This window comes from [Flexibacter] sp. ATCC 35103 (assembly GCF_001975985.1).
Classification (GTDB): domain Bacteria; phylum Bacteroidota; class Bacteroidia; order Flavobacteriales; family Flavobacteriaceae; genus Flavobacterium.
Genome location: NZ_MTQF01000005.1, coordinates 115,344 through 230,686, shown reverse-complemented (window position 1 = coordinate 230,686; position 115,343 = coordinate 115,344). Strand labels below are relative to the sequence as shown.

Annotated in this window: 99 protein-coding genes and 1 riboswitch (2 of these 100 cut by a window edge); of the genes, 56 read left to right on the top strand and 43 right to left on the bottom strand. The window is 33.4% G+C overall.

Annotated elements, in window-relative coordinates:
* On the bottom strand, positions 1-723 hold the 5' portion of the coding sequence (locus BXU01_RS12140; protein WP_083693456.1) for a LacI family DNA-binding transcriptional regulator. It extends 303 nt beyond the left edge of the window; only the first 723 of its 1,026 coding nucleotides appear in the window; the start codon lies at positions 721-723; its stop codon lies off the left edge, out of view.
* A 194-nt stretch (positions 724-917) separates the two neighbouring features.
* Here BXU01_RS12140 and BXU01_RS12135 point away from each other — a divergent pair, with 194 nt between their 5' ends.
* From BXU01_RS12135 to tsf, 6 genes are all read left to right on the top strand, one after another.
* Positions 918-1,664 (top strand): ferritin-like domain-containing protein, encoded by a 747-nt coding sequence (locus tag BXU01_RS12135; protein ID WP_083693455.1) that lies wholly within the window; start codon positions 918-920, stop codon positions 1,662-1,664.
* 26 nt (positions 1,665-1,690) lie between these two features.
* The gene (locus BXU01_RS12130) at positions 1,691-2,503 is read left to right on the top strand and encodes a ferritin-like domain-containing protein (protein WP_083693454.1); all 813 of its coding nucleotides are present in this window, start codon (positions 1,691-1,693) and stop codon (positions 2,501-2,503) included.
* A 192-nt stretch (positions 2,504-2,695) separates the two neighbouring features.
* On the top strand, positions 2,696-3,151 hold the full coding sequence (rplM, locus tag BXU01_RS12125) for a 50S ribosomal protein L13 (protein WP_007808911.1): 456 nt from the start codon (positions 2,696-2,698) through the stop codon (positions 3,149-3,151).
* Entirely contained in the window at positions 3,151-3,537 is a 387-nt protein-coding gene (rpsI, locus tag BXU01_RS12120; protein WP_007808909.1) for a 30S ribosomal protein S9, read from the top strand. Before rplM ends, rpsI begins: the two co-directional genes overlap by 1 nt.
* Before the next feature lie 176 nt (positions 3,538-3,713).
* Complete coding sequence (gene rpsB / locus BXU01_RS12115; protein WP_083693453.1) at positions 3,714-4,505, top strand: 30S ribosomal protein S2; 792 nt, start codon at positions 3,714-3,716, stop codon at positions 4,503-4,505.
* 136 nt (positions 4,506-4,641) lie between these two features.
* Positions 4,642-5,604: a translation elongation factor Ts gene (tsf, locus tag BXU01_RS12110; RefSeq protein ID WP_083693452.1), complete on the top strand. Its 963-nt coding sequence runs from the start codon at positions 4,642-4,644 to the stop codon at positions 5,602-5,604.
* Positions 5,605-6,074: 470 nt separating this feature from the next.
* Here tsf and BXU01_RS12105 read toward each other — a convergent pair whose 3' ends face one another.
* A complete protein-coding gene (locus tag BXU01_RS12105; RefSeq protein WP_083693451.1) occupies positions 6,075-8,192 on the bottom strand; it encodes a M3 family metallopeptidase in 2,118 nt (705 codons plus the stop codon).
* A gap of 180 nt (positions 8,193-8,372) precedes the next feature.
* Between BXU01_RS12105 and BXU01_RS12100 the strand changes: the two genes are divergently transcribed.
* From BXU01_RS12100 to BXU01_RS12045, 12 genes are all read left to right on the top strand, one after another.
* Entirely contained in the window at positions 8,373-9,053 is a 681-nt protein-coding gene (locus tag BXU01_RS12100; RefSeq protein WP_083693450.1) for a queuosine precursor transporter, read from the top strand.
* Positions 9,050-9,691: a hypothetical protein gene (locus tag BXU01_RS12095; protein ID WP_083693449.1), complete on the top strand. Its 642-nt coding sequence runs from the start codon at positions 9,050-9,052 to the stop codon at positions 9,689-9,691. Before BXU01_RS12100 ends, BXU01_RS12095 begins: the two co-directional genes overlap by 4 nt.
* A gap of 142 nt (positions 9,692-9,833) precedes the next feature.
* Complete coding sequence (locus tag BXU01_RS12090) at positions 9,834-10,274, top strand: lipocalin family protein (RefSeq protein WP_083693448.1); 441 nt, start codon at positions 9,834-9,836, stop codon at positions 10,272-10,274.
* Positions 10,275-10,347: 73 nt separating this feature from the next.
* Entirely contained in the window at positions 10,348-10,908 is a 561-nt protein-coding gene (locus tag BXU01_RS12085) for a DNA-3-methyladenine glycosylase I (protein WP_083693447.1), read from the top strand.
* A gap of 100 nt (positions 10,909-11,008) precedes the next feature.
* Positions 11,009-11,106: riboswitch (TPP riboswitch) on the top strand.
* A gap of 85 nt (positions 11,107-11,191) precedes the next feature.
* Positions 11,192-11,398 carry a sulfur carrier protein ThiS gene (gene thiS, locus BXU01_RS12080; RefSeq protein ID WP_083693446.1) on the top strand — a complete coding sequence of 69 codons (207 nt, stop codon included), beginning with the start codon at positions 11,192-11,194 and terminating at the stop codon, positions 11,396-11,398.
* Positions 11,399-11,664: 266 nt separating this feature from the next.
* The gene (gene thiC / locus BXU01_RS12075; protein ID WP_083693445.1) at positions 11,665-13,488 is read left to right on the top strand and encodes a phosphomethylpyrimidine synthase ThiC; all 1,824 of its coding nucleotides are present in this window, start codon (positions 11,665-11,667) and stop codon (positions 13,486-13,488) included.
* Positions 13,489-13,591: 103 nt separating this feature from the next.
* Positions 13,592-14,179: a thiamine phosphate synthase gene (locus tag BXU01_RS12070; RefSeq protein WP_083693444.1), complete on the top strand. Its 588-nt coding sequence runs from the start codon at positions 13,592-13,594 to the stop codon at positions 14,177-14,179.
* Positions 14,146-14,901 carry a hydroxymethylpyrimidine/phosphomethylpyrimidine kinase gene (locus tag BXU01_RS12065; RefSeq protein WP_083693443.1) on the top strand — a complete coding sequence of 252 codons (756 nt, stop codon included), beginning with the start codon at positions 14,146-14,148 and terminating at the stop codon, positions 14,899-14,901. The genes BXU01_RS12070 and BXU01_RS12065 overlap by 34 nt, the downstream gene beginning before the upstream one ends.
* Positions 14,891-15,529 carry a thiamine phosphate synthase gene (locus BXU01_RS12060; protein ID WP_083693442.1) on the top strand — a complete coding sequence of 213 codons (639 nt, stop codon included), beginning with the start codon at positions 14,891-14,893 and terminating at the stop codon, positions 15,527-15,529. Before BXU01_RS12065 ends, BXU01_RS12060 begins: the two co-directional genes overlap by 11 nt.
* Positions 15,510-16,289 (top strand): thiazole synthase, encoded by a 780-nt coding sequence (locus BXU01_RS12055; RefSeq protein ID WP_083693441.1) that lies wholly within the window; start codon positions 15,510-15,512, stop codon positions 16,287-16,289. Before BXU01_RS12060 ends, BXU01_RS12055 begins: the two co-directional genes overlap by 20 nt.
* Before the next feature lie 144 nt (positions 16,290-16,433).
* A complete protein-coding gene (gene thiH / locus BXU01_RS12050; protein WP_083693440.1) occupies positions 16,434-17,546 on the top strand; it encodes a 2-iminoacetate synthase ThiH in 1,113 nt (370 codons plus the stop codon).
* A 61-nt stretch (positions 17,547-17,607) separates the two neighbouring features.
* Positions 17,608-18,318, top strand: a complete 711-nt coding sequence (locus BXU01_RS12045) for a HesA/MoeB/ThiF family protein (RefSeq protein ID WP_083693439.1) — start codon at positions 17,608-17,610, stop codon at positions 18,316-18,318.
* On the opposite strand, the gene BXU01_RS12040 is transcribed toward BXU01_RS12045, so the two are convergent.
* The 4 genes from BXU01_RS12040 to BXU01_RS12025 all read right to left on the bottom strand — a co-directional run bounded on the left by BXU01_RS12040 (position 18,315) and on the right by BXU01_RS12025 (position 21,273).
* Entirely contained in the window at positions 18,315-19,109 is a 795-nt protein-coding gene (locus BXU01_RS12040) for an MOSC domain-containing protein (RefSeq protein ID WP_083693438.1), read from the bottom strand. The two genes, BXU01_RS12045 and BXU01_RS12040, sit on opposite strands and share 4 nt — an antisense overlap.
* Positions 19,093-19,749 (bottom strand): leucyl/phenylalanyl-tRNA--protein transferase, encoded by a 657-nt coding sequence (aat, locus tag BXU01_RS12035; protein WP_083693437.1) that lies wholly within the window; start codon positions 19,747-19,749, stop codon positions 19,093-19,095. The genes BXU01_RS12040 and aat overlap by 17 nt, the downstream gene beginning before the upstream one ends.
* Before the next feature lie 245 nt (positions 19,750-19,994).
* Positions 19,995-20,366 carry a DUF3127 domain-containing protein gene (locus BXU01_RS12030; protein WP_017497965.1) on the bottom strand — a complete coding sequence of 124 codons (372 nt, stop codon included), beginning with the start codon at positions 20,364-20,366 and terminating at the stop codon, positions 19,995-19,997.
* 31 nt (positions 20,367-20,397) lie between these two features.
* Entirely contained in the window at positions 20,398-21,273 is an 876-nt protein-coding gene (locus BXU01_RS12025) for a flavin reductase family protein (RefSeq protein ID WP_083693436.1), read from the bottom strand.
* 164 nt (positions 21,274-21,437) lie between these two features.
* Here BXU01_RS12025 and BXU01_RS12020 point away from each other — a divergent pair, with 164 nt between their 5' ends.
* Positions 21,438-22,586, top strand: a complete 1,149-nt coding sequence (locus tag BXU01_RS12020) for a HAMP domain-containing sensor histidine kinase (RefSeq protein WP_083693435.1) — start codon at positions 21,438-21,440, stop codon at positions 22,584-22,586.
* A gap of 144 nt (positions 22,587-22,730) precedes the next feature.
* Here BXU01_RS12020 and BXU01_RS12015 read toward each other — a convergent pair whose 3' ends face one another.
* Both BXU01_RS12015 and greA read right to left on the bottom strand, forming a co-directional pair.
* Positions 22,731-23,120 (bottom strand): HIT family protein, encoded by a 390-nt coding sequence (locus BXU01_RS12015; protein ID WP_083693434.1) that lies wholly within the window; start codon positions 23,118-23,120, stop codon positions 22,731-22,733.
* An 85-nt stretch (positions 23,121-23,205) separates the two neighbouring features.
* Complete coding sequence (greA, locus tag BXU01_RS12010) at positions 23,206-23,682, bottom strand: transcription elongation factor GreA (RefSeq protein ID WP_083693433.1); 477 nt, start codon at positions 23,680-23,682, stop codon at positions 23,206-23,208.
* 155 nt (positions 23,683-23,837) lie between these two features.
* Between greA and BXU01_RS12005 the strand changes: the two genes are divergently transcribed.
* Positions 23,838-24,251 carry a hypothetical protein gene (locus BXU01_RS12005; protein ID WP_083693432.1) on the top strand — a complete coding sequence of 138 codons (414 nt, stop codon included), beginning with the start codon at positions 23,838-23,840 and terminating at the stop codon, positions 24,249-24,251.
* Positions 24,252-24,305: 54 nt separating this feature from the next.
* Here BXU01_RS12005 and BXU01_RS12000 read toward each other — a convergent pair whose 3' ends face one another.
* The 5 genes from BXU01_RS12000 to BXU01_RS11980 all read right to left on the bottom strand — a co-directional run bounded on the left by BXU01_RS12000 (position 24,306) and on the right by BXU01_RS11980 (position 30,585).
* Positions 24,306-26,468, bottom strand: coding sequence for a TonB-dependent receptor (locus tag BXU01_RS12000; RefSeq protein WP_083693431.1), 2,163 nt, complete (start codon positions 26,466-26,468; stop codon positions 24,306-24,308).
* Between the two features lie 257 nt (positions 26,469-26,725).
* Entirely contained in the window at positions 26,726-27,130 is a 405-nt protein-coding gene (gene arfB, locus BXU01_RS11995) for an alternative ribosome rescue aminoacyl-tRNA hydrolase ArfB (RefSeq protein WP_055096944.1), read from the bottom strand.
* Positions 27,130-29,244, bottom strand: a complete 2,115-nt coding sequence (locus tag BXU01_RS11990; RefSeq protein WP_083693430.1) for a DUF4301 family protein — start codon at positions 29,242-29,244, stop codon at positions 27,130-27,132. The genes arfB and BXU01_RS11990 overlap by 1 nt, the downstream gene beginning before the upstream one ends.
* The gene (gene pnuC / locus BXU01_RS11985) at positions 29,205-29,828 is read right to left on the bottom strand and encodes a nicotinamide riboside transporter PnuC (RefSeq protein ID WP_083693429.1); all 624 of its coding nucleotides are present in this window, start codon (positions 29,826-29,828) and stop codon (positions 29,205-29,207) included. The genes BXU01_RS11990 and pnuC overlap by 40 nt, the downstream gene beginning before the upstream one ends.
* Positions 29,829-29,856: 28 nt before the next feature.
* Positions 29,857-30,585 carry a geranylgeranylglyceryl/heptaprenylglyceryl phosphate synthase gene (locus tag BXU01_RS11980; RefSeq protein ID WP_083693428.1) on the bottom strand — a complete coding sequence of 243 codons (729 nt, stop codon included), beginning with the start codon at positions 30,583-30,585 and terminating at the stop codon, positions 29,857-29,859.
* Positions 30,586-30,667: 82 nt separating this feature from the next.
* Between BXU01_RS11980 and BXU01_RS11975 the strand changes: the two genes are divergently transcribed.
* From BXU01_RS11975 to BXU01_RS11965, 3 genes are all read left to right on the top strand, one after another.
* Positions 30,668-31,264, top strand: coding sequence for a Crp/Fnr family transcriptional regulator (locus BXU01_RS11975; RefSeq protein ID WP_083693427.1), 597 nt, complete (start codon positions 30,668-30,670; stop codon positions 31,262-31,264).
* An 80-nt stretch (positions 31,265-31,344) separates the two neighbouring features.
* On the top strand, positions 31,345-31,632 hold the full coding sequence (locus BXU01_RS11970) for a hypothetical protein (RefSeq protein ID WP_083693426.1): 288 nt from the start codon (positions 31,345-31,347) through the stop codon (positions 31,630-31,632).
* Positions 31,629-32,045 carry a group III truncated hemoglobin gene (locus BXU01_RS11965; protein ID WP_083693425.1) on the top strand — a complete coding sequence of 139 codons (417 nt, stop codon included), beginning with the start codon at positions 31,629-31,631 and terminating at the stop codon, positions 32,043-32,045. Before BXU01_RS11970 ends, BXU01_RS11965 begins: the two co-directional genes overlap by 4 nt.
* Before the next feature lie 54 nt (positions 32,046-32,099).
* Here BXU01_RS11965 and BXU01_RS11960 read toward each other — a convergent pair whose 3' ends face one another.
* Positions 32,100-32,750 carry a 4'-phosphopantetheinyl transferase superfamily protein gene (locus tag BXU01_RS11960; protein ID WP_083693424.1) on the bottom strand — a complete coding sequence of 217 codons (651 nt, stop codon included), beginning with the start codon at positions 32,748-32,750 and terminating at the stop codon, positions 32,100-32,102.
* A 318-nt stretch (positions 32,751-33,068) separates the two neighbouring features.
* Between BXU01_RS11960 and ahcY the strand changes: the two genes are divergently transcribed.
* The 3 genes from ahcY to BXU01_RS11945 all read left to right on the top strand — a co-directional run bounded on the left by ahcY (position 33,069) and on the right by BXU01_RS11945 (position 35,939).
* A complete protein-coding gene (gene ahcY / locus BXU01_RS11955) occupies positions 33,069-34,385 on the top strand; it encodes an adenosylhomocysteinase (protein ID WP_056245149.1) in 1,317 nt (438 codons plus the stop codon).
* 180 nt (positions 34,386-34,565) lie between these two features.
* Positions 34,566-34,850 carry a hypothetical protein gene (locus BXU01_RS11950; RefSeq protein ID WP_083693423.1) on the top strand — a complete coding sequence of 95 codons (285 nt, stop codon included), beginning with the start codon at positions 34,566-34,568 and terminating at the stop codon, positions 34,848-34,850.
* A 9-nt stretch (positions 34,851-34,859) separates the two neighbouring features.
* Positions 34,860-35,939 carry a WG repeat-containing protein gene (locus tag BXU01_RS11945; protein ID WP_083693422.1) on the top strand — a complete coding sequence of 360 codons (1,080 nt, stop codon included), beginning with the start codon at positions 34,860-34,862 and terminating at the stop codon, positions 35,937-35,939.
* A 198-nt stretch (positions 35,940-36,137) separates the two neighbouring features.
* On the opposite strand, the gene BXU01_RS11940 is transcribed toward BXU01_RS11945, so the two are convergent.
* A complete protein-coding gene (locus tag BXU01_RS11940) occupies positions 36,138-37,211 on the bottom strand; it encodes a hypothetical protein (RefSeq protein WP_083693421.1) in 1,074 nt (357 codons plus the stop codon).
* Positions 37,212-37,339: 128 nt separating this feature from the next.
* Here BXU01_RS11940 and BXU01_RS11935 point away from each other — a divergent pair, with 128 nt between their 5' ends.
* The 6 genes from BXU01_RS11935 (at position 37,340) to BXU01_RS11910 (ending at position 41,287) form a co-directional block, all read left to right on the top strand.
* On the top strand, positions 37,340-37,672 hold the full coding sequence (locus BXU01_RS11935; protein ID WP_083693420.1) for a multidrug efflux SMR transporter: 333 nt from the start codon (positions 37,340-37,342) through the stop codon (positions 37,670-37,672).
* A gap of 278 nt (positions 37,673-37,950) precedes the next feature.
* On the top strand, positions 37,951-38,796 hold the full coding sequence (locus tag BXU01_RS11930) for a methylated-DNA--[protein]-cysteine S-methyltransferase (protein ID WP_083693419.1): 846 nt from the start codon (positions 37,951-37,953) through the stop codon (positions 38,794-38,796).
* Positions 38,797-38,869: 73 nt separating this feature from the next.
* Complete coding sequence (locus tag BXU01_RS11925; protein WP_083693418.1) at positions 38,870-39,592, top strand: alpha/beta fold hydrolase; 723 nt, start codon at positions 38,870-38,872, stop codon at positions 39,590-39,592.
* Positions 39,593-39,594: 2 nt separating this feature from the next.
* Entirely contained in the window at positions 39,595-40,308 is a 714-nt protein-coding gene (locus tag BXU01_RS11920; RefSeq protein WP_083693417.1) for a 2OG-Fe(II) oxygenase, read from the top strand.
* 138 nt (positions 40,309-40,446) lie between these two features.
* Positions 40,447-40,692: an Ada metal-binding domain-containing protein gene (locus tag BXU01_RS11915; protein ID WP_083693416.1), complete on the top strand. Its 246-nt coding sequence runs from the start codon at positions 40,447-40,449 to the stop codon at positions 40,690-40,692.
* Positions 40,679-41,287: an alpha-ketoglutarate-dependent dioxygenase AlkB gene (locus BXU01_RS11910; protein ID WP_083693415.1), complete on the top strand. Its 609-nt coding sequence runs from the start codon at positions 40,679-40,681 to the stop codon at positions 41,285-41,287. The genes BXU01_RS11915 and BXU01_RS11910 overlap by 14 nt, the downstream gene beginning before the upstream one ends.
* Positions 41,288-41,313: 26 nt before the next feature.
* Here the strand turns inward: BXU01_RS11910 and BXU01_RS11905 are convergent, their stop codons facing one another.
* Together BXU01_RS11905 and BXU01_RS11900 are read right to left on the bottom strand one after the other, a co-directional pair.
* Entirely contained in the window at positions 41,314-41,634 is a 321-nt protein-coding gene (locus tag BXU01_RS11905; protein ID WP_083693414.1) for an MmcQ/YjbR family DNA-binding protein, read from the bottom strand.
* A gap of 78 nt (positions 41,635-41,712) precedes the next feature.
* Entirely contained in the window at positions 41,713-42,468 is a 756-nt protein-coding gene (locus tag BXU01_RS11900) for an NUDIX domain-containing protein (RefSeq protein WP_083693413.1), read from the bottom strand.
* 310 nt (positions 42,469-42,778) lie between these two features.
* Here BXU01_RS11900 and BXU01_RS11895 point away from each other — a divergent pair, with 310 nt between their 5' ends.
* Together BXU01_RS11895 and BXU01_RS11890 are read left to right on the top strand one after the other, a co-directional pair.
* Positions 42,779-43,036, top strand: coding sequence for a hypothetical protein (locus BXU01_RS11895; protein ID WP_083693412.1), 258 nt, complete (start codon positions 42,779-42,781; stop codon positions 43,034-43,036).
* A 408-nt stretch (positions 43,037-43,444) separates the two neighbouring features.
* The gene (locus tag BXU01_RS11890; RefSeq protein WP_083693411.1) at positions 43,445-45,466 is read left to right on the top strand and encodes a DUF3857 domain-containing protein; all 2,022 of its coding nucleotides are present in this window, start codon (positions 43,445-43,447) and stop codon (positions 45,464-45,466) included.
* 142 nt (positions 45,467-45,608) lie between these two features.
* On the opposite strand, the gene BXU01_RS11885 is transcribed toward BXU01_RS11890, so the two are convergent.
* The 8 genes from BXU01_RS11885 to BXU01_RS11850 all read right to left on the bottom strand — a co-directional run bounded on the left by BXU01_RS11885 (position 45,609) and on the right by BXU01_RS11850 (position 60,906).
* Positions 45,609-47,834: a glycoside hydrolase family 3 N-terminal domain-containing protein gene (locus tag BXU01_RS11885; RefSeq protein ID WP_083693410.1), complete on the bottom strand. Its 2,226-nt coding sequence runs from the start codon at positions 47,832-47,834 to the stop codon at positions 45,609-45,611.
* A 6-nt stretch (positions 47,835-47,840) separates the two neighbouring features.
* Positions 47,841-48,680, bottom strand: a complete 840-nt coding sequence (locus BXU01_RS11880; RefSeq protein WP_083693409.1) for an endonuclease/exonuclease/phosphatase family protein — start codon at positions 48,678-48,680, stop codon at positions 47,841-47,843.
* Positions 48,681-48,857: 177 nt separating this feature from the next.
* On the bottom strand, positions 48,858-50,615 hold the full coding sequence (locus BXU01_RS11875; protein ID WP_083693408.1) for a cellulase family glycosylhydrolase: 1,758 nt from the start codon (positions 50,613-50,615) through the stop codon (positions 48,858-48,860).
* A 91-nt stretch (positions 50,616-50,706) separates the two neighbouring features.
* On the bottom strand, positions 50,707-52,974 hold the full coding sequence (locus BXU01_RS11870; protein WP_083693407.1) for a glycoside hydrolase family 3 N-terminal domain-containing protein: 2,268 nt from the start codon (positions 52,972-52,974) through the stop codon (positions 50,707-50,709).
* Between the two features lie 36 nt (positions 52,975-53,010).
* Complete coding sequence (locus tag BXU01_RS11865) at positions 53,011-54,471, bottom strand: glycoside hydrolase family 30 beta sandwich domain-containing protein (protein ID WP_083693406.1); 1,461 nt, start codon at positions 54,469-54,471, stop codon at positions 53,011-53,013.
* Positions 54,472-54,540: 69 nt separating this feature from the next.
* Positions 54,541-56,001 carry a glycoside hydrolase family 30 beta sandwich domain-containing protein gene (locus BXU01_RS11860; protein WP_083693681.1) on the bottom strand — a complete coding sequence of 487 codons (1,461 nt, stop codon included), beginning with the start codon at positions 55,999-56,001 and terminating at the stop codon, positions 54,541-54,543.
* Positions 56,002-56,205: 204 nt separating this feature from the next.
* Positions 56,206-57,765 carry a RagB/SusD family nutrient uptake outer membrane protein gene (locus BXU01_RS11855; protein WP_083693405.1) on the bottom strand — a complete coding sequence of 520 codons (1,560 nt, stop codon included), beginning with the start codon at positions 57,763-57,765 and terminating at the stop codon, positions 56,206-56,208.
* Between the two features lie 18 nt (positions 57,766-57,783).
* The gene (locus BXU01_RS11850) at positions 57,784-60,906 is read right to left on the bottom strand and encodes a TonB-dependent receptor (RefSeq protein ID WP_083693404.1); all 3,123 of its coding nucleotides are present in this window, start codon (positions 60,904-60,906) and stop codon (positions 57,784-57,786) included.
* A 343-nt stretch (positions 60,907-61,249) separates the two neighbouring features.
* Between BXU01_RS11850 and BXU01_RS11845 the strand changes: the two genes are divergently transcribed.
* The gene (locus BXU01_RS11845; protein WP_083693403.1) at positions 61,250-64,129 is read left to right on the top strand and encodes a triple tyrosine motif-containing protein; all 2,880 of its coding nucleotides are present in this window, start codon (positions 61,250-61,252) and stop codon (positions 64,127-64,129) included.
* 54 nt (positions 64,130-64,183) lie between these two features.
* Here the strand turns inward: BXU01_RS11845 and murF are convergent, their stop codons facing one another.
* Positions 64,184-65,470, bottom strand: coding sequence for a UDP-N-acetylmuramoyl-tripeptide--D-alanyl-D-alanine ligase (murF, locus tag BXU01_RS11840; RefSeq protein ID WP_083693402.1), 1,287 nt, complete (start codon positions 65,468-65,470; stop codon positions 64,184-64,186).
* A gap of 117 nt (positions 65,471-65,587) precedes the next feature.
* Complete coding sequence (gene gldJ, locus BXU01_RS11835; protein ID WP_055097001.1) at positions 65,588-67,270, bottom strand: gliding motility lipoprotein GldJ; 1,683 nt, start codon at positions 67,268-67,270, stop codon at positions 65,588-65,590.
* Positions 67,271-67,484: 214 nt separating this feature from the next.
* Between gldJ and porU the strand changes: the two genes are divergently transcribed.
* The 8 genes from porU to BXU01_RS11795 all read left to right on the top strand — a co-directional run bounded on the left by porU (position 67,485) and on the right by BXU01_RS11795 (position 79,934).
* Positions 67,485-71,321 (top strand): type IX secretion system sortase PorU, encoded by a 3,837-nt coding sequence (porU, locus tag BXU01_RS11830; RefSeq protein WP_083693401.1) that lies wholly within the window; start codon positions 67,485-67,487, stop codon positions 71,319-71,321.
* Between the two features lie 42 nt (positions 71,322-71,363).
* Entirely contained in the window at positions 71,364-72,569 is a 1,206-nt protein-coding gene (gene porV / locus BXU01_RS11825; protein WP_083693400.1) for a type IX secretion system outer membrane channel protein PorV, read from the top strand.
* A 77-nt stretch (positions 72,570-72,646) separates the two neighbouring features.
* Entirely contained in the window at positions 72,647-73,129 is a 483-nt protein-coding gene (cdd, locus tag BXU01_RS11820; protein WP_083693399.1) for a cytidine deaminase, read from the top strand.
* A gap of 158 nt (positions 73,130-73,287) precedes the next feature.
* Positions 73,288-74,286 carry a pyruvate dehydrogenase (acetyl-transferring) E1 component subunit alpha gene (gene pdhA / locus BXU01_RS11815; RefSeq protein ID WP_026983801.1) on the top strand — a complete coding sequence of 333 codons (999 nt, stop codon included), beginning with the start codon at positions 73,288-73,290 and terminating at the stop codon, positions 74,284-74,286.
* 6 nt (positions 74,287-74,292) lie between these two features.
* Positions 74,293-75,951 (top strand): pyruvate dehydrogenase complex dihydrolipoamide acetyltransferase, encoded by a 1,659-nt coding sequence (locus BXU01_RS11810; RefSeq protein ID WP_083693398.1) that lies wholly within the window; start codon positions 74,293-74,295, stop codon positions 75,949-75,951.
* Between the two features lie 135 nt (positions 75,952-76,086).
* The gene (locus BXU01_RS11805) at positions 76,087-77,934 is read left to right on the top strand and encodes a hydrolase/aminopeptidase (protein WP_083693397.1); all 1,848 of its coding nucleotides are present in this window, start codon (positions 76,087-76,089) and stop codon (positions 77,932-77,934) included.
* Between the two features lie 487 nt (positions 77,935-78,421).
* On the top strand, positions 78,422-78,973 hold the full coding sequence (locus BXU01_RS11800) for a carboxymuconolactone decarboxylase family protein (RefSeq protein WP_083693396.1): 552 nt from the start codon (positions 78,422-78,424) through the stop codon (positions 78,971-78,973).
* An 82-nt stretch (positions 78,974-79,055) separates the two neighbouring features.
* Positions 79,056-79,934, top strand: a complete 879-nt coding sequence (locus tag BXU01_RS11795; RefSeq protein WP_083693395.1) for a helix-turn-helix domain-containing protein — start codon at positions 79,056-79,058, stop codon at positions 79,932-79,934.
* Here the strand turns inward: BXU01_RS11795 and BXU01_RS11790 are convergent.
* Positions 79,931-81,175 (bottom strand): glycosyltransferase, encoded by a 1,245-nt coding sequence (locus tag BXU01_RS11790; RefSeq protein WP_083693394.1) that lies wholly within the window; start codon positions 81,173-81,175, stop codon positions 79,931-79,933. The genes BXU01_RS11795 and BXU01_RS11790 overlap by 4 nt on opposite strands.
* A gap of 115 nt (positions 81,176-81,290) precedes the next feature.
* Between BXU01_RS11790 and BXU01_RS11785 the strand changes: the two genes are divergently transcribed.
* Both BXU01_RS11785 and BXU01_RS11780 read left to right on the top strand, forming a co-directional pair.
* Complete coding sequence (locus BXU01_RS11785) at positions 81,291-81,872, top strand: tRNA-(ms[2]io[6]A)-hydroxylase (RefSeq protein ID WP_035685975.1); 582 nt, start codon at positions 81,291-81,293, stop codon at positions 81,870-81,872.
* Between the two features lie 50 nt (positions 81,873-81,922).
* Positions 81,923-84,685, top strand: coding sequence for an AsmA-like C-terminal region-containing protein (locus BXU01_RS11780; RefSeq protein WP_083693393.1), 2,763 nt, complete (start codon positions 81,923-81,925; stop codon positions 84,683-84,685).
* Positions 84,686-84,783: 98 nt separating this feature from the next.
* Here the strand turns inward: BXU01_RS11780 and BXU01_RS11775 are convergent, their stop codons facing one another.
* From BXU01_RS11775 to rplU, 4 genes are all read right to left on the bottom strand, one after another.
* Positions 84,784-86,067, bottom strand: a complete 1,284-nt coding sequence (locus BXU01_RS11775) for a hypothetical protein (protein ID WP_255373752.1) — start codon at positions 86,065-86,067, stop codon at positions 84,784-84,786.
* Positions 86,068-86,136: 69 nt separating this feature from the next.
* A complete protein-coding gene (locus BXU01_RS23500; protein WP_123774029.1) occupies positions 86,137-86,724 on the bottom strand; it encodes a hypothetical protein in 588 nt (195 codons plus the stop codon).
* A gap of 180 nt (positions 86,725-86,904) precedes the next feature.
* Positions 86,905-87,165, bottom strand: coding sequence for a 50S ribosomal protein L27 (gene rpmA, locus BXU01_RS11765; RefSeq protein ID WP_035685981.1), 261 nt, complete (start codon positions 87,163-87,165; stop codon positions 86,905-86,907).
* Positions 87,166-87,189: 24 nt separating this feature from the next.
* A complete protein-coding gene (rplU, locus tag BXU01_RS11760; RefSeq protein WP_083693392.1) occupies positions 87,190-87,630 on the bottom strand; it encodes a 50S ribosomal protein L21 in 441 nt (146 codons plus the stop codon).
* Between the two features lie 274 nt (positions 87,631-87,904).
* Between rplU and BXU01_RS11755 the strand changes: the two genes are divergently transcribed.
* Both BXU01_RS11755 and BXU01_RS11750 read left to right on the top strand, forming a co-directional pair.
* On the top strand, positions 87,905-89,227 hold the full coding sequence (locus BXU01_RS11755) for a pitrilysin family protein (protein ID WP_083693391.1): 1,323 nt from the start codon (positions 87,905-87,907) through the stop codon (positions 89,225-89,227).
* Between the two features lie 12 nt (positions 89,228-89,239).
* On the top strand, positions 89,240-91,288 hold the full coding sequence (locus BXU01_RS11750) for a pitrilysin family protein (protein WP_255373751.1): 2,049 nt from the start codon (positions 89,240-89,242) through the stop codon (positions 91,286-91,288).
* A 353-nt stretch (positions 91,289-91,641) separates the two neighbouring features.
* Here the strand turns inward: BXU01_RS11750 and BXU01_RS11745 are convergent, their stop codons facing one another.
* On the bottom strand, positions 91,642-91,875 hold the full coding sequence (locus BXU01_RS11745) for a hypothetical protein (RefSeq protein ID WP_083693679.1): 234 nt from the start codon (positions 91,873-91,875) through the stop codon (positions 91,642-91,644).
* Between the two features lie 434 nt (positions 91,876-92,309).
* The gene (locus BXU01_RS11740) at positions 92,310-93,176 is read right to left on the bottom strand and encodes a DMT family transporter (RefSeq protein ID WP_083693389.1); all 867 of its coding nucleotides are present in this window, start codon (positions 93,174-93,176) and stop codon (positions 92,310-92,312) included.
* Between the two features lie 103 nt (positions 93,177-93,279).
* Between BXU01_RS11740 and BXU01_RS11735 the strand changes: the two genes are divergently transcribed.
* Both BXU01_RS11735 and BXU01_RS11730 read left to right on the top strand, forming a co-directional pair.
* Positions 93,280-93,657, top strand: coding sequence for a heavy-metal-associated domain-containing protein (locus BXU01_RS11735; protein WP_083693388.1), 378 nt, complete (start codon positions 93,280-93,282; stop codon positions 93,655-93,657).
* 301 nt (positions 93,658-93,958) lie between these two features.
* Positions 93,959-94,648 (top strand): hypothetical protein, encoded by a 690-nt coding sequence (locus BXU01_RS11730; protein WP_083693387.1) that lies wholly within the window; start codon positions 93,959-93,961, stop codon positions 94,646-94,648.
* A 66-nt stretch (positions 94,649-94,714) separates the two neighbouring features.
* Here BXU01_RS11730 and gldD read toward each other — a convergent pair whose 3' ends face one another.
* Genes gldD through mutY form a run of 4 tightly spaced genes read right to left on the bottom strand, consistent with a single transcriptional unit; the run spans position 94,715 to position 98,120 of the window.
* Positions 94,715-95,275, bottom strand: a complete 561-nt coding sequence (gene gldD, locus BXU01_RS11725) for a gliding motility lipoprotein GldD (RefSeq protein ID WP_083693386.1) — start codon at positions 95,273-95,275, stop codon at positions 94,715-94,717.
* Positions 95,276-96,571 carry a gliding motility-associated protein GldE gene (locus tag BXU01_RS11720; RefSeq protein WP_083693385.1) on the bottom strand — a complete coding sequence of 432 codons (1,296 nt, stop codon included), beginning with the start codon at positions 96,569-96,571 and terminating at the stop codon, positions 95,276-95,278. It lies immediately after the preceding gene.
* A 23-nt stretch (positions 96,572-96,594) separates the two neighbouring features.
* Positions 96,595-97,035, bottom strand: coding sequence for a single-stranded DNA-binding protein (locus tag BXU01_RS11715; RefSeq protein ID WP_055097040.1), 441 nt, complete (start codon positions 97,033-97,035; stop codon positions 96,595-96,597).
* Positions 97,036-97,073: 38 nt separating this feature from the next.
* The gene (gene mutY / locus BXU01_RS11710; RefSeq protein WP_083693384.1) at positions 97,074-98,120 is read right to left on the bottom strand and encodes an A/G-specific adenine glycosylase; all 1,047 of its coding nucleotides are present in this window, start codon (positions 98,118-98,120) and stop codon (positions 97,074-97,076) included.
* Between the two features lie 141 nt (positions 98,121-98,261).
* Here mutY and BXU01_RS11705 point away from each other — a divergent pair, with 141 nt between their 5' ends.
* The 3 genes from BXU01_RS11705 to BXU01_RS11690 all read left to right on the top strand — a co-directional run bounded on the left by BXU01_RS11705 (position 98,262) and on the right by BXU01_RS11690 (position 101,573).
* The gene (locus tag BXU01_RS11705) at positions 98,262-98,552 is read left to right on the top strand and encodes an HU family DNA-binding protein (RefSeq protein WP_007805026.1); all 291 of its coding nucleotides are present in this window, start codon (positions 98,262-98,264) and stop codon (positions 98,550-98,552) included.
* Positions 98,553-98,956: 404 nt separating this feature from the next.
* Positions 98,957-100,501, top strand: a complete 1,545-nt coding sequence (locus BXU01_RS11700) for a ribonuclease E/G (RefSeq protein ID WP_055097045.1) — start codon at positions 98,957-98,959, stop codon at positions 100,499-100,501.
* A gap of 280 nt (positions 100,502-100,781) precedes the next feature.
* A complete protein-coding gene (locus BXU01_RS11690; protein ID WP_083693382.1) occupies positions 100,782-101,573 on the top strand; it encodes a hypothetical protein in 792 nt (263 codons plus the stop codon).
* A gap of 13 nt (positions 101,574-101,586) precedes the next feature.
* Here the strand turns inward: BXU01_RS11690 and pbpC are convergent, their stop codons facing one another.
* From pbpC to BXU01_RS11675, 3 genes are all read right to left on the bottom strand, one after another.
* Positions 101,587-103,962: a penicillin-binding protein 1C gene (gene pbpC, locus BXU01_RS11685; RefSeq protein ID WP_083693381.1), complete on the bottom strand. Its 2,376-nt coding sequence runs from the start codon at positions 103,960-103,962 to the stop codon at positions 101,587-101,589.
* Positions 103,963-104,103: 141 nt separating this feature from the next.
* Positions 104,104-104,694: a transposase gene (locus BXU01_RS11680; RefSeq protein ID WP_083693380.1), complete on the bottom strand. Its 591-nt coding sequence runs from the start codon at positions 104,692-104,694 to the stop codon at positions 104,104-104,106.
* Between the two features lie 124 nt (positions 104,695-104,818).
* Entirely contained in the window at positions 104,819-110,500 is a 5,682-nt protein-coding gene (locus BXU01_RS11675) for an alpha-2-macroglobulin (protein WP_083693678.1), read from the bottom strand.
* Positions 110,501-110,719: 219 nt separating this feature from the next.
* Between BXU01_RS11675 and BXU01_RS11670 the strand changes: the two genes are divergently transcribed.
* Complete coding sequence (locus BXU01_RS11670) at positions 110,720-111,265, top strand: hypothetical protein (RefSeq protein ID WP_083693379.1); 546 nt, start codon at positions 110,720-110,722, stop codon at positions 111,263-111,265.
* Between the two features lie 223 nt (positions 111,266-111,488).
* Here BXU01_RS11670 and BXU01_RS11665 read toward each other — a convergent pair whose 3' ends face one another.
* On the bottom strand, positions 111,489-111,917 hold the full coding sequence (locus tag BXU01_RS11665; RefSeq protein WP_255373750.1) for a hypothetical protein: 429 nt from the start codon (positions 111,915-111,917) through the stop codon (positions 111,489-111,491).
* A 13-nt stretch (positions 111,918-111,930) separates the two neighbouring features.
* Positions 111,931-112,374: a nucleoside deaminase gene (locus BXU01_RS11660; RefSeq protein WP_056245030.1), complete on the bottom strand. Its 444-nt coding sequence runs from the start codon at positions 112,372-112,374 to the stop codon at positions 111,931-111,933.
* Between the two features lie 62 nt (positions 112,375-112,436).
* On the opposite strand from BXU01_RS11660, the gene BXU01_RS11655 reads away from it, so the two are divergent.
* The 3 genes in view from BXU01_RS11655 to BXU01_RS11645 are tightly spaced (at most 60 nt apart) and all read left to right on the top strand, a layout consistent with a single transcriptional unit that may run on beyond the window.
* Positions 112,437-113,279: an energy transducer TonB gene (locus BXU01_RS11655; protein ID WP_083693378.1), complete on the top strand. Its 843-nt coding sequence runs from the start codon at positions 112,437-112,439 to the stop codon at positions 113,277-113,279.
* A gap of 60 nt (positions 113,280-113,339) precedes the next feature.
* Positions 113,340-115,127: a 1-deoxy-D-xylulose-5-phosphate synthase gene (locus BXU01_RS11650; protein WP_083693377.1), complete on the top strand. Its 1,788-nt coding sequence runs from the start codon at positions 113,340-113,342 to the stop codon at positions 115,125-115,127.
* A 34-nt stretch (positions 115,128-115,161) separates the two neighbouring features.
* Positions 115,162-115,343: the start of a DUF3078 domain-containing protein gene (locus BXU01_RS11645; RefSeq protein WP_083693376.1), read on the top strand. 820 nt of this gene lie beyond the right edge of the window; 182 of the gene's 1,002 nt are visible here — the first part of the coding sequence; the start codon lies at positions 115,162-115,164; the stop codon falls past the right edge of the window.

The following is a 115,343-nucleotide window of genomic DNA, read 5'->3' as shown; positions in this document are numbered from 1 at the left end:
ATTATCGAAAATGGCATCAATTCTAGCTTTCATATCTTCTTCAGAATCGGTACGAAGAATAATTTTTTCGTTTACAGGAATATTATTATCTGCTAAAGCTTTCAAATATCCATCTGCTCTTAATTTCCCAACGCTTAAATTATCTACTGAAGAAATTAAGGCAATATTTTTACATCCCAAATTAATTAAATGCTGAGTTGAATTTAAAGCTGAATCAAAATCATCAACCACAACTTTATCACATTCTACTTCATCTGCAATACGATCAAACATTACGATTGGAGTTCCATCATTTATAATCGCTGAAAAATGGCTGTAATCTTGTAGTTTTTGTGCTTCTTCAGAAACAGAAAGGATAAATCCGTCGATTGTCCCGTTGCTTAGCATTTCAAGAGTATGAATTTCCTTCTCTAAAGATTCATTCGAAATACAGGTAATTACATTATATCCTTTTTTATCCGCTACCTTTTCGATACCACTAAAAACCTTTGCAAAAAAGGAGTTCAATATATTAGGTATAATTACACCAATTGTTTTGGTTTTACGATTCTTTAAATTCAGACCAATAACATTAGGCTTATAATTTTTGAGTTTGGCATACTCCTTAATCTTCACCTTCGTTTGCTCACTAATTTCAGGGCTATCATTTAATGCCTTAGAAACCGTAGAAACAGAAACACCTAGTTCTTTCGCAATTTGTTTTAGAGTTGCTTTAGCTTTCATTTAAAAATAATTTTATGTAATTAATACAAATATAGTAGAATTACCTAAAATAAAACAAAAATCACCTACCAGTATTTGATTTTATAAGACCTTTTTAAAATAAAATTAAAATAGTGCGATTTTTTAAAACCGCATCTCATAAAATTTCGTTAATAACTTAATACATGTTATTAACCTTTTTAAAAACCTTGATTATGAAAAACGAAGTTAAAATTCATGAGGTTGACCCTTCATTGAATAACAGAAGGAGCTTTCTTAAGCTCAGCGGCTTGGCATTAGCAGGCGCAGGTCTTGTAATAGCTGGTTGCAGCAACGATGATAATGACAACGGACCGGAAGACACGTCGTTACCAGGAGTTAGAAATGGTGTTTTTGATTTAGGCTCTGGAGATTTTGGAGTATTAACTTATGCTTATGCTCTTGAACAACTGGAAGCCGACTTTTATACTAAAGTTGTAAACTCAACAAGTTTTAACAGCGCCTTTAATGATACTGAACGTCAGGTTTTAACTGATTTGTATCATCACGAAGTAATTCACAGAGATTTTTTTAAAGCTGCTTTATCAGGAGCACTTCCAAATCCAAGCTCACAATTACTTCCTACATTAGCTTTTAATTATGGCTCCCTTAACTTTAATAGCCGTACCGAAGTTCTTGCAACAGCAAAAGCACTCGAAGACACAGGAGTTGCTGCTTATAATGGAGCTGGAAAACTAATAAAAAGTGCCGATTATTTATTATTAGCAGGAAAAATTGTTTCGGTAGAAGCCCGACATGCAGCAGCTATCAGAAGTTTGATCAATCCTAATTCTAAGGATTTTGCCGGAGATGATGTTATAAGTGCATCAACAGGTTTAGATGTCGCTAAAGATCCTTCTAAAATTCTGCCAATTGCCGGAGGATTTATTACTACAAAATTTACTGCCAAATACTTACCTTAATATTAACTAGCTAAAACTTAGAAATTATGAATATTTTAAAATTTATAGAAACATTTACTGATGATAGCTTAATGAGAAGCACTACTTCCCGAAGAGACAGTTTTAATCAGTTTGGAAACATAGGAAAAACACTGGCATATGCATCAATCCCATTTGGATTATCTGCCATGGCAAATAAAGCATTTGCAAAAGATATTACTGCAACACCGGCAACTCCTATTGGTGCTTTGCAATTTGCATTAACATTAGAATACCTGGAAAACGAATTTTATGCAATGGCATTGGATTCAGGAGTAATTCCTGCATCTGAAAACGGAGGTCGTGATTTAAAAGTTTTCCAGCAAATAGCGGCACACGAATCAAGCCACGTTAAATTTTTAATTGCAGGATTAGGAGGTCCCGCAAGTGCAAACTTCGTTGCAAAACCAACATTTGACTTTACTGTTGGCGGTGCATTTGATCCTTTTCATGATTACCCAACCTTTTTAGCATTAGCTCAGGCATTTGAAGATACGGGTGTAAGAGCTTACAAAGGGCAGGCTGCAAATTTAATTTCCACACCTGATTTATTGACCGCTGCATTACAAATTCATTCTGTAGAAGCACGTCATGCCTCTGAAGTACGAAGATTAAGAGGATTAAAAGGCTGGATTTCGAATAGTGAAAGAGGAACAGGAATGCCACCAGCTACCCAAGCTGTTTATGATGGCGAAGGAGTAACTGTGCAGGCAGGATTTAATACCTCTTCTGCATTTGGACCTGCTGCAGGATCAGAAGCTTATGATGAACCACTTACGACGCAACAAGTCGTTGATATTGCAAATTTATTTATTGTTTAGTAAAAACAATTCTAAATATTGAACCACCTTCGCGTTATTGTGAAGGTGGTTTTTTTTATTGTTTTAAATACAAAACTGAAACCCTGATTTTCAGCAGATAAAATATTCTTTTAAGGTATTTGGTTTTAAAATAATTAATTGTACTTTTGCATCCCCTTTATTGGGGATGGAATGTTTAATTAAAATAATATTATGGACGCATTAAGCTACAAGACAATTTCAGCAAGCAAAGCCACTGTAACGAAAGAGTGGATCGTTGTAGACGCTGAAGGTCATAACTTAGGTCGTCTTGCTTCAAAGGTTGCTATGATCTTAAGAGGTAAGTACAAACCAAGTTACACACCGCACGTTGACTGTGGAGATAACGTAATTGTTATCAACTCAGAAAAAATTAACCTTACAGGTACAAAAATGAATGACAAAATTTACATGCGTCATACAGGTTACCCAGGAGGACAAAGAACTTTAACTGCTAAAGTATTGCAATCTAAAAACCCTGCATTATTAGTAGAGAAAGCTGTAAAAGGAATGTTACCTAAAAACAAATTAGGAGCTGAACTTTTTAGAAATCTAAATGTTGTTGTAGGATCTGAGCACAAACAAGGAGCTCAAAAACCTAGAACTGTTAACCTAAACGATCTTAAGTAATGGGAGTTATTCACAAAATCGGTAGAAGAAAAACCGCTGTTGCACGTGTATATGTTTCTGAAGGAACAGGAAAAATCACTGTAAACAAAAAAGAATTCGCAACTTACTTTCCAACTGCAACTTTACAATACAAAGTTTTACAACCAATGTCTATGACAGAAAATGTAAACAACTTTGATGTAAAAGTAAACGTTTACGGAGGTGGTTCAACTGGTCAGGCAGAAGCTGTAAGAATGGCATTAGCACGCGTTATGTGTGAAGTAAATGCTGAAAACAGAGCTATCTTAAAACCAGAAGGTTTATTAACAAGAGATCCAAGAATGGTTGAACGTAAGAAATTCGGTCAGAAGAAAGCTCGTAAGAGATTCCAATTCTCTAAACGTTAATATTACCTGTCTTGTTCAATTAGGACAAGACATGATCAATTATTTATTGAAATTAAAAAACACAGTTGTTGTTGCTCTCCTATCGAGGTAGGAAATAGTTTAGCATCTAAATGTATAAAGCCTGGGAAACCGCCATTTATACATTGCTAATCAACAGAACGTAAACTAGTACAAAAATGGCAAACAAAATAGAAGTAAAAGACTTACTAGAAGCAGGTGTTCACTTTGGACACATGACTAGAAAATGGGACCCAAACATGGCCCCTTACATTTATATGGAGCGTAATGGTATTCACATTATCAATCTATATAAAACTGCAGCTAAAATTGAAGAAGCTAACGAAGCTTTGAAAAAAATCGCTGCATCAGGTAGAAAAATCTTATTCGTAGCTACCAAAAAACAAGCAAAAGACATCGTTGCTGAAAAAGCAAAAGCTGCAAACATGCCTTACATCACTGAAAGATGGCCTGGTGGAATGCTAACTAACTTTGTAACTATCAGAAAGGCAGTTAAAAAAATGTCTTCTATTGATAAAATGAAGAAAGATGGTACTTTCATGACGTTATCTAAAAAAGAGCGTTTGCAAGTTGATCGTCTACGTGCGAAACTAGAGAAAAACTTAGGTTCAATTGCTGACATGTCTAGACTACCAGCTGCATTGTTCGTAGTAGATATCAAAGCTGAACATATCGCAATAAAAGAAGCACAAAAATTAAACATTCCAGTTTTCGCAATGGTTGATACGAATTCTGACCCAAGAGAGGTTGATTACGTTATTCCTGCAAATGATGATGCTTCTAAATCAATTGACAAAATTTTATCTTTAGTTACTGCTGCTGTAATCGACGGTCTTTCTGACAGAGGTTCTGACAAAGAAACTGAAGCTACAACAGAAGAAGCTACTGCTGCTCCTGCTGTAGAAGCTGCGCCAGCTGTTGAAGCTGCTGCTCCTGCAACTGAAGAATAAATCAAATTTAAATTCCAAATTTTAAATTCTAAAATCCAAACACAAATTAAAAACGTTATGTTGATAATTTAATAAAATTGGAGTTTAGAATTTAAAAGATGGAATTTTTACTTTTAACATTAAAATTCAAAATATTATGGCAACAATTACTGCTGCAGACGTAAATAAATTAAGACAATCTACAGGTGCCGGAATGATGGACTGTAAAAAAGCTTTAGTTGAGGCTGACGGAGATTTCGATAAAGCTATACAAGTCCTTAGAGAAAAAGGACAAAAAGTTGCTGCTAACCGTTCTGACCGTGAGTCTTCTGAAGGAGCTGCTGTTTCTTTTATCAATGCTGACAATACTAAAGGAGCTATCATCACTTTAAACTGCGAAACTGATTTCGTAGGTAAAAATGAGGCTTTCGTAACTTTGGCTAAAGAATTAGTAGAAAGAGCTATTAACTTCTCTAATAAAGAAGAATTCTTAGCTTCAGATTTCAACGGAATTACTGTTGCTGAAAAATTAATCGAGCAAACTGGAGTTATCGGAGAAAAAATCGAAATCGGTGGTTTCGAAATTTTAGAAGGTGCTTTTGTTGGATCTTATGTTCACGTTAACAAAATTGCTGCATTAACTGCAATTTCTGCTGCAATTCCTAACGCTGACGTTTTAACTAAAGATGTTTCTATGCAAGTTGCTTCTATGGGAGCTGATACATTATCTTACAAAGATTTTGATCCTGCTTTTGTTGAATCTGAACTTGCTGCTCGTATTGCTGTAATCGAAAAAGATAATGAAGAAGCAAAACGTTTAGGAAAAACTTTAAAAAATGTTCCTAAATATATTTCTTTCTCTCAATTAACTGAAGAAGTTTTAAAACAAGCTGAAGAAGATGCTAAAGCTGAATTAAAAGCTGAAGGTAAACCAGAGCAAATTTGGGACAAAATTATCCCAGGAAAAGTTCAACGTTTTATCTCTGACAACACTACTTTAGATCAAGAGAAAGCTTTGTTAGACCAAAACTTTATCAAAGATGATAGTAAAAAAGTTGGTGATTACGTTAAAGGATACAACGTTGAAATCACAGGTTTCAAAAGAGTTACTTTAGGTTAATATATTATTTCAATATAAAAAGCCCGAATATTAATTTATTCGGGCTTTTTTTTGTTTTGATAATTCCTGTTCAATTAGACATATAAGATTATTTAAAAGCTATAATTTAAATTTACCCTAAAATTCTAAAGCTTTTTAAGGTTATTTTTTTGTCAATTTCAACAAAAGAAAACTCGAAAGATAACAGATCGAATTCTCGTTGTAAAATTACTTGAAGAGCTTTGCTTCGCCTGTTCGTTATCGCTCGAGCCTCCTTCGAAACGGCAAATATTATTATGGAAATGATTGCCCGAGCCCCGATAGAAGTGGAAATCCTTTTGTGGCGGTGTTCGCTACAAAAGATTGGAACGTCCCGAGGCTTCGGGAGCAGAATTAGCTCCTGAAAAAAAGTTTTTATCATACGCTAAACCTCATAAAAAAAATCCCTGCATAAAATATTATGCAGGGATTTCAAATAAAATTTAATCTTATTATTTTTTATCCTTAATCGGGAAATTTCTCGCACGCATTAAAGCATCAGATTTAGGAGCTCTTCCTCTGAAGTTTTCATAAGCTTTCTCCTGATCAATAGTATTTCCTACACTAAACACATTATCATAAAGACGTTTAGCTACTTCTTTATCATAAGGACCTTTTCCTTCAGTAAAAGCTTCATAAGCATCTGCATTAATAACATCTGCCCATAAATAACTGTAATATCCAGCTGCATACCCATCACCTGAGAAAATATGTCCAAATTGTGGTATTCTATGACGCATTACAATTTCTGACGGCATATGAAGTGCATCTAACGTTTCTTTTTCGAATTTATGAGGATCGATAGGCGAAGTTGTTAAATGCAGCTTCATATCAATCAAAGAACTAGAAATTGTTTCTACAGTAGAAAAACCTTCACCAAAAGTAGATGCTTTTTCGATTCTGTCTACTAAAGATTGTGGTAACGGCTGATTTGTTTTGTAATGTAAAGCAAACTTGTTCAACACTTCCGGAGTAGCTAACCAGTGCTCTAATAATTGAGAAGGAAACTCTACATAATCTCTCGCAACACTAGTGCCTGCTAAACTTGGGTATGTTACATTAGAACATAATCCGTGAAGTGCATGTCCAAATTCATGAAAAAGAGTTGTAGCGTCTTCCCAGGAAATTAAAACCGGCTCGTTTGCAGTTCCTTTTATAAAATTACAATTATTAGAAACGATTGTAAGAACTTCTCCATCCATTTTTTGCTGATCACGGTAAGCATTCATCCATGCACCAGAACGTTTTCCTGCACGCGCATAAGGATCAAAATACCATAATCCAACCACTTTACCAGTGATTTTGTTACTTACTTCCCAAACACGTACATCCTGATGATATACAGGAACAGTTGTAATTTGTTTGAAACTTAAATTAAATAATTCTCCGGCAACCCAAAACATACCTTCACGCAAGTTTTCTAATTGCAAATAAGGCTTAACTTCATTTTGATCTAAATCGTATTTTGCTTTTCTAACTTTTTCAGCATAATAACGGTAATCCCAAGGCTGAATTTTAAATTTACCTCCTTCGGCATCTACAATTTTCTGCATTTCGGCAACATCCTGATGTACTTTTTCTACAGCCGGTTCCCAAACTGACATCATCAAATCTATTGTTTTCTTAGGATCTTTTGCCATTTTATTAGATAAACTCCAATCTGCAAAAGTAGGAAACCCTAACAAATTAGCTTTTTTAGTACGCAATTGTAAAATAGACACAAGAGTTGCATTGTTATCATTTGCATTACCATTATCACCACGTTTTACAAAAATATCAAATGCTTTTTCTCTTAAATCCCTACGGGTTGAGAAAGTCAAAAATGGCTCAATAGAGGAACGTGTGTTTGCAATACAGCCTAAAACATCTAACTTTCTGCTTTTAGCCTCAGCAATTGCAGCATTTTTTACCTCAGTTGGCAAACCATCAAAATCACTTTCTGTTTTTAATGCCACATATTGATTATGCTCTTCTGCTAATAAATTTTGACTGAACTTTGTAAAAAGACTTGCTAATTCCTGATTAATTTTAGCAACTTCTTCTTTGTCCTGTACATTTAACTTGGCTCCTTCACGAACAAAATCAGTATAATACAACCAAATTAAACGTTGTTGCTCACTAGTAAGTTTTTTACTTTCTTTTGAGTTATATAAAGTTTCTATTTTAGTAAACAGCTTTTTATTTTGAACAATTTTATCACTAAACTCAGATAATTTTGGAGACATTTCAGTTTCAACTGCATCAAATTCCGGAGTGCTTAAAGTTGAGCCATAAATTCCGTAAACGGTATAAATTCTGGACATCGTTTTTCCAGAACGCTCTAAAGCAGCAATAGTATTATCAAAAGTTGGTGCTTTTGGATTATTTACAATAGCATCGATCTCACTTAGTTTTTCCTGAATCGCAAATTGAATTGCAGGCTTAAAATCCGAAACCTTGTATTCATTAAAAGCAGGAACTCCACCATAAGGTCCTGTCCATTTTTTAAGCAATGGATTATCAGAAGTTGTTTGTGCGTTGGCCGCGAATAAGGTTGTTCCCATGAGAAAAATTGTCATTAATTTTTTCATTATCATTAATTTGATTTAATATAAAATATTATATGTTATTGTACCAAATGTAACTAAAAATCAGCATTCGAATGAAAATTTTAACTTTCAGATTCTCTATAAACCGTCGTTTAATTTAAAATTATCCTTTAAAAGTTATAGAGAAATAGTTTAAATTTGGCACATCATTTACCACATCACATGTTTAAAACCAGAAAAGAGATTGTTTTTGTAATTCTAGCAGGTATCTTTATAACAAATGCCGTAGTGGCTGAACTTATTGGAGGAAAATTAATTCAAATTGGTCCTTTTGTAATGAGTATTGGTATATTGCCCTGGCCAATAGTTTTTTTGACTACAGATCTAATAAATGAATATTTTGGCGAGAAAGGTGTAAAAAAATTATCTTTTATAACTGCATGTTTGATTGCCTATGCCTTTTTAATATTATTTATGGCAATCGTAATACCGGCTGCAAAAGGAATTAGTCCGGTGAATGATGAACAATTTCAAGCCGTTTTTGGTCAAAGTATGTGGATCATCGTAGGTAGTTTGATTGCCTTTATGGCATCTCAATTAATCGATGTCTGGATATTCTGGTTTTTTAAAAGACGCACTGGAGAAAGAAAAATTTGGCTCAGAACGACAGGATCAACTGTAATTTCGCAACTATTTGATTCTTTTATTGTGTTGGGAATTGCTTTTTGGTTACCCGGAAAAATTGATTTTAAAACTTTTATATCTTCTGGCTTAACAGGATATATTTTTAAGCTTTCAGTGGCTGTTTTATTAACTCCCTTAATCTATTTAGGACATCATTTGATTAAAAAATATCTTGAAGAAGACAAAGCTATAGAAAGAAAAGAAGACGCTGACGAATGAAAAATCAAAATTTAATTTTATTAATTCTTCTTTCATTATGTCTTTTTAATTGCAATCAAAATGATCGGAAAAACTTACTGGAATCTACCACAACTATTTCTGAAAAAATAAAAGACATCTCAAAAAGTACTGTAGAAACCGTAACGTCCATAAAAGATTCTATTGCAAAAACAATATTGCCAAATAAATTAAAGACTAATAAAACCGTTACCGAAGAAACAAAGATCACAAAAGACAGTACTGAAACAGGAACCTTAGATAATGAAAAAATAAAAGGATTCAGTTATTTCAAAAAATTACTTTCGATTTGTAAAACAGGGGAAACGCTAACACAAAAAGAATTAATTGAAGATCATAATATTCCAAAAGAAGGCGTTAAACTAATAAAAAGTATTACGAAAACTGCCGAAGATGAAATCGACATTAAATGGAAGTCAACTTGGTTAATTGAAAAGGTTTCTGATGCTAAATTTACTGATGCCCGAATGAAAATTAAATTCGAAGCCAATAAAATGTATACTTCAGGAAAGACAATTGGAATAAAATATAATAAAAAGATCTATAACGACTTAATTATAATTGGAACTTCGGCATATATTCCTTCTGTAAAAGGATATCACTGGAAAATTGGGGAATAGTTTATCTTAAATAAAAAGTCTCATTTTCAATACTTTAATTTTTAGCAAAAATAAACACGAAAAATCCTGCTTAAGTTTTGGTTTTAGAGAAAAAGATTTTACTTTTGTTAACGAATTTTTAACAAATAAAATCAACAAAAAAATGAAAAAACTAAGCATTTTATTTTTGTCAGTATTGACATTAGGATTAGCAAGTGTATCTTGTAGCAGTGACGATGATAACTCAGGATCTATTGAAGGAAAATGGGCACCTATAAAAATGGGAAGCGTTGTTAACGGACAAGAAGTATTAGTTAATATTCCAAATGAAGGAAAATGTGACAGCGATTATATTGAATATACAAGTGGTGGAAAATTTACTGAGCTTGAATATGAATTTCAAAACAATAAATGTACACCTTTAACTGATAAAGGAACCTGGACATTAAAAGATAAGATTTTATCAACAACATATGATGGAGAAACTGAAGTAAATACAGTAGAAATTATGGAATTGAATAAATCTTCTTTAAAAGTAAAATATACTGAAAAAATTGATGATACAAACTCTATGATTATCATTACTCTTTTTGAAAGAAAATAATAATTCTAAGCAATTATTTATTTAAACCTCAAACCTCACGTTTGAGGTTTTTTTATACATTTGAAATAAAAAAATGGAACAAATAAGATGCGGCTGGTGCTCAGCAAGCGATTTATACAAAAAATACCATGACGAAGAATGGGGCGTTCCGGTTTATGACGATCCTACTTTATTCGAGTTTTTAATTCTGGAAACCTTTCAGGCAGGTTTAAGCTGGATTACAATTTTAAACAAAAGAGAAAATTTCAGAGCAGCATTCGATCATTTCGATTATAAAAAAATAGCCAATTATTCCGAAGATAAAATTGAAGAATTATTACAAAACACCGGAATCATCCGCAATAAACTCAAAGTAAAATCAGCAGTTTCAAACGCTCAGGCCTTCATGAAAATTCAAGATGAATTTGGAAGTTTCTCTGATTATATCTGGAAATTCACCAACGGAAAACCCATCAATAATAATCCAAAATCCTTAAAAGATGTTCCGGCTACTACTCCACTTTCAGATGAAATTAGCAAAGATTTAAAGAAAAGAGGATTCAAATTTGTAGGTTCCACCGTGATTTATGCACACATGCAAGCCACCGGAATGGTCAACGATCATATCGAAGATTGCTGGAAAAGAGCCCAGTAATCAGTCACAGTTTTCGGTGCCAATTTTCAGTTTTATAAAAACCTGAAAACTGAAACTTGAAACTTTTTTAAACAACAAAACAATTTTTACATATATTTGCTTCACACTTTAGGGGTGTCTACAACATTGTAGGCTGAGATTTTACCCTCTGAACCTGATCTAGTTCATACTAGCGTAGGGAAAAGTAAGATGACTTCTGCGCGCATTTTTATGCGCAATTGTAGCCATTCCTAAGGTTTAGATGCACTGCTGTGCATCTCTACATTAACTAAACTTAAAAGGAATGGAACTAAAAATCAACCAACAAATCAAACATTTCAATGCTGAATCGCTAAGCGTTCAATCATTGCTCGATCTCGAAATTCCCAATAAACAAAACGGAATTGCTGTTGCCGTAAATAATACTGTCGTTCCAAAACTCAATTGGAACCAACATCTTGTACAAGAAACCGACGAAATTTTAATCATTTCAGCAACACAAGGTGGATAATATGGCTGCCTAAACGGGCTATCCGTTTCAAGTCCGCAGTCGTCAACCAAAAAAATATAGTCTTAGCAAAGCTTCCGTTGGTCGCTTTCCTAATCCTTATTTTTTACGGTTTCCTTCTTTACGGGCTTTCCACTTCTATCCCTGGCAGAAAAACAAATTCCAAAAACAGACAAAAACAACACTTCAAAAAGACACACTGCAGTGCGCTCTACAATTGACAATTACATTTTTACATCTCACATTTTACAACATACAATTCACAAGCTATGACTACAGAAGAACAAATTTCCAGAACTCCTTTTCCCAACTCCAAAAAAATATATGTAAACGGAGAAATTCACCCTATAAAAGTCGCTATGCGCGAAGTCATTTTAAGCGATACAAAACTTTCAAATGGAGGAATTGAGAAAAATCCGCCAGTGACTATTTACGACACTTCCGGAGCTTATACTGATCCAAATATCGAAATTGACATTCGAAAAGGATTACCTCGCTTACGCGAAAATTGGATATTAGAACGAAATGATGTTGAAGTCCTCGAAGAAATTACGTCTGATTATGGACAAACCCGATTGAAAGACGAAAGCCTAAATCATCTTCGATTTGAATATTTGCATCAACCAAAAAGAGCAAAAAAAGGTGCTAACGTAACGCAATTATACTACGCAAAACAAGGTATCATAACTCCTGAAATGGAATATATTGCCATTCGTGAAAATCAGCGAATCGAGCTTTTGAACGAACAAACCAAAGCAATGCAATGTCAGCATTCCGGACATAGTTTTGGAGCCAACACACCAAAAAGTAAAATAACTCCTGAATTTGTTCGCAGCGAAGTAGCTTGTGGAAGAGCCATAATTCCAAACAACATCAATCATCCTGAGAGCGAACCAATGATTGTTGGGCGCAACTTTCTGGTAAAAATAAATGCCAATATCGGAAACAGTGCTGTAACTTCAAGCATCGAAGAAGAAGTTGAAAAAGCAGTTTGGGCTTGCCGTTGGGGCGCTGATACTATCATGGATTTATCAACTGGTAAAAATATTCACGAAACCAGAGAATGGATTATTCGCAATTCACCGGTTCCAATTGGCACAGTTCCAATTTATCAGGCATTAGAAAAAGTAAAAGGAATTGCCGAAGATTTAACTTGGGAAGTTTTCCGCGATACTTTAATCGAGCAGGCAGAACAAGGAGTTTCATACTTTACCATTCACGCCGGAGTTTTATTGCGTTACATTCATTTAACCGCAGATCGCGTTACCGGAATTGTTTCCCGCGGTGGATCAATCATGGCAAAATGGTGTTTATTCCATCACAAAGAAAACTTTTTATACACACATTTCGAGGAAATCTGCGAAATCATGAAGCAATATGATGTAGCTTTTTCACTAGGCGATGGTTTACGTCCGGGATCAATTGCTGATGCTAATGACGCCGCTCAATTTGCCGAATTAGAAACTTTAGGTGAGCTAACAAAAATCGCCTGGAAACATGATGTACAGGTTTTCATTGAAGGTCCGGGTCACGTGCCAATGCATATGATCAAAGAAAATATGGACAAACAATTAGAACATTGCAGCGAAGCTCCTTTTTACACTCTTGGTCCTTTAACAACTGATATTGCGCCGGGTTACGACCATATCACATCAGCAATTGGAGCCGCTATGATTGGTTGGTATGGCTGCGCAATGTTGTGTTATGTAACGCCAAAAGAACATCTTGGCTTACCTAATAAAAAAGACGTCAAAGATGGTGTTATAACTTATAAAATATCTGCTCATGCCGCTGATTTAGCCAAAGGTCATCCGGGAGCACAGTATCGTGACAATGCCTTAAGTAAAGCACGTTTTGAATTCCGTTGGGAAGATCAGTTTAATTTATCCTTAGATCCTGATACGGCAAGAGAATTTCATGATGAAACTCTTCCTGCTGACGGAGCAAAAGTGGCACATTTCTGTTCGATGTGCGGACCAAAATTCTGTTCTATGAAAATATCTCAGGAAATTCGTGATGTTGCAGCAGCCGAAAAAGGCATGCAGGAAAAGTCAGAAGAGTTTATCGAGCAAGGGAAAGAAATCTACATATAGTGAGAAGTTTTCTGTAAAATGTGAGATGTAAAACATTATGTCATTTCACATTTTACAAACAACATTTCACTTCTAACATCTCACAAATAACATTTCACAAAATATGATTGTAATTACAAATCCTTCTGCTATTGCAAATGAAATCAGCTTAATTGATTCTTTATTTGAAGAAGGATTATCTTTACTTCATATTCGAAAACCTGTTTTTTCTGAGATTGAAATGGTGGAATTTATTAAGCAGATAAAATTAGAATATCGGTCGAATCTAGTTTTACACAATCATCATCAATTGGCAGAAGATTCGGGAATTAATAGAATTCATTTTTCAGAAAAGGACAGAAAGAATAGTTTTTTAGTTAATCCGGATCAAAAGATATTTTCAACATCAACACATTCAATTGAAGATTTCAATTCATTGGAAAATTTTGATTACGCTTTTTTAAGTCCCGTTTTTTCGAGTATTTCTAAGGAAGATTATCATCCGAAAGAAAACCTTTTTGAAGCATTAAAATCAAGAACTAATAACAAAACAAAAGTCATCGCTTTGGGCGGAATTAATTCTGAAAACATCAAAAAAACACTTGAAAACGGTTTTGACAATGTAGCGCTTTTAGGTACCATTTGGAATCATAAAAACCCAATAAAACAATTCAAATTATGCCACAAAATCGTCCTTTCGCACTCACTATAGCGGGCTTTGACCCAACTGGTGGCGCTGGTGTTTTGGCTGATATCAAAACATTTGAACAACATCAGGTAACTGGTTTTGCAATTACAACTGCAAACACAATTCAGACTGAAAATGAGTTTTTTGACATTGAATGGACAAATGTAAATTTTGTAATTCGTTCTATTGAAACCTTATTTCAAAATTATAAAATCAGTACAGTAAAAATTGGAATCGTTCCTTCTTTACATTATTTAAACCGAATTCTTTCGACTATAAAACTACTATCTCCAACTACCAAAATTGTTTGGGATCCGGTTTTAAAATCGACAACAGAATTTGAGTTCATTAAAATTGAAGATCGATTAGACTTGAATAACATTCTATCTAAAATCGAATTGATTACGCCAAACTATAATGAAATAGAAATTTTATTCCCCGGTTTTGTTTCAGAAAAACTTTGGTTACAAAATGAAATGCCAACTAATATTTTGCTAAAAGGAGGACATAATTCAGCTGAAATTGGCACTGATCGTTTGTTCTTGAAAAATGAAATTATTGATTTATTGCCCTCAGAAAAAAAATGCGTTGAAAAACATGGTTCCGGCTGTGTTTTATCATCAGCAATCGCCGCAAATCTCGCATTGAATCAAACTCCAAAAGAGGCTTGTAAAAATGCCAAAACCTACATAGAAAAATACCTGAGCTCAACTTCAACATTAATCGGATATCATTATGTACAATAAATTGCAATACATCTCACAGGGAAAAACAATCGAAGAACAATTGTATAATATTCATCATGCACTCGATGCCGGATGTGATTGGGTACAAATGCGTTTCAAAAATCAAACTGCCAAAGACACTTTTGCTTTAGCGGAAGCGGTAAAATTTTTATGCGAAGAATATCTCGCTAATTTTATCGTAAACGACAATCTATATCTCGCTCAACAAATTGCAGCAGACGGAGTACATTTAGGTTTAACCGATATGAATATTGCCGAAGCCAGAGCAATTCTGGGAAACACAAAAATCATTGGAGGAACAGCAAATACTTTTGAAGACATTGAAAATCACGTAAAAAATGGCTGTGATTATATTGGTTTAGGTCCTTTTAGATTTACTGCTACAAAAGAAAAATTAAGTCCCATTTTAGGTTTATCCGGTTATTTTGAGATTCTTCAAAAAATGAAAAAAAACAAAATTTCAATTCCGGTTTATGCCATTGGCGGAATCAATTTAAAAGATATAAGTCCGCTAATGGAAACTGGAATTCACGGAATTGCCGTTTCCGGAATGATCACGGAAAGCGACGAAAAGAAAAAATTAATTCAACAATTAAACGAAAAGTTATATGCAAACGTCATTGTTTAACATTGGAGATAAAACCTTTAAATCTCGTTTGTTTTTAGGAACGGGAAAATTTGGTTCGAACCTTGAAATGGAAGAAGCTATTCTGGCTTCTGAAAGCGAATTGGTTACCGTTGCCTTAAAACGTATCGATCTCGAGACAGAAACAGATGTTATTTTATCGCATTTAAAACATCCAAACATCAATTTATTGCCTAATACTTCGGGTGCCAGAAATGCCAAAGAAGCTGTTTTTGCTGCTCAATTAGCACGTGAAGCCTTAGAAACAAATTGGATAAAATTAGAGATTCATCCTGATCCAAAATACTTAATGCCGGATCCTATCGAAACTTTAAAAGCAACCGAAGAACTGGCTAAACTTGGCTTTTTTGTCCTGCCTTACATTCATGCAGATCCTGTTTTATGTAAACATTTAGAAAGCGCAGGAACAACGGCTGTTATGCCTTTAGGTTCTCCAATTGGCAGTAATAAAGGTCTTAAAACAATAGATTTTTTAGAAATTATTATCGAACAAAGTAACGTTCCTGTAATTGTAGATGCCGGAATTGGCGCTCCATCAGACGCGGCAAAAGCAATGGAAATTGGTGCCGATGCTGTTTTAGTAAATACCGCAATTGCCGTTGCCGGAAATCCAAAATTAATGGCTGAGGCTTTTAAGGAAGCTGTCATTGCGGGTAGAAAGGCTTTTGAAGCTAAAATTGCAAACCAACAAAATTATGCTGTGGCTTCTAGTCCTTTGACATCATTTCTTTATGATATTTAACCGCAAAGTTCACAAGGTTTTTTCGCAAAGTTCGCTAAGCTTTGCGAACTTTTAGACAAACATAAAGAACACAAAGCTTAGCGAACTTTGCGTAAATCTTAGCGTACTCTGCGGTAAAAAAACTCGCAGTTAAAACACAATCCAATGAAAACATTTAAATCAGTTTTTGAACAATATAACTGGGATTCCATTCAATCTAAAATATACCAAACCTCATCAAAAGATGTCGAACGTGTTTTGTCTAAAACCAAACGAAATCTTGATGACTTTTTGGTTTTGATTTCTCCTGCTGCACAAAATTATTTGGAGCAAATGGCGCAGCAATGCCATGAAATTACTAAAAAACGTTTTGGCAAGACAATTCAAATGTATGCTCCGCTTTATTTAAGCAACGAATGTCAGAACATTTGTACCTATTGTGGTTTTAGTTTAGACAATAAAATCAAACGAAAAACACTTTCTGATGCCGAAATTAAACTTGAAGTTGAAGCTTTAAAAAATGTGGGTTTTGATCATGTTTTATTGGTTACAGGTGAAGCAAATTATACCGTAAATATTAATTATTTCCTGAATGCGATTGCTTTAATTAGAAAGCAATTTTCGATTATTTCTGTTGAAGTTCAACCGCTTTCTACAGAAGATTATGTGCGTTTGCATGAAGCTGGCGTATATTCTGTTCTGGTTTATCAGGAAACCTACCATCAGGAGGTTTATAAAAAGTATCATACAAAAGGTAAAAAATCAAATTTTGATTACCGATTAGAAACTCCTGACCGAATTGGAACAGCTGGAATACACAAAATAGGTTTGGGCGTTTTATTAGGTTTGGAAGATTGGCGAACGGATAGTTTTTTTAATGCTTTACATCTGGATTATCTTCAGAAGAAATATTGGCAAACTAAATATTCTGTTTCTTTCCCCAGATTACGTCCTGCCGAAGGCATTATCGAACCTAATTTTATTATGGATGATAAAGATTTAACCCAACTTATTTGTGCGTATCGCTTATGGAATGAAGATCTTGAAATCTCAATTTCGACCCGGGAAAATGAAAAATTCAGAAACAATATCATCCCAATTGGTGTTACGAGTATGAGCGCAGGATCTAAAACAAATCCGGGTGGTTATGTGGTTGATCCGCAATCATTAGAACAATTTGAAATCAGTGACGAACGTTCAGCAAAAGAAATCGCCCAAATTATAACGAATTCAGGATATGAACCCGTTTGGAAAGATTGGGATAAGAGTTTTATTTAAAAATTGCAATATTCAAATTCCAAACTCTAACAATATAAAATCAACAATCTAAAATTGCAAAATGAGCATTATACAAGAATTCCTTCGCTATAACAGACAAACCATATTACCTGAAATTGGTGACGAAGGGCAGGAAAAACTAAAAAAAGCAAAAGTGTTAGTTATTGGCGCCGGAGGTTTAGGTTGTCCAATCCTACAATATATTGCCACGGCAGGAGTTGGTTTTATTGGAATTATGGATTTCGACACCATTGAAATTCACAATTTGCACCGACAGATTTTATATACCGAAAATGAAATTGGAAAGGAAAAAGTTCTAGTTGCCCAAGAAGTAATTTCAAAACTAAATCCGTTAATTGAGGTAATCGCAATTTCAGAAAAACTGACAATTCAAAATGCATCTCAAATTATTCAACAATATGATATTATAGTAGATGGTTCAGATAATTTTACAACACGTTATTTAGTAAATGATACTTGTGTTACTTTACAAAAAACATTAGTATATGGAAGTATTCTAAGATTTGAAGGTCAGATTGCTGTTTTTAATCATAACGGAAGTAAAAATTTGCGTGATTTATTTCCGGAAATGCCAGATCCAAAAGATGTTCCCAATTGTAATATGAATGGCGTTTTAGGAAGTGTACCAGGAATTATTGGTACAATGATGGCACATGAAACGCTAAAATTAATTTTAGAATTACCAACTTTAAAAAACGAACTCGTACTTTTTAATATGCTGGATTGGAGTTTTACAAAACTAAATTTTTAGAAAACAATCTCGTCTCCAACTGTAATAATTCCCGAGTTTAAACTCACAAGATTGGTCCCAAATAAAACAGAATTATCTACTACTCGATATTTACTTAAAGTTTTTAAAGGTTCTTTTTTTAATTTTCCGTTTTGAGGATCATTATTTACCATAATACATCTTCCACAAGGCTTGATATTTTTAAATTGTACTTCCCCAATCTTAAAAGTCGTAAAATCATCTTCTTCATGAGGAGTTTGGCTACTTATAACAATATTGGGACGAAATCTCAAAACAGTAATTTTATCTTCTAATTTTTCATTTAGAAAATCTAAACTTTCAGTTCCCACTAATAAATAGGGATATCCGTCAGCCAAACTTACGTTGAAGATTTGTTTTGATTTAGAACTTTCATGTTTGCGGTCTCCAATTCTAATAATTTTAACAAGTTTACATTCAAATCCCAAGCTCTCACTAAACCATTTTGAAGTGGCTTGATTTACCTCAACAACTTCACTTATATCATCCCAAACATCTACTTTTAAAGAATCTTCTAAATGTTCATCAATAGAAAATTCATGCTTTTGATTTTCAAAAGTAATAGAAATTTTTCCATTTGAAATCTGCGGATAAAACTGACTCATGATTCGGTGTTCTCTCTGCGTGATCATTTTATTTTCACCATCAATCAACATCCATCTTCGGTCATTTTCAAAGCCCATTTCTTCTGCTAAGGCTTTCTCACAACTAATTCCGGCCAAACTTTTTATCGGATAGATATAAATTTCTTTTACACTATAAATTGCGCTCATTGCTGTTGTTTTTTAATATAGACATAAATTCTTCACGATCAATTTCGCGGCAGCCTAAACTTTCCAGATGTGGGTTGTAAACCTGACAATCCAAAAGCTTGTAATTTTCTTTTTTTAAATGATTCACCAAAGCAATGAAAGCTACTTTTGATGCATTTGATACTTTTGAGAACATACTTTCTCCGCAAAAAACATGTCCTAAATTGATACCGTATAAACCTCCAACCAAAACCTCATCTTGCCAAACCTCAATAGATTTTGCAATTCCCTGTTCATTCAATTTACAATAAGCATCAACCATTTCGTTTGAAATCCAGGTTCCGTTTTGCCCATCACGTGTGATGTTTTTACAATTCGAAATTACATCTCTAAAGTTTTGGTTAAAAGTAACTTTAAACTGATTTCTATTCAGGATATTACGCATACTTTTAGACACAATCAATTCATCCAGAAATAAAACCATTCTTGGATCCGGGGACCACCAAATAATTGGATCTCCTTCATTAAACCAAGGAAAAATTCCGCTTTTGTATGCTAATTTCAATCTTTCCGGATCTAAATCTCCACCAATAGCAAGAATTCCTTCTTCATCGGTCTCTGAAACTGGAGGAAAAAATAAGTCTTTGATTATGTAGTACATTTATTAGATAAAATTCTAAATTTCTTAAATATCTGTATTCAATATTGTCATTTTGACGAAGTTGAAATCTTCACGAGAAACTCCGCAATCAAAATAGCCAATCTTTGTCAAATTACTTGTGTGATTTCTCCTCCCGAAGCTTCGGGATCGAAATGACAAAAACTGACGGTAAAAACAAAATTCCAAATTCCAATTACAAATAAATGAATTGGAATTTGGAATTTATTTTTTGAGATTTAAACTTATTAGAACGGTAAATCGTCTGGTTCGTCTTCGTTTAAATTAGTTGCTGGTGCAAAAGCTTCTGCAGCAGGCATTGGAGGAGTTTGTCCAGGACCTTCAGGTGCCAATCTTTCGATTCTCCAACCTTGAATACTATTGAAATATCTGGTTTCTCCTTGTGGATTAACCCATTCTCTTCCTCTTAAATTGATAGAAACTTTTACTGCCTCACCTTGTTTGTAGCTACTTAATAAATCACATTTATCTTGCGTAAATTCGATCAAAATATGCTGTGGATACTGCTCATCTGTGGTAACAACCAACTCTCTTTTTTTGAATGCAGCACTAACTTGTTGCTCTGGGTTCACCACTTTTACTTTTCCTGTAACTTCCATCTTCTTCTATATTAATTATTGTTTCTTTTCTTTATTTTTTTGCTAAAAGCACTTTCCATGCTGATGAAATATCATCATTGTTCAGGTATTTTTTAGCTTCTAAATGCACTTTTTCCTGATCATCTGAGCTCAGCACTCCTTTTACGGAAAAGTTTTCTTTCACAAATATACTAACTTCTTCCGTTGTAGGCAAGGCTTCAATATTACCTAATTTTCCAAGATCATTTCCGTTAAAAACGGGGCTTTCCTTGATGTAATTTGGTATAACATCTACACCAACTCCTAATGTTGTCAAGGGTTTTGGCACTTCAAACAGTCCTTGATTAGATCTTGAATACCAATTACTTCCTAATCTGGAAACCAGGTCAATTTTATGCTGATCAATGGCTCCGTCTTCATCTAAAACATCTTCGTGAATATGTATTTTAACGACTTCGCAAAGAATCAAATTTCCTGCTCCGCCCTGATCTCCTAACGGAATAATCTGCGTGACTTTGCACTCAAACTGAACGGGCGACTCTTTTACACGATATGGTTTTACAAAATCTGACGGAATTTGCGTTAATCCTGCTTTTATAAATTCGTTTACACCATCTCCATATTCCGTGCTTGCTAATGATGTTTGTTGTACCAAGTCATAATTTACCACATTAATCACTACTTCACGTGTTGCTTCTGCATTGATTAAGGTATGCTTTATGGTATTGTCACGAACACGACGGGCTGGTGAGAAAACTAAAATTGGCGGATTGGCACTGAACACATTAAAGAAACTAAATGGAGACAAATTCGGGATTCCTTTTGCACTAATTGTACTGGCAAATGCAATAGGTCTTGGCCCGACAGCACTTTGCAGATAACCTTGTAATTTTGCCGTAGTAATTTCTTTAGGATCGATGCTAATCATAGAATTTTTCGTTTTAACCGAATCTCATTTCGGCAAGTACAAAAGTATAGAAATCGTTTTTGTCAAAGAAATAGTTTAGGACTTAAAAACAAAAAAATCTTTTAAAGTCCCACAAAATATTAAATGTGTTTATTTCGTTATATTTATACCTCAAAAATTAGTTTATGCGTTTTTCTGAAAGTAGAAATACAACTCGTTGGATTATTATTTCAATTTCCTTTTTAATCATTTCTCTGATTCTGTGGAATACTTATACGTTTTTTCAAATTTTTAAGAATGAAGAGCGCTTAAAAATGAACCTTTGGGCAAATGCACAAAAAACATTGGTTAATGCTGATGAAAATACAGATTTAGATTTACCGCTTAATATTTTAAACAATAATACATCAGTTCCGGTGATGCTAACGATGTATGACAAAGTGATAAGTTCTGTAAATGTTCCTGAAGAGGTTCTGGCAGACAAGAAGAAATCAATGTCATATCTTAATAATTTAAAAAACGAAAATGAGCCTATTATTATCGAATATGCTCCCGGAAAACATCAGGAAGTATATTATGGAAACTCTGCGTTACTTAATAAACTCAAATATTATCCCGTTGCCTTATTGTTGATTATCTTTTTATTTGCTGCTTTAATTTATAATTTTTACAGAAGTACAAAAATGGCTACTCAAAATAAACTTTGGGCAGGAATGGCAAAAGAGACAGCACATCAAATTGGTACTCCTTTATCTTCATTAATTGGTTGGGTCGAAATATTAAAAACAGAAGAGATTGATCCGTCAATAACTATAGAAATAGAAAAAGACATTGAAAGATTGCAAACGATTACAGATCGTTTTTCTAAAATTGGATCTGTTCCGGTTTTAGAAGAACTCGATATTGTTGCAACAACTTTACATACTTATGAGTATTTACAATCCCGTTTTTCTAAGCAGGTTGCTTTTTCATATCATGCCCCAAAAGAACCTATTCTGGCTATGATAAACCCAACATTACACAGCTGGACAATTGAAAATTTAATAAAAAATGCAATTGATGCCATGAAAGGTAAAGGATTTCTTGATCTTCAGATTGAACAAGATGTTCATCATGTAAAAATAAATGTAAAAGATTCCGGAACAGGAATTTCTAAAAAACAATTCAAAACGATATTCGAACCGGGATTTACCACAAAAAAACGTGGTTGGGGACTGGGACTTTCTTTAACTAAACGTATTGTTGAAGAATATCATAGTGGAAAAATAAAGGTCCTTCATTCTGAAATTGGAAAAGGAACTACTTTTCAGATTTCTCTAAATAAAAAAGTGTAGCAAAATTTACTTTACTACACTTTATATACTTTTTTATTTCTGAACGCTTTGTGAGGTTGAGCGAAGTCAAAACCCTTTATGTTCAATCAGGACTTGGCTTCGACTTCGCTCAGCCTGACATCCGTCAAAACAATTATTATTAAGCTACAAATTTGCCTGAATACTTTTAGCTAAAGCTTCAAATTCTTCTTTCGAAAGTGACACTTTATTATGGAAACGCATTTCATCCATCTCGTTTAACGGAATCAAATGAACGTGTGCATGAGGAACTTCTAATCCTACAACTGCAATACCTACTCTTTTGCAAGGAACAGTTTTTTCTAAAGCAATTGCGATTTTTTTAGAAAACTTCATTAATCCCAAATACAGTTCATCATCCATATCAAAAATCTTATCGATTTCCTGTTTCGGAATACAAAGTGTGTGCCCTTTAGCATTTGGGTTTACATCTAAAAAAGCCAAATAATTATCGTCTTCAGCAATTTTATATGCAGGAATTTCTCCGTTTACTATTTTGGTAAATATTGATGACATTGTTTGTTCGGTTATTTGTTTATTCGTTAAATCGGTTAAACGATTAAAATCTTAATAGTGAGATTGCTTCGTTCCTCGCAAGGACTTAGTCTCTTGTAATTTCAAGAATTTCAAATTTCAAAACTCCATTTGGAACAGTAATTTCGGCTACTTCTCCAACAGATTTTCCTAGTAAACCTTTTCCAATAGGAGATGTTACGGATATTTTACCCGTTTTCAAATCAGCTTCACTTTCAGCAACAAGCGTATATTTCATTTCCATTCCATTACCTTGGTTCTTAATTTTTACATTAGAAAGCACCAATGCTTTTGAAACATCCAGTTGTGATTCGTCTATTAATCTTGCATTAGAGTACACTTCTTCAAGTTTGGCAATTCTCATTTCCAATAATCCTTGTGCCTCTTTTGCTGCATCATATTCGGCGTTTTCAGATAAATCACCTTTGTCTCTTGCTTCTGCTATATCTTGAGATGCCTTTGGACGCATTACACTTTTTAAATGCTCCAACTCATCTTTTAATTTTTTTAATCCTTCTGCGGTATAATAAGATACTTTACTCATAACTTCGTCGTTTATATAAATACAAAAAATCCCATCGGAACGGGATTTTGTATTACAAATATACTATTATTTTTAATAGTACATAATTATATGTTAATCATATAAAAATCAAATCTAAATAAATTATTTTTGTTTCACTAATTCTTATTAAAATAATGAAAAAATTCTGGCTCTTAATCGTATTTGTTTCTATACTTTTTTCTTGCAGTGACAATAGCGTCAGCAATAAAAATCCTAACATACCAAGCTACTCTGTCAACTTATCAGTTGATATGAATTTGCCTGCCTATTCAAATCTTAAATTTGTAAGCAACGGCATTATTGTTCCAAATTATGGTGCAAAAGGAGTTATTATTTTTAATGCCGGAAGTGGCTATAATGCATTTGATGCTGCATGTCCTAATCACGCCCTAACCTCGTGTACAGCTATGACACTTGACGGTATAAATGCAGTTTGCTCGTGCGATAAATCAGAATATAGTTTGTTTACGGGACTTGGCGGAAAAGAATATCCATTAAAACAATATAGGGTTGAAGTTATAGGAACGGTAATTCACGTATATAATTAAAATTAAAAAAGCCTGAAAGTTTATATTTTCAGGCTTTTTTAATTTTTAAATATTTTAGAATTTCAGGGTTAATCCTGCCAGAAAATTTATTCCGGCCTGAGGATAATAGTACGGATAAACATCATACATATATCCGTTTGAAACATACTTTTTGTCTAAAACATTATTTACCAATCCTGTTATCATAATTGATTTAAAGATTGATTTTGGTTTTATTTCGTATGAAACATTCAAATCATTTACAAAATAATCTGCCAATTTTGCTGCCGGTAATTCTATATTGTTCATATATTGTTCTCCCACATATTTCTGTAATAAAGAAATATGTAAACTCTGAATAGGACTATACACAATAATATTCCCTGCAATCACATTTGGTGAATATGCAATATTTGTTGTTCCGTAATACTCTCCTTCAACTGCTAAATCAAGATTTTTATTGCTGCTTAATGTAAAGTTTGGTCTAAGGATAAATTTCTCTGAAAGTTTAATTGTAGCATCTACTTCAAATCCCAAGCGATAACTTTTTTCAGTATTTGCACGAATTGGAGCACCAACATCATCAAGTCTTCCGGTTAAGATTAACTGGTCTTTGTATGCCATATAGTATACATTCGAATTCAATTGAAACTTCTCAGAATTAAATCTCCATCCTAATTCAAAATCATTTAATTTTTCCGGTTTCACATTTCCGCCTTCATAATCCGTTCTGTTAGGTTCACGATTGGCTCTGGCATAAGAAAAATAAAGTGTATTCCTGCCATTGATTTCATAGTTTAAACCTGCTTTAGGATTAAAGAAATTAAAATTATCATCTACTAATCCTGTTTCATTACTATTGGCTTTATACTTTACGTTTCTATATTGCAAATCACCGTAAAAACTCAACTTTTCAGTAAACTGATAATTGGCTTTTGCAAAAATATTTCCATCTGTTTTAGTCGATGAGTCATCATAATAATGATCTCCGGGTTCTGATTGAGAAGCATATCTGGCCCAGATTACTTTTCCAAAATGATCACCTTCATATTTATTCCAGCCACCGCCTAAGATAACGTCCAGTTTTTCTTCTTTATATTTTACTGAAAAAGTAGTTCCGTAAAAATCATTATCCAACCATTTCTGACGCACTAAATCGGTTGTGGTTATTGTGCCAACCGGCTGCAAATTATAATCAGCCATATCAGCATCTTCTTTATAATTTTCGTAATATCCTTTTCCTTTAGTATAATGAATTGCTAAATTGCTGCTCCATTTATCAGAAAATGATTCACTCCAGTGTAACTGATAATGATCTTGTTTGTAATTATCGGTCTCATTATTATAATAACGAATATTTCCGGCTTCATCAGTATATTGTCCTGCTGAATTGTAAGTTCTGTTGTTAACGAGTGTTTCAGCATCAATTCCGTTCCAGGATTGATATGTTTTCTCCGTTCCGCCAAAAACCAGCGCCTTTATCAAAGTTGTTTTACCTACGTAAGTCCCTTGCAGGAAATATGATTTCAGGTCAGAACTTCCCCTGTCTATATAACCATCGGATTTAAGTGTAGACAAACGCCCGGCAAGTTCAAAATGATCATTTAATAAACCGGTACTAAATTTCACGGTATTCTTATTCGAATTAAAACTTCCGTAAGAGCTTGAAACTTCTCCGGTAGCTTTAGTGGCATAATTATCTGTCAGCATGTTTAAACTAGCTCCAAAAGCAGAAGAACCATTAGTCGACGTTCCTACTCCTCTTTGTAACTGCAGACTCTCTACAGAAGAAGCAAAATCAGGCATATTTACCCAAAATGTTCCCTGGCTCTCAGCATCATTGTACGGAATTCCGTTTATGGTAACATTTACTCTCGTTGCATCGCTACCACGAACTCTGATTCCTGTATATCCAAAACCATTTCCTGCATCTGATGTTGTAACAACTGATGGCAAATAGTTCATAAGAATTGGAATATCCTGTCCCAGATTTCTATATTTAATATCCTTTTTATCCAGATTACTAAAGCTAACAGGTGTTTTTGTGGTGACACGAACTGCGGAAACCAATACATCATCAAGCTTGTTGACTTTTGTAGAATCCTGTTCTTGTGAAATGGAGGAAAGAGAATAGAAAATAGAAAATAGAAGAAAGAAAATAGACTTTTGAGTCAGCTTTGAGCCTTTGCTACTTTGTGCCTTTGTACCTTTTAAAGTACCTTCAAAAAATGTTTTCATCCGTAAAAAAATTACGAATAAAAGGGGGAATTATTCTTTTGTTAAATATTAATAAATGTTTCACGACAAAATATAGTGTGCACGCTAAAATTGTCGTTTTTCCCTTAGCGACATTACTCGCTCAGGTTCTTTGGGTATGATCTCAGCTCGTTATTTAGAGCACCCCTTTGAGACAGGGCAAATTTAGGAAAGATTTTTAGATATTTAGATGCTTTGGCAATTAGATTTTTGATTTAATTAAAATCAAAAAATGTTCCTTAATCTAAATTTGGTTTTCTGCGGGATTGTTTGATTTCAGAGATATTCTTTTTGTCTTTGATTCGCTTTTTAATTACCGATTTTGGAATTTTCGTTGCCTTACGAATTTTAGGAACAAACAATCCTTTTTTGATGATTTCTAAAAAACGTTTAATGACAATATCTTTGTTTTTAAGCTGACTTCTGTCTTCATCACAATTTAAAATAAGGATATTTTCTGATGTTAAACGTGATGCAATATTAGTTTGAAGAAGCAATTTTTCTTCTTCAGATAGTCCTTGAGAAGCATTTGTATCAAAAGTCAGCACTACTTTTGAAGATACTTTATTCACGTTTTGTCCGCCTGCGCCACTACTTCTTACCGCTTTAAAACTTAACTCTGATATGATTTTTTCTATATCCATTATTGAGGCTGATGAGCAGGTTTTAATAAATCATTTACCGTTTTTACAGGATTGAAGGTAATTAAAGGAACTGCAACAAAAATAGTTAGCCAATTTGCCATTGCACCATTCCATAATCCTGGCAATTCGTAGCTTTTAACAATTTTTCCTTCAACACTTTTCTCTACAATAAAACCCGCTTTGTGATCTACAAATTTTAATAAATCAAATTTTTCGTTTTTATAGTTTCTGATTCCGCAAATTAAATCAACCGGATTAAAATGAGTTGCTTCGGTAAGGATTTGCTGTTGTTTTTTATTTGCAAGATCTACTTGCGAAGTTTCTACTATTTGTAAAGAAACAGATCCTCTGTTATTCATTACCCAAAATGGTCCTCCTCCAGGTTCTCCTTCATTTTTTACCATTCCGCAAACCCGAATTGGTCTGTCTAGTAAATCTTTGATTTTACTGATCTTATTTTCAAAAGTAAATTTATTAAAATCACTATTTAATTCAACATTTAGCTTCTGTAATAAAAATGCAACAATTTCTTCTATATCTTTCTCTTGTATCTCTTGCTTTTCGATTGCATTTAGATATCCAAAAACTTTTTGCTGCACTTCAATTAAAACACCTGCTAAAGCTTTTTTATACAATGAAATTTTATCAATATGATTTTGAATTACGTTATCGATGTTTTTTATAAAAATAATATCTGAATCAAGTTTATTTAAATTTTCGATAAGCGCTCCATGTCCGCCAGGTCTAAAAACCAACTCATTATTATTATCCCTGACAGGAATATTTCTCGCATCTACACAAATAGAATCTGTGCTTTTATGCTGGTAAGAATAACCAATATCTATTTTAACTCCGGATACGTCCTCGACTTTTCCTTTAAGAACCTCAACTTCATTTTCAAATAAATTCTGATGTATTTCAGAAACAGTAAAATGCAAATTTGATATTTTATTTGCTGTCGCATAATGCACACATTCGTTCAAATGCTCTTCTATAGGATTTGCGATGTGAGTTTTATATTGATGAAATGGCAAAACTGCTTTTGGCTTATTTGCAAAATCAAAATAATCTGAAGCCAGTAATGTTTTTATAAAATAATAGTTTTTATAATCCCTGTCTAAAGTTTCAAAGTCTGGATAAATCTCTCTAAGCTTATTATCTAAAGCTTCAAAAAAAGGAAATTTATCCATTGCAACAATAAAAATAGACAAATTGCTGTCTTTTTTTCTATTGATATAAGCATTTATAGTTTCTGTTTGAAGATCAAAATCATTTAAAAAAGCGCTTAAAAACTTAAACATTCTACTTGCTGCACCTGAAGCGGGAACAAATTTCTTTAGTTTAAATTTCTCTTTCTGAAGATCAAAAAAACGAGCCTTTTCTTCAAATTCATCTTCTGATAAACTTAAAATACCGTGATTAATAGTAGCCGGGCTAACCAGGTTGCTTTTTAGAATTCCATTTTTAAAAACTTCTAACTGTTTCAAAATTTTATCAAAAGAGATTCCATGATCATAAATCTGAACAAAATCTGCTGATGAAATACCATGCTGTTTTGCAATCGATAAATTATCAATAATCGAAATCGCTTTTGCCAAACGGCTTTCCTTATTACCGGAAAGCGTTATAAAAGGTTTTTTAGCATCAATTAAAGTTTGTCTAAAAACCGAAAACACAGTTTCCCTGCCATCAGGAGTATCTCTGATATCATCTCTTTCCCAAGGCACATCTATATCTGTAAGAAAAAACAAATCGTATTCATGTTCTAATGCTGCTTCGTTTAAAAGCGGATCAGAGAAACCATAATACATCTCAGAAAAAACTTTGGTAACCATTAAGTTCGTATCCGAAAACAAATATTTTTTTGCTGATGAAAGTTTTTTGTTTTCTAAAGCCACTTGTCCGTAAGCGATAGGCAACATATCATCTGCAACACAAATATGTTGATTTTCTTCCCACTTTTTCTGCAAATAATCGCGTGCGAATTCAGGAACCCATTCGGTTTCATAATATTCCGCAAGTTGTTTTGCCAATGTGGTTTTACCTGTACTTTCAGGACCAAATAAAGCAATTTTTATGATAGCTGTTTTTTGCTGTCTAAGATTTTTCTCCATTCTAAATAAGCTGAAATAGCCAAAATTGTAAAAATTAAATACTGAAGTGACAACATTCCCAAGCCGCGATACGCATAAAGAGGCACTACAATAATATCGCCAATGATCCAAAGTGTCCAGTTTTCGATCTTTTTCCGGGCCATATACCACATTCCTGCAAAAAATATTCCTGAAGAAATCATATCGACATAATTGTCATTTTTGATCTCGTAATCAAAATATTTATAAATTCCGAAAACTACAAAAATGGTTACAAAAAATAGTATAACTCCAATTATTTTTTCGTTAGTATTCGTTCTCGTAATAGGTAAATTATCTTCTACAGTTCCTCCTTTTGCCCAAACATACCAGCCATATATACTCATTATAGAGAAATACCCGTTAATAATCATATCTCCAATATAACCGGCTACATATAATAAATATACAGAGATTAAAGTTGCGATTAGCCCTGTTGGATATACCCAGATATTTTCTTTTTTAGCAAACCAAACGCTTAATATCCCACAAACAAAAACCATAAACTCTAAAGCAATATGCCATAAAGGAGCATTTTTGTAACTTTCCAGAAAAAAATCTATCATTAGACGGGTTGTTTTGGGTTGTTTCTATTTATGATTCAAAGAAATGGCTGTCGTTTTCAAAAGCAGTTCCTATAACAACCAGATCTGCGCCAGCATTATAGGCATTTTGTATTCCGTGCAAATCTACAATTCCTCCTCCAACAATGATAGGAATATTAACATTTTGAGCAATTAACCCTATCATTTCCAGTGGTACTGTTTTTTGGGCTCCGCTTCCCGCTTCTAAATAAATTAATTTATTACCTAACATTTCTCCGGCTTGTGCAGTGGCCAAAACCAAACCAAAATTTTCCCTGTTTAAAGGTTTTGTTTTGCTTACACGGGCTACGGCAGTTTCATTACCGCTTTCGATCAAGATATAACCGGTAGAGATTACCTCAAGATTTGTTTTTTTTAGAATAGGTGCTGCCTGAACCTGATATTCTATTAAGTAATCCGGATTTCGTCCGGATAATAATGATAAAAATAAAATAGCATCAGCCTGAGGTGAAATTTGTGACGGATTGCCGGGAAATATTACAACAGGCAAATTTGTTTTTTGTTTTAATGCGGCAACTAATTCTTCTAAGATTGTAGATTCTACAATACTTCCTCCCACAAAAACATGTGTTGCAGGAGATTGACTTATTTTAAGCAATAAATGATCTAAATTTTCCCAAACAATTTTATCAGGATCTAAAAGTATTGCTAGTAATTTTTGACCGTTGCCTTTAGCTTCCAGAATTTGTTCGTGTATATTGGGTATTTTTTGTCTCATAACGGGCGTAAAAGTAAAAGTTTTTTAATGTAGAAGAACTATATTGAATGAATTATATTTGTGATATAGCTAAAACAGAATTATGATTACAGTTGATTTGCTGCAAAAATATGGTGCTCTGAAAAAATCTTTCGACAAAAATGAAATTATTTTCGAAGAAGGAAATTTACCGGCACATTACTACCAAATTATTTCCGGTGAAGTAAAAATGAGTAATTATAATGATGATGGCCGCGAATTCATTCAGGGTATCTTCTATAAAGGTCAATCTTTTGGAGAGCCGCCTTTATTTCTAAATCAAAATTATCCTGCTAATGCAATTGCTGTCGATGACTCTGAAATTCTTTTACTGGCTAAAAATAATTTTATGAAATTACTGGAAGAAAATCCAGCTGTCAGTATTAAAATAATCGAGAATTTAGCGCAGCGATTGTATTACAAATCAGTTATGGCGGCAGAGATGTCTACGCAAGAACCGGAACATCGCGTTTTGAAATTAATGGATCACGGAATTGCTTATTTTAATTTTAAGAAAGATGACAACGGATACCTCATTAATTTTACAAGACAACAAATTGGAGATTTAACCGGTTTACGTGTAGAAACAGTTATCAGAACGATAAAAGCTTTAGAAAAAAAGGGCATTTTGAAGATTATAAACAGAAAAGTATACCGATAAAAAAGTTCTTGTTTTATGATTTTAATCATAAAATAGAGCTCTAAAGTGCTTGTACCTTTGTTATTCTAAAAACAAATATTATGACACTTTATCAAACAACATTCGAAAATTTCAATAAAAATTATATGGGTTCTGCAGCAATGGCTGTAATTGGTCAAAGCTGTTTAGGCGGCGCAGCTGCAATGTATATTCTTTCTCACGGAACCTCTATTGCACAAATGATTCAGTTAGCAATTATTGTTCTGGCTTGTGTTTTTGCCAACACTTCTATCCTTGCACAAATGAAACATAAAGTGGTTTTTAACCTTATTATTTTAAGCGCTTTATTAAGTATTTTATTTATATTTCTGAACAGTTTTATATTATGAGAAAACAAATAGAAAACAGAGCTGATATTACTTTTTTAGTTCATCAGTTTTATGCTAAAATAAGAGCCGATGAAGAGATCGGCTTTTATTTTAATACGATGATTAAAGATTGGGACACCCATCTGGAAAAGCTGACTGATTTTTGGGAAACTAATTTGTTTGCGGTAAAAAAATACAAAGGCAATCCGCATGTTGTGCACAATGAAGTTGATGCGCATTTTAAAAATATTATAACAGCCGAAGTATTTGGAATATGGCTCAATCATTGGTTTCAAACCATAGATGAACATTTTGAAGGTGAAAATGCCGATACCATAAAACGTCGCGCCAGAAAAATGAGTACTTTTTTATTTATGAGCATGTTTGAGCATCGTAAAAAAATGAGTGAAGTTTCTTTAGAAAATTTAAATTAAACTCATTTTTTTGTCCTTGTACTGAAAACTGCCACCGAAAACTGAGACTAAAAACTACTTCTCAAAAGCATAAACCAAAGTAAAGTCCTGCCCTGAAGTACTTGATTTGATTTCCTGATAATGAACATCAAAATCTTTAACCAGGTTATCAAAATGCAGACTTGCTTCGGTTTGATTTTTGTTAAGAGAAAAATTTCCAACTTTTATATGGTCTTTAAAACTGATCCCTTTTTCGTTTCTTATCTTAAATATAGCTTCTTTCGCCCCCCAAATAATAGTAAGCTTTTTTATGTATTCTTCTAAAAAATCCGGGTTTAAATAATCGAATTCACCATCGACAAATTTATCAGCGATACGAAGGATTTTTTCGCGCTGTAATTCCATATCGATACCTACTGTTTCATGGCTTACAATTATTGCTGCAAAATTGTGCGAATGTGTAATTGAAATATAATTATGACAATCAAAATAAGGTTTTCCAAATTCGTCATAATGCAAATCATTATCTGTAAAACCCATTTCCTGAATCAACATACGTACACTCAAAAAAGCACACTGATGCATTTGTGACTTCATCCCGTTAAGTCGAAGCTGTGTTTTTTCTTTTAAAACTACCTTACTCAATAACTCTTCAAAAGGTTCTGTTATTTCCCAGATTAAAAGTTTAGTCGTTTCGTTGCATTGTATGGTTTGAAATAAAGGCATGCTTTTTTAATTCTGAATTATAAATGGTTAATTATAAATTATTCGTTACTTTTAAAATCTTAATGTTTATCAAATGTCTGATCTTTTAGCCCTGATGGAAGCGGCATCCTTTTTCTTGCTTCTTTAGCAAGGAAAAGATATAGCGAACTGCAGGAAACAGCTCCTGGTTCTCATAATCATCTTATCTCAGGTAAATTATTTAGCTAAAGTTCAAAAGATTAAGAAATTAAACATTTCACAAATCTTACAGAAGATAGTAAAAATTCTAAAGTTATTACGTAAATTTGCAAAAATTTTACAATTACAAATATACTATAAATGAGTACTACAACTACGCCTTTTGTGGCTTTCAAAGTAAAAGACATCTCTCTAGCGGCTTGGGGAAGAAAAGAAATTGAATTAGCTGAAGCTGAAATGCCAGGTTTAATGGCGCTTCGTGCTGAATATAAAGACGAACAACCTCTTGCAGGTGCTCGTATCGCCGGATGTTTACACATGACTATCCAAACTGCAGTTTTGATCGAAACTTTAATCGCTCTTGGTGCAGAAGTTACTTGGTCTTCTTGTAACATTTTCTCTACTCAGGATCAGGCGGCTGCTGCTATTGCGGCTGCTGGAATTCAGGTTTATGCCTGGAAAGGTCTTGATGAGCAATCATTTGACTGGTGTATTGAGCAAACTTTATTCTTTGGTGAAGACAGAAAACCATTGAACATGATTCTTGATGACGGTGGAGATTTAACTAACATGGTTATTGATCGTTTCCCAGAATTGGTTCCTGGAATCAAAGGATTGTCTGAAGAAACTACAACTGGAGTTCACAGACTTTACGAAAGAGTAAAAGCCGGAACTTTACCAATGCCTGCAATCAACATTAATGACTCTGTTACTAAATCTAAATTTGATAACAAATACGGTTGTAAAGAATCTGCTGTAGATGCTGTACGTCGTGCAACTGACTTAATGTTAGCTGGAAAAAGAGTTATCGTTTGTGGATACGGTGATGTTGGAAAAGGAACTGCTGCTTCTTTCAGAGGTGCAGGATCTATTGTAACTGTTACTGAAATTGACCCAATTTGTGCTTTACAAGCTGCAATGGACGGTTATGAAGTTAAAAAATTAAACACTGTAATTGCTAATGCTGATATCATCATTACAACTACAGGAAATAAAGATATCGTTCTTGGAGAGCACTTCGAGCAAATGAAAGACAAAACTGTTGTTTGTAACATTGGTCACTTTGATAACGAAATTGATATGGCTTGGTTGAACAAAAACCACGGTGCATCTAAAATCGAAATCAAACCTCAAGTTGACAAATATACTATCGCTGGAAAAGATATCATCATTCTTGCTGAAGGTCGTTTAGTAAACCTTGGTTGTGCTACAGGTCACCCAAGTTTTGTAATGAGTAACTCATTTACAAACCAAACTTTGGCACAAATCGAATTATGGAAAAACAGCGCTGCTTACAACAATGACGTTTATATGTTACCAAAACATTTAGATGAAAAAGTTGCTGCTTTGCACTTAGCTAAATTAGGCGTTGAATTGGAAACTTTACGTGACGATCAGGCTGCTTATATTGGTGTTCCGGTTGAAGGTCCTTTCAAACCAGAGTACTACAGATACTAGTAAAATTTAGATTTCTGTCCCGAACTTCGGGATAGATTATCTTATTTAATACCTATTTAACCCCTATAAGTTTTTAAAAACTTATAGGGGTTCTTTTTTTGATTTGAGATATAATTCCAGATTACATTTAATATATTTGAAAGAAAATTCACTTTATCCCTAAATCCACAACAATAAAACATGATTGAAAAAGTTTTATGTGAACAACATGGTTCAAAAGACATGTCTTTTGCGTGTATTCATATTGCGATGTCAATAGACTTAAAACAAAAGGTTGGCTTTTTTTATTCAGAAGCCGAAGAAGATCTTCCGCAAATTGCCTGGTGTGGAGAATGCGAACAATGGCTTCTTGACAATGGCGAAGAATGGACTGATGTTTTTCAAACCAACGCTGACTTTAAAATATTATGTGCTGATTGTTTTGATGAAGCCAAAAACAATGAAGTTGAAATTCATATTCGATAAATAAATCTCATGAAAAAAAGTATCCTTCTTTATACACTGTTTTTTACAACCTCTTTTTTATTTGCACAAAATAAAGATACCTGGATTTCATTTTGGGACAAAGACACCACGCATATAGGTTTTAAAGACAAAAGCGGTAAAGTAAAAATAGAACCCAAATTTATGGGACTAACTTCTGCCAATAAATTTGATGATATTATCGTAGTTTCTGAAGAAGTAAATGAAAGCTGGAAAAGTTACTATCTAACTAAATCCGGCAAAATAACAGGCCGCGATAGCTTGTACGTTTTTGATAATGGACCAGATTGCGAGAACGAAGGTTTTATTCGTTTTAAAGATTATAAAACAGACAAAATGGGATTGTTTAACGGTGATGGAAAAATTGTAATTCCTACCGAATACAGTGATCTTACACGAGTAAGAAACGGAATGATTATCGCATTAAAAGGCGCTGTTAAAATAATGGATCCAGGCGGAGACGGACATTTTTATTGGTCAGGTGGAAAAGAATATCTTCTTGATACCAATAATAAAATCCTAATCGAAAATTTTGGATATAACGACGAACTCAATTTTTATTCTCTACAAAAATCAAAAGAGCCAAGTAAAGATGCAATAAGAGAAAATTTTCTGGGTGTTGACGGACAATATTATTCGTTTATAAATTTTGACAAAGAATTTAAATTCTGGCTAAAAAACAATATACTTACTGATCTCTCAAAAGATAATTTATTGAGATTTTCTTATGATAAAATTACATATTGGAAAGAACCAAATGGCTGGATAAGTGAATCGAAAACTACATTCATCAATAAAAATTATAAACTTATAAAAGCCAAGTTAGCAGAACTCAATACTAAAAATTGCGACTATCATATTTTTTCTGAAAGTTTAAATCAATTTATCTACGAAGGAAAAGAATTTGAAGAATACTTTAATAATTGCAATCAGCCTAAAGACTGGAAATATCCTGTAAAAAATATTGTAATTTCTAATAAAAACGAAAAACAAGATCATTTTGAGTTTCTAAGAACTGAAAATGGATATGTGTTAATCAGTGTCTCAGTAGGGAAAGACAATCTAAAATAATTTATAGTCTTTTAACAAAAAAACCACTTCGTACGAAGTGGTTTTTGTTTTATTTATAAAATAACTTTAGATCAAAAAATGCAATTTTAATTAGCATTATTTAAATTGTGGTTAAATCGCTCATACTTTTTAGTTTAGTATTCAAATGTATAAAAAATATACATAAAACAATATTAATTAACATTTATTTCAAATGAATCACTCGTTTCTTTCTACACCATTAAAAATTGATTTAATGTCAATTCCATCAAGCTCAGAATCCTTAATTGCTTCAATATAAAGACCTCTATCTCTTAAAAAAGCTTCTTTTAAATTATTCTCTACTTCCTTACGCAAATTTAATATGTAACTTTCATCATTAATACTATTATTAATCAAGTCTCTTAGTTCTCTATTAAAATTACAAGCCATATTATAAAAAGGAATAGCCAAATTATTGTTTTTACTTATTAATTCTTTTAAAATTGAATTTGATGATTCAAATTGTTTTAAAAATTTACTTCTGATAAAAGCTTCATTTATCTTTAAAGAAATATCATCATTATTTAAATTAAATGCCCATGAATAAGCAGCAGCAGAATTTGAATATTCTTTCATTTGATATAATATTTTAGCTAAACGTTTTGCTAAATAAATATTATCAACCTTAATTCCATTTTTTGAAACGTATTTTAATATCTGAGATTTTTTCTCCTCACTAATAAATTTACTATCATCCTCTATCAAATCTGTAATTTTCATATCACTAGGATCTAAATTAAGATTAGATAATAAGGTCAAAATTGTATTATCACTATCAACTAAGTCTTTAAAAAATACCGTAATTGTAAGTATATAAATTAATACAAAACCAATTATTATAAATTCAATTATTATTACAGCAACCAAAACATTAATTGATAAATCAGTATTTATGAGTTTTGAAATAATTAAAACTGTTTGTTTGAAAAAAGTAAAAATGTTTTTCAATTCGACTAAAGTGATCCCGACAATGATTTTTGTAAGCCAATCTGAAATTTGCCGTAAAGATGTATTTCTTTCAAATCTATCATTCATATCCGCATCTTTATGATTAGGAATTCCAAACAGAAACCCCAATGCTCCTCCAAAAACAAAGCATGAAATAGAAATTAAGACAATAAGCGAAAACACTTTTAAAAAATCTATTACAGATATAGTATTAAAAGCATAAAGAAATATACACACATAGGAAATAATCACAATTGTTATTGTATTTAAAACATATTTATTTTCGGAAATTTTTACTTTCATATAATTCAATTTATTACGAAAGCAAACATATTATTAAAACAGGAAAAAACCTATAAATAAAACAATAGAAAAAATAAATCTTTAATTTAACTCCAATACAAAGCTTAACTTTGTAAAAAACGTGAAATATGAAAAACTTCTTCTTTCTGGGCATTGCCATTATATTCGAAATCATTGCAACTTCGGCATTAAAAAAATCCGAACAATTTACACAGCTTATCCCAAGTATTATTACAATTATTGGTTATTTTGCTGCTTTTTACTTTTTGAGTTTTGCCATTAGAACCATTCCTGTTGGTATTGCTTATGCAATTTGGTCTGGAGTCGGCATTGTTTTGATTACTTTTATAGGGGCTATTTTCTTTAAACAAATTCCGGATTTACCTGCAATTATTGGCTTAACCTTAATTATGATTGGAGTTGTTGTAATCAATGTTTTTTCTAAAACTACGGCGCATTAATATTATTAAAGAAATGATTTCAATACTAGCCTAGTAAATCTCTCGCAAAGTCGCAGAAACGCAAAGATTTATTTTTAAGGTTTAAGTCAATCTTTGTCGACATGCTTTGTGCCCTTCGACTTCGCTAAGGGTGACAATATTGCGAAAAAACTTTGCGACTTCGCGACTTTGCGAGCAAAAACATGGCGCACTTTGCGGTTAAGAAAAAAAACACCGCAAGTTTCGGATTTTATAGCCAAAGAATCCTGTCGATATTTGTATTATAAAATTGAAAAAAAATGAACACACAGGAAACCATCAATTATAATCGTATCGCGGATGCCATCGATTATATTAAAGTCAACTTTAAGGAACAGCCTAACTTAGATGAGGTTGCTGAAAAAGTACATTTAAGTCCGTTTCACTTTCAACGTTTATTTACAGAATGGGCAGGGACAAGTCCGAAGAAATTCTTGCAATATATAAGTGTTGAACACGCCAAAAAAATTCTAAAAGAAAGTAATCAGGTCACTTTATCTGATGCAGCTTTTGATACCGGATTGTCAGGAACAAGCCGTCTGCATGATTTGTTTGTAAACATTGAGGGAATGACTCCTGCGGAATATAAAAATGGCGGTAAAAATTTAGACATTAATTTTAGTTTCGCCGAAAGTCCGTTTGGGAATATTATCGTTGCTTCTACATCAAAAGGAGTTTGTTTTATGGCTTTCGCCGAAGATGAAGAAACTGGATTTGAGGATTTAAAAAACAAATTTCCAAATGCAACATTCTCACGAAAACTAGATTTAGCACAGCAAAATGCACTTTTTATTTTCCAGAATGACTGGAGTAAATTGCCTGAAATAAAACTGCATTTAAAAGGAACCGATTTTCAATTGAAAGTTTGGGAAACGTTGCTCAAAATTCCAATGGGACAACTTTCTACTTATGGCTCGATTGCGCAAAAAATCGAAAAACCTAATGCTTCACGAGCTGTTGGAACTGCAATTGGCAGTAATCCTGTAGCTTTTTTAATTCCGTGTCATCGCGTAATTCAAGCTTCAGGAACCTTTGGCGGATATATGTGGGGAAACACCCGAAAAACGGCTATTATTGGCTGGGAAGGTGCGCAAATTAGTTTGTAATTGAGCAAGAAACAGATTTTATTTTCCTGAATGCAAAGGTAATTTTGTCTCATAAATATTAAATTTAATAGAGATGAAAACATTTATTTTAATTCATGGTTCATGGCATAACGCCTGGAATTGGCATAAAGTTATTCCTGTTTTAGAAAGCAAAGGTCATAAAGCAATTGCAATAGATTTACCCGGAATGGGAAGAGACAAAACACCAATTCAGGAAGTAACATTAAAAACTTCGGTAGAGAAAATTTGCACATTAATTGATAGTTTGGATGAACAGGTAATACTTGTTGGACATAGTAAAAATGGAATTATGATTTCGCAAGTTGCGGAATACCGACCTGAAAAAATAGAGAAATTGATTTACCTCGCTGCCTATTTAATTCCGAATGGCAAAACCCAAAGCGAATATTCTATTCAGGATATTGGTGGTGTTTTAAAACCGTATGTAACCCGATTTCCAGAGTTAAATTCACATACTTTGCAAACAGAAATCTATAAAGAAGGTCTGTATCATGATTGTGAAGATTCTATAACACAAATGGCAAAGCTATTATTGAGTCATGAATCTATAGCGACAGGAATTACACCTTTACAATTATCCGAAGATAAGTATGGCAGCGTTCCTCGCTTTTATATAGAATGTACTGAGGATAAAGCCGTAACACCATTCATTCAAAGAAAAATGTATACTGAAACTATTTGCGAAAAAGTATATCGTATGCCAACCAGCCATTCTCCTTTTTTTAGTAAACCAGAAGAATTATCAAACATATTTTGTGAAATAGCAACACTATAAAGATGCAGAATATACAATCAAAAATTGCTTCTCTTAATTGGGAAAGCATCACTGAATCTATGCACGAAAATGGATTCGCCATTATCCCAGATCTACTCGATAACGAACAATGTGAAGACTTAAAATTCGATTATGACAATCCAAATTTATACCGAAAAACAGTTGTAATGGAACGTTATCGGTTTGGTTTGGGCGAATATAAATATTTTAATTATCCGTTGCCTGATTTGATTCAGACAATTCGAACATCCATTTATCCTAAACTTGCCCCAATTGCAAATGCGTGGATGAAAGTGCTGAATATAAATACCTTTTTTCCTGAAACTCATGAAAAATTATTAGAACAATGTCATGCAAATAATCAATTCAAAGCAACTGTTTTAATTTTAAAATATGGTAAAAGTGGTTTTAATACCTTACATCAGGATTTGTATGGCGATGTTTATTTTCCTATTCAAATTGTGATTTTTCTAAACGAACCTGACGAAGATTTTACCGGCGGTGAATTTGTATTAACGCAGCAAACCCCCAGAGCACAATCGAAAGCGATTGTCCTGAAACCTAAAAAGGGCGATATTTTGATTTTTACGACTAATTTTAGACCCGTAAAAGGTACAAAAGGATATTATCGTGTCAATATGAAACACGGTGTCAGCGAAATTCATTCCGGAGAAAGACATACATTGGGCATTATTTTTCATGATGCGTTAAGTTAAGGTTCAGAGGTTTCAACACACAGCATATCTGTAGAGGCGCACAGCAGTGCGTCTCCGCAATGATTCTCGACATGATTAATTACCTAACGTTAGACGCACGGCTGTGCGTCTCTACGGTAAAAAATATCTATAAAACAAATGATTGAACACAATAAAATTCTCGACCGTGATCTTCGAATTAAAATTAAAAATGCAGAAATTTGCTTTGGTGGAAACCGAAAACTAAAAATCTACGGAACTTTAAAGTGTTCGTCAGGAAAAAGAATGAAACAAGAAAATCGGGTTTTCTTTTTATCTGAAAATGAGGCCATCGAAAATGGTTTCAGACCTTGCGGACATTGCATGAAAAACGAATATCAAAACTGGAAAAATGGACTTATTTAATCCTGAAACTGACGAAACTACGAATTTGCTTCCTAAAGACGGAACTGTCAATTATTACGGAAAATTATTCTCAAGAGAAGATTCCAATCATTATTTGGATGTTCTTTTGAATACTATCGAATGGAAAAATGATGAAGCTATTATCTTTGGAAAATTAATTGTTACAAAACGAAAAGTAGCCTGGTACGGAGATTCAGGTTTTGAATATACGTATTCGAATACCACAAAAAAAGCGCTTCCGTGGACAAAGGAATTATTGAAACTAAAAGCCGTTATTGAAGAAAAAACAGGAGAAACATTCAATTCTTGTTTACTAAATTTATATCATTCCGGCGATGAAGGAATGGCTTGGCACAGCGATGCCGAAAAAGATTTAAAGAAAAATGGCGCCATTGGTTCAGTAAGTTTTGGTGCAGAACGCAAGTTTGCTTTTAAGCATAAAGAAACAAAAGAAACTGTTTCTCTAATTTTAGAACATGGGAGTTTATTAGTGATGAAAGATACCACACAAACACATTGGCTGCATCGATTGCCACCAACAAAAACAACATTAAAACCAAGAGTAAATTTGACTTTTAGAACGATTGTTGATTAAACCTAACAGGTTTATCAGTTTGTAGATTATCTTTTTTTTGATGCAACATTGTCATAAGAAAGCTTTAATGCATCTTCGAACATTTCCGCTCTTACTTTAGAAAGTTCAACAATTGTCCAGCCCTGTTTTCCCCATTTATTGGGTATTGGATAAAAAATCATTTCGCCTGACGCACAAAAAACAGATTGATCGATTTCGTTTAATTTCAAAACGGCCCAATTATTCTTTTCATCAAAAGTGGCAAATATTTTTTTGTTGATTCGGAAAGACGTTTTCTCAAAATGTGATTCTTCAGTGGCATTTTCAAACGCTAAAGCTAATTTTCTAAATGTTTCAATATTTACCATTTCGTACTGATTTATTAGACCCGACAGGTTTTTGAAACCTGTCGGGTTTCTGGTGAGTTTACTTAGCTTAGCTATATTTTACCAACCCTGATTCAAACCATTTTTAAGAACCTCATCATATTTATCCTTATCAAAAGTGTATAAATTTGGTGCTTTATGTGCCACATTACTTTTCTTTTCATCCAGTTTTGTCAGGATTCCAATGTTGGTTATTTTTCTAAGAAAATTTCTTCTGTCCAGTTTTTTATCCAAAATTGTTTCATATAATTTCTGAAGTTCCGGAATGGTAAATTTTTCAGGTAATAAATTATATCCAATTGGCATTAAATTCAATTCGATTCTAAGGGTGTTCAGTGCTTTATCCAGAATTTTTTTATGATCTAAAATAAGTTCAGGAACTTCTTTATGGTCAATCCATTCTATAATTTGCTGACTGTTTTCTTTTTGCGGAATGGCTTTTAAAAAATCAACCAGGGCATAATATCCAATAGTTACAAAACGTTGTGTGAACCATTTTCCTTTTTCTTCAGGAATTTCATAATGTTCTAAAACTGCTTTGCCAAAATGTTTATCATTGCGTTTTACTTTTCCAAAGGTCGCAAATTGTCGCAGGAAAATACCATCTATACCTGTACGTTCATTTAAAACCGTTACTGCCGCGGTATCTATATCCTGATCAATAGGAATAAATCCGCCAGGTAAAGACCATTTTTCTTCATAAGGAGTTTTAATCAATAAAACTTTTAACTGATTATCATGAAAACCAAAAATTACACAATCAATCGAGAGTCCCGGTTGGTAATTTTCGTTATCTTCTATTATTCCTTTCGCCATTTCATTTTTCTTAAATCTGTTTCATCTTTAAATGAGATGCAATTTAAGGCATTTTTACAAATGAGAAACATTTTCTGATTATTGAGTTTTTTAACTCTGCAAAAAAAGATGAAATTTCAAAAATATATCAATCACAATTTTCACTTAAAATTAAAATCGAATCAAAAAAATAATTACATTGCGTCATTATAACACATTTAAAAAATAATTTGTTATTATTTTGTTTTATATAAAGAATAATATTACATGATTTGTTGTATTTGTAATTTATTTATTTCAATTAAAAAAGTCGAAAGTTAATGCAGGAGATATGATTACCAATCCGTTAAAAAATTTAAATAAAAAAATCAGAACAAAAATCTGGACTTCGTTCGGTTTTGTTTCGAAGACTTATTTGTTAGAAGCTTCTTTAAAATATAGTGAGGAGCAGGAAAGAATTTTCAACCAGATGATTGTTGAAACTGAGGCAAAAGATAAAAAAACAAAACGTGAAGCTTTCGATAAAGCACTGTTTGCGTCTTATAAAGGAATAGGCGCTATGGATTTTATACATACTGTTTTGAAATAATTTCTAAGACAATTTTATCAGATTAATCAAGATTGATCTGAATTATCCAAAATTACTGGTCTGAAATTTATTGAACCTTGCTGAAAAAGCGAGGTTTTTTTATGCGATCAAAAAATTATCAGTTTTATTTTACATAAAAAACACTTTATACAAATGCCTAAAAGTCAAAACGTAAGTATTAAAAAATCTTTTATTTACACTTAAATTTAAAGTTCAACAGTAATAAAAACAGATATTTTTTTTAATTTGAATTGTCAATGTCAATAAAATGATGCAAATTTATTAAGAAAATTAAACACATTAATTTTTGCACAATCAGTTCGTATTCCTTGAAATTCCAGCCACTCAAGGCTGAACAAAATAAATGAGGATACTTACATTAATAATTTGAAAAAATAAAAAACAACGATGGAAAATCTTATTCAATCAGAGAATTACAAAATTCAAAAGCCGGCAGAATGGGCTGCTAATATTGATGACAATCAACTTATTGATTACATTAAAGAATCAGATTTTGCAAGTAAACAGATAGATGAAGGAAGAGATTATTGCTATTTTTTAGATAAAATTTATTATACAAATGATGAAGAAAATAGTGAATATGCTTGCGTAGCTTATACGCTTAACGAACCCTCTAATCTCGAAAACGCATCAGTAATGGATGTCGTGGTCGAAGAAAACGAAACCTATATCATACATAGAATAAGTGTTTTAAGAGAAGGTGTTTTAATCGATAAAATTGCTGACACAAAAATTAAAGTACTTGATAGCGAAAACCAAAGTGATGGTGGTGTTTTGAGCAGCAATAAAAAAATAAATATTACCATTAAGGATTTACGTCTTTATGATGTTTTAATAATGGAAGATTCGCGAGTAAAAATATTTACTGAACGTGACTTTTTGCGCAAGGAATTTTTAAAATTTGTTTGGGTGAGTCCAAGTACATATTGGGCTTACGGAAGTTATAAATTTACTTTTATCAATGATCGTAAGAAAGCAATCGCCTATAAAAAAACTTTTTTCAGGGATGAAGAAGGAAATGTATTGGCACCGGAGATCAGTTCTTTAGAAAAAGGACAAAAATTTACGATCGAAAGAGAAAATTACATCAATTTTGTTGATACAAATCGTGAGGTTGCTCCTTTTATTGATTTTGCGACTGACAGTAACTGGATCGATTTATCTAATTATATTTCTCCTTTATATGAAGATGTGTACAGTAAGGCTTCTTTACAGGATTTTGCACCAAATCTGGTCGAAAAACTGGATGCCATTACCAACAAAGATGAGCAATTGCAGTTTGCAATAGATTATGTTCAAAATCATGTTTATTATGTTTTTAATGCAGATGAAATGAACGGTCACAAACCTCAGGAACCTTCTGTAACATATCAAAACAAACAAGGAGATTGCAAGGCAAAATCAGTTTTATTAAAAGTGGTCTTAGATTATATTAAGGTAGATTCTTCTGTAGTTTTGGTTAATTTTAATACAGATCATTACCTGAAATATTACTTGCCTTCATTACTTACTTTTAATCATGTAATTGTAAAAATTGATTATAAAGGTGAAACTTATTTTATCGATGCTACAAGTCGTGATGAATTTGGATTGATTGAAAATCGTGGATTCATTTATTTCATGCATTATTTAGAAGTTAAACCAAATCAGGATTTACAGTTAAAAAAACCACATAGATTTCCATACTACGGTATAAATGAAAAGGCTGATTTTAATGTGGAGAATAACATTGGAAAACTCTCTTTAACGACTACTTACAAAGGAAATCGTGCAAATTATATGCGTAAGTATTTTAAAAATACAAATAAAAGAGAAATCATAGACAGCTGGAATAATTTCTTTTTTTATACGCTGAATTACAATAATGACCGAAACGGAACTGATGTCAGAAACATATTCAAAGAGGCAACAATTGAAGCTTTAAGCGATGACAAACAATTGAACGAATACACTATTCAGTATAAAGCGACTGTTGAAGATCCTTATTTTGCAGACTCGCAAAAGAATCGTTTCCTGATGTATTTTGATCGAAATGTAATTAAAAATAATGCAAGGGATTTTCTGCACACAGATATCGCCTTCTGGCATAATTTTGACAACGAAAAATATGAAATCAATCTTTATACGGATCAAAGAATTGATGTAGAAGAAAAATTTACTACTCAGGAAAGCACCATAAAAAACCCGTATTTTGATTATACGAGCCGTAAAAAAGTTACAAAAAATGGCGCAACAATCAATATTGATTACACTCCATTGGTAAATTTAGAAATTCCGGCTGCAGATTTTGAAGAATTCAGAAATGCACATCACGAGGTTGCAGATAGCAATTTTGGACTTGGAATTGATATTATTGAGCAAGGTTTTATGAATTTGATGAAATTTAATTTCAAAAAACTGGTAAAGTAATGATAATAAAAAAGGCTTCATTTTGAAGCCTTTTTTATTATTGTCTGATTTATTCTAACACATAAATTCTAACTTGATTTCTAAATTAAATTTATGTGTTTAGATATTTTTACGCAGATTTTATTTTTTTAAATATTTAACATTAAAGCAATTCAAAATTAGATTTTAATTTGATATCAGCTGATGAAGCTCCAATCATTAGTTCAAAATCTCCCGGTTCTGCAACAAACTCTAATTTATTATTGTAGAATGAAAGTTTCTCTTTGTCGATTGTAAACTCTATTGTTTTAGATTCTCCTGGATTTAATTTTACTTTCTGGAAATCTCTTAATTCTAAAACTGGTCTTACAACAGATCCAAATTTATCTTTTAAATATAATTGTACTACTTCTTCTCCGGCTGCTTTCCCAACATTTGATAATTGAAAAGAAACCTTAATTGTTTCATTATTCTTCATTTTCACCGAAGATAATTTTAAATCTGAATAATTGAATTTAGTATAACTCAAACCATATCCAAACGGAAATTTAGGGGAGTTTTTTAAATCAATATAAGCTGAAACATAATTGGTTTCACTTTCGGTTTTTGCCGGTCTTCCTGTACTGTAATGATTGTAATAAATAGGTATCTGACCTACTTCTCTGGGAAAAGTCATTGGCAATTTTCCAGACGGATTATAATCTCCAAATAAAACATTGGCGATTGCATTTCCTGCTTCTGTACCCAACCACCACGTATATACAATTGCAGGAACATTATCTGCAGTCCAGTTAAAAATTAATGGTCTTCCTGCATTTACCAAAACTACAACCGGTTTTCCTGTAGCCTGAATTGCTTTTACCAAATCTTCCTGAACGCCAGGTAAATGAAGATCGCTTCGGCTTTTTGCTTCTCCGCTCATGTCACGTCTTTCTCCAATACTCAAAATAACAACATCTGCTTGTTTGGCAGTTGCAACAGCTTCAGCAAAACCGTCTTTATTGTCTCCGTCAACTTCACAACCTTTGGCATAAAGCAATTTAGTATTTTTACCTACTTTATTTTGCAAACCATCCCACTGCGAAACGATCCATTTATTATAATCAACTTCAGGCAATTCGACAGACCAAAACCCCATGTTTTCTTTGTACTCTTTTACCATTGGTCCAATAAAAGCGATTGTTTTCAGATTTTTAGAAAGTGGTAAAGTCTCCTTTTCATTCTTTAATAATACAATACTTTTTTGTGCTACATCAAGAGCAGCTTTTCTGTTTTCAGGATCATTTAAGGCTTTGTCTGCTCTTTTTTGATCTGAATATCGGTATGGATCATCAAATAATCCCAGTTCATATTTCTTGCGAAGAATTCTTTTTACGGCATCATCAATTAAATCTACAGATACTTTGCCTTCTTTAACCAATTCTGCTAAATTATATCTGTAAGCATTACTTTCCATATCCATATCGCTTCCTGCAGTAATCGCAGAAAGTGCTGCAGCTTTTAGGTCTTTTGAATATCCATGTGCTACCATTTCACCAATCGAACCCCAATCTGAAACTACAAAACCCTGAAAGTTCCATTTTCCTTTTAAGATATCGCGTTGCAAATGTGCATTTCCTGTAGCAGGAATTCCGTTTAAGTCATTGAATGAATTCATAAAAGTTGCCGCTCCGGCATCCAGCGCTGCTTTGAAAGGTGGCAGATACGTTTCCCACAACATTCTTTCGCTCATATCTACAGAGTTATAATCTCTTCCTCCAACTGCTGCCCCATAAGCTGCAAAGTGTTTTACGCAAGCCATAACCGAGTTTAAATCACCCAGTTTATTTCCCTGAAAACCTTTTACTCTTGCATAAGCAATTTTAGATCCCAGATAAGTATCTTCTCCTGCGCCTTCCATAACACGACCCCAACGAGGATCACGACCTATATCTACCATTGGAGCAAATGTCCAGTGAATACCGCTTGCAGAAGCTTCTGTAGCAGCAACTCTTGCAGCTAGCTCAATTGCAGCTAAATCCCAACTTGCAGCCTCGGCCAACGGAATTGGAAAAGTCGTTTTGTAACCATGAATTACATCCTGACCAAATAACAACGGAATTTTAAGTCGGGATTGCATGGCCAGTTCCTGATATTGTCTGGTGTATTTTGTACCAATAATATTAAGCATTGATCCTACAATTCCGGCTTTAATTTCGGCTTGTTTGTTTGGATTAATCGTGATTGGTCCTGTCGCGGAATTATCTCCTGTGTACTGATTTAGCTGACCAATTTTCTCTTCGATGGTCATTTTTTTCAACAGAGCATTTACTTTCTGATCTATTGTTTCTTGTTGGGCGACGGCAAAAAAGGAGACCATCAACAAGGTAAATGTGGTTAATTTTTTCATTCTGTTTTAATTAATTTCTATATAAACCGGTAAGTGATCTGATGGATATTTTAAATCTTTAGAATCACTTAAAACTGCGTGTTTCTGAACTGAGAGTCCGCTATTTTTTGAAATAAAAATATAATCCAAAAGCAACGTAACAGGTTCATTATGTTTAAAATCATTGAAAGTTCCGGTTGGTCCAAAAGGCTTTTCTTTCGAAACCTCTTTGGTATCATCCATTACTTTTTTTATTGATGCAATTTGTTTTGTATCTGGTTCTGAATTAAAATCTCCCATTAAAAAAGCAGGGGATTTTTTTGTGTTTATCTCCTTCATTTTCGAAAGAACCAATTCTACTCCTTTTACTCTCGCCACTTCGCCCATATGATCGAGATGAAGATTAAAAACCCAGAACACTTTTTTAGTTTTCAAATCTTTAAAAAGTCCATATGTACAAATCCTGTTACAAGCTGCATCCCAGCCTCTTGAAACTTTATCTGGTGTTTCTGACAACCAAAACGTGTTTGATTCCTGTACCTGAAAACGATCTTTTTTATAGTAAATCGTGCATGCTTCTCCTTTTCCTTCTTCTTCTCTGCCTATCCCAAATCTATTATAACCTGGCAAAGCCAATGCTATATCTGTAACCTGATTAGGAGTTGCTTCCTGAACACCAAAAATATCCGGACTGTAAAATTGAATTTGCGAAGCAAAATAATCTTTTCGGTTCGGCCAGGCATTTTCTCCATCAGAGGCAACATCCAAACGGATATTGTAGCTCATAATTTTTAAATTCTGAGCATAAAACGGTGTAATTACAAAAAACAGAATTGCTACTACAAAAATTGAATTTATCTTTTTCATGTTAAAAAAATTTAATTCCGTAAAGCTACCATTTCACTGGCCTCAAAGAAAAAAAATAACTTTAAAACAATGTTAATTGTATATTTTTCGATAATTAATATTAAATACAACACAATCACTTACTAAAGTTTTTTCTCTCAAAAAAAACACATCTTCTTAACTCTCAGAAATCTTACCTTATTTTTTTGAACTTGCTTTTTTGCTTTCTGAAAAATCTAAATAATTTAAATTGAATCCTCCTTTTTCAAAAACTAATTTGATTTTATTTACACCTGTATGTAATTCTACATCAGATAAAATCATAGCTTTCCATTTATCATTTCCTCCGGTTACGGGAAGTGTAATTGTTTCAGATTTGTTTCCGTTTTCTGTTTCCAGATACAGTTTTCCTTCTAAATTTTCACTTGAATAACGAATTGCCACTTTGTATCTGTTTTGTTTTACAACTTGGGCAGTAAACTGCAACCATTCTCCATCTTCTATAAAGGAAACCTGATAACCGTTTGAACCTGAATCTTTACATGGTAAAATATCAACACCATCATTTCGCATCGTGTTTCCTTTATTCCATTCGTCAAATTTTCCGGTTTCTACTCTGTAATTTATAAAGTCCTTATCCAGATAAGCAAAACCATTTGTACCTAAATCATATTCGGTCGCAAGAATTTTTCCCGGAATTATATGTTTTTTATACGGTTTGGTATCATTCGTCTGCACTTGTCTGAACATCGCATCAATTACATCGGGCTTAACGGTTACGTTTTCCATTTTATAATTGTCGGCTATTTTCATTAAAGCTTTTTTTGCAAAATCAGCTGTTGGTTTTTGACCGCCATCTTTCCAATATTGCAATAAAACATCGTACTCAGGAATTTTTGTTACAGATGTTACTCCGGCAATATTTTCGATTTTTTTCATTGGCCAGAAAGCCCACCCAATATTGTTACTTTCTACTAATGTCAGTGCATCTTTAAACCAAACATTGGAGTTTTCTCCACTTTCGCCTAACCAGATTGGCACATTATATTGTGTTCTGTAATCCAGCATTTTCTGAATCGATTCTTTGGTATTATAGTTCCAGTATTTATGAAAACTCAACGCCATATTTTCATCCCATAAAGGAAAAATTCCGTTGTAATTATTTCCCCAACAGTTTCCTTCAATAAAAATTAAATGGTTGGTATCGACTTCGCGAATGGCTTTTGTAACCTGAACCATTAATTCTCTCAAAGGTCCGTTTGAATTTTCGTCACAGCCATTTTTATTCGTTCCGGTAAAATTCCAGTTTGGTTCATTGATAATATCATATGCTCCAATCCACGGATTATCTCTATAACGAGAGGCGAGTTTTTTCCATAATGCAATCATTTTTTTCTGATTGGCTTCACTTTCCCAAAGCGATGGTTTTGTGGTATCATAGTCAGAAATTGCAGCATCATTTCCTTGCCCGCCCGGAGCAGCATGTAAGTCCAGAATAAGATACATTTTATTTTCGGCACACCATTTCAGTAAATTATCGGTCATGGTAAAACCTTCTTCTATCCAGGTAATTTCACCATTTTTTTCTTCCTGAATTGATGGCGTATAAAGGTTATAATGCATCGGTAAACGAATGGAATTAAAGCCCCATTTAGCTAATGAATCTACATCACGTTTTGTAATTCCGTTTGCTTTATATGCGGCATAAAATTCTTTTGTTCCTTGTTCTCCAACAACTTCCTGAATTTTTTGTTTAATCACATATTGCGGACTTGCAAAAGGTTGTGTTTGCAACATATATCCTTCCTGAACCATCCAGCCGCCAACGCCTAATCCTCTTAATATTACGTTTTTTCCGTTGCCGTCAACAATATTTTGTCCCTCTCTGTGTAGAAATCCTTGTGCAGAAGCGGCTATTGAAAGCAACAATTGGAATATAATTACTAATTTTTTCATGCTGTTTTTTCTAAACTAATCAACTTTACTAAACTAAAAATACCTGCAAGGTTTTGTTCCGAGGCTTCGGGATTGCAGGAATGAGTACTGTTTATCTTAATTGAAAATCTTTCTTTTGATTTGCTATCTGAATTGTGAATGTTCCTTTTTCAGAAATCCATTTTAGATCTTCGTTTACAAATTGAAGGTCTTTTTGGTTTAAAGTAAATTTTACTGTTTTGGTTTCTCCCGGATTCAGGCTTATTTTTTCGAATCTTTTCAATGCTTTAAATTCAGGTGTAATACTGGCTACATTATCTGATAAATACAATAAAACAGCTTCTTTTCCTGCTTTTGATCCTGAGTTTTTAACTTCTACGGAAACATTTACTTCGTCTGTATTATTGATTTCAGATTTGTCAATTTTTAGATTTGAATAAGCAAAAGTGGTATACGATAATCCTGTCCCGAATTCGAATTGAGGAGAATAACTTTTCTCGTATTTGGCATCATTATTTTGTTCATTTTCAGAAATACTTTCGGTATATTTTCTATTGTATTTCTCTAATGAGTTAGGATATTTTGGGTAATTGTAAGGTAATCTTCCACTTGGGTTTACATCTCCGTACAAAATATCTACTAATGCTCTTCCGCCTTCATTTCCTGGCAAATAGCATTGTACAACAGCGCTCATTTTATCTTCGAAATCACTGATTAATCTTGGTCTTCCTTCGTTTAAAACTAAAACAATTGGTTTATTTAATTTTGATAAGGCTAAAGCTAATTTTATTTGAGACGGACTCATATATAGATTGCTGATATCGCCCGGAGTTTCGGTATAATTTTTCTCTCCTAAACACAAAACAATTTTTGATGCTGTTTTAGCTAATTCTACGGCTTTCTGAATTTCAGCATCATCTTCTTTTTCAAGATCAGCGCCTGGTGTATAAAGCACATTTTCTTTTCCTAATTTATTTTGAAAAGCTTCCAGTATTGTGAATTTATCAGCTGCATATGTATCTGAATTTTCACCTTGCCAGTTATAGGACCAGCCTCCGTTTAGGTATTTCATGCTATTAGCGGTTGCACCTGTAACTAATATTTTTTCGTTTTTACTTAATGGTAAAACTGAAGCATTATTTTTTAACAAAGTAATAGATTCTGCGGCTGTATTATAAGCTTCCTGAATGTGTTCTGCTGAACCAAATTTTGGATAATCTTTTAAATCTGCTACTGTATTTTGGAACAAATTCAACTCAAATTTCATTCTCAAAATTCTTGTTACCGCATCATCAATTCTGTACATTGGTACTTCACCATTTTGAACTAAATCTATTAAATCAGTATAAAAAGAAAATTCTTCGGGAACCATACTCATGTCAATTCCGGCCATAACTGCAATACGAACAGCATCACGTTTAGATTCAGCGACTTTGTGTCTTGTGTATAAGTAAATAATATCTTTCCAGTCTGTTACTACAACTCCTTTAAAACCCAATTCTTTTTTAAGAATGTCAGTAATCAAATGTTTGCTTGCGTGTACGGGAGTTCCGTTTATTTCACCAGAACTTACCATTACACTTTTTGCACCTGCATTTATTGCAGCCTGATAGATTGTTAAATCATATTGTCTTAAAAGTCTTTCCGGGATAATACTTGGAGTTCTGTCTTTTCCGGTAGTTGTGCTTCCGTAACCTATGTAATGTTTCATACATGAGGCAACGCTATATTTTGAACCTACATTATTATTTCCTTCAAAACCATTTACTAATGCAACGGCCATTTTTGAGGATAAATAAGCATCTTCTCCAAATGATTCCCACATTCTTGACCATGCCGGATTTCTTGGAAAATCTAAATCAGGAGAAAAAACCCATGGAATTGAGGATGCTCTGGTTTCATAGGCAGAAATTTCGGCTCCGCGTTTTACCAAGTCAGTATTAAATGTTGCTGCTAAACCTATTTGCTGTGGAAACAAAGTTGCTCCAGCTGTATAACTTGCACCATGAATGGCATCTATCCCGTATAAAACCGGAATTTTAAGTCTTGATTTATTCGCTTCGTTCGAAATTGCTGTTAAAGTTTCCTGCCATCTTTTAAGTGTTGGCGCTCCGGGATTTGGTACATTCAAAATAGAACCTATGTGATAATCCTGAATTCCTTGTTTTAGCTTTGCAGCATCAAAATAACCTGGTTTTGCGGGATCTTCAAATATAGTTACGGTAATCTGAGTCATCTGACCCACTTTTTCTTCAAGTGTCATTTTAGATAACAGTTCAGAAACTTTAGCATCAATATCTGATTTTTTATTTTTTATTTCCTGACTTGATGCTGCTCCACAAATTAGGAAAGCCAGCATTAGCAACTTGGTCTTTTTCATTTTAATTTTTTAAATTAATATTTCATAATTAATACTCTAATATTCCAGCGTCTGCATGGCATGAGCAGGTATAGTAATGGTTGTTTTTAGCTTGTTGTTTGTTATGGTATAAATCACTTCCTTATCAGATGAGTTCATGATAATTGTGGCGATTTTTCCATCGGTGTTTTTAAACGAAGTACTTAACAAGCTTTTATCGCTAAGAGTTGCCTCGATTCGTTTGGCATTTGGTCTGATAAATTTTGACAAATGACCTATGTAGAAATACATTGGTGTGTAGATCAATTCATCTTTTGTAGTATCTGCGTGAATAGGTGCAAAACAAAAATTACCCACATGATTTGGTCCTCCATTTTGATCTAAGAGAATATTCCAATCTGTCCATGCAACGGTTCCGTTGTTAAAATCATTGATCATGTTAAGTCCGTAACGTTCTGCATTTCCCCAAAACTGAAATTTTGAAGCATCAAATTTTTCGATACAACCTTCAGTAAAAATTAAATTTTTGTTTGGGAAAGCTTTGTGAACTTCGGCTACAGATTCGAATTTTGGTGTTCCTCCATTCCAGGTTTCGTACCAATGAAACCCAATTCCCCATGCGTATTTTGAAACTTCAGGATCTGAGAAAACAAGGTTGGCCCTTTTTACCAGCATGTCTCCACGGTTATGATCCCAAATAATTATTTTTTTAGAACCAAGTCCTTCTTTTTCTAAAGTTGGCCCAAGAAAGTTTTTTAGGAAATCTCTTTCGGCTTCAGGTGTATAAATGCAGGATTCCCAACTTTGGCTTGCCATTGGCTCATTCTGAATGGTTAATCCCCAAACCGGAATTCCTTCTTTTTCATATGCTTTTATAAATTTTGCATAATAGTTTGCCCATGATTGAGCAAATTCCGGCAATAAAACGCCGCCGTGCAAAATATCATTATTGTCTTTCATAAAAGCTGGGGGACTCCATGGGCTAACAAATAATGTTAATTTCCCGCCGGCTGTTTCTATTGCTTTTTTGATTAATGGAATTCTGTATTTTCTGTCGTGATCGATAGTAAAGGTTTTTAAATCTTTATCTCCTTCTTGAATGTAGGTATAACTTTCGCTGCTAAAATCGCAACTATGAATATTGGTTCTCGCTAAAGAATATCCGATGCCTTTATTTTTATCGTAGTAAGCGGTTAGAAATTCTTGTCGTTTTTTTGGTGATAATTTTGCGAAAACTTCTGCACTTGCATCTGTAATTGCACCACCAATTCCCAGAAAGGTCTGAAATATTTTTCCTGAATCTACAGTTATAGAAACAGTTGAATTTGTTTGTGGTGAAGCCGAGATTAAATCATTTGATAATGACAACCTTAAATTGGTGTTTTCAGCAGTTGTGTAAACATTAATTTTTGAATTCGATCTTGATTTAGCAATACCAGATTGCGCTACAACCTTTGATAAACAACTTAATTGCAGGATTAATATTGGAATTATTAAAATTTTATGGGTAGATTTCATTGTATTTTTTAAATGCTATTAAAAAAATAAGGGCTAAATAAATAGCCCTTAACTACTAAAAAAAATAAATTAATACACTAAGGTTTGTATTGCGTGCGCTGGTATTTTTACCACTGTTTTTTGAGTAGCAATTATTAAATTATACGTGATTTCATTATCAGTATGATTCATAACTACTGTTGATATTTTTCCGTCTGTGTTTAAAAATGATGTGCTTTGTAAATAACTTCTGCTTACTGCGGTACTCACACGTACTGCATTTGGACGAATAAATTTTGAGAAATGTCCAATATAATAATACGACGGAGTGTATATTAATTCTCCTGTTGTAGTATCAGCATGAATTGGTGCAAAACAAAAATTACCTACGTGATTTGGTCCTCCAAACTGGTCCAAAAGAATATTCCAATCTGTCCATCCAACGGTTCCGTTATTAAAATCGTTGATCATTGATGTTCCATATCTTTCGGCATTTGCCCAAAATTGATATTTAGCTGCATCAAATCTTTCGACGCAACCTTCAGTAAACATTAGTTTTTTGTCCGGATAGGCTTCGTGAACCCGAGCAACATTATCAAACATTGGCTGTGCGCCTGTCCAGGTTTCATACCAGTGAAATCCTATTCCCCAAACATATTTTGAAGCTTCAGGGTCTGAGAAAATTACATTTGCTCTTTGCACCATTAAATCACGATTGTGATCCCAGGCAATAATTTTTATTCTTTCAAGACCTTCTTTTTTAAGAGTTGGCCCAAGATAATTTTTTAGAAAATCTCTTTCGTCTTCGGCAGTATACAAACAAGATTCCCAGGTTTGCGTTGCCATTGGTTCATTCTGAACAGAAGTTCCCCAAATTGGTATTCCTTCTTTTTCGTAAGCTTTTATAAATTTGGCATAAAAATTTGCCCACGGCTGATAAAATTCAGGAAGTAATGTTCCGCCTTTAAGTACATTTTTATTGCTTTTCATAAAAGCATTTGGCGACCATGGAGTTGCATAAGTAACTAATTTTCCTCCGGCAGTTTTTATAGCTTGTTTTATTAACGGAATACGATATTTTCTGTCATGTTCTATAGAAAATGTCTTTAGATCTTTATCACCTTCTTCGATATAAGAATAACTCGCACTACTAAAATCCGAGCTTTGAATCGTGGTTCTTAGTAATGTGTAGCCTATTCCTTTTTGGGTATCGTAATAAGCATTTAAAAATTCTGTTTGTTTTTCTTTTGAAAGTTTTGCGAAAATTTCGGCACTTGCATCTGTAACGGCACCACCAATTCCCATAAAAGTCTGGAATTTTTTTGATGGCTCAACAAAAACTGAAATCTCAGTTTCTACCGGTTGTTTAGATGCTGTAAAAGATAAATTATCTGTAGGGGTTAACCTTAATTTTGTATTATCAGCAGTGGTATACACTGTGATTTTTTTGTTGTTTGTAGTAAATGCCTGTTTCTGTTTTTGATTTTTTTGCTGTGAAAAAACAGCTAAAGAAAAACATAAACAAGTAATGATAAAGCCGTTTTTTTTCATTGTATGTGTTTTAATAATTAAAACTCTTTTGCAAATCCATTCAAAATGATTTAAAAAATAGCCCATAATCACAGTGAACATGGGCTATTTTGGCAACCAAACTTAACTTAACTTAAACTTACTTTCGTATGCATTTATTTAGAAAGACTGAGGTTTTCATCTCAGCCTTTCTATGTATAAATGCTATCTTTTTATTCTTATAGATTAATTATATCCTTGGTTTTGAACCATTTTAGTGTTATTGAATTCACTGTAAGGAATTGGGAAAGCTTCATTTTTTCCGGCAGCAAATCCTTTAAAAGCCAATTTAGAAGCAGCCTGACCTGTTCTTACTAAATCAAACCAACGGTGTCCTTCTCCGGCAAGTTCTAATCTTCTTTCTGCATAAATTGCATCTAAAGAAACTGGTACCGGTGCTAAACCAACTCTATTTCTTACTGCATCTAAAAGTGCCTGAGCTCTTGATCCTGTTCCTCCTAAAGCTTCAGCTTCTAACAAATAGGTATCCGCTAAACGAATAATATAAGTATTGATACCAAAATTCAAGAAAGGATTCGATGCTTTAATATCTGCATTTACAGCTGCATATTTAATAAAATGGTATCCTGTCTCCTGATAGCTGTCAGTATACGTTATAAGCCTGGTTGGATCTGGTTTGTCAAGTGGAATACTAGTATTACCTCTTAAAACTCCTGTATTGATTATAGTAGAAGCGAAACGAGGATCACCTTGCATTGCAGTAGCCAATTGTGTACTAACAACACAAAAACCCCATCCGTTAATATAATCTGGTAACAGTGCTGAAATTCCAACATCTGTTCTATGATAATCTCTAATACCCATTAACTGAGCAGCAACGTTTCCTTCATCATCACCTCTTTCAAAATTACCCCAATCAGCATTTGATTTATCTGTGTAGGCAATTTCAAAAATAGATTCTGTATTAAATTTGTTTGCATGATTCCACAAATCTGAAAATTTAGGCATCAATTTATAACCATAGCTGCTTGTTCCTCCAGGAGTATCACCATTTACTTTTGCTAATTGTGTAGCAGCTTCTGCTTTTTTATTGTCGTATAAATATACTTTTCCTAAAAGTGCTGTTGCAGCTCCTTTACTAAACCTTCCTAATTCCTGAGCAGCTAATGTCATTGGCAAATCAACAATAGCTTCGTTCAAATCTTTTTCGATTTGAGCATATACTACTTCCGGCTTAGACTGTTCAACTAATGGAATTTCTTCTTTAAGAACTATAGGAGTTAAGATTAAAGGAATGTTTTTAAACATTCTAACAAGATCAAAATAGTAATAAGCGCGTAAGGCTTTTACCTCGGCAGTAAATCTTGCTTTTTTAGCAGCATCCATAGGAATCGCAGGAAGTTTTGCCAGCATGATATTACATCTTGCAACACCTTTATAGTAATCTGCCCAAATATTAGGCGGAATATTTGCTGAACTAACAGAATAGTTTGATGCAACCTGAAGTCCTGGCTGGTCATCCGGACCACCACCTCCTGCATAGAAATCATCAGATGCAGAGTTTAAGAATAATAATGGTGCATTTTCCATTGCTCCTGCAAACTTTCCTAATTTATCGTAAGCTGCAACAAGACCTGAATAAGCTTCTGTTTCGTTTCTATAAAAATTTTCTTCATATACTACTCCATCACCTTTCACCTCTAATTTTTCATCGGTATCGCACGACCCAAGTGTAAGCAACACTCCAAAGGCGATAAATGACTGTTTAAAACTTATAAGTTTCATAATATTTTATTTTTTTAATTAAAATTGCAAATTAACTCCTAACATGTACGATTTTGCCTGAGGATAATAACCTCTGTCAACACCTTGTACGTTGTTCATCCCTGCTGTTGTAGGGCCTCCAATTTCAGGATCATAACCAGTATATTTAGTTATTGTCCATAAATTTTCTCCTGTTACGTACAATCTTACTTTTTGCAATGAAATGCTCTCTATCCATTCTTTTGGAAATGAATATCCAAGTTGAATTGTTTTAAATCTAAAGAAATCTCCTTTTTCTAAGTTAAAATCAGATGGGTTTGTAAAATTTTTATTGGTATCATTTGTAGTAACTCTAGGATAACTGTTTGTTGATCCCGGTCCTGTCCAACGACCTAAAACTTCTGTTTGATAGTTTGCGTTTGTAATATCAAGTCTTCTTAAACCTTGATAAATCATGTTTCCGCCAGCACCCTGACCAAAAACTAACATGTCAAATCCTTTGTAATCTAAGTTTAAAGTAAATCCATAAGTAAATTTAGGTAATGAAGTTCCTAAGAAAGTTCTGTCATTAGATCCAATTGTACCATCGCCATCTAAGTCTTGCCAACGGAAATCTCCCGGTTTAGCATTTGGCTGAATCACTTTTCCTGCAGCATTTTTATAATTATCAACATCTGCCTGAGTTTGGAAAATACCGTTTGTTTTAAATCCGTAGAATGAATTGTAAGCTTGTCCTACTTGTGTTCTGTTAATTTCATAAGAGCTTGACTGAACAGTTTCATCACCTACTAAAAAGTTAGTTCCTTTATCAAGATAAGTGATTTCATTTTTGATGTATGAGAAGTTTCCGTTTACTGAAAGATTTAATGCTCCAATTTTTTTACGGTATCCTAATTCAATATCAATACCTCTATTTTCCATATCTGCTAAGTTAGCATATGTTTTTCCTGTTGCTCCAACATATCCAGGAACTGGAACTGGCATTAAGATACCTTCTGTTTTCTTGTTGAAAAAATCTACACTTAAATTAAAATCATGGAACAACATAGTTTCAAAACCAATGTTCGTTTGTTTTGTTTCTTCCCATTTCAAATCAGGGTTTGCAATTGCATTCGTACTTTGTCCGTTAGCAATGTTTCCACCAATAGTGTAGTTTCTTTGAATTCCAACTGTTGAAATATATAAGAAATCAGGAGAAGAGTCATTACCAGTTACACCGTAACCTCCTCTAATTTTTAAGTTATTTACAACATCATTTTCTTTCCAGAAACCTTCTTTAGATGGTACCCATCCTAAAGATACAGAAGGAAAAGTTCCGTATTTGTGATTTGGTCCAAAACGAGTAGAACCGTCACGACGAATAATACCTGTAAAAATATATTTCTCTTTATAATCATAGTTTAATCTTCCAAACAATGACTCAACTCTGTGTTCTAAAGCTTGTGCATTATAAGCATTTGCTATTTTATCTGCGATTGGAATATCAACATTGAAAGATGCATCTGCATGTGTTGTTGCAGGAACACCTCTGTAAGTAATATCGTTACCAGATGTAATATTATCTACATAAGTTCCTTTACCTATTAAAACACTAAAGTTATGATCTCCAAATTTTTTAGCATAGTTTAAAGTATTCTCCCAATTCCAGCTATATGATTTTTTGTATGATCTAAACAATTCGTTTACATCTTTTTTTGTAGCTCCGTTTAAGTAATAAACCGGAGTAAAATTATCTGAACCGTAATAAGCCAATTTAGCACCTGCTGTAGATCTAAATTTTAAACCTGGCAAAATTTCTGCTTCAACAAAGATATTTCCAACAAAATTTTCAGAGAAATCATTATTTCCTAATCTTGTTTGTGTATATGCTAATGGATTAGAAGTTTCCTGAGTAACGTTAGTAGAAATACCATAATAGTTTCCGTTTGCATCTCTAAGCGCATTTGCATTTACATATGGGCTACCTGCAACTGCAGCTTCCGGACCAACAAGTACTGGTGTTAATGGATCTAGGTTGATTGCAGATGATAATGGACCACCAAACTCATCATTTGTATTACCAATACCAATTGTTTTTTCATTAGAATATCCTAAAGTCTGACCAATTTTAATATACTTACCAAGTTTATGGTTTGAGTTTAAACGGATATTTTTTCTTGTATAATTAGAAATATCAGTTGTAATGATACCTTCCTGATCTGTTAAACCAAACGACATGTAAAAAGTAGATGTATCATTACCACCACTAAAACTTAATTCATGAGAATAACGCTGTGCATGATTGTTAAAAATTGCATCTTGCCAGTTAGTTCCTTTTGCTGTTGTTGGTGTAAAAGGTGCAGCTTTACCTCCATTAACATACGCTTCATTTAAAATAGTTGTATACTGAGAAGCATCTAATAAATCGATTTTTTTTGCAGCCTGAGATGTTCCGGCATAACCTGTATAGTTTACAGAAATTTTACCTGCTTTACCTTTTTTAGTAGTTACAAGAATAACCCCGGCAGCAGCACGAGAACCGTAGATTGCTCCTGAAGCACCATCTTTAAGCACCTCGATAGATTCAATATCAGATTGATTTAAGTAACCAATACCGCCATTATCTACAATTACACCATCAACAACCCATAAAGGATCGTTATTGTTTAATGTAGTAAAACCACGGATACGTATTGTAGACGCTGATCCTGGCTGACCTGCGTTAGCAGCAATAGAAACTCCGGAAACTCTACCTTGAAGAGCTTGTTCAACTCTTGTTATTGGTAAACTTTCTAAATCTTTTGCCTTAACACTAGAAATTGATCCTGTTACTACACTTTTCTTTTGTGTACCGTACCCTACTACTACAACCTCATTTAAGTTTTGAGATTCTGGTCTTAATTTGATATCCAGTTTTGTTCTTCCATTTACTGCTTCCTGTACAGTTACGTAACCTACAAAAGTAACAGTTAATGTTCCATTTGAAGGAACGCTAATTTGGAACTTTCCATCAAAGTCAGAAGCTGTTGCTTTATTTGTTCCTTTCACTGAGATAGTTGCCCCTGGGACGGGTAATCCACTTTCATCATTAATAGTTCCACTTACCGTAACATCCTGTGCCATTGCGATAACTGAGAACAATAGAGATGAAATACAAAACATAAGTAATTTTGTTAATTTCATTTTTCTAAAAATTTTGGTTAATTAATTAGTAATTTGATGCAATAATAAAGTTAAATTTTTACTATCAACAATAAAATTTCATTACAAAAACACATCAAAGCTTATTTTAATACGCTACAAAAACACATCAAAATATTTTTAAATTATTGATTTTAAATACTTTAAATGAAATAATATATTGTTATAAAAATGTTAAGTAAAAAAATAAACACTACATTTATAAAATAATAACATTTTCGTGATATATTCAAAATAATTGCATGAAAAGGCAAGATTGCAAATAAATAATTAAAAAATAAAACTCTTTATAAAACATTTCTAATAAAAATACATTATAAATTTTATGAAATTCATAAATACATCTTTTACATTAATTATAATTATTTTCTTACACTACAATAGCATAGCGCAGGTAAAAGATATAGGTTTGCCCGGAATTAAAAATTATAAAAGGGCTGATTATCGAGGGGGAACTCAAAACTGGAGTATAGATCAGGATGGAAAAGGCAATATGTACTTTGCGAACAATAATGGCCTGATACAATTTGATGGTTCGAGCTGGCATAAATTTTCTCTTCCTACTCAAACCGAAATAAGAAGTTTAAAAATAGATTCGAAGGGTAAAATTTTTGTAGGAGGAAACAATGAATTTGGTTATTTTAAAAATGATGAAAAAGGAAATTTAAAATATCATTCCCTTTCTGATTTGGTAGAAAAAAAAGACAAACAAAATATAAATCTAATATGGAGAATACACATCTTTAATGGCGAGGTAATTTTTCAATCCTTTACAAAAGTATTTTTTCTAAAAAACAATAAATTAACCGTCATAAATGCCCCAACAAAATTTCAGTTTTCATTTTTGGTAAATAATCATCTTTATTTTCAGGATAAATCACTTGGCATTCTTGAATATAAAAATCGAAAATTGAAACAAATAGAAGGAACGACTGTATTTAATGATAAAGAAATCTGGTCTGTATTTCCCCTGCCAAATAATAAAATGTTACTGGCAACCTTAGAAAAAGGTTTATTTATATCTGATGGTAAATCTGTTGAGCCTTGGGAAACGGAGGCTAACACTTTCATCAAAAAAAACACATCGCTTGGCGGCTCCATAATAAAAGGAAAGTTTATTGTTCTTAATTCTGTTTTAGACGGGGTAATTATTTGCGATTTAAAAGGAAAGATAATTCAACATTTAAATCGTCAAAAAGGACTTCAGAACAATACCATATTAACATCTTTTATTGACAATAAAAACAATATTTGGCTGGGACTGGATAACGGTATCACTTTTATTAATGAAAATTCTCCTTTCTCCTATTTTGATTACAGTTATAATATAGGTACCGTATATGCTTCGACTATTTACAACGGGAATTTATATGTAGCCACAAATCAGGGATTATTTTATCATTCCTGGAATAATCCTTTCAAGGACAGTCCGTTTATAAGAGTAGAAGGAACGATTTCGCAAGCCTGGAATATTCAGGTTTTAAATGGTGTACTTATTTGCGCCAGTAATAGCGGTGCGCTAGTCATTGATCAAAATAAAGTTTCTAAAAAGCTCGATACAAAAGGATATTTTGGTTTCAAGAAAATACCAAATCATGATAACTATATTATAGGAGAAAGTTATAACGGATTTACTATTTTTAAAAAGTCAGCATCAGGATTTGAATATTCACATCAGGTTTCGGGATTTGATGAAACCACAAATACATTTTCGATAGAACTGGACGAAAACTATTTATGGCTGAAAAAAGATCCTTTTCTCTACCAAATGACTTTATCTGAAGATTTAAAGAAGTTTGTTTATATAAAAAAACACAAAGATATAACTGCTTTACATCCTGGAATTGGCAGTCTTCAAAAGATTAATAATAAAGTTTATTTTCAGACCAAAAATCATTTCTACCGATTTTCCAAAGAGCAGGGAACTTTTTTTGAAGACAAGAAAATAACTGCCCTTTTTAAAGGTATTCCAACTATCAATACGTTAATAGAAGATTCTCAAGGCAGTTTATGGTATGCTTTTAATGAATCTTTAGGTGTATTAACAAAGAATAAAAACGGGACTTTTATAAAAAAACAAGCTCCATTTTCTAACCTGTCCGGAAATCTGGTAAACAACTATATTTCTGTAAATACGATTGATCCTGAAAATATTTTCATCGGATTAACAGATGGACTGACTCATTATGATTCTAAAATTTCGAATACTTTTATAACAAAACCAAAGGTATTTATAGAAAGCTTTTCGTTTCCGGGTGATACTATTTTAACGGGCAATATACCAGACAATGAACAAGCATATATGGTTCCTTACAGCTCAAATCACGTTAAATTTACATTTTCTTCCCCTACATATGAAAATCAGGAAAACGTAACGTATTCATACAAATTAGAGCCTTTTGAGGAGAATTGGCGCAGTTGGTCAGCGCTTTCTATAAAAGAATATACCAACTTGCGTGAAGGAACCTATATCATGAAACTTAAGGCTAAAAATAGTTACGGTATAGAATCAGATGTTTCTGAAATTACCTTTATTGTTTCACCGCCATGGTACAGACATTTTTTAGCGTATCTAATCTATATTATTTTACTAATTACGGCAGTTTACATCATTTCTAACCGAATCAAACTGAAAATCAGAAAAAACAGATATTATGAAACTATTGAGCAAAGAAGGTTATATCTGGAAAAAGAATCAAAAATCAGGCATGAACAGCATGAACTTGAAAAAGAAATAGAGAAATTAAAAAGTGACAAACTTCAAATAAAAATCCTGGCCAAAGACAAAGAATTAGTAAACAATTCATTGCAAGTAGTTAAGAAAAACAAGATTCTAAACGGAATCATTCATAAATTAAAAGATATTGATACTAATATTCTGGACGATTCGACTAAATTCGAATTCAATAAATTGCATAAAAGTATTGTAAAGGAGGTAAATACAGATAAAAGCTGGAAGGATCTGGAAAAACACATCAAAAACGTTCATTTTGAGTTCCTAAAGAGATTGAAAGAAAAATATCCCACAATTTCACCTCGTGAACTCGATTTATCAACTTATTTATTAATGAATATGTCTACAAAAGAAATAGCCGAAATTATGAATATCTCTACTGGAGGTGTAGAATTAGCCCGTTATCGTTTAAGAAAAAAACTAGGACTGAACAAAAAAGAAAACCTAATTGGTTTCTTAATGAGTATTTAAATAAAAACAAAGCCATTCGCAATAACGAATGGCTTTGTTTTTATAATTTTCATTCTATTGAATAAATTCTAATGTACGTTCCAGGGCCATACCTCTTGAACCCTTTACTAAAATTGTATTTTCATTAAAATGAATTGTTTTAAGATAAGCTACAAAAGCATCAAAGGTTTCAAAAAACTGAATATTATCTTTAACGATCTTATTATCGTAAAATGATTTCCCTATAAGATAACATATCGATTTATCCTGATTTACTAAAGAATCAACAATCAATTTATGCTCCTGATGGCTTTCCTTACCTAACTCAAACATGTCACCCAAAATCATTATTTTGTTCTGATTCTCGAGTTGAAGAAAGTTTGTTATCGCAACTGCCATGCTGCTTGGATTTGCGTTGTAAGCATCCAGAATAATCTGATTAGAACCAATTCTTAATAATTGCGACCTGTTATTCTCTGGTATATAATTTTCGATTGCTTCTTTTATATCCTTTTCATCCACTTTAAAATAATGACCAATTGCAACTGCTGCATTTATATTATTTGCATTGTATAAGCCAATTAAATGCGATTCTACACTAAAGTTATCGTAGTTTATCACAACAAAAGGATTCGCTGAAATATTTTTAATATTTAGATCCGCTGTTTCATTATTTACTCCAAAAGTAAATGATTTTATTCCAACCGATTTTTCAATTTGAATTGAATCTTCAAGATTTACAAAAACTACTTTATCATTTTTTGCAAGATATTTATACATCTCGCTTTTACCTTCAATTACACCTTCAACACCACCAAAACCTTCTAAATGCGCTTTTCCAAAATTGGTAATGTAACCATAATCCGGTTGAGCAATTTCACATAGAAACTCAATTTCTTTTTTGTGATTTGCTCCCATTTCAACAATTCCTATTTCAGTTTCTTTTGTAAAAGACAGTAAAGTCAACGGAACTCCAATATGATTATTTAAATTACCTAAAGTAGCTTTGGTTTTGTATTTTTTAGATATTACTACATTAATTAATTCTTTTGTGGTCGTTTTGCCATTACTTCCTGTTAAGGCAATTATAGGCAGCTTTAAATAAGCGCGGTGAAATTTTGCTAATTCCTGCAAGGTTTCTAAGCTGTTATCAACAAGAATAGTTCTTTCGTCAATAGCATAAGATGCATTATCAATAATAACAAACAAAGCCCCTAATTCTATTGCTTTAGCAGCAAAAGTGTTAGCGTCAAAATTTTCGCCTTTAATAGCAAAAAACATAGAATCCTTTTCAATTTTTCTAGTATCTATTGAAACAGATTTACATTGCAAAAACAAGTTATGAATGTCTTGAATATTCATTTATAAGATTTTTTATTGGTCATAAAAATAGAAAAAAAACAACAAAAAAGTTCCAAATTCCACACTGAATATTCAGCTTTTGGAATTTGGAACTTTTTATAATAAATTTTCTAAGACTTAGTTTCTAGGCGATTTTCTTTTTTCGGCTTTTGCACCTACTCTTGACATTGCACATCTAAACCCGATATAATCTGTTGCCATATCTTGAGGGAAATATCTTCTTTGAGCTGGATCTAACCAGTAAGCTCTATCTCTCCAAGAACCACCTTTGTAAACTCTTACGTTATCATCGATAAACGTTGTACGTTTACTAGAGTTGTCATATTTTCTAACCATTTGGCCTAAACTGTCTGTTGTTACATTATGTTTAGGAGCATTGTACATTGAATGATCTGCTTTAGATTCTGACTCGTCTCCAAAATCAAAATATTTAGATGATTGTTTATCACCATCTCTATAGTTGATATTATCACTTGTACTGAAGTTTTGTCTCAAATAAGTTTCATTTTCATCAACTGGAACCTGAGCAATTTCTCCTGGTAAGTTTGTAGCAACTTTTTTACCGTTGCTTAACGTTTTGTATTGAATGTTATCTTTAGTGATAATTTCAATTTTACCATCTTTACCAATTTTGTTTTTAGCATATTGATTTCCTCTAAAGTAGTTAAAATCATTTGCTTCATTATCAATAATAGGTCTGTAAACATCGGCAACCCATTCGGCTACGTTTCCAGCCATATCGTATAATCCAAAATCATTAGGAGCATAACTTTTTACAGCATTTGTAATATCTGCACCATCATCAGACCAACCTGCAATTCCACCGTAATCACCGTTTCCTTGTTTAAAGTTAGCCAATTGATCTCCTTTGTTTTTACGTTTAGATGAACGTGTATAATCCCCGGACCAAGGATATTTCTTTTGTCCTTTATATATATTGTATTCTCTTTGTCCAACATCAGCTGCAGCGGCATATTCCCATTCTGCTTCAGTAGGAAGTCTGTATTCTGGCAAGATAACTCCTGAAGAACGTTGTGCGTACACATTCTTTTCTTCCGGAACTACACCGTCTTTACCTGCTTTTGGTTTTCTACCGTTTGGATTTTTCTTCAACACAAGTTCTTCATTACCACCATAAGTAGTACTTGGAGACGCAACATAAGCTTCTGTGTTAAACAAACTTTCAGCGCTAACGTCTTGTGTTTTAGCTCCTTTTTTAAGGTAACCATTTTTCTCTAAGACAGCTTCGTTCACACGATCAGTTCTCCATTTACTAAATTCAACTGCCTGAATCCAGTTTACACCTACTACAGGATAGTTAGCATAAGATGGGTGTCTTAAATAGTTATTAGTCATCGTTTCGTTATACCCTAAACGATTTCTCCATACTAGGGTATCCGGAGACGCACCTTCGTAAATATTTTTGTAATTCTCTTCTGTTGGAGGGAAAACTTTCTTTAACCACTCCAGGTATTCTAAGTACATACCATTTGTAACTTCAGTTTCATCCATATAGAATGACTGAACGTGTTGTTGAGTAGGTGTGTTATTCCAATCGTGCATAACATCATCCTGTACTTTACCCATAGTAAATGTACCTCCCTCAACAAAAACTAAACCAGGACCAGCCTGTTGTTTTTTTCCTGCATTTCTGGCAGCAGTTCCATTCTGACTATCTACATCCCAACCAGTAGCTCTGGAAGCGTGACTGGAACTCGATTTTTTGCTACAACTAGCCGTGCCTAACATCAATACCATTGACATCATTAATTGCAAGACTACAATTTTGTTTACTTTCATACTCATTCTTAGGTGATAAATTTAGGTGCTGCAATATAATAATTAACATTTAATTAGCAACATCTGTTCTAATAATTTTATTTAGCTGTTTTTTACCAGAAAAATAACCTATAGTTACGAACGCAAAAATATACTTTTTATTATTCACTATAACATGAAATACTATATTTTTACTTACTAAAATACTTTTAATTTAAATCTCATTTATCAATCAATGAAACAAGCCCTAATCTTATATCTTTTTTTACTTCCTTTTATCTCCTTTTCCCAGATAAACAGGGACTTTACAATAGATTGGCAAAATAAAAAAGAAATGAGTTTTGGTGATTTGAAAATAAAAATCCCATACTTCTCCGGAGGCAGTTTTAGATATGATACTACTAAAAAAAGCATAACGTTATTGCTTAACCTGAACGAATCAGGTTATTCGAACAGCAATTCTATACAAATTACGAACATTGTATACGAATCAATTTCAATTACAGAATTAGGGGATTTAGCAATAGAAAACATTCCAGAAACGCCAAACGAAACATTAAAAGTAACTAATTCAAGAGATATAAGACAAGCTTTTTTGTTTTTGTCACCTATAATAAAGGAAGGTAATAGTTTTAAACGAATTAAATCATTTTCATATTCCACAACCACATCTACATCAAAAAGCAGCAATACATCCTCATTTCAAAAATCAAATTCCGTATATAATTCGGTTTTAGCATCCGGGGATTGGTATCGTTTTTATGTTGAAAAATCAGGTGTTTATAAAATTTCTAAATCTTTTCTGCAAAGTTTGGGTTTTGATCCTTCAAAGGCAGATCCAAGAAGAATCAAGATTTATGGAAATGGCGGAAAAATGCTTCCTTTAGCCAATAACACTTACTATCCCGAAGACCTTGCCGAAAATGCTATTCAAATCATAGGAGAAAGCGACGGAATATTTAATAATGAAGATTATATTCTTTTCTATGGTGAAGGAGTTGAAAATTGGAGTCCTGAAAGTCAGACCAATCTCAATTTATACGACACAAAATCGTATTACTATATTACGGTTAATGGAGCTGAAGGAAAACGTATTTCAAATATAAATCAGCCAACAGGAAATACAACTTTAGAGCTGACCACTTTTGACGACTATCAATTTCATGAAATCGACAAAACAAACATTGCGCATTTAGGCCGCCAATGGTTTGGAGAATCATTCGACATTAATCAGGAACAGGAATTTGAATTCAATTTTCCCAACATTGAAACTTCAGTTCCCGTAAAAATAGAATTAAATGCAGCTTCTGCGGCTTATACCCAAACCTCATTTACAATTTCTGCAAATGGTCAAAATATCAACACTATTAATTTCCCAACTTTAGTAGCGAATTCTGATGAGAAATTCTATACTCAAAAACTGGCTCCAAACAGTACATTTACAGGAGCAGCAAATGTAAAAATCAAACTTACCTACAATAATAATGGTGTTCCGGGATCAAAAGGATATCTTGATTATATTAATTTGACTGCCAAAAGAAAACTTCTGGGAACCGGAAAACAATTTAAATTTCAATATGATTTAGCAGGCTCAACCGGAGGAATCGTAAATTATACTATAGGTAGTGCTGCGGGAATTTCTCAAATTTGGGATATTACAGACCTATATAATGTATCAAAAGTAGAAAACAGCAATCAGGCGACTTTTAGTTTCAAAGCAACTTTAGGAGAAATCAGAAAATACATTGCCATTGATCCTGCTGATTATTTTACTCCGTTAAAAGAAAGTCAGCCAAAAATCACCAATCAAAACTTAAAAGGAAGCCTGTTCAAAAACAACCAAAACAGCTTTCAGGATATTGATTATGTAATTGTAACTCCAAAATTTTTAGTTTCTCAAGCCGAAAAATTAGCGAGTTTTCATCGCAGCTATTCTAATTTGAACGTAAAAGTAATCACATTAGAAAGTATCTACCAGGAATTCTCTTCAGGAAAACAAGATATTGCTGCAATTAGAAACTGCATTAAATACATCTATGCTAATGCATCTGCTCCGGATAAGAGAATAAAATATTTAAATTTATTTGGAGACGCCTCATTCGACTACAAAAACCGAATCACAAATAACAACAACATTGTACCTATATATCAATCTGTAATTAGCAACACTACCGGCGAGGCTTCATATGCTTCTGATGATTTTTATGGATTAATGGATGCTAACGAAGGCGTGGTTGTTTATCCTTTTGGAGGAATCGATATTGCTGTTGGCCGAATGTTAGTTTCAGATAATTCGCAAGCCGCCGAAATGGTAAATAAGGTTCTGGAATATCATGACCCAAAGTCTTATGGAAACTGGAGAAATAACATTGTTATGGTCAGCGATGATTCTGATAAAGCATCAGATGTAACCATACAATCTCATCAAAATAATCTTGCCGATCGAATATCTACTGAGAAACCTTTTTTAAACATGGATAAAATCATTCTGGATTCTTATACGCAAGAAGCCTCTGCAGGAGGATCGAGATATCCTAAGGCCAGAACTGATTTATTTAATGCTTTTGAAAAAGGCGCTTTAGTATTTAATTATCTGGGACACGGTGGCGAAGATGGATTGGCAAGCGAGCGAATTTGGGAAAAATCAGACGGACAAAACTTAAACAATCAATATAAGTACCCTTTATTTATTACTATTACTTGCGAATTTTCCCGATTTGACGACCCAACAAGACCAACAGCCGGAGAATACACGTTTTGGAACCCAAAAGGCGGCGCAATTTCCATGTTAACCACCATTCGCGCCATTGGCCAATACAACGCAGAAGATTTTAACGACAGCCTGAGTAGAAATTTATTCTCATATGGTTCTAATCAATATACCAGTATTGCAGAAGCACTTCGAATTTCTAAAAACGAAAATCCGAGTTCTGCCAGCAATGTTATTTTTTATCTTGGAGATCCAGCCTTAATGTTGGCAATTCCAAAGCCAAGAATTAATTTAACAAAAGTGAATGATATTGTGATTTCACAATCAATTCCGGATTTTAAATCTTTATCAAAAATTAAAATTACCGGTGAAATTACAGATGAAAATAATACCCTGTTAAGTAATTATAACGGCGAATTAGCAACTGCAATTTTCGACAAATTAATCACAACAACCACACTAAATAATGATGGATATAGCCCTGCAATGTCATTTAAAATTCTGGGAGAAACTATCTTTAGAGGAAATGCATCAGTAACCAACGGTCAATTTGAATTTAGCTTTGTTGTACCACGTGACATTCGTGTTCCTGTTGATTATGGCCGAATCAGTTTTTATTCGAAAAAAAATCAGCTTCTGGAGAATCAATCAGGCTACAATACCACTATAAAAATTGGAGGAATAAATGAAAATGCACCTCAGGACAATATAAATCCAAAAGTTAAGTTATATATGAATGATGAAACTTTTGTATCTGGTGGAATTACCAATGAATCTCCATTTTTATTAGCATTTCTTGAAGATGAAAACGGAATCAATACAGCAAGCGGAATCGGACATGATATTGTAGCAATTTTAGATGGAGATGTAAGCAACCCTTACATTTTAAATGATTACTACCAAACTAAATTAGACGATTATACGAATGGAAATTTACGATTTCCGTTGAGAAATTTGGCCGCAGGAATGCACACCATAACGTTCACTGCATGGGATGTTTACAATAATCCCGTGACAAGTGAGATACAATTTATAGTTGTTGGAGATGAGTCCCTGACATTAACACACGTTCTTAATTACCCAAATCCGTTTTCGACCTATACGCAATTCTGGTTTTCACACAACAGACCTTACGAACCTTTAGATGTTCAGGTTCAGGTTATGACAATCACCGGAAAAGTAGTATGGACAAAAAATCAGGTTGTCACCACAGAAGGCTTTTTATCCAGAGAAATAACCTGGGACGGAAAAGATGATTTTGGTGACAGAATAGGCAAAGGAGTTTATATTTATAAACTTACCGTCAAATCTAATTTGACAAATAAAAAGGCAGAAAAATACGAAAAGCTTGTCATATTATAATTATATATATATTTGTAATCTAAATACCATTAAGTTCCCTAAATGAAAAAAATATCACTACTTTTAATTTGTTCTTTTATTCTTTTTAAAGTACAGGCTCAGGAAAACCGACCTATTACCACAGGAGTCCCTTTTTTATTAGTTGCAGCAGATGCCAGAGCAGCAGGTTTAGCTGATCAGGGTGTCGCCACATCAGCTGATGCTTACTCTCAGCAATGGAATCCTGCAAAATATGCTTTTTCAGTAGACAAGCAAGGCTTCTCTCTAAGCTACACTCCTTATTTAACAGACTTAGCCAATGACATTTCTCTTGGACAAGTTACTTACTACAACAAAATTAATGAACGAAGTGCTTTTGCAACCAGTTTTCGTTATTTTGGTTTTGGAGATATTGAGCTAAGAACAACAGGAGACCCAAATGAAGCCGCAAGGATCGTTTCTCCAAATGAATTTGCCCTTGATGGTTCCTATTCTTTGAAACTAAGCGAAAAATTCTCAATGGCAGTTGCCGCAAGATACATTCGTTCAAACCTGAAAATCGCCTCAGAAGATGTAGACGCTTCACCAGCGAGTACTTTTGCAGTAGACATTGCAGGATTCTACCAATCTGAAGAAATTGCTTATTCAGACTTCAACGGAAGATGGAGAGGTGGTTTTAACATGCAAAATCTTGGTCAGAAAATAAGCTATGACAACGATGATTTAAGTTCAAACTTTTTACCGGCAAATCTTAGATTAGGTGGTGGGTTTGATTTTATATTAGACGACTATAATAAAGTAGCCCTTAGTGTTGAATTTACCAAACTTTTAGTACCTACTCCTCCGGGACCAGGAACTCCGGTAGACGCTAATGGAGACGGGGATTATAATGATGTTGGAGATATTTCGCAAGAACAGGCAGATGCAGCAAACTTCAAAAACTACAACAATATTGGATGGGTTTCCGGGATTTTTAAATCTTTTGGAGATGCTCCGGGTGGTTTCAGCGAAGAATTAAAAGAAATTACCTATAGTGTAGGTGCAGAATATATGTATCAGGATGCTTTTGCATTAAGAGCGGGATACTTTCACGAAAGTCCTGAAAAAGGAGCGAGACAATTTTTCTCTTTAGGAGCAGGATTTAAATACAACATCGTAAAAGTTGATGTTTCTTATTTATTTTCGACATCAAAAATTAAAAATCCTTTAGAAAATACACTTCGCTTTTCTTTAACCTTTAACTTTGGCGACAAATACGAAGTTTATTAAAAAGATAATACAATAAAACAATAACAATCCAAATTTCTATTTTTTAGGAATTTGGATTTTTTTTCCCTTAAAAACAAATGAAAGAAATTAGCATAACATCATCCTTTATAGTTTACGACAGCTTACAAGAACTTTCACAAGACATTCAGGATTTAATGAATCAGGCTGTCGAAGTTCGTAAAAAAGCATATGCACCCTATTCACAATTTAGAGTTGGAGCAGCTTTATTATTAGATAACGGAAAAATAGTTCTGGGATCAAATCAGGAAAATGCTGCTTATCCATCTGGATTATGCGCAGAGCGAGTAGCTATTTTTCATGCCGGAAGTATCTATCCTGAAGCTAAAATCTTAAAAATGGCTATTACAGCAGCTTCAGACACTAATCAGACTACAGCACCAATCCCGCCTTGTGGTTCATGCCGCCAATCTATTGCAGAATACGAAATCAGGCAAGATACCCCTATAGAAATCTTTTTTATGGGCGAAATAGGCGAAGTTTATAAATCGGCATCCCTGAAAAATTTACTCCCTTTTATGTTTGATAAAAAGTTCTTGTAAAAAAAAGCCAAAAAGTACCTTTTAAATTTTACTTCTTAATAGGAATGTCTTATTTTTGCATCCCGACCTTTCGGGCGCAAATTTGTGGGAGGAAACTATTTTGCGTTATAGGCAACAATTGATAACACAAACAAACTTTAGCAAAAGAAAGAATTCAGATGAAAGAAGTTACAAAAGAAGTATATTTAAAGTGGTACGAAGACATGCTACTTTGGAGAAAGTTTGAAGACAAACTTGCAGCATTATACATTCAACAAAAAGTTAGAGGTTTTTTACACCTATATAATGGTCAGGAAGCTGTATTAGCAGGTGCATTGCACGCTATGGATCTGACTAAAGATAAAATGATTACTGCTTACAGAAACCACGTACAACCAATTGGTATGGGAGTTGATCCGAGACGTGTAATGGCTGAACTTTTAGGAAAAGCAACAGGAACTTCTAAAGGTATGGGAGGTTCTATGCACATTTTCTCTAAAGAACACCGTTTTTACGGAGGACACGGAATCGTAGGTGGACAAATTCCGGTAGGAGCTGGTTTAGCTTTTGCTGATAAATATTTTGAAACTGGTGGAGTTACTATGACCTATTTTGGTGATGGTGCTGCAAGACAAGGTTCACTGCACGAAGCTTTCAACATGGCTATGCTATGGAAATTGCCAGTTGTATTTATCGTTGAAAACAACGGTTATGCAATGGGAACTTCTGTAGAAAGAACTGCAAACCATACTGATATCTGGAAACTTGGTTTAGGATACGAAATGCCTTGCGGACCAGTTGACGGAATGAATCCTGTAAAAGTTGCTGAAGCAATGACTGAAGCAATTGACAGAGCACGTCGTGGTGACGGACCAACTTTCCTTGAAATGAAAACGTACCGTTACAGAGGACACTCTATGTCTGATGCACAATTATACCGTTCTAAAGAAGAGGTTGAAGAATACAAAAAGATTGACCCGATTACTCAGGTTTTAGATGTAATTATGGATCAAAAGTATGCTACAGAAGAAGAAATTGAAGCAATTGACCAAAGAGTTAAAGACTTGGTTGAAGAATGTGTGAAATTCGCTGAAGAATCTCCATATCCTGAATTGCAACAATTATACGATGTAGTATACGCACAAGAAGACTATCCATTTACACCTCATAAACTATAATATATTATGGCGATAAAAGTAACAATGCCTCGTTTGAGCGATACTATGACGGAAGGAACGGTAGCGACTTGGTTAAAAAAAGTAGGCGACAAAATTAGCGAAGGAGATATCCTTGCTGAAATTGAAACAGATAAAGCAACAATGGAATTTGAGTCTTTCAATGAAGGAACTCTTTTACATATCGGAATTCAAGCTGGAGAAACTGCTCCTGTAGATTCATTATTAGCGATCATTGGTAACGAAGGAGAAGATATTTCTGCTCTTTTAGCTGGTGGTGACGCTCCTGCTGCTAGTTCAGAAGCTTCGGCACCAAAAGCGGATGCTGCTCCTGCTGCTGAAGCAAAAACAGAAACTGCTGCTCCTGCAAAAGCTGCAACTGAATTACCAAAAGGTGTTGTAGTAGTAACTATGCCACGTTTGAGTGATACAATGACAGAAGGAACTGTAGCAACATGGTTGAAAAAAGTAGGTGATGCTGTTGCTGAAGGTGACATTCTTGCTGAAATTGAAACTGACAAAGCTACTATGGAGTTTGAGTCTTTCAACGAAGGAACATTATTATACATCGGAATTCAAGAAGGAAACACGGCTCCTGTTGATAGCTTATTAGCTATTATCGGACCTGCCGGAACTGATATTTCTGGAATTGCTGATAATTATACTGCCGGAGGAACTACAACTGCAAGTGCTCCTGCAACTGAAGAAAAAGCTGCTCCTGCTGCTGAAAAAGCTACAGAAGCTGTTGCTGAAACTTCAAACGGAAGAATTTTAGCTTCGCCATTAGCAAAAAAAATCGCTTCTGATAAAGGAATCCAATTAAATCAGGTTAAAGGGTCTGGAGAAAACGGACGTATCGTAAAAAGCGATATTGAGAACTTTACTCCGTCCACACAAACGCAACCAGCTGCAACAGCAACTACTGCTGCACCAAAAGCTGAAACTGCTGCTCCTGCTGCACCAAAAGTATTTGTTCCTGCCGGAGAAGTTTTCACCGAAGAGATCAAAAACTCTCAAATGCGTAAAATTATCGCAAAACGCTTGGCTGAATCATTATTTACTGCACCTCACTACAACTTAGTGATCGAAGTAAGCATGGACGAAGCTATGGCTTCAAGAGCGACAATCAATACTGTTCCGGATACAAAAGTATCTTTTAACGATATGGTAATTAAAGCTTGTGCTTTAGCATTGAAAAAACATCCAAAAATTAACTCTCAGTGGAAAGAAGATGCTATCATCATCAACCACCACGTTAACATTGGTGTTGCCGTAGCAGTTGAAGACGGATTAGTAGTTCCTGTATTGAAATTTACAGACGCTATGAGTTTATCTCAAATTGGCGCTTCAGTAAGAGATCTTGCCGGAAGAGCTAAAAACAAAAAACTTGGACCACAAGAGATGGAAGGAAGTACTTTTACAGTATCTAACCTTGGAATGTTTGGTATTACTGAATTTAATTCAATTATCAACCAACCAAACTCTGCTATCCTTTCTGTAGGTGCAATTGTTGAGAAACCAGTAGTTAAAAACGGTCAGATTGTAGTAGGGAACACAATGATGTTATCATTAGCGTGTGACCACAGAACAATTGACGGTGCAACTGGCGCTCAATTCTTACAAACATTAAAACAATACATCGAAAGCCCGGTTACAATGTTGGCATAATTAGATGTTATCCTAAGCAAAGTCAAAAGATCATTTTGAGCGAAGTTTAAGGTTATTTATAATAAAATCCCGTTTTGTTTATTCAAAACGGGATTTTTTGTTTAATTTTCCTCCACTAATTCAATTCTTCATAAAATGAAAAAACTAATCCTTGCCACTTTATTCCTGACAGTAATAGCCTGCCAGAAAAAGGAACAAACCGAAAAAACCGCTGCTGTTACAGACGAACACAGTTATGCTAAACCAGAACTTGCTGTTGTAAAACATTTGGATCTGGATATAAAAGTTGACTTTGACACGCAGACTATTTCAGGAAAAGCTTCCTGGCTAATTGACAACGCAAGCAAAGGAAACGAAATTATCTTTGACGAAAACACGCTTAACATTACAAAAGTAACTTTAGGCGATGATGAAAAAGAGACTAAATTCGAGCTTGGAAAAGATGTCGAGTTTCACGGAAAACCTCTTCATATTACCATCGAACCTAATACGACTAAAGTAAATATTTACTATAGCACGACCAAAGATGCTGTTGCATTACAATGGTTAACTCCTGAACAAACGGCTGACAAAAAGAAACCTTTTGTTTTCTCGCAAGGCGAAAGCGTTTGGTCACGTACCTGGATTCCGTGTCAGGATTCTCCGGGAATTCGTTTTACTTATAATGCAAAAGTTACAGTTCCTAAAGATTTACTAGCTGTAATGAGCGCTGTAAATCCGCAGAAAAAGAATGATACCGGAGTTTATACTTTCAAACAAGACAAAGCGATTCCTTCTTATTTAATGGCAATTGCAGTTGGAGATATCGAATTTCAATCTATTGATAACAGAACCGGAGTTTATGCAGAACCATCGATGCTAAAAAAATCGGCTTGGGAATTTTCTGAACTTGGAAAAATGGTTGTTGCTGCCGAAAAACTTTACGGACCTTACCGTTGGGGACGTTACGATGTTTTGGTTTTACCTCCTAGTTTTCCTTATGGCGGAATGGAAAATCCTAACTTAACTTTTCTTACTCCGGGAGTAATTGCCGGCGATCGTTCATTGACTAGTTTATTAGCACACGAATTAGGACACAGCTGGAGCGGAAATTTAGTTACCAATGCAACCTGGGACGATATCTGGCTAAACGAAGGTTTTACAACTTATGTAGAACACCGCATTGGCGAAGCCATTTTTGGAGAGAAAGAATTTGAAATGCAAAACGTTATTACGCGTAAAGAATTAGTTGATAATGTAGCAGAATATGGAGACACAAGTCCGGATACAAGATTAAAAGTGAGTCTGACGGGAAGAAATCCTGACGACGGAATTAGCATGATTCCTTATGTAAAAGGATATGCGTTTTTAAGAGTAATCGAAAACGCTGTTGGACGCGAAAAGTTTGACGTTTTTATTAAAAATTATTTCGATGCACACGCTTTTAAATCTATCACAACAGAAGATTTCCTTAAATATTACAACGAAAACCTTATAAAAGGAGACAAAGCTCTTGCGGATAAAATAAAAGCAGAAGACTGGATCTACAAACCTGGAATTCCATCAAATATTACTCCAGTAAGTTCTGCTGATTTTGATGCAATTGATAAAATTCAAAAAAGCTGGAGAGAAACGGGCGTTGCAGGTTTAAGCAAAAAAATCACTACAACAGCCGAAAAACAGCATTTTATAGACCATCTTCCGGCTGATATTACAGCAAAAGAAATGGAAGCGATCGATAAAGAATTCAACTTTACAAAAGGTGGTAATTTCATCATCAAACGTCAATGGTTTGTTCAGGCAATCAGCCACCAATACAAAGCCGCCAATCCTGCAATCGAACAATTTTTAATTGGAAGCAGCAGAACCGGATCTGTAATGATGCTTTATAAAGAAATGGCAAAAACTCCGGAAGGAAAAGCTTGGGCAAACAAAATTTTTGATAAAGCAAAATCAGGCTATCATGCTACAACTGTTCAGGCAGTTGAAGGCGTTTTGAAATAGTTTTCAGTCGCAGTTTACAGTCTCAGTCGCGGTCTCAGTTTTCAGCTACAATCTGAACGGAAGACTTAGACTGAAAACTGCAAACTAAAAAGAATCCCCGATTATTAAGATAGTCGGGGATTTTTTTATTCTTATTTGTCATTGCGAGGAACGAAGCAACCACACTAACAATAAGCACAATTATCAATAACGACGAAAGTACCCGATGTGATTGCTTCGTTCCTCGCAATGACAAGATAAACGAAAAACATTCTTATGAAAACAATTGCCCTAACCCCGATAGAAGTAAAAATCCTTTTGTCCGCCGCGGCAGACAAAATATTGTACCGGTCCCGAGGCTTCGGGAGCGGGATTAGCTCCTAAAAAACACGTCAGGGAAAATTGTCCATTATATAGCGTAAATCCTCCATGTTCTAAAATCTGTAATCGTCGCACCTTTGTAATGTCAAAAGACAACAACTAATAAATAACATAAAAATTAAATACAATGACACGATTAACAGCATTAAACCCAGAAGAAGTAACAGGAAAAACTAAAGATTTATTCAACGCTGTACAAGCTAAACTAGGCGTTGTGCCTAACATGATGAGAACAATGGGAAATTCTCCTGCAGTTCTTGAAGGATATTTAAACTTAAGCGGCGCATTAAACCACGGAAAATTAAGCGCAAAAACAGGCGAACTATTAGCCTTAACAGTTTCAGAAAGCAATTCATGTGATTATTGTGTAGCTGCTCATACTTTTATTGGAGAAAAATTATTAAAAGCAGATGCACAGGTTTTACATGACGCAAGAACAGGAAATTCTGCTGATGCAAAAACTAACGCCATTCTTAAATTTGCTAAAACATTAGTTAGCAAAAACGGCTTAGTAAATGACGAAGATGTACAGGCAATAAAAAATGCAGGAGCATCAGAAGCTGAAATTGCAGAAACCGTAGCGCACGTAGCATTGAATGTTTTAACAAATTATTTCAATAATACCGCTAATACTCAAATAGATTTCCCGGCAGTTCCAAGTTTAGAATTACAAAACTAATTCAGCAAAAAACAATTTATAGAGATAGTCGTGAATTCTTTTTCATGACTATCTTTATATTTTCAAAAAAGTAGTTTTTATTATGAGCAATCAAAACGTATACACTTTAATAAATCCGCAAAATGGTAATTTAGCATTCAAATTACTTCCTTTTGATGATAACAGCCACTTCGATCATTTACAACGCAACAATTATTTCTCCCTAATATGGGTAACCAAAGGAAAAGGGAAAGTAAAAGCTGATTTTGCCGAACATCATTTTGAAGAAAACTCACTCCTCGCCTTTTCTCCTTACCAGCCATTTATGCTTTGTGTAAATGAACCAATTGAAGGCATCGCGATTCATTTTCATCCTGATTTTTATTGTATTCATTATCACCAAAAAGAAGTTTCATGCAATGGTGTTTTATTTAATAATGTATATCAGCCACCATTTACAATAATTACAGAAGAAGCTGCATCGACTTTTAAAATGGTTTTGGACCAGATGAAAACTGAAATCCAGAATACCGGATTAGCACAATATGACTTATTGATTTCTTATTTAAAGATATTTCTGATTACAGCTTCAAGATTAAAGAATCAACAACTGGAAGAAATGAAATCTGCTCCGGATTCTAAAGAACCTTTTATTCTTCAAAACCTGAAAGATGCAATTGAGCTTAATTTCAAGATTAAACATTCTGCGGGTCATTATGCTGAAATGCTCAATATTTCGGCGAAAGCCTTAGCGAAATTATCTAAAAATTATTTCAACAAAACCCTTACTGATTTAATTGCTGAAAGAATTATAATCGAAGCTAAAAGAGAATTATATATGACCAATAAAACGGTAAAAGAAATTGCCTACGAACTAGGCTATGATGACGAGCATTATTTTAGCCGATTCTTTAAAACCAATGCCGATGTTTCGCCACAATTGTATCGAGAAACAGTAGGTTTTGGAAAAATGGAAGTTTAATTCTTATTCTTGGCCTCAATCCATTTTGACATGTATTTTGTGCTTTTCAAAGTGTGATGCTGCAACAGACTTCCCATGAAATTATGCAAACGATGACTTTCTAAATTATCTAGTAATCCATGAACAACCTCCATTAATTGCACGGAATATTTACTGATTTTATAGCATTCATTTATGATTGTTATTCCATTTTTTTGAGATTCTCGCCAAAGATTTTCATCTTGATATAACGCAATCGCATGATTTGCAAACTCCTGAAAATCATCCGTAATAAAACCATTCCACGGCAGATTACTATGCATAGCTTCAGAACCAATTGTTGTTGTTACACTTGGCGTTCCGCATTGCATGGCTTCTAACAATTTACCCTTTAAACCTGCGCCAAAACGAATTGGAGCCAAAACAATTCTGGCTTTTTTTACAATTTCATTAGCATCAGCAGCCCTTCCCATAATAAAAAAACCGTTTTTTGGCTGATGCAATTGCAGTACTTTTTGCGAAGGATACGCCCCATAAACTTCTAAAACAGCTTCAGCAAATTGTTTTTTGATTAAAGGCCAAATCGTTTCTTTTAGATACTGAACTGTATTCCAATTAGGTTCATGAAGAAAATTCCCGATGAAAACAAAATTCTTTCGTTCCTGAAATGATGGCAATTTCACCAAATCTTCTTCAGATATTTCATCCACCAGAAAAGGCAAATAATGCAATAAATCCGGATCGATTTTAAAAACATCTTTTAGAACTTCCATCTCAAATTCAGAAATAATAAAAGACAAATCGCATCTTAAAATACTAGCGATTTCTCGTTTTGCGACTTCTTCAGACAATAAATTATTCAATTCAAATGTTCTGTTTTCTTTGAATGCTTTTTGCCTAGCAGTTCTCAAACAATGCAAATCTTCGGTATCTAATAAACGAATTGCTTTTGGACAATTTTCAGAAACCCGCCAGCCAAATTGTTCTTCGATCATAAAGCGATCAAATAAAACTACGTCAGGATTAAGTTCGATTATAAAATCATCAAAACTAGAATTATTAAGTTCAATTGATATTTTCTTTACGCCAAATTCAGATAAATCGACCATAAAATCGCTATCTAAAGCTGGGCTTGCAAACGTAATTTCAAATTCATTTGCTGCAAAAACAGAAATCAATTGCATCATTCTTCCGCCCGCCGCAGACGAATTTGGCTCAGGCCAAACAAACCCAATAATCAACAGTTTTTTTATCTGACTCATTTTACTTGTTTCAAGTTACAAAATAATGCTTTTTTGGTCGCATTTGCACACTATTTACTGACTTTCGGCGATAAAAAAGACTAATTTTGCAGTTAACTTTTTTTTCAATATAGTTATGTTAGGATTAAAATTAGCCACAGACCCGCGCTGGGTAAATATAGTAGAGTCGAATATCGAAGAAATTTTAACGGATCATGCCTGGTGTGAGCAAAAAGCAGCTTCAAACGCCATTAGCCTGGTTACTTACAACTCTGAATTAGAGGAGTTAGTAACTGAAATGCTTGTAATTGCCAGAGAAGAATTAGAGCATTTACAAATGGTTCACGATATTATTAAAAAAAGAGGTTTGACTTTGGGGCGCGAAAGAAAAGATCATTATGTAAATGAGCTTTTTAAATTCATGAAAAAAGACGGAAGCAGAAAAGATGCACTTTGTGATCGTTTATTATTTTCGGCTATGATCGAAGCAAGAAGCTGTGAACGTTTTAAGGTACTTTCAGAAAATATCAAAGACGAGGAATTAGCTAAATTTTATCGTGATTTAATGATTTCTGAAGCAGGTCATTATACTACATTTTTAGGATTTGCAAGAAAATATACAGACAATATAGATATCGATAAACGATGGAAAGAATGGATTGAATATGAAGGATCTATTATCACTAATTACGGCAAAAGCGAAACTGTTCACGGATAATACACTTTTTAACACAATACAAATCTTTCCTGTAAACACCTCAATTTGTTATGTCTACAAATAAAACGAAGTCCATTTTATTAAAAACGGCAAAATATCTCGCAATAACTTTTGTCGTTATTATAGGATTGTTGTTTTTGACCCCTATTATATTTGCTGATAAAATCAAGGAGCAAATTAAAAAAACGGCTAACGAAAAATTAAGCGCAGAATTAAATTATTCTGATGTTTCGGTCTCCTTTTTTCATCACTTTCCTTCCTTGACTTTAACTTTAAATGATTTAAGCCTTAACGGATCAGCTCCTTATAAAAATGAAAAATTTATTACCGCAAAAGAAGTCTCTTTTGGAATAAACGTAGCAAGTTTAGTTTTTAGCAAAGAAGTAAAAATTGACCAGATCTATTTGTCTGATTCTTTTATTAATGTAAAAGTAAACGAAAAAGGAGAAGCTAATTATAATGTTTACAAATCATCAAAACCATCAGATCCTAAAGATAGTACTGATGCCGACGCATCGCTAAAACTGGAAAAAATTGAAATCATAAACAGTAAAATTATTTACGACGATTTATCTACTAAAGTACATTTTGATGCTTTTGGTTTTAACTACTTAGGAAAAGGAGATCTAAACCAGGCTGTTTTTGATTTATACTCAAAAGCCAAAATCGAAAAATTAAACATTGTTTACGAAGGCGAACCGTATTTAATGAATAAAAAGATTGATGCTGACTTAATTACTAAAGTAAACGTTAACTCATTGTCTTTCTTTTTTGAACAAAACAACCTTAAGATCAATCAGCTTTTAGTCGATTTTAAAGGAAAATTTGATTTCCTGAAAGACGGTTACAATATGGATTTTATAATAAAATCTGACGATAGTAATTTATACGATCTTTTTACCGCTTTACCTCCAAAATACATTACCTGGCTTTCTAAAACAGAAATAACAGGTAAAACCAATCTGCTTTTTACCTTAAAAGGAAACTATATTGCCTCACAGAATATTGCTCCTGATTTGAATTTGGATGTAAAAATAGACAATGGCTTTGTAAATTATAACAAAAGTGCTTTTCCGGTTTCTAATTTAAATTTAGAAGTTAAAACTACAGTTCCTTCTTTAAATCCGGACCTTTTAACTGTGGATGCAAAAAATTTATCTTTAAATATAAATAAGGATTATTTAAAATCTAATTTTTCTGTAAAAGGTGTAAATACGCCTGAAATAAATGCTGCTTTTAAAGCTAAAATTGATCTTGAGAAACTAACAAAAGCACTTGGAATTCCAGACATCGTTTTAAAAGGAAGTTTGGCCGGAGATGTAAAAGCAAACGGAAAATTTGATCAGAAAAACAAACTGTTTCCTGTTACAAAAGGAATTATCGATTTGCAAAATGGTTATTTAAAAACCAAATATTACCCAAATCCGATTACTAATATTACAATAAAATCAAAAATTGAGAATCAAAAAGGAACATTTGAGGATTTGAAAGTAAGTCTAAAACCAACTCAGTTTACTTTTGAAGGAAAACCTGTTTTTGTAGAAGCTGATTTAAGTAATTTTAATGATCTGACTTATGACATTAAAGCAAAAGGTGAACTTGACATCCATAAAATCTACAAAGTTTTTTCTCAAAAAGGGCTTGATTTAGATGGTTTTATAAAAGCTGACCTGGTTTTGAAAGGCAAACAAAGCGATGCTGAAAAAGGAAATTACAGCAAACTTTATAATAAGGGAACTCTTGAACTAAGAAATATAGGAATCGCATCAGAATATCTTCCTAAAAAATTCATTATTAAAGAAGGGATTTTTAAAATCAATCAGGATAAAATGTCGTTTAATAATTTTCTGGCCGCTTATGGCGAATCAGACTTTAAGCTAAATGGATATCTACAGAACGTTTTTAATTACGTAACGACAAATACTGGTGTTTTAAGAGGCTCTTTTAAAGTTACATCACGATATATTAATGTAGATGAATTTATGTCAAGTACGCCGGCAAATACATCTGTAACACAAACAAAAACTCAAAGCCCTGCTCCTGCTCAAACCGAAGCAAAACAAACCGGAGTTATCATAATTCCGACAAATTTGAATTTGAATTTTACAGCTAATGCTCAAAAAGTAAATTTTGACAAATTGAATCTTCAAAATGCGACAGGAAATTTAAACATGAACAAAGGAAAATTGAGCATGCAGAATACCGGTTTTAATTTAATTGGCTGTAATGTTGGCATGAACGCCAACTATCAGGCGATAACTACACAAAAAGCGAATTTTGATTTTAGTCTTAAAGCATCTGATTTTGATATTAAAAAAGCATATAATGAAATTGAAGTTTTCAGAAAAATGGCCAGTGCAGCTGAAAAAGCACAAGGGATAGTATCTGTCGATTATCAATTAAAAGGCCGTTTAAACGGGAATATGGATCCGGTTTATCCATCGCTTACCGGCGGAGGAATCCTTTCTGTAAAAGATGTAAAAGTGCGAGGATTGAAAATGTTTAACGCAGTAAGCAAACAAACAAATTCTGAATCGATGAAAAATCCTGATGTCTCTAAAGTTGACATTAAAACTACTATCAAAAATAACATCATGACGGTAGAACGCTTTAAATTTAAGTTTGCAGGCTTTCGTCCAAGAATTGAAGGCACAACAAGTTTAGACGGAAAACTGAACTTAAAAATGCGTTTAGGCTTACCTCCTCTTGGTATATTCGGAATTCCGCTAACTGTTACCGGAACACAGAATAGCCCTAAAGTAAAATTGGGACGCAAAACAGAAGATTTAGAAGAAACAAAAGACACCGAATAAATAAAAAAACCTGCTCACTACGAACAGGTTTTTTTATGAAATTTACAATTGAATCTCTATTATTTCTTCCTTCGGTCGAAATGACAAGACATGTAGAATTAAACATACAACATTCCGGAAACATACAAAATACCTTTTGCCAATAACCACAATAATAACGCCATTCCCAAAAATCCCCAAGCCAATGTTCTGCTTCTTTTCCAGCTTATAAAAAAGGTTGGAATTTCCCAATATTTGATAATAATGTAGACGCTTGTCCCTATTAAGGATGCCCAAATCATTTCGGCAGAATGAATATAAAAGCTATAAAACAAAGTGAACAGAAGAAAAAGAACGGTAATTAATTGCAAATAATAATAATTCTTGTAATTGTATTTAAAATTATGTTTCAGCGATAAAAGTAAAAATGAGATAATCAGCAAACTTGTCAAGGCTACTATCACATAAGAAAAAATCGGATTTTGCTGTGCTATCAAAAAGCCATCGATAAGTAAAGCCACAATAACACACGCAGCAAGCGAATCAATACTTCTTTCTATATAACTGTCTTCAAAAGGAACAAGTATTGGAGAAATATATTTCTCTAATGTACGCCAAAATGGCAAAGCACAAATAACAGCCATACCAGAAACAACGATCTCATAATTATACAAAGTATCATCCGGATTTTTATATAATACGTACAAAAGTGCCAGTGTAACGATTATTGCAGGCAAACAAATTGTTTTTATTGTTTCCCAATTATTCCGACTCCAGAAATTATTTTTTATTTCAAAAATATATTTCTTTACTAAATATTTGCGGGTAAAAATAGCCGTTGACTGACTCCATAATAAAAATAAACCCGTATGAATTACTACCGTTCGCAAGGTCATTTCTTCAATATAACAACCAAAAACAACACACGCAATACCTATCAGCAACAATTCATAAGTTAGCAATATTGCCGAAAATAAAAGTCTGAATATTGGCGCAAATTGCCTGATAAGAATATCGATAAGCAAACCCCAATAATTGCGCAATAATCCTATTATAGAACATATTGCAATAAACGCCGCCAGATATAACATCCAATTCGTAAGTGATTGCGTCTGCATCCATAATTGAACCGCAGAATCTTTTACAGGAGTGTATGAAATGTGTGAATTGGCATAAATTTCGTTTGCCAATTGATTTCTTACTGTATCATTAATTGCAGAAAACTGATTCTTGTGTTGCTGCCAATATTCATTAGCATTAGAAGCGTTTTTTTGAAGAACTGCAAATTCGTATAAAATCTTTTTTTGATTCTCGTTTAATGATACAATTTGTTCAGCAGGATTAATTTCTTTTGCAAACAGACTTGCACTGAAAAGAAAGATAAAAAAAACTATTTTTTTCAAAATTTGGAGATTTGTTCAACCAAAAATACAAATAATAAGTCCAATATATAATCTGATATTTATTTCATTTTATTTATCAGTCTTCTGTCTTCTCGAAACTATAACAAATAAAAACCGGGATACAACATACAAAAATATTGGTCGAATACACAGATACAAGAATACACCAATTAATACCAATATAAATCCTATTGCAGTTGGCAACACCGCCCCAAATGTAAAAGTCATCCCCAAAACAAAGCCAAGAATACACTCTGCTCTGTAAACAGGAAAAAATAAGCCGGACATCAGAATTATTAAAAGTATGTAAGCTGGAAAATTTTCATATTCTAAAGTAAAAAATACCGAAAGAAGTATCCCCATGAATAAAGCGCCGATAAATCCATAAATTATATTTGTTTGAAAATCTGATACTTTCGATTCATTGCCAATATCTGTTACAGCTCTCTTTTTTATCCGGTAAAACAAAACCCATGAAAGCAAAGGAAGTAATATCGCTCCCCACCAATTCGAAATTTCAGGTAAATTTTTATCATTCAGAATATGATGACTTGGCACTCCTCCATTATAATAATTCCAGATTAATAATAGCCAAACAGAGATTGCTATTATACTTGTACAATACAGGCGGATTTTTAAAAATCTTTTTTCGTTCATAAATCCTGAGTTAAATAGTTAATTTCATAATGCCCTTATTTTTTCAACTTAATGTTAATTCCTTTAGAACATATGTTGCATTATTATAGAAATTGTTACACTATTTTATAAATCAGTATTGATTAAAAACAAAAAACCCGTTCGCAATGCGAACGGGTTTTGTAATAAGTAATCTAATGATTATGCTTCGAATGGAAGGATAGATACATAAGATTTGTTATCTCTTTTCTTTTGGAACTTAACAACTCCAGCTACTCTTGCGTGTAGTGTGTGATCTTTACTAATGTAAACATTTTCACCTGGATTATGTTTTGAACCTCTTTGTCTAACGATGATGTTCCCAGCAATAGCAGCTTGACCTCCAAAAATCTTAACGCCTAAACGTTTTGATTCTGATTCTCTACCATTCTTCGAACTACCGACACCTTTCTTGTGAGCCATGACGTATGAGTTTAAATATTGTTATTATTCTTTAGTAGCTTCTTTTTTTGCTTTTGGAGCTGCTGCTTTTTTTACTTTTGGAGCTTCTACTTCTTCAGTAGCTGCTTCATCTGCTACAACCGCTTTTTTAGCTGCTGCTTTTTTAGTTCCTCCAGCTGCAGTAATACCTTCAATTACAATTTGAGTAAGATATTGTCTGTGACCATTTCTCTTTTTGTATCCTTTTCTTCTTTTCTTTTTGAAAACGATAACTTTATCTCCTTTTAAGTGTTGTAACACTTTAGCTTCTACTGAAGCACCTTCTATAGCTGGGGCGCCTAAAGTTACGTTACCATTATCATCTAATAAAAGAACTTTGTCAAAAGAAACTTTTGAACCTTCTTCGTTAGTCAAACGGTTAACATAAACCTTTAAGTCTTTGCTTACTTTAAATTGTTGCCCTGCTATCTCTACGATTGCATACATACCAAATTGATTTATTGATTTTTAAGGTTGCAAATATACAATTAATAATTTACTGTGCAATTTCTTATTCTAAAAATATTTATTTCGTTTTAAAGTCTGTTTTTCAAGGGATTTCAGCTGTCAAAAAAGAAGTTTTAAACAGGAATGATTGTTAAAGTATCACCAAAATGAGACTTAACACTTATTTGATAATTAAAAAAAGTTAATTTTGATGTAACGATAATCAACTCTTGGCTACCTACATACTATAGGTAAATAAAAATTATTAATCTTTATGAAAAATTCAATAATGATGTTAAGTGCAGCAATAATGCTCGGCGGAGTGGCTCATGCTCAAAAGGTAGCTTTTGAAGAATACAATTTAGATAACGGCATGCATGTTATTTTGCACAACGATCCATCGGCTCCCGTTGTAATTACGTCAGTAATGTATCACGTAGGATCAAAAGACGAGCGCCCTGACCGAACGGGTTTTGCGCATTTCTTTGAGCATTTATTATTTGAAGGAACACAAAATATAAAACGTGGCGAATGGATGAAAATCGTCACCGCAAACGGCGGAGTAAATAACGCCAACACGTCTGACGACAGAACGTATTACTACGAAGTATTCCCTTCAAACAGCCTGGAACTTGGCTTATGGATGGAGTCTGAAAGATTGATGCACCCTATCATTAACAAAATTGGAGTTGAAACTCAAAACGAAGTCGTAAAAGAAGAAAAAAGAATGCGTTACGACAATCAGCCTTACGGAAATATTCTTCCTGAGGTTAAGAAAAACATGTTCAAAAATCATCCGTATCGCTGGACAACTATAGGATCTATGAAAGATCTTGATGCAGCTACTTTGGAAGAGTTTCAGGCATTTAATAAAAAATTCTATACACCAAACAATGCTGTTTTGGTCGTAGCAGGAGATTTTGATAAAACAAAAACCAAAGAATGGATTCAGAAATATTTCGCTCCAATTCCGAGAGGAGAAGAAGTAAAAAAACAAACTTTTGTCGAAGAACCAATCAACCAGACTATAAAAGCAACTTATGAAGATCCGAATATTCAGATCCCGATGATTGTTGCTTCATACAGAACACCGTCGATGAAAACCAGAGACGCCAGAGTTTTAGACTTGATCTCTTCTTATTTAAGTGACGGAAAAAGTTCAAAATTGTACAAAAAAATAGTCGATGATAAAAAGATGGCACTTCAAATTGGAGCCGTTGGTTTTAGTCAGGAAGATTATGGAACCTATATATTATACGGCCTGCCAATGGCTCCATATACTACAGCCGACATCTTGAAAGAAATGGATGAAGAAATTGTAAAAATTCAAACTGATCTGATTTCTGAAAAAGATTACGAAAAATTACAAAATAAATTCGATAATAATTTTGTGAATGCCAATGCCAGCGTAGAAGGAATTGCTGAAAATCTCGCTTCTTATTACCTTCTCTACGGAGACGTTAATTTAATTAATACAGAAATTGATCTTTATCACTCTATTACAAGAGAAGAAATTAGAGAAGTGGCTAAAAAGTACCTAAACCCTAACCAGCGTTTAATTTTAGACTACATTCCTTCAACTAAAGTTCAAAACTAAGCTTATTGAATCATGAAAAAAATACATACATTTTTAATCCTTTTATTCCTGACTGGAATTATGCAAGCACAAGATCGTCTACAACCAAAACCAGGCCCTTCACCAGTAGTCAACATCAAAAAACCTCAAACTTTTGTTTTGGCAAACGGCATGAAAGTTTTGGTAGTTGAAAATCATAAATTACCAAGAGTAAGCTTTAATCTAACACTCGACAATGCTCCTTTTACAGAAGGAAACAAAAAAGGTGTCGACGAATTAACCAGCAGCTTAATTGGCAACGGAACTAAAAAAACAACCAAAGAAGCTTTTAACGAAGAAATTGATTTTTACGGAGCAAGTATTAATTTTTCATCATCCGGCGCATATGCAAGTTCACTTTCTAAATATTCAGGACGTGTTTTAGAACTGTTGGCAGAAGGTGCTTTACAACCTAATTTTACTCAAATTGAATTTGATAAGGAAAAAGCAAAATTAATTGAAGGCCTTAAAGCCGATGAAAAAAGTGTTCCTGCAATTGCAAACAGAGTTGTTGATGTTTTAGCTTTTGGAAAAAATCATCCGTCAGGAGAATATCTTTCAGAAGAAACGGTAAAAAATGTAACTCTTGCAGATGTTCAGACAAATTACGCTACTTATTTTGTTCCTGAAAATGCTTATTTAGTAATAATTGGTGATGTTAAATTCAAAGAAACAAAAGCTGCTGTTGAAAAACTTTTTGGCGGATGGAAAAAACAAAACACACCAAAAAACACTTACCCAAATCCGGAGAATGTTTCTCAACTTCAGATTGATTTTGTGGATGTTTCAAATGCGGTTCAATCTGAAATTTCACTGGTTAATACCGTGAACTTAAAAATGAGCGATCCTGATTTTTTTCCTGCAGTAATTGCAAATCAAATTTTAGGAGGAGATTTTAACAGTTACCTAAATATGAACCTTCGTGAAGAACATGCCTGGACATATGGCGCAAATTCAAGCATTGGGGCCGGAAAGTATGTAACTAAATTTAAAGCTTCATCTGCCGTTAGAAACACGGTTACTGACAGCGCAGTTGTTCAGTTTATAAAAGAAATTAAAAGAATCAGAACCGAGCGAGTTCCTCAGGAAGTTTTGAGAAATGTAAAAGCAGGATATATTGGCCGATTTGTAATGCAGGTCGAAAAACCGCAAACAGTTGCCAGATATGCTTTGAATATTGAAACAGAAAAATTACCGGCAGACTTTTACGAAAAATACATTCAGACTATAAATGATGTTACTGCCGATGATATTTACCGCGTTGCAAACAAGTATTTTCTTCTCGACAATATACGAATTGTTATTGCCGGAAAAGGTTCTGATGTAATTACGGGTTTAGAAAAACTTCAAATTCCGATTTTCTATTTTGACAAATACGGAAATCCAGTTGAAAAACCTGTTACTAAAAAAGAAGCTCCAACCGGAATTACTGCTAAAACTGTTTTCGAAAATTACCTTAAAGCAATTGGAGGAGAAAAAGCAGTTTCTGCCGCAAAAACACTGGCAATGACCGGAACTACAACTGTACCGCAAGCTCCTGGACCTTTGACATTTACTTCTAAATTAGATTCTAAAGGCAAAATGATGGTTTCGCTCGCCATGGGAACCATGAATTTAATGAAACAGGTTGTAAACGAAAAAGGAGCTTATATCGAACAACAAGGTCAACGCAAGAATCTTGAAGGCGCAGATCTTGCCGATATGAAAGCCAGCGCTGCTCCTTTTGAAGAATTACAATTACAAAAAAGAACAGACTTAAAAGTTGACGGAATCGAACCTGTAAACGGCAGCGATGCTTATGTAATAAAAGATGGTAAAACAACGTATTACTACGATGTAAAATCAGGCTTGAAAACTGCAAAAGGCAAAGTTCGTGAACAAGACGGAAAATCGTCTTCTCAAATAACCAACTTTAACGATTACAGAGAAGTAAAAGGAATTAAAGTTCCTTTTAATCTGGTGCAAAATGTAGGTTTTGAATTGGATATTAAAATGACCGACATTAAGATCAACGAAGGAGTTTCTGAGAAAGATTTTTTATAGAAGAAATTCAAAGGTTCAAAGGCTCAGAGTTGCAAAGGTTCTGGGAGGTTATCCCGAAGCTTTGTCAAAGTTTAAAACTTTGACAAAGCTTTTTTTTATGTACTACTTCTACTCATTCCTTGTCAGGCTGAGCAAAGTCGAAGCCCTTTTTCACGTTATTATCATAAACACAATCTTGTCATTTCGACCGAAGGGAGAAATCGCACAAGAAACTCCATTCCTAAAATTATCAATCTTTGTCGCATTACTAGTGTGATTTCTCCCTTCGGTCGAAATGACAAACATACTTAAAACTTTACAAAATTTCCCAAAAGCAAGAAAGGCTGTCGATTATGACAGCCTTTCTTGTTTAATCATTCAACATCCAGATAAGGATTTAGAATTTCTGCTAATTCATTCAACCAATAAAAACCGTTTTCAAGATTTGTTTTATCGGTTTCGAGTGTTTCACAATCCCGCATTAGGCTTAAAGCAAGCAAATGATTTACTTGTCTAATTGTTTTTGCCATAAATTGTGGATCAATTGAATTGTTGAAAAAATCAGCTAATCGCAATTCTGTTTCTTTTGAAAGGGTGTTTGTACTCATAATTTGACGGTTAGGGAGTAAAAAACCCGCATAGCTAAGGTGTCCTACGCCGTCAAAGCGCGTTACGGTTGTTTCCAATACCGCCACCATACCACACGGGTAAAATTTCTTTAAGTTCATATTATTTGACGTTTTAGGACCGTGAAGATACTCAAAAACTTTCAAATAAGTAAGAATTTTCATATTTAAAATAAAACCCGCGTAACTTAGCTCCTACGCCTTTAAGAGCGTTACGGTTGTTTCCAATACCGCCACCATACTATACGGGTAATTTTTTATTCAATTAGTATATCATTTCGACGCAGGAGAAATCACAAATAAAGCTCCGTTACTAAAATCGCCAATCTTTGTCGAATTACAAGGGTGATTTCTCCTGCGTCGAAATGACAAAACCACACATAAAAAACCTCTCAAAGGTATTCAATTCAAAGCTCTTATTTCTTAGCTGATAAATAAACTCCAATCAAAATAATAAAAGCGCCAAAAAACTGGATTGGCGTTAGCATTTCGTTATCTAATAATCCCCAAAAAAATGCTACTATTGGTATTAAATAGGTTACTGATGTTGCAAAAACAGGCGATGACATTTGTATTAATTTAAAGAATACAACATTAGCGATTCCGGTTCCTAAAACACCCAGAATCATTACGAAAAAGATAGAATGTTGTGTAACATCAAGACTTATTCTTTGAGAAATATCTGTGGTGCTTAAAATAATCAAAGCAGGTATAAGCAAAACGGTAAAGTTTCCGGTTGTAATACTTACAGAATTTAAGTCAGACAAATACTTCTTGATTAAATTAACATTGATCGCATAACATAAGGTTGCAATTACAACAAGAACTACATAATAATAGTTTTGTCCAGGATGAGCAGATGCTCCGCTTAAAACCAATAACATACAACCAACCAAACCCACAAAAACGCCTAAAACCTGTCGTTTTTGAAACTGGATTCCAAAAGCAATTATTCCTAACACTAATGTATTTAATGGCGTAAGCGAATTTAAAATAGCAACGATTGAACTATCAACTTCGGTTTCTGCAATAGCAAAAAGATAAGCTGGGGTAAAAGTCCCAAAAAGTGATGTTATGGCAACAAATTTCCATTGGCGGCGCGAAATTTTCTTTAGACTATTAAACCCAAAAATTAATAAAAAGAGCGCTGCAAAAATAATTCGGAACGAGCCAACCTGAATTGCAGTTAAACCAACTAAACCTCTTTTTATTAAAATAAAAGAACTTCCCCAAATAAGCGAAAGAACAAATAAATACGCCCACTTTAATTGCTTTGCATCCATAAATACCATTTTGATACAAATTTGTAATAAATTTATGAACTGACCTCTTCATTTTTATTAATTTTGCAAAAGAACATCACTATCAAATTAAAAATCATATACAATGAAATTTACAAAGATCATAGCCACTTTCGCCATAGCAGGTTTAGTATTGGTAAGCTGCAAAAAAGAAGAAGATAAAAATCTGGCAAACATAAAATCAGAAAACACAGCTGTAAAAGAACACAAAGCAATTGCTGCCGAAAATGTACAAACTGCAAGTTTCGAGATCGAAGGAATGACTTGTGCAATGGGATGTGCAAAAACTATCGAAAAAGAATTATCTAATCTTGACGGAGTAGAAAAAGCAACAGTTGATTTCGACAAAAAAACAGCTACTGTTGTGTTTGACAAAACAGTTCAAAACCAAGATAACCTGACAAAAGTTGTTCAGGCAACGGGAGATGGAAAAACATATAAGGTTTCGAATTTTAAATCGTAATTACGGAATATAATATATAGAAAAAGGGCGCTCAATTTGAATTTGGGTGTTTTTTTTTGCTGCTAGCGCGAATATCTCGCTCGTAAAAACAGCGTTATATACGAGAAAGTGACTCGAAACAGTAGATTAAATAAAAAAAGTATAAATACCTGTTATTCAATATAGTAAAAATCTTTTATTTGCAAATAAATTAATTTTAAGAGAACTGATTGAAAAAAAAATATTTACTCATTCTAGTTAAATCATAAATATTACACTTTTTTGTATATTCTTCTTAGATTATATTTTAAATTTTAAACTAATGAATAAAAGAAATATGTTTACTTTAATTTTAGGAGTTTTGGGAGGTATACTTGTAATTTGTAGTGCATTTTTACAATATTATGAAAAGAAAGAAGCTGACTTAGAAACAAATGAGGCTAAAAAATCTGAAGAACAATTTAGAGCAAAAGCTGAGCAATTACAGAATAGACTGAATAATAAAATCTTTGGTGTGACTTATCCTAAAATTTTGGTTTCACATTCCGAAAAAGACAATTTTTTTGATATCTGTTTAGTTAACGAAAGCGGATATGATATTTCAAATGTAAAATTACTCGTCCGTAATATTGATAAAATTAATAATTGCAAAAAAATAATTAAAGGTGATCAATTATTAATTGACAAAAAATGTTTTACTGAAAATACTTTTGTTTCTAGTGATTTTTTAATTCAACCTGGAGTAACTCAACAGACAGGGTATTACATAGTAAATAAGGACGGGATATATCATTTGCAATTAGAAGTTTTTAATTCTTATCAACCTGTAGTTTATTTGTTAATATTAAAAATAGAAGCAAATAAAATTATTAAATCATATAGGTTATATGAAATTAAAGACGGGAAATTAAAATTTGTTTCAGAGAAAAATGACAAAGACCCTTATTCTGACGAATATTGGAATGAACATTTCAAACCAGATTTAAAAAAAGGACTAATTGCTATTCCATAATCTCCGCTGGAGCTAGCATCCCACTTGTGAAACTAAAATTTAAATCAAAAAAAATCAATTGTTTTTTTATTTCCACTTTAAAGTTTCCATCAGTCTCTGCATATCATTTTTGATATAACTTGCCGCCGGCATAATAGAATCAAAGTTGGGTTTTGCATAAAAATAAACTGATCCGGTTATAAAATGCTTTGTACTGTCTGTCACGTAAAACTGTGAGTTTGTAGCTGCATTTCCGTCAACTTGATAAAACATACCGTAAACCTTTTTTTGCGGGTTTAAATACGGTTGTTCCAGTATATCATCTGCTTTAATAACGTGCTCGTAAGTTAGTTTTTGAGCATCTTTTAGCAATTTCTCAATATTACCGTTTACCGGTTTGTAAGTCAGGTAAATCGTTGCTTTCATTTTTGGATATGTAATCGCAAATCCGCAGTCTTTTTCACCTTTAATTACTGCTGCTTCATTCATTTCAAAAGCAAACGGGCAATTGTTTTCAAAACTAACATATTTTGCTTCGGGATAATCTAAACGCAAATAACCTGAAGGTTTAGGCACTACATCATCTTTACAACTTAAAACAGTCAATGCCAGTAAAATTGTTGCTATTGAAATTGTTTTTTTTAACATTTAATCTATTGTTACTTTTATTTGTTTCACACGCTTTTTATCAACTGTTTCTATCGTAAAGACACAATTATCAAAAGCTACTTTTTGATCTTTTTTAGGAAAATTACCCAGAATTTCTAAAATAAACCCAGCTAATGTTTCGGCTTCTCCTTTATGTGATTCGAAAATATCTTCATTGACATCAACAATTCGATAAAAATCTTTCATGTTGATTTTCCCTTCAAATAAAAAATTCTTCTCATCTATTTGAGAAAAGTTTAAATTTTCATCATCAAATTCATCACTAATATCCCCTACTATTTCTTCGATAACATCTTCAAGAGAAACTAATCCGGAAGTTCCTCCATATTCATCAACCACAATTGCCAAATGACTTTTAAGGCTTTGAAAATCCTTTAGTAAGTTATCCAGTTTTTTATTCTCAGGAACAAAAAATGCTTCTCTTATCAAAGATGACCAGTCAAACTCTTCTTTATCAATATGAGGCAATAAATCCTTAACGAATAAAACGCCTTCAATCTGATCGATATTATCCCTGTAAACCGGAATTCTCGAAAATCCTTTTTCAATTATTTTAGGACAAATAACAGAAAACGGTTCTTCAATTTCTAAAGCAAAAATATCAATCCTTGGACTCATAACTTGCTTCGTATCTGTGTTTCCAAAAGAAACAATTCCTTCCAGTATTTTTTGTTCTTCGCTCGACGTTCCTTCAGAATCTGTAAGTTCTAAGGCTTGAGAAAGCTGGTTTATCGAAAAACTATTCTTTTGTTTCCCCAATTTGTTGTGCAAATATAGCGTAACACTACGCATAGGCAAACTTATTGGCGATAGTAATGTATCTAAAAATGCGATTGGATATGCAACGCGTTTTGCGAATTTTATATTGTTGCGGCTGGCATAAACTTTTGGTAAAACTTCTCCAAACAACAAAATAAGAAAAGTGACCAGAACAATTTCAAGAATAAACTTAAAAACCGGTGAATTTACGTCTGCAAAAATATTTTGTCCTATAAAGGAGAACAATATAACGACTCCAATATTAAAAAAATTATTGGCGACCAGTAATGTTGCGAGAAGTTTTTTGGGTTTATCTAAAAGATTTGAAATAATTTTTCCTTTCGGATTATTTTCCTGCAATGTTTCGTCAATGTCTTTTTGAGATAAAGAAAAAAGCGCAACTTCGGCACCTGAAACAATTGCCGAAAGAAACAGCAAAATAAATATTCCAACAAAACCAATTATTAAATTGGCATCTAATGTGGTATTAAAAAATAAACTGGGCTCCGGGTCCAAATTAAAAAAGATTAGTTAAACAATCAAAAAGGTAAATCATTTACAGGTAAACCTTCATTTGTCGCATCAAAGTTAGTGTTTTTTGCTGATTCTGATTCCTGATGCGGTTTATGATTTCCAGTTTCTTTTTTGGTAGTCAAGAAAGTAAACTCTGTTACCTGAATTTCAGTTGTATATTTTGTTGTACCATCTTCTGCCTGCCATTGACGCGATTTTATACGCCCTTCTATATAGATTTTATCTCCTTTAGAAAGGTATTTTTCGCAAATTTCGGCGGCTTTATTACGCACAACTAAATTATGCCACTCCGTTGAAGTTATTTTTTCATTGGTCGTTTTATTGATATAAACCTCATTTGTAGCGAGCTGAAAACGTCCAATGCAATTTCCTCCATCAAAATAATGCATTTTCACATCATCGCCCAAATGGCCAATTAGCATCACTTTATTTAATGTTCCGTTCATAATTATTTAGTGGTATTTACCCCAAAGATACATTTTTTTTAGCAATTTATTTCCTGCTTTTCTATAAAATTATAAATCACAATAGGAAAAGGAAATGTTTTTAATTTACTGACATTCAATCCGTTTTCTATTATTTCTTCAATCTTAATCTTCCAAAACTGAATATGAAGATGCTGGTGCGAGAGTTTATGAATTACAGTTTTTTCACTACACTCCTCTATACTTAATATAGTATAAGAAGAGAAAAAATCGTTTTGAGCCGCAACTGAAACAACATCAAATCCCACAATTTCAGCAGTTTCAAGTAAAGGAAACTCATATAAATTATGCCAGATTCCTTTAGCCGTTCTTTTTTGAATTAAGGTATTCCCCAAAGCATCTTCTAAAATCAAATAATTAAAGAAACGATTCGTCACTTTTATTTTTTTAGATTTTACAGGCAAAACCGATACTTTCTTTTTTTGCAAAGCCGCACAGCTCTCATTAAAAACACAAACAGAACAATCAGGACTTTTAGGCACACACTGCAAAGCACCAAACTCCATTATCGCCTGATTAAACATTGCAGGATTATCTTTTGGCATTAATTCGCGTGCCAGCTCTGTAAACTCTTTTTTAGTTGCCGGCAAAGCAATATCAGATTCTATATCAAAATAACGGGAGAGTACCCTAAACACATTTCCGTCGACAACAGGAACAGCTTCATTATAAGAAAAAGAGGCAATTGCAGCTGCGGTATATTCGCCAACACCTTTTAATTTTAATAATGCTGTATAGTTCTCCGGGAAAATTCCATCTAACTCATTTGCGACATATTGAGCCGTTTTATGCAAATTTCTGGCGCGGGAATAATACCCTAATCCCTGCCAAAGTTTCAAAACCTGCTCTTCTGAGGCATTTGCCAAATCAAATACAGTAGGAAATTCCTGCGTAAAAGCAAAAAAATATGGCGTTCCTTGCGCAACTCTAGTCTGTTGCAACATAATTTCTGAGAGCCAAATATGGTATGGATTGGCCGTTTTTCGCCATGGCAAATCACGTTTGTTTTGTAAATACCATTTTATCAATATGTTAGAAAAATTCATTGCAAAATACTTAGAATACAAAAGTAAATGTTTATGTAATTAAAATTTAACGAATTAGCTTGATTAATTATTTTTTTAATTCCTATATTTGCAAACTCAAAAAAATAGTACACCATTTATAAAAATAAAATAGGAAAGAAAATGACGAAAGCAGATATCGTAGCGAAAATTTCAGAGAAACTAGGTCTTGAAAAAGGAGATGTTCAAGCAACAGTAGAAACTTTTATGGAAGAAGTTAAAACTTCATTAGAAACTGGGGACAATGTTTACCTAAGAGGTTTCGGAAGTTTTATCGTAAAAACAAGAGCTGAAAAAACAGGTAGAAACATTTCTAAAAACACTACTATCAAAATTCCAGCACACAACATTCCTGCTTTTAAACCTGCAAAAGTTTTTGTGGAAGGAGTAAAAACGAATAACGAAGCAAAATAATATTAATTAATCATAAAATCGACACGATATGCCAAGTGGTAAAAAAAGAAAGAGACATAAGGTAGCTACGCACAAAAGAAAAAAAAGAGCGAGAGCTAACCGTCACAAAAAGAAAAAGTAGTTTTAAACTACTTTTTTCTTTTTAAACGTTCATTGAAATTGAAAAAAGATGAAAGAGTAAAGAAAATAGAATATAGACGCAAAAGTCTATACTCTTTGTTCTATTCTCTATTAATCTTCTTTTCCCCGGGTTCAATACCTGTTAAAAAATATTGTTTAATCCATCTGTAAATAAGATTTTAGATCTTAGTCCCGATAATTATCGGTATAGATTTTAGATTTTTTTAATCTATTTTCTATTCTCTATACTCTATTTTCTGAAAAAACAGATAAAAATTTACAGTGTGAATAAAGAATTAATCATTAGATCTAGTTCTGAAGCCGTAGATTTTGCCTTATTAAAAGATGGAAAACTAATTGAATTACACAAGGAAGAAGAGAAAAGCAACTTTCAGGTTGGTGATATTTTTATTGCCAAAATACGAAAACCCGTTGCTGGTCTTAATGCTGCTTTTGTAAATGTAGGCTTCGAAAAAGATGCCTTTTTACATTATCATGATTTAGGACCTAACTTAGCTTCTCAACTGAAATTCATAAAACTTGTAAGCGCAGGTAAAATAAAAGATTTCTCCCTAAAAACCTTTCAGTTTGAAAAAGAGATTGACAAAGATGGCATCATTACTGATATTTTAAGTGCCAATCAATCTGTTTTAGTCCAAGTTGTAAAAGAACCTATATCTACCAAAGGTCCAAGAATAAGCGCTGAGCTTTCATTGGCAGGAAGATTTATTGTTCTCGTTCCGTTTTCTGACCGCGTTTCTATTTCTCAAAAAATAGAAGACAAAAAGGAAAAGGATCGTCTAAAAAAACTTGTTCTATCTATCAAACCAAAAGGATTTGGTGTTATTGTTCGCACAGTAGCCGAAGGCAAAAACGTAGCCGAATTAGAAAAAGATTTGCAGAACCTGCTTGGCAGATGGACTGCAATGTGTAAAAAATTACCAACTGCTCATCATCCTTCAAAAGTATTAGGAGAGCTTAACAGAGCTTCTTCAATATTAAGAGATGTATTCAACGATACCTTTAGTGGTATCCAGATAGATGATGAAGAGTTGTACCATCAAACGAAGGAATATCTGCAAGAAATTGCACCTTCAAAACAATCGATTGTTAAGTTTTATCAATCAAATGACACTCCAATTTTCGAGAAATACAATATAGAGAGACAAATCAAAACTTCATTTGGACGAACAGTCTCCATGAGCAAAGGTGCTTATCTTATAATCGAACACACTGAAGCTCTTCACGTTATAGACGTAAATAGCGGAAATCGTTCGAATAAAGCAACCAATCAGGAAGACACAGCCATGGAAGTAAATATGATTGCTGCCGCTGAAATTGCCAGACAACTTCGTTTGCGTGATATGGGTGGGATAATCGTAGTTGATTTTATCGATATGTCTAATCCTGAAAACAGGAAAGTCTTGTTCGACTTCTTGCGAGAAGAAATGAGCGACGATAAAGCAAAGCATAAAATCTTACCGCCTAGTAAATTTGGTTTAGTTCAAATTACCAGACAACGAGTAAGACCAGAAGTAAATATTAAAACTAGAGAAGAAGATCCAAACAATGAACATGGCGAAATTGAAGCGCCAATTTTAATCATTGATAAAATCGCATCTGATTTAGACAGAATTTTAAAAACCCACAAGGGTGTTGTACTGAATGTACATCCGTTTGTGGCTGCATACCTCAGTAAAGGTTTTCCATCATTACGTTCAAAATGGTTTTTTGAACATAAGAAATGGGTGAAAATCATACCTCGTGACGCTTACACGTACTTAGAATACCATTTCTATGATAAAAAAGGAAATGTTATTTCAGAATAAAAACAAAACCGCCTTTCGAAAGACTGGCGGTTTTTTTGTGTGTCATTGCGAGGAACGAAGCAATCTCAATTCTATTTTTCAGCTTTGGATTTGGAATTTTAAACTTGTTTTTTTATCAGGAGCTATTTCCAGCTATCCGTTTCAATCTTTTATTTTTCTAAAGAAAAAAATAAAAGGATTTCCACTTCTATCCGGGCTAGGAATTAGTTTTCATAAGAATATTATTTATTTCTGAATACTTTTCTTATATTTAAATAAACAAAATACTCAATACCCCATAATGCTATTAAACACATCAAAACCTTATTCTAAAGATAAGCTTCTTTATATTCTGTTCGTTTTAATGCTTTTTACAATTAATATTTCTGCTCAAAATGACACTCTTTTTTTTGATAAAAATTGGAAAAACACTATTAAAGAATCGGCTATTTATTACAGAACTAAGCCTGTAAAAATAAAAACTAAAAATGCAATTGGTTACAAATTAGCATCTACTGATTCACTTTATGTGATTAATGATTATTATTTAAAAAATAACAAACTTCAATTTGAAGGTTATTCTGAAGACAATGAAGGCAAATATCTTGTTGGAAAAGCAAAATGGTACGATGAGAATAATAAACTTTTGGACTCAAGGGATTTCAATTACAAAGAAAATAACAAAAATAAATTTGAATTTCCAAAATGGCCAATTCTATATCTGGACTATAAAATTGCAACCAAAAATCAATTTATCGCCGGCCTGGAGTTTTGTTTAGATTGTGAAAGCAAAAACAAATTATTTTTAGGATTCGGATTCGGATTTACTTCCTATAATGATACTTACTACGGCTTACCCGATTTACATTTATCTTATAACACTGAAAAATTCTTATTTATTAAAAGTGGCGTTTCAGATAAACATGCATATGCCTTAGCAGGAGCAACACTACTAAATGTTTTAGATCTGGGATTCGGTTATTCACAACCCTTTAATAACGACAAAATTCCGGTAATCAAAGGTTTCACTTTTGGAGCCACTTTCAGGTTTTCGAGAAATCAAAAAGTATATACTCAAATCAGAATCATGTAATCAAATCTGAATCTTACTCCCTTACAATCTCAATTTTTCTCCTAATTTCATTGCCATAAGCGTCCACAACAGTAATATAATGTGTTCCTGAAGTTGGCGTAACAGGCAATTCGTGAAACGTTTTTGTAGTGGCTTTATAAACATCATCAACATACCAAAACAATTCCTTATCTCTTTCTGAATAAGCGACCTTAAGAATTACAGGCTGCACCTGGCTATTAAAATTCTTTGTTAGATATATTTTACTATTTGCTTTTGGATAAATAAAATCCATAGTTGTGGTTTGTGTTCCCTGACAATCTTCCTTAAAAGGTGGCAAAGGCAAATACTCAATATGCTGGCTTTTGTAATACCACGCCATTACAGGAGGTAAAACAAACCAGTTTTTAGTCACAATATTATCTATGTTTTCGCAACTGCTGTTGACCTGAAATTTCTCTGATTTATCTAAATGTACGGTTTTATGATACGGACAAACTACAGTTGATTTTCCTTTTTTAGGAACCCACTGCTTGATTTTAGGACATCCGTCTTTTGCTAAACAACCACTTAAACGACAAACCTCTACTTCATCCAGATCTTTATATGGCGTTTGAAACCATCGTTGTCTTGGTAATAAATTAAAAACATCAAATAAAATTGGCGCGGCACTTGTAACTCCCGTTAAAGTTGGTCTTCCTTCTCCTGTAGCATTTCCTACCCAAATACCTACTACATATTTAGAATTTGTACCAATTGCCCAGGCATCTCTGTTACCAAAACTAGTTCCGGTTTTCCAGGCAATTTTCAGCGAACTATCATAAAATTTCCAGGCTTCGTCTCCTTCCGGCCTATTTACTTCTTCCATTGCGTTATATGTTAACCAGATTGATCCGGCACCTAATATGTTCTTCTGATCCGTTTCTGATCCAAAATCAGTCTCAAAATTGTTTCTGTAATTAAGTTCTGCAAATTCTTTAGTTCTATATTTCTCTTGATTTTTAGTATAGTAATTAACCGTAGACGACAAATTAGCATAGGTTCTGCATAAATCCCACAAATTACTTTCAGCACCGCCCAGAATAAGTGATAAACCATAATGGTCAGGAGTTTTATTAATATCCCTTAATTTGAATTTTTGCAGTTCTTCATAAAATTTATTCACCCCAAAATCCTGCAACATCAAAACGGCAGGGATATTCAAAGATCGTGACAAAGCCCTGTGTGCAGGCACAGCTCCATCAAACGTAAGATTAAAATTCTCCGGTGTATAGCCCGCAATTTGTGTTGGAATATCTGCTATCAGCGTATTTGGCAATAATTCACCATCATCTAACATTGCAGCGTATAAAAGAGGTTTTAAGATACTTCCGGTACTTCTTGGGGCATCAATAATATCTACATCTTTTTGATGATCTTTATCAGTAGGCGCGTTGCCAACATAACTCATTACGTTTCGATTTGAAACATCAATAACCAAAATCGCCAAATTATTCACCTCATTTTGCTTATACTGATTATAATAATACCTCGCAATCTGATTTACCCTGTTTTGTAAAGCATAATCGATTGTTGTTTTTACTCGCGTTCCCTCATCTTCCTTCGCCGCTCTTTGCAATAAATGTGGTGCAATTTGAGGCAAATCATACGGTTTTTGTGGCAATGGTTCTTCGATCGCAAGCTCATATGTTTGTTTATCAATAATTCCTTCCTGATGGAGTTTTAGCAAAAGTCGGTTTCGTTTATTCAACAACTTAATCTGATTTTTACCCGGATAAATCAAACTCGGTGCATTTGGCAAAACAGCCAAAGTAGCATTCTCAGCCCATGATAATTGGTTTGATTGTACACCAAAATATCTCCATGCAGCCATTTCAAGTCCTACAACATTCCCCCCAAAAGGTGCATGAGCAGCATATAATTCCAGAATTTCATTTTTAGAATATCCTAATTCTAATCTCGTTGCCAGAATAATTTCGATAAACTTTTCAAAATAAGTTCTTCCTTTTCCCTTTCTGGATAATCGAATTACTTGTTGCGTCAATGTACTTCCGCCTCGCACAATTTTTCCGGCCTTTCTGTTTTGTTTAATTGCATTGACCATCGCAACCGGATTAAAACCAGGATGTTTATAAAAGTATTCATCTTCAAAATAAACAATACATTTCTTGAATTTGTCCGGAACGCTATCCTGCGCAGGAAAACGCCATTGTCCGTCACGAGCAATTTTAGCTCCAAGTAATTCTCCTTCTTTACTCTCGATAACGGTAGAATATGGTTCCTGAAACAACGTTCGGGGTATAGAGAAATAATAAATCAGCAAGAACAGAAATGCAATTGCTGATTTTATTTTATTCTTTTTAATCCAATTTATAATGCGTTGAGAGAACGCTATTAATTTATTTTTCAATTTAAGTTTATTGTTTTTTTAACGTATCCTAACAGGTTTTGGAAACCTGTTAGGTATCTATTTTGTTCCTAATAAAAAACTGTTCTTTGCTAATAATACCTAACAGGTTTTAGAACCTATTAGGATAGCCGATACAATTTTCTATTGGTCAAGTAAATTTATATCGTTAAGAACTCCTTTATAAATAATTCTTCTTTCGTTATGATAAAGCTTAAAATTCTCAAGATCGTCAAATAAACTCAAAATAAAACCTCTATCAATATTCGTTACCTTTTCAGATAAAAATGAACGATATGATGAATGTAAATAGGTTTCAAAATGCTTTGTAAATTTATGTTTAACAGGATTCAAATGCACGTACACAATTAAGTGTTTTAAATAAGTTTCAGTTTCTATTCTGTTTCTTTGCAAATGTTCCTGAAACAAACTTCCAGTTCTATTATAGGCTTTATTAATACTTTTAGAATAAGCATTAAATAAATTGGAAAATGGCAAATGAATTTTCTCTATGAATTTTTCTGGCAGATCTACTTTATCTTTTATTCTAAGAACAATGTGAAAATGATTTTTTAGTAAACAATATGCATAAATATCTGCAATTGGTAAAATATATTTCTTCACTTTTTCAAGAAAATAATTGTAATTTTTCTCTTCAATAAAAATATTTTCTTTGTTATTTCCTCTATTATAAATATGATAATATTGTCCTTCTTCAAAAACATCCTTCTTCACCTTCTTTAATTTTTATTATCCTAACAGGTTTTTATAATCTGTTAGGTATGTTTATTTTTTTTTAAATCTTTGACATAAATATAAATACCTAACAGGTTTTGAAAACCTGTTAGGATACGTAAACTTACTTCACCACCTCAACCCAGAATCCTTTGGTTCTGGCCAGGAATGTATTATCATACATCGCTTCACATTGCAGTCCTGGTAAATAATAATTACCTAAATACGATGCGTTTAGCAGGATTCTGAATACTTTGGTTTCTCTGGATTTTAATCCAAAATAGAAATTTGTTCTGTCATCTCGAATATCGATATAATCAGCAATATTGTTTGTCGCGTCTCCATAATCTGTAAAACGGGTATTCACAATTTCGAATCCTGAAGGCAGAATTTGTGATAATGCTACATTCTGAACTCCTTCATTTCTTTGATTTCTAATGGTTACCTCTGCAATAAATTCTGTTCCCTGATTTATTTTAGAAACATTTATAGTTGCTCCTTTTCTGTTTTTGAAAACAATAGCTGCCGAAACATCGCTCTGAATCACATTTTCTTGTCCAATTGGTAATATTCCGGTGTTTAAAACACGAATATAGATTGTGTTATTTTTATTGTTTTTCAAAGTAATACTATTAGACCCTGTTTGAACAACCAGACTTCTGTCTGCAATTGTTTTTTGAGTATTTATAGTTTCTCCTTTTCCATTTTTATTAAACTGAATATTTATTCCTTTTGGACCATTACCTGCTGCAAATTTTGACATTGCATATAAACAATAAGCAGTTGTTTGTGTACTCATCCATTGATTATTAGACATTTCTTTGGCTAATTTTGAAGCCATTGTAAATGCTTTTTGTTTTTGTCCCAAAAGCAACATCGTTTCCAGGGCCATTGCTCTGTTTCTTTCGCTTGAACCGTAATAGTAATAACTGTAATCACTCGATTCACTATCAATACTAGTATGCAAGAATAGATTTTGTCCTGCTGATTTTTGACCCGCTAAAACATAAGCTGCTGCCAAACGAAGTTTACTTTCGTTCGAAATTCCTTTTGTCTCGCGCAATCTGTTCATTGAAGATAAATCAGCATTTCCGGCCAAAGCGAGTGTGTATAATCTATAAGCTTGCGCCAAATCGTTACCATATTTAGCTTCAAAACGCCATTGCTTCGCTTCTTTTTGTTGATACGAAGTCCATTTTGATTTGAAGTTTATTGGCAATACATATCCTTTTTTCTCTGCTTCTATCAGGAAATGTCCGGCGTATGAAGTTCCCCAATCATCAGCGATTGTGTTGCCCTGCCAATACGGTAATCCTCCGTTTGACAATTGAAAACTTCCTAATCTTGTAATTCCTGCTGTGATATTTTTCTGGATTAGAACTTTACGATTTGCATCCAGATCAACTACATCGTCTAGAAATAACTGAGGAAAAACAGATGAAGTCGTTTGCTCTACACATCCATGCGGATATTGAATAAGAAATTGCAATCTTCCGTTTAGATTAATTGTTGGCATTGACGAAACTTCCAATCTCGCTTTATTACTTCCGGAAACTCCAAAAGTTTTCCAGGAAATTGTCTTTGTACTGTTTGGAGGTAAAATGACATCAGTAAAAGTACTCGTAACCGGGTTTGGGTTTGTCATGTCAATTTCGACATCATAAACTGATTTCTCATTTCCTGAAGTCGCAATAACCTGAACTTTAGCAATTCCGGTTGCAGAACCTACTACTAAATTAAAATATGCCATTTTTTCGTCAGGTTGTGCAAAAGTCAATCTTTGAGTTGCACTTCCCATTACTTTTAATCCTGTACTTGTTTTAATCTGAATCGAAACATTTTTAATCTTGTTTTCCGTCGCAAAAACCGTTACAGGAATTGTTACTTTCTCAGATGGTGAGATCTTTCTTGGTAACGAAGCCAAAACCATTAACGGACTACGAACCGGAGTTGCTTTTTCTACACTTCCGTATGCGCTTGTGTTTGCATCACCTGCAACAATCATAGTTCTAACGGAACCAATGTATTTTGGTAATTTTAATTGATGTGATTTCGTCTGTCCTTTTTCTAATTTAAACGGACCATAATACAATACAACCGGTTTAAAACGATTTGCTTTTTTAGCTTTTCCGCCGCCTAAATCCTGATCTCCACCAATACTGAAAATCTGATTTATTTTTCCGCCATAAGCACCAATTACGTCATCATAAATATCCCATGTTTTTACTCCCAAAGCTTCACGTACATAAAAACTATCCCACGCATTTGGAGTTTTAAAACGTGTTAAATCCAGCAAACCTTCGTCTACAACTGCAATAGTATACGTCATTTCTTTGCCTGTTTTCTCTCCTACTTTTACCGTAAATGCCTGCTCTGGTTTTAGCACATCAGGCATAGAAAGTGTTGGCGCAAGAATAGTATTTTTATCCACGACTTCGATAGGTACGATACCATACATGCGAATAGGTGAATCATTTTTAGTCGAAGCATGAGGTTGTAAAAGTGTAATATTAAAATACACATTTGGCGCCATTGCAGCTGTTATAGGAACTTCGACTTTAGTCTCTCCTTTTTGCGTTTTAGCCCAAAGTGTTTGTACCACTCTTGAACCATTTTCAATCGAAATCAAAGCGCGGCCGCCTTCACTTGACGGAAAAGATATTTGTGCTTTTTCGCCCACTGCATAATTTTTCTTATCAGTCGAGAATACTAACATATTAGCTGTCGAAGCATCTCTGTTACGTGTTTTTCCAGACCAAATTGGCCAATCGATGTTTACTGTCACAGCTGTCGCATGACCATTTGTATCATCTGAAACGCGAATTAAATAACGTCCCCACTCTTCGTCTGTCAAAGAAAACTGAATACTTCCGTTTCCGTTTGAATCGGTATTGATTACAAAGGTTTTATATGAAGTGGTTGCATTCGAAGAATTATAATTTGATAAATTGTCAGTCGAAGCATCCCACCACCAACGCCAATCGACTTTAAACACTTTTACTTCAAGATTTCTCACGGATTTTGGCCTTCCGTTTTCATCAACAGTAACGATATCAAAACGATTGTTCGTTCTTGTTTCCAGCATGTTGTACTTATTAAGCTCGGGCGCTTTTATACCAACATAAGTTTTATATGGTGAATAAGTTGTTGAAATAACATCTGTACTAAAATCTCCTCCTTCTTCATATACTTTTGTAATGAATGATGCACGAAGCATTCCCGGAGCCTGACCTTGTAATCTAGGCTCGATATTTACGGTTGCTTTTCCATTTTCATTTAATTTTCCTGAGAAAACATTAATTTCCTCTGTACTAAATTGTCGTACAATATCATCAAAAGTAAATTTTTCATATCCTTTGAATGTTGTTGCTTGCTGCGAAAATTTAGCCTGCATTTCTACATTCAGGTTTTTCGCAATTGCACCATGAAGCCAGGTAACTTCAAGATTACTGGTATTTGGGTAAGAAGATGAAAGTGTCTTTCTGGAGAAATTATTCTTTATTTTTAAACGATTCGGTTTGATCGTCTCAATTTTAATGCTCTTATAAAATTTAGCACCACCAACACTTATCATAGCTTCCCAATTTCCTGTTGGCGCTTCTGCACTTGTTGGAACTACAAAAGAATAATGGTTTAAATCATTCGTTTTCTGAATGGTTTGATACGTTGTTTTCCCGTTCGGGTCATTCAATCTAAATTTTATTGGGTGTGATTTTGGTAGTTTATTTGAAGCATCATTTAATATAAACGACAAATACAGATTATCCCCCGGACGCCATACGCCACGTTCTCCATAAATAAATCCTTTTAATCCTTTTTGTAAAGTCTCACCGGCAACATCAAAATTACTCACAGACAAAGAAAGTCCATCATCCAGTTTTACATATGTCGATTGATCGCCTAAAGTAACGATTGCAAAATAAGCGAATTTATCCAACTGAAAAGAAGCGATTCCTTCACTGTTTGTCGCTCCAGTCGTTATTTTTTGTTGCTGATAAGTATACAAATCAACCCTTGCATTTGAAACAGGTTCTGTTGTTACAATATTATTTACGGCAAATAAATACGATTTATTCTCTCCTCTTTTTGCAATAACACCTAAATCTGTAGCAAGAATATTGGTCGCAATTTTTGCATTATAGTAATACGAGTTTGTACAAGGATTTTCACTTTCTCTCCAGTCATAACCTTCATAATCATAGTCATAATCATCGTAGGAGTTTCCGCTGTAGTTTACATCATTTTCATCCACTTCTTCTTCATCTTCATCGTTCTGATCCGTATCTGATGTTTCGCATTTATAGAGCGAATATTTCTTTTTATAAACAAATTCTACCCTGTAAATTGCTCCCGGTTCCGGGGTAATTATTTTAGATAGATCCAGGGCAAATGTATTCCATTTACTTGGAGTTATTAAGCCGCTTTCATTTAATTTGAGCGTTGTTTTAGCAATGGGCTGTGCTACTTTTTTAAGATTCTGGCTTCCGTTTAATTGATTGTACTGAAGAAACTGGAGAATATTATTTTTGTAAATTTTATATACTTTGACATCAACGGCACTTAGATTTACAGCTTCAAAATTCAACTTTAGATTATTTGAACTTGGCAAAATTGTTCCATTTTTAATAAAACGAACACTTGGCTTTATTTGGTCAAAAGTAATTTTCTCGGTATAATTCGAGTCCATTTTTTTTCCGTATTGACTTTCAATGCCTTCAAAAACTTCCAGGAGCAATTCTCCTGTAATTACCGGCTCAGGTTCTTCGTCAGGAACAACTTCAACCACATCTTCAGAAACTGAATCTACAGCAACAGCAGCAGAATCAACAGTAACTACTGTAGAATCTGTTGTAACAGTTACAGGTTCTTCTACAACAACCGGGGCAGAAACCTCTTTTTTGGCCGGAGCTTCATTAGTAAAATAAACTTTTAGTACGTTTCCTTGTGTAGAAAATTTTAAGTTATTGGTATTCTGAATTGAAACCAATCCCTTAAAATCCTGTCCTTTTTGTAATGGTTCTGAAAAATTAATTAAAACTGACTGATTACTTCCTTCAGGAACATCAACTTTTACAATTTTAAATTCATTAATACTCGAAATCGGATAGTCTAATTGTCCTTTCTGATCAATGTCAAAATCGTTTCCGTCATACTCAATTTCAAGATTGGTTGCTTCATCGTAACGCTGAATACTATCAATTATAAAGTTGAATTCCTTAGCAGAACCTGATTTTTTTTCGAATTTAATTTTAAGATCATTTCCTTTTTGACTTGCCGAAACCAATTTTATAGCGGTTTCGAGATCAATATTATCTGCGGTTTTTAAGACACAGTTCAAATATTGATACTCTTTATTATACGACTGAATATCTGCTGTATTTATCGTAAAATCCTGTTTAATTGTTTTTACTGTAAAGTTGAATTTCGAGAGTTCTTTTTCTTTCTCTTTAGGAATCGTGATTAGTTTATCTAAGTTTAAAGTAACTTGATATTCTGTTCCGGGTTTTAATTTTTTCTCCGGAATAAAAGCAAGAGTATTGCTGGAGAGCGCAACAACTTTTCCGTCGACACTTGGCGAAATATCAAGCAAATCACTGTCTAGAACCTGATTGACTTTCCAGTCTTTTTTATCAAATTCCAAAACCACCCGAATATCAGATTCTGAAGAGACGATTCCTCCCGTAAAACTAACAATATACTCTTTAAATAGTGAAAAATCGGAATTAAAATCGGCAGCTGATTTTCTACCGCAAGATTGAAAAATAAAAAACACACAAAACACGAGAATTAATCCTTTTTTTTTCAATTTCATTTAGAGTTAATGGTTAGCAAATTACAATTTTAGTTCGATTTACCGTTGTAAGCGATAATAGCAAATTACAAATAAAACTATGATAAATGTAAAATATTTTCTTCTTCCTTTAAGAAGAAAATTCTCTAACAATAATTATTTAACTTTTGTTGAAGTTTTGCATGAAATCAAACAATAAATGTATTATATTTCGTACGCTTTAATTTTTATATGATGTCAAACAATTCACAAAAATATTCCTCCGAAAATGAATTTATTATAAGAAATAAAAAATTTGTAATTAATAGTCTATTGGTATTAACCTTTTTAATTTCTTTATTATTTATGGATTTTTATTTACTACCAAAGACTAAAACCAAAGACATTCTTATTTCTTATTCAACTAATAGAGCAAGAAAAAGCAGACAAGGTAAAGACAAGGAAATCGTTTCATATAACTACTACACTAAAAAAGGACACTCTTTTTCAACCAAAAATTTCCTTATAGAGGAAAATGAAATAGAAATTGAATATTCATTTTTATTAAAAATTGTTTCAGAAGTTAAATCAAAAGATGAAGATTATTCGAAATATCTAGTTAATGGTTTAAATCCTAACGGAATCCACATTTATTCTTGTACTGTACTTCTTCTTTCAATAGCAATAAGTCTAAAAATACTGATGCTAAAAAAAGGTTGTTCTGAAAATACATTTTATAATATTATCTGTTTTAACGGATTCATCTTATTTATATGCCTTTACATGGCGTATTTATTCTAATACAACAAAAGCAAAATTATTAAAGTAACTTTCCAAGTTTAGATAACATCTCATCCAGCTCAGTAAAATGTTCTTGAGAATTTGTCGCGTAAAACATTTGGTTACCACCCATAATTACAATGACATCATCATCATGGTTTCCATAAAATTTAATTCCCTCTAGCCATTGTTTAAATGACACTGCTTTGACTGAGAAATTTTTGATGATAAAATCCAGATCGTGCTATTCTAATTCATAAAATGTATTACCAGGAAATTGCAATCCAAAACCTGCCTGAAGAAACGCCATTGCAGTAAAAAATTCAGTTAAAGATTCTGTTTCGAGATACCAGTCTTTTTCATTTTCGCTCATATAAACCGGCGGATCAGGTTTCGATAAATCATTTTTATGGATTCCCCAAACGCATGCTTTTTGATTTTCAGAATAAAATATCAAATAATCATCATGTTTATAATATTGAAAACGCTCCGGTACAATCAATAGATCCTGAGTATGATTCAGATTTTCAATTTTACCCAATTCAGTATAGTAATCAATAAAGACTTTAGGAAGTTCTCCAAATATATCTTTCACAACCTGAATTTCATTTTCGATAAAACCATTAGGTTCAGTTATACCAAAAAGCTTTTTTATTATTGAAAAATCTGTCATGCTATCTGAGTCATTATTTACGTCTTTCAACAAAAAAACGCTTCATTAAATCGGCAGCTTCATTTGCCATAATTCCTGAAACCACAGTTGTTTTAGGATGCAATTTTGTTCCCATTGTCATAAAGCCGCGTTGTTCGTCGCGGGCGCCAAAAACAATTTTCGAAATCTGGCTCCAATACAAAGCACCCGCGCACATTTGGCAAGGTTCAAGCGTGACATACAAAGTACAATCCTTCAAATATTTTCCGCCTAGAAAGTTAGCAGCGGCTGTTATTGATTGCATTTCGGCGTGCGCCGTAACATCATTTAAAAGTTCAGTTAAATTATGACTACTTGCAATTACTCTGTCAGCAACAACAATTATGGCTCCAACAGGAATTTCGCCTTTCTCAAAAGCTATTTCAGCTTCCTGCAAAGCCTTTTTCATAAAATATTCGTCGGTGAAGGGGTTTATCATAATTGCAAAAATAAGGTTTTCATACTTATTTTTTATTACATTTAAATTCTGATATTCAAAAAATGGAAAGAAATTTTAAATTGACGATTCCTGAACCCTGCCATGAAAACTGGGATAAAATGAACCCTAAAGATAATGGGCGTTTTTGTTTAAGTTGCTCTAAAACTGTCGTTGATTTTACAACGATGTTACCAAATGAAATTCAGCATTTTTTCATTCAAAATCACGACAAGAAAATCTGCGGAAGATTTAAAAATGAACAATTAGAAAGTATAATTATTCAAATTCCGAATCGGATTTTATATACTCAAACGCAGTATCATAAGATGTTTTTACTCGCTTTATTTATTGCGATGGGAACAACTTTATTTAGTTGTGCTGATAAAGATGGAAACAAAAATAGAATTGATAAAATCGAGATCGTTGACAATTCAACGCAAAATCAAGATGAAAATGAGGCTGTTTCCTCCTGTTATGGACATCAAATCGAATCTAAAAAACAAAAGCCTAAAAACCCTGATTATAGCTACAGTTTTACAACCGGAATAGCAATTCCTGCTAATTTAATAGAAACTGGGAGCTTCAAGTATCATATTATATACAATTCAACAGATTTGGATGTTTTACCTGTTCCCGAAAACGGAATGAAAAAGTTCTATGATTTTTTTACCAAAAATTATGTCGCCCCAAACAAAACAGAAAAGTATAAAGGAAAAGTATTCGTTGTATTTGTTGTTGAAGAAGATGGCAGTTTGAGTAATTTTAACATCGCTAAAAATACTCCAAAAGAAATAGGAGAAGAAGTTATTAGAGTTTTAAAAACAGCGCCGAACTGGATTCCTGGGAAACTGAATAATGCAACTGTTCGTTCTTCTTATACTTTACCAATTACAATTGAAAAGTAAAACAGTAGTAATTGAACCTTACGTTAAATTTAAAACCGTAAATTTGCTTTTTACCTTACAATGAGAAGCAATTTACTTTCAAACATATACAATCCAGCTGATTTACGCTCATTAACCGAAGCGCAACTTCCTCAAATTGCCCAAGAATTACGTCAGTTTATTATAGATGTTGTTTCTGTCAAAGAAGGACATTTGGGCTCGAGTTTAGGCGTAATCGAATTGACAATTGCTTTGCATTATGTCTTTAATACGCCAGAAGATCAATTAGTTTGGGATGTTGGACATCAGGCTTACGGACACAAAATCCTGACCGAAAGAAGAGAAATTTTTCATACCAACAGGCAAATCGATGGCATATCCGGTTTCCCTAAAAGAAGCGAAAGTATTTATGATACTTTTGGTGTTGGACATTCCTCTACTTCTATTTCTGCCGCACTTGGAATGGCAATTGCATCTCAATTAAAAGGCGATTTCAACAAACAACATATTGCAGTTATTGGCGATGCTTCTATCGCATCCGGAATGGCATTTGAAGGCCTGAATCATGCCGGAGTAACTGATGCCAACTTATTGGTTATTTTGAATGATAATGCAATTGGGATTGACCCAAGTGTAGGCGCACTTAAAAAATATCTTACTGCTGTAAAAGAAGGTAAGAATCCCAGACAGAATAACATGATAAAGTCTCTGAATTTTGATTATTCGGGACCAATTGACGGTAATGATATTTTTGCTTTAATTAAAGAATTGAACCGTTTAAAAAACATAAAAGGACCTAAATTCCTGCATATTGTAACCACAAAAGGAAAAGGCCTGCAACAAGCTGAAGAAAATCAGGTAAAATATCATGCACCTGGCAAATTTGATGCTTCAACCGGAGAAATTCATTTAAAATCTGAAGAGAATTTACCTCCAAAATATCAGGATGTTTTTGGGTTGACGATTTTAGATTTAGCCAGAAAAAACGAAAAAATTATCGGAATCACGCCAGCCATGCCATCAGGAAGTTCATTAAAGTTTATGATGGATGAAATTCCGGAACGTGCTTTTGATGTTGGTATTGCTGAGCAACACGCCGTAACGCTTGCTGCCGGAATGGCAACGCAAGGCATGATAGTGTATTGCAACATTTATTCTACTTTTCTGCAACGTGCCTATGATCAGGTTATTCATGATGTGGCGTTACAAAATTTACCTGTTATTTTTTGTTTAGACAGAGCGGGTTTGGTTGGTGAAGATGGTGCAACGCATCATGGCGTTTTTGATATTGCCTATTTACGGGCAATTCCTAATATGATTATCTATGCACCAATTAATGAAATTGAGTTACAAAACATTTTATATACAGCTCAATTAGGATTAAATCATCCAATCGCGATTCGATATCCAAGAGGTCGGGGCGTTCTGCCAAAATGGGAAGTAGAAAATTTCGGACATTATGAGAAAATAAATATTGGTGAAGGAAAGTGCTTAAAATCCGGAACAAAGACTGCTGTTTTATCTACCGGAACTATCGCAAATAATGTGACTTTGGCAATTGCTGAATCCCGGGATCCGGAAGCGATTGCACACTACAACTTTTCTTTTATTAAACCACTAGATATCAAATTATTAAATGATATATTTTCTAATTTCGAAAGTATAATAACGATTGAAGACGCAACCATAAATGGCGGTTTTGGAAGCGCAGTTTTAGAGTTTGGAGCCCTAAATAATTTCAAAAATAAAGTACAAATTTTAGGTGTTCCCGATGTGTTTATTGAGCACGGAACGGTAAATCAGTTACAACAATTATGTAAGATTGACGTTAAAAGTTTGATAAATCTTTTTTCTAACGATACAAAATAATTATTTTGCACCACCAAAAAAAACTGAAATCATAATGAATTTATTGCGTTCTACCCTTTTGCTTCTATTGCTTTTGTGTACCTCACATAACTTTGCCCAAATTATACAAACGACTTTAGCCCCAAACGAATTACCGCCACCGCCATCAAACTGGACCAAGAAAAACCAAGTAGGTTTTGATATTTCAGAAATTGCCTTTGTTAACTGGAGCGCCGG

Excerpts from the sequence above, each read along its gene's own strand:
- BXU01_RS11810 (WP_083693398.1), top strand. The coding sequence starts at position 74,293 with ATGGCGATAAAAGTAACAATGCCTCGTTTGAGCGATACTATGACGGAA.
- BXU01_RS12095 (WP_083693449.1), top strand. The coding sequence starts at position 9,050 with ATGAAAAATCAAAATTTAATTTTATTAATTCTTCTTTCATTATGTCTT.
- BXU01_RS12060 (WP_083693442.1), top strand. The coding sequence starts at position 14,891 with ATGTACAATAAATTGCAATACATCTCACAGGGAAAAACAATCGAAGAA.
- BXU01_RS12040 (WP_083693438.1), bottom strand. The coding sequence starts at position 19,109 with ATGAGCGCAATTTATAGTGTAAAAGAAATTTATATCTATCCGATAAAA.
- BXU01_RS12090 (WP_083693448.1), top strand. The coding sequence starts at position 9,834 with ATGAAAAAACTAAGCATTTTATTTTTGTCAGTATTGACATTAGGATTA.
- BXU01_RS11690 (WP_083693382.1), top strand. The coding sequence starts at position 100,782 with ATGCTATTAAACACATCAAAACCTTATTCTAAAGATAAGCTTCTTTAT.
- BXU01_RS12070 (WP_083693444.1), top strand. The coding sequence starts at position 13,592 with ATGATTGTAATTACAAATCCTTCTGCTATTGCAAATGAAATCAGCTTA.
- BXU01_RS11800 (WP_083693396.1), top strand. The coding sequence starts at position 78,422 with ATGACACGATTAACAGCATTAAACCCAGAAGAAGTAACAGGAAAAACT.
- BXU01_RS12130 (WP_083693454.1), top strand. The coding sequence starts at position 1,691 with ATGAATATTTTAAAATTTATAGAAACATTTACTGATGATAGCTTAATG.
- BXU01_RS11970 (WP_083693426.1), top strand. The coding sequence starts at position 31,345 with ATGACACTTTATCAAACAACATTCGAAAATTTCAATAAAAATTATATG.
- BXU01_RS11895 (WP_083693412.1), top strand. The coding sequence starts at position 42,779 with ATGATTACCAATCCGTTAAAAAATTTAAATAAAAAAATCAGAACAAAA.
- BXU01_RS11885 (WP_083693410.1), bottom strand. The coding sequence starts at position 47,834 with ATGAAAAAATTAACCACATTTACCTTGTTGATGGTCTCCTTTTTTGCC.
- BXU01_RS12135 (WP_083693455.1), top strand. The coding sequence starts at position 918 with ATGAAAAACGAAGTTAAAATTCATGAGGTTGACCCTTCATTGAATAAC.
- aat (WP_083693437.1), bottom strand. The coding sequence starts at position 19,749 with ATGTACTACATAATCAAAGACTTATTTTTTCCTCCAGTTTCAGAGACC.
- mutY (WP_083693384.1), bottom strand. The coding sequence starts at position 98,120 with ATGAATTTTTCTAACATATTGATAAAATGGTATTTACAAAACAAACGT.
- ahcY (WP_056245149.1), top strand. The coding sequence starts at position 33,069 with ATGAGTACTACAACTACGCCTTTTGTGGCTTTCAAAGTAAAAGACATC.
- BXU01_RS11910 (WP_083693415.1), top strand. The coding sequence starts at position 40,679 with ATGGACTTATTTAATCCTGAAACTGACGAAACTACGAATTTGCTTCCT.
- BXU01_RS11735 (WP_083693388.1), top strand. The coding sequence starts at position 93,280 with ATGAAATTTACAAAGATCATAGCCACTTTCGCCATAGCAGGTTTAGTA.
- thiC (WP_083693445.1), top strand. The coding sequence starts at position 11,665 with ATGACTACAGAAGAACAAATTTCCAGAACTCCTTTTCCCAACTCCAAA.
- BXU01_RS11865 (WP_083693406.1), bottom strand. The coding sequence starts at position 54,471 with ATGAAATCTACCCATAAAATTTTAATAATTCCAATATTAATCCTGCAA.
- BXU01_RS11750 (WP_255373751.1), top strand. The coding sequence starts at position 89,240 with ATGAAAAAAATACATACATTTTTAATCCTTTTATTCCTGACTGGAATT.
- BXU01_RS11870 (WP_083693407.1), bottom strand. The coding sequence starts at position 52,974 with ATGAAAAAGACCAAGTTGCTAATGCTGGCTTTCCTAATTTGTGGAGCA.
- porV (WP_083693400.1), top strand. The coding sequence starts at position 71,364 with ATGAAAAAAATATCACTACTTTTAATTTGTTCTTTTATTCTTTTTAAA.
- BXU01_RS11950 (WP_083693423.1), top strand. The coding sequence starts at position 34,566 with ATGATTGAAAAAGTTTTATGTGAACAACATGGTTCAAAAGACATGTCT.
- BXU01_RS11905 (WP_083693414.1), bottom strand. The coding sequence starts at position 41,634 with ATGGTAAATATTGAAACATTTAGAAAATTAGCTTTAGCGTTTGAAAAT.
- BXU01_RS12005 (WP_083693432.1), top strand. The coding sequence starts at position 23,838 with ATGAAAAAATTCTGGCTCTTAATCGTATTTGTTTCTATACTTTTTTCT.
- BXU01_RS11860 (WP_083693681.1), bottom strand. The coding sequence starts at position 56,001 with ATGAAAAAAAACGGCTTTATCATTACTTGTTTATGTTTTTCTTTAGCT.
- BXU01_RS11900 (WP_083693413.1), bottom strand. The coding sequence starts at position 42,468 with ATGGCGAAAGGAATAATAGAAGATAACGAAAATTACCAACCGGGACTC.
- BXU01_RS11660 (WP_056245030.1), bottom strand. The coding sequence starts at position 112,374 with ATGATAAACCCCTTCACCGACGAATATTTTATGAAAAAGGCTTTGCAG.
- BXU01_RS11960 (WP_083693424.1), bottom strand. The coding sequence starts at position 32,750 with ATGCCTTTATTTCAAACCATACAATGCAACGAAACGACTAAACTTTTA.
- rplU (WP_083693392.1), bottom strand. The coding sequence starts at position 87,630 with ATGTATGCAATCGTAGAGATAGCAGGGCAACAATTTAAAGTAAGCAAA.
- BXU01_RS11795 (WP_083693395.1), top strand. The coding sequence starts at position 79,056 with ATGAGCAATCAAAACGTATACACTTTAATAAATCCGCAAAATGGTAAT.
- BXU01_RS11785 (WP_035685975.1), top strand. The coding sequence starts at position 81,291 with ATGTTAGGATTAAAATTAGCCACAGACCCGCGCTGGGTAAATATAGTA.
- BXU01_RS11890 (WP_083693411.1), top strand. The coding sequence starts at position 43,445 with ATGGAAAATCTTATTCAATCAGAGAATTACAAAATTCAAAAGCCGGCA.
- tsf (WP_083693452.1), top strand. The coding sequence starts at position 4,642 with ATGGCAACAATTACTGCTGCAGACGTAAATAAATTAAGACAATCTACA.
- BXU01_RS11915 (WP_083693416.1), top strand. The coding sequence starts at position 40,447 with ATGATTGAACACAATAAAATTCTCGACCGTGATCTTCGAATTAAAATT.
- pnuC (WP_083693429.1), bottom strand. The coding sequence starts at position 29,828 with ATGATAGATTTTTTTCTGGAAAGTTACAAAAATGCTCCTTTATGGCAT.
- BXU01_RS11730 (WP_083693387.1), top strand. The coding sequence starts at position 93,959 with ATGAATAAAAGAAATATGTTTACTTTAATTTTAGGAGTTTTGGGAGGT.
- arfB (WP_055096944.1), bottom strand. The coding sequence starts at position 27,130 with ATGGATATAGAAAAAATCATATCAGAGTTAAGTTTTAAAGCGGTAAGA.
- BXU01_RS12100 (WP_083693450.1), top strand. The coding sequence starts at position 8,373 with ATGTTTAAAACCAGAAAAGAGATTGTTTTTGTAATTCTAGCAGGTATC.
- cdd (WP_083693399.1), top strand. The coding sequence starts at position 72,647 with ATGAAAGAAATTAGCATAACATCATCCTTTATAGTTTACGACAGCTTA.
- BXU01_RS11945 (WP_083693422.1), top strand. The coding sequence starts at position 34,860 with ATGAAAAAAAGTATCCTTCTTTATACACTGTTTTTTACAACCTCTTTT.
- BXU01_RS12015 (WP_083693434.1), bottom strand. The coding sequence starts at position 23,120 with ATGTCATCAATATTTACCAAAATAGTAAACGGAGAAATTCCTGCATAT.
- BXU01_RS12020 (WP_083693435.1), top strand. The coding sequence starts at position 21,438 with ATGCGTTTTTCTGAAAGTAGAAATACAACTCGTTGGATTATTATTTCA.
- thiS (WP_083693446.1), top strand. The coding sequence starts at position 11,192 with ATGGAACTAAAAATCAACCAACAAATCAAACATTTCAATGCTGAATCG.
- BXU01_RS11965 (WP_083693425.1), top strand. The coding sequence starts at position 31,629 with ATGAGAAAACAAATAGAAAACAGAGCTGATATTACTTTTTTAGTTCAT.
- BXU01_RS12055 (WP_083693441.1), top strand. The coding sequence starts at position 15,510 with ATGCAAACGTCATTGTTTAACATTGGAGATAAAACCTTTAAATCTCGT.
- BXU01_RS11745 (WP_083693679.1), bottom strand. The coding sequence starts at position 91,875 with ATGAGTACAAACACCCTTTCAAAAGAAACAGAATTGCGATTAGCTGAT.
- BXU01_RS11715 (WP_055097040.1), bottom strand. The coding sequence starts at position 97,035 with ATGAACGGAACATTAAATAAAGTGATGCTAATTGGCCATTTGGGCGAT.
- BXU01_RS12065 (WP_083693443.1), top strand. The coding sequence starts at position 14,146 with ATGCCACAAAATCGTCCTTTCGCACTCACTATAGCGGGCTTTGACCCA.
- gldD (WP_083693386.1), bottom strand. The coding sequence starts at position 95,275 with ATGTTAAAAAAAACAATTTCAATAGCAACAATTTTACTGGCATTGACT.
- BXU01_RS11790 (WP_083693394.1), bottom strand. The coding sequence starts at position 81,175 with ATGAGTCAGATAAAAAAACTGTTGATTATTGGGTTTGTTTGGCCTGAG.
- pdhA (WP_026983801.1), top strand. The coding sequence starts at position 73,288 with ATGAAAGAAGTTACAAAAGAAGTATATTTAAAGTGGTACGAAGACATG.
- BXU01_RS11755 (WP_083693391.1), top strand. The coding sequence starts at position 87,905 with ATGAAAAATTCAATAATGATGTTAAGTGCAGCAATAATGCTCGGCGGA.
- BXU01_RS12000 (WP_083693431.1), bottom strand. The coding sequence starts at position 26,468 with ATGAAAACATTTTTTGAAGGTACTTTAAAAGGTACAAAGGCACAAAGT.
- rpsB (WP_083693453.1), top strand. The coding sequence starts at position 3,714 with ATGGCAAACAAAATAGAAGTAAAAGACTTACTAGAAGCAGGTGTTCAC.
- BXU01_RS12085 (WP_083693447.1), top strand. The coding sequence starts at position 10,348 with ATGGAACAAATAAGATGCGGCTGGTGCTCAGCAAGCGATTTATACAAA.
- BXU01_RS11935 (WP_083693420.1), top strand. The coding sequence starts at position 37,340 with ATGAAAAACTTCTTCTTTCTGGGCATTGCCATTATATTCGAAATCATT.
- thiH (WP_083693440.1), top strand. The coding sequence starts at position 16,434 with ATGAAAACATTTAAATCAGTTTTTGAACAATATAACTGGGATTCCATT.
- BXU01_RS12105 (WP_083693451.1), bottom strand. The coding sequence starts at position 8,192 with ATGAAAAAATTAATGACAATTTTTCTCATGGGAACAACCTTATTCGCG.
- BXU01_RS11925 (WP_083693418.1), top strand. The coding sequence starts at position 38,870 with ATGAAAACATTTATTTTAATTCATGGTTCATGGCATAACGCCTGGAAT.
- BXU01_RS11930 (WP_083693419.1), top strand. The coding sequence starts at position 37,951 with ATGAACACACAGGAAACCATCAATTATAATCGTATCGCGGATGCCATC.
- BXU01_RS11940 (WP_083693421.1), bottom strand. The coding sequence starts at position 37,211 with ATGAAAGTAAAAATTTCCGAAAATAAATATGTTTTAAATACAATAACA.
- porU (WP_083693401.1), top strand. The coding sequence starts at position 67,485 with ATGAAACAAGCCCTAATCTTATATCTTTTTTTACTTCCTTTTATCTCC.
- BXU01_RS11670 (WP_083693379.1), top strand. The coding sequence starts at position 110,720 with ATGTCAAACAATTCACAAAAATATTCCTCCGAAAATGAATTTATTATA.
- BXU01_RS12045 (WP_083693439.1), top strand. The coding sequence starts at position 17,608 with ATGAGCATTATACAAGAATTCCTTCGCTATAACAGACAAACCATATTA.
- BXU01_RS12025 (WP_083693436.1), bottom strand. The coding sequence starts at position 21,273 with ATGATTAGCATCGATCCTAAAGAAATTACTACGGCAAAATTACAAGGT.
- BXU01_RS11805 (WP_083693397.1), top strand. The coding sequence starts at position 76,087 with ATGAAAAAACTAATCCTTGCCACTTTATTCCTGACAGTAATAGCCTGC.
- BXU01_RS11665 (WP_255373750.1), bottom strand. The coding sequence starts at position 111,917 with ATGACAGATTTTTCAATAATAAAAAAGCTTTTTGGTATAACTGAACCT.
- BXU01_RS11975 (WP_083693427.1), top strand. The coding sequence starts at position 30,668 with ATGATTACAGTTGATTTGCTGCAAAAATATGGTGCTCTGAAAAAATCT.
- BXU01_RS11880 (WP_083693409.1), bottom strand. The coding sequence starts at position 48,680 with ATGAAAAAGATAAATTCAATTTTTGTAGTAGCAATTCTGTTTTTTGTA.
- BXU01_RS11850 (WP_083693404.1), bottom strand. The coding sequence starts at position 60,906 with ATGAAATTAACAAAATTACTTATGTTTTGTATTTCATCTCTATTGTTC.
- BXU01_RS11780 (WP_083693393.1), top strand. The coding sequence starts at position 81,923 with ATGTCTACAAATAAAACGAAGTCCATTTTATTAAAAACGGCAAAATAT.
- rpmA (WP_035685981.1), bottom strand. The coding sequence starts at position 87,165 with ATGGCTCACAAGAAAGGTGTCGGTAGTTCGAAGAATGGTAGAGAATCA.
- BXU01_RS11875 (WP_083693408.1), bottom strand. The coding sequence starts at position 50,615 with ATGAAAAAATTAGTAATTATATTCCAATTGTTGCTTTCAATAGCCGCT.
- BXU01_RS11655 (WP_083693378.1), top strand. The coding sequence starts at position 112,437 with ATGGAAAGAAATTTTAAATTGACGATTCCTGAACCCTGCCATGAAAAC.
- BXU01_RS11650 (WP_083693377.1), top strand. The coding sequence starts at position 113,340 with ATGAGAAGCAATTTACTTTCAAACATATACAATCCAGCTGATTTACGC.
- greA (WP_083693433.1), bottom strand. The coding sequence starts at position 23,682 with ATGAGTAAAGTATCTTATTATACCGCAGAAGGATTAAAAAAATTAAAA.
- rpsI (WP_007808909.1), top strand. The coding sequence starts at position 3,151 with ATGGGAGTTATTCACAAAATCGGTAGAAGAAAAACCGCTGTTGCACGT.
- gldJ (WP_055097001.1), bottom strand. The coding sequence starts at position 67,270 with ATGAAAGTAAACAAAATTGTAGTCTTGCAATTAATGATGTCAATGGTA.
- BXU01_RS11845 (WP_083693403.1), top strand. The coding sequence starts at position 61,250 with ATGAAATTCATAAATACATCTTTTACATTAATTATAATTATTTTCTTA.
- BXU01_RS11740 (WP_083693389.1), bottom strand. The coding sequence starts at position 93,176 with ATGGATGCAAAGCAATTAAAGTGGGCGTATTTATTTGTTCTTTCGCTT.
- BXU01_RS11990 (WP_083693430.1), bottom strand. The coding sequence starts at position 29,244 with ATGGAGAAAAATCTTAGACAGCAAAAAACAGCTATCATAAAAATTGCT.
- BXU01_RS11920 (WP_083693417.1), top strand. The coding sequence starts at position 39,595 with ATGCAGAATATACAATCAAAAATTGCTTCTCTTAATTGGGAAAGCATC.
- BXU01_RS11705 (WP_007805026.1), top strand. The coding sequence starts at position 98,262 with ATGACGAAAGCAGATATCGTAGCGAAAATTTCAGAGAAACTAGGTCTT.
- BXU01_RS11980 (WP_083693428.1), bottom strand. The coding sequence starts at position 30,585 with ATGAGACAAAAAATACCCAATATACACGAACAAATTCTGGAAGCTAAA.
- BXU01_RS11855 (WP_083693405.1), bottom strand. The coding sequence starts at position 57,765 with ATGAAACTTATAAGTTTTAAACAGTCATTTATCGCCTTTGGAGTGTTG.
- BXU01_RS12030 (WP_017497965.1), bottom strand. The coding sequence starts at position 20,366 with ATGGAAGTTACAGGAAAAGTAAAAGTGGTGAACCCAGAGCAACAAGTT.
- rplM (WP_007808911.1), top strand. The coding sequence starts at position 2,696 with ATGGACGCATTAAGCTACAAGACAATTTCAGCAAGCAAAGCCACTGTA.
- BXU01_RS23500 (WP_123774029.1), bottom strand. The coding sequence starts at position 86,724 with ATGAACGAAAAAAGATTTTTAAAAATCCGCCTGTATTGTACAAGTATA.
- murF (WP_083693402.1), bottom strand. The coding sequence starts at position 65,470 with ATGAATATTCAAGACATTCATAACTTGTTTTTGCAATGTAAATCTGTT.